We start from the raw sequence: 109,836 nt of genomic DNA on the forward strand, positions 1-109,836 counted from the left end.
CGGCAAAGCGCTCGGTCTCGTCGAGGCTGGCGCCAGATACATTGAACTACTTCAACCTTTTTCAACGGAATCGGCCATAAGCGGAAACCAGCTCGTTTTGCTAGAGGACTCCGTACGCCTCATTGGCATCTGGCTTTACGGTCCTCTTCGGCGCGCCTCTGGCGCTCCAACCGCGCCTGCATTTCCTTTTCTGGCAGCACCTCCTCGACCACCTTCGGCTTTTGCGGGGGGCCTTCGTAGGCACTGGCGAAATCCGCAAGCGGCACGCTTAGTCTGATCGGCGAATTGGCTTTGTCGACCGTCTCAAGAACAAGCATTCGCCCTTGTTTGAGCTGATCGATCAGCTCCCCTCCAGCGTCATACTCGGCCATGCAGCCACTAGCAAAGCAGCGGACATAGGGCCGCTCGATTGGCTTGCTCTGATCGATGATGATACGGACACCGCGCTCAAAGCTCACTCGGGTCGGCAGGGTAACGTGCAACGTCTTTTTGGTGTCTCCATTTCGCTCAATGAACACAGCCGCGACAACTGGTGGACAGTCTGCATACGAGCGGCCATCCCTGCCGACAAAGCAGGTTTCGTTCACACAGAACTTCGTCCAGGGAGAGTACGTTAGTGCCGGCGAACTGGCCTTCTCGGCGGTCACCGGCACGGCAGCGAGACAACCAAACGCGATGGTGGCGAAGCAACGAAATACCTTGCAGCACACAGCCGCCTCCCCGAAAGACATGAACCCGAGCATGTGCTGCAAACTTTGTCCACATTGGGGGCATTGCTACGCTCGGCATCACTTCGGCTATGGATCAAAATGCGAATAACTCAATCTGAGCAAATCTAGTCTGCTATACTCCACACTCCGGCCCTCGACGCGCTGTGCGGGCACTTCGCCGACGGGCCAAACATAAGTTCACTTTGCGTCGCCACTGTGGAGGCTCATCCGCACGGTAATGCCATCGAAGGCGGGCTGCGGCTGCAAATTGTGGACCTCAACGCGGTAGGTGCCTTCATCGAGGTATCGACGGGCGCATCAAAACGCGCGGTAGCGCGAATTCTCTCCTCCTCGTCATTCCGGGGCGCGACAAAGTCGCGAGCTATGATGTGGAATTGCACACCAGAGAATCCATCGGACGGCGGGCGCAGGTGGAGCAATGGATTCCGGGCTCGTCCTTCGGACGCCCCGGAATGACGAGGAGAAAAATTCGCCTGCGATTACAACATGATTTGGCCTGTCCAGTCCTCGCCCGAAAAACATTCCGCTTCCGTCGTCGGGCAAATCAGTGATTTAACTCCGCGCGTCTCACCCGATGAGGGGGGCGTTGCGCAACGTCACGAACGCGCGGTGAGATGCGGTGGACGCGACGGCTCGCGAAAGACGAGCGCGGTTGTTCGCGGACGGCGAAGTCGTGTGGTCCCGGCGCCCCGACGCTGGCGCTAAGTCCTTAAGGGATGGAAACGTCCCTAAGGGTGACGGTGGCAAGAAAGCCCGGTCACCGAGGAGAGCACGAAGTAAGCCGTAACACCATCGCGCAGGGAAAGCCGGAATGCTTCGGTTGAACCTGTGGTCCTACCCCCGTGCTTTTTGTTGCACGGGACCCGCGGGTGCAACCGGCACCCGGCTTTCCCTGCGCCCTCTACATCGAAAGAGGGTCAACGAAAACGCGGACCTCGGGCACATCGTGCCGCGGGAATGCGGACTCGCATCGCATCCGCTGTTTGACAATCGAATCGAAACACGTAGCCGCAGGGCGGGATGGTTAGTCCAATTTTGTCGCTAGTGCCGAAGATCCGGGAGACAGCCATCCAGTTTGATCGCCGCGCTCTTTCATCCGAATCTACAACTCTGATGGTTGCCTTCGACGAGCAATTTCGCCAGCAGTTGCGCGAACTCCTCATCTGCCGGCGCGACGTGCGGCGCTTCCGAACCGATCCGCTGCCGGACGGCACCTTGGAGCGGCTCATCGACATCGCCTGCCTGTCCCCATCGGTTGGGCTGAGCCAGCCGTGGCGGTTCGTTATCGTGGAGGACCCGGTAATCCGCCCGCTCACTCTAACCCGCCCCGCACACTGAGGCTCGGTCCCAGGGAACCCCTCTGCGTCGGAGACGTTTGAAGCAACGGGCGGGCGGACGCCGTGTCACGACCTCATCGTCGCTTCGGCAGGACAGGAGAGCGCGATGAAACAGATGCTCATCCTTGCGGTCACCCTGTGGCTTGGTGTGTCTGCCACCGCTCACGCGCAGGTGAGTACATCGGTAGGCACGCAGCCGAATCCTCAGGTCAGCGCTCAAACCGGCGCGCAGGTCAACTCTCCGACCAACGCAGTGAGCACGGTGACCGGCGCGATCGTGCCATCCGGCCGGGGAGTAACCGGGGCAACGGGAGGAAGCTTCAGCACCATTGCGCCCGTGGCGGTGCCCTGTGCGGCCGGCGTATCGCTGAGCGCCGATCTGACGGCGTTCGGCTGCGCATCCGATCCGCTCGGCGCCCCAACCTACCAAGTTCCGGCGGAGGCAGGGGCCACCGCGGTGACAACGGCACCAGTGGGCAGCATTGCCCCCAACACGCAAACCGGCACGCCCAACGCCACGTCGGGCGCGGGTGGCGCTGTCGGCGGTGTTGCCTCATCGAGCGTGCGTTGCCTGGGCGCGATACCGTCAATGGCCGGCAATGCCAGCGCAGGCGATCTCTTCGGCGGCATCGGTGGATGCTAGGCGCGTGCTCATAAACCAGTTCGTAGGGCAGATCAGCGCCAGCGTAATCCGCCGCTCACGCTCGCCGCTGACGGCCGCAAAGGCAACTTGCGTCATCCCGGTCCTGAACCACTGCAAGTGAATCGGGTGCAGTCCTGGTAAACACCTCGACACTCGAACGATGGTAGCTGTTTCAGATGACGGCAGTCGCGATATCGCGCACGACAGGTATTCACGCATTGCTGCCTGGCGGTCCGAGCGGCTGCCAATGTGTCATTGGCGAGATCGGAATCGCGCGCATTGAGCCTTCCAATGCTCAAGGACAGAGGCACTGCCACGAGCGCGCAGATGACGGCAAACGACTGCTTGGTGCATTTCATGGCTCAGCCCCCGTTCAGGTCTGGCTCGGTCCTTGCGCGGCCGGTCCGCTTGCCGGACGCGATGCAGATGAAGCGGCCGTCGGACGGCCGGACCTCGTCCGACAAGCCGTTCGCGCTGAGCCCGCCGCGCGGGCCTTCCTTATGTCACCACGATCTCAGTGCGGCGGCGGCCAGCGGCCTGGCTGCGTGTAGAAAAACGCGAAGCGCGGGTTGATCCCGCAATAGGAGAACGTGCCGGATGCGCTCGCCTGGCATTGTTCGTAGGTCCAGAACTGGCAAAGGCCCGGAAGGCCCCAGTCCTTTCCCTGCAGGCAGTAAGGGTAGTCCTGCGCGCTAGCTGGCGAGATTGCTCCCACTGCTACCGGAACGGCGACGGACAGGGCGAATATGAGACGTCGCATGCGATACCTCCTGAGGTTGGTGCCTGGTTCGACGCAGGAAGTCGTTCTTGCAATGTTGCCGAAAAGCGGCGCGATCGATTTCGAACTCATCGGGCACAGGCCCGAAGGTGCGCACCAGGGAGGGAAAGCAGTTGCGATCCGTCCGAGAAACAGGGCGCCCGGCCAGCGTGGGCCCAGTGGGAATGGCGCGCTATGCGGATTCGGCATCTGCGCAGGTCAACGCCGGCTTGCGAAGCCATCAGCCCGCAGGGCGGATTGGCCGACGGCGTAATCTGCCGGGCCCGGCCGAGGTCGCCTTAAATTCTCCCTCACGCCGGCCTTATCTTGATCCAAACGGCGACGGCAACTATCCTCCCAACGATCTCGGACTGCCGCACTCATTCCGTTGATGCAAGACTGAATGGAGAGCGCATCGGTGGCTGATACGGACAACCCGAAGCCGGACGAACCGCAGGGCACGCCGCGCGCCGATGGCGAACTGGCGCGGGCCTATGAACGGATCAAAAGTGCCGGCGAAGACCTTACGCGGCTGGACAGATTGGTCTCCGGATTGGAGCGCGGCGATGGCCCAAAGGTCCGGCAGGAAGATGCCGGCGCCGCGCCACCCGACGCTCCCACCGTGAACGAGACTCCAACACCAGAGAACCAGGCGCGCGACCCAGGCCCGAGACGGGGTCGGCCCCTGCTGCGAGCCGTCGGCGGCCTTCTGTTGGCGCTGGGCATCGCGGGTGCTGCGCTGGCTTCGCGATACGGCAATGAGACCAAGGCGATCATGGCGCGATGGACCCCGCAAGCCTCGATGGCGTCCCCGGAGGCGTCCGAGCCTCGCGGTCCGACCAGATCGCTGACCGTCCAGGTGGCAGAGGCAGGCGAACAACCCTCGCCGCCGTCTTCGAGCCCCAAGGAAGCGCCGGCGCCTTCGAACCCCAAGGAAACGAAAGACGCTCCGCCAGCCGGCTCCGCCAAGTCCGCCGACTCGACATCCATAGATGTCGCGCAATCGCTCAAGACCATCGCGCAGGGCCTTGTAAGCATCAACGACAAGCTGGAGCAACTGAAGACCAGTCACGAGCAAACGCTTCGCGAGCACGCCGAGTCCATTCAACAGCTCAAGGCGGCTCAGGAGCAGAATGCGAAAGACAGTGCGCGGATCGCCGAGCAGATACAGGCGCTGCAAGCGCAGCTTGCCGCTTCGTCCGCGAAACCCTCCGCGCCGACCGTGAGGAAAGAGAGCAGCGTGGCTGCGCGCCCGCACGTGCCTGCCGCAATCGAACCTCGGCGGCCCAGACGGCCGCCAGGGCCTTGGAGGCCGCCGCCGTATACGGTCGACCCCTGGGACGATCCATATTGGTGAGGTCCGTGCCCGACGGGCAAATCAGTTCCACTTTGCTCGCCCTGAAGCGGTTTTCCGACGCTGCGAACTACATCTTGCTCGCGGCTCCGATTAACAGCGCCTTCATCGCTTTGCCCGTCAGCGCCATTGGAATTGCATCCCTTGATGCCGCGCGCTCCAGCGCAAACCCATGCGATAGCGCGAGCAGAGTTATGGCGAGATCGGCAGGCGCCAGGCTCCCCTTGTTGCCGAATTTCGCGAAGGTCTGCTCAATCAGACCGGATAGTGTTTGACGATATTCAGCATAGGTCCGGACAAAGGCGTCGTCGGCCTTGTTCGCGCGCGATACCCGCAACTGGAACTCGGCCATCAGCAGGCACCAATCGGGATGGTCGCCGAGCTCGACGTATCGTGCGGCCGCTTTTTCGACGAGCTGCTCGAAGCTGTCACTCGTCGTCAGTGCCGCTTCAAAATCGCGCAGATCCCGCTCCAGATGCCGCTTGAGCAGCGTGAGAAAGATCTCGTCCTTGTCGGCAAAATTCGAATAGAACGCGCCGCGCGAGAATCCGGCAGTTTCGGCGATCTCATCCACCGATGCGCCTTCGAAGCCCAGCCTGGCGAAGCAGGCCGAGGCCGAGCGCATCAGCAACTCGCGCGTCCGTGTCTGGCTCTCCTCGCGATTCAATCGCTTCACTTTTCGCATTGGTCCTCCTGTCGCGAGCCGAATCCCAAACCAAGCCGAAGCCGAATCCCAAGACTTGACAGCCTAACATCTTTGCATTCAGATACATTTATGTATTTGGATGGCGATTTGTATGAAGTGCTGGGAAGTTCGGTCGTTCGACATCGAAGGATTGGCGCTCGGGGAGCGGCCTGACCCGATCGCGGGCGAAGGCGAGGTGCTCGTGGAAATCGATGCCGTCTCGCTGAATTATCGTGACCTCGCGATTGCGCGCGGCGTTTACGCGCCCTCGCAGTCACTCCCGATGATCCCCGCCTCCGATGCCGTCGGCCGCATCGTCGCCGTCGGTCCCGGTGTCGAGCGATGGCATGTCGGCGAGCGGGTGATCGGCTGCTATATGCAGAGCTGGGACCGGGGACCGAGCGAGCCTTCCGATCGCACCCGGACGCTGGGCTCGCCGCTGGATGGCGTGCTCTGCGAGCGGCGGGTCTTTCCGGCCGATTTCGTGGTGCGCGCCCCCGACCGATTGACCGACGTCGAATGCGCGACGCTTCCCATCGCGGCGCTCACCGCCTGGTGCGCCCTCTTCGATCTCGCTGGCGCAAAGCCCGGCGAAACGGTGGTCGTGCAGGGCTCGGGCGGGGTGTCGACCTTTGCCGCTCAATTCGCGCTTGCCGCAGGTTTGCGCGTGGTGGCGGTGTCGCGCTCCGCAGCCAAGGCCGCCGCAATCCGTAATCTCGGTGTCGAGAGCGTTGTCCTTGCTTCGGATACACCGGAATGGGGCAAGGAAGTCGTCCGCGCGACGCACAAACGGGGCGCGGACGTGATCGTGGATGTGGGCGGCGACTCCACGTTCGCCCAATCGGTGGCTGCAAGCGGGCAGAACGGTCGGATCATTGCCGTGGGCTTTCTCGGTGGCCTGTCGACCAAGGTCGAGCTTGGTCAGGTAATTTCGAAAAACCTCACGATCCGCGGCATCACCGTCGGATCGCGCGCCAGCTTCGAGGCGATGCTGTCCTTCATCGAAACGGCCGCGTTCAAGCCGGTGATCGACAGCCTTTATCCATTTGAGGCAGTGCCGGAAGCCTATCGCCGACTCGCCAGCGCCGACCAGCACGGCAAGATCTGTATCGACGTCAGGAGCGCGCAATGACAGGGCTTACCGAGTGGTGGGATAGCGGCTCGACGATCGAGGTTGATGGCCACGCCATCTTCACGCGCGTGGAAGGGAGCGGGCCAACCGTCGTCTTCCTCCACGGCTTTCCGACCTCCTCGCACGATTGGGCTGGCGTCATCATCCGCCTTCGCGACCATTACCGTTGCGTGACGTTCGACTATCTGGGCTACGGTGCCTCCGAAAAGCCGACCGATGCCGATTATTCGGCGCTGATCCAAACCGACCGCGCGCTCGCGATCCTTCCTGCTCTCGGCGTTACCGAGGCCGATGTCGTCGCGCACGATCTGGGCGGCATCCTGCTTCAGGACATGCTGCACCGCCAGCTCGAGGACCGGTTGGAACTCGGTCTGAGGCAGGCGATCTTCATGAACTCCTCGGTCTACGCGGAGCTTTACCGTCCGAGCCCTACCCAACTCGCCCTCGCCGACCCGGTCCAGGGGCCGATCATCGCCCGATCGCTCTCGCGCGCAACGCTCGAAGCAGCGACGGCGACACTGTTCCCGTCTCGCCGCCTCGCGGCCTCAGAACTCGATGACATGTGGGACGCCATTCGGCGCGCAGATGGACAACTGCTCTGGCCGCGGCACCTGGTCTACATGGCCGAGCGGTCCAGGCTTTCCCCGCAGTGGGAAGCCGCACTGTCGCAGACCGGCGTCAAGCTTGGCTTCGTCTATGGCGCTGCCGATCCAATTTCCGGCAGCGCTATTCTCGAACGCGCAAGCGCGAAGCTACCGCATGCCCGTGTGACCGCGCTTGCCGGTCTCGGCCATTATCCGCAACTCGAGCGGCCGGATGAAGTGGCCGACGCGCTCACCAAACTCCTTGGTTGATCTCATGAATGTTGCGGAAGCTATCGAGCGGCGCATTTCGGTTCGATCGTTCAAATCCGATCCCGTCACCAAGCAGCAGGTCCTGCGGCTGCTCGATAAAGCCAGGCGCGCGCCATCGGGCGGCAATCTCCAGCCATGGCGCGTCTATGCGCTTCAGGGCGCCCCGCTTGACGAACTCAAGGCCCGCGCAACTGCCAATCCGCTTGGAGAGCCTCCGGAATACCAAGTCTATCCGAATTCGCTGTGGGACCCGTACCGGCGCCGACGCTGGGAATGTGGAGAGGATCTCTACACCACGATCGGCATTCCCCGGGAAGATCGTGCCGGCCGACTGCAGCAATTGGCGAAGAACGGACAACTATTCGGCGCGCCGGTCGGCCTGTTCTTCTGCCTCGACCGCAGGCTCGGCCCTCCGCAATGGGCCGATCTCGGCATGTTCATCCAGACGGTGATGCTGCTCGCCGTCGAGGATGGACTGTCGACCTGCGCGCAGGAATACTGGTCGCGCTATCCCCGGACGCTGGCAGACCTGCTTGGACTGCCAGCCGAGGAAATGGTGTTTTGCGGGATGGGCCTGGGATACGCGGACGAAAATCCCATCAACACGCTCAGGACCAGGCGGGACCCGATCTCCGATTGGGTTGCGTTCCGCGGCTTCGACTGACATCGCCATGTCAGCATTGGCCGCGATACGCTGCCCGGACGTCGGCAGGTTACGCGGAGCCTGTCATCGGGCCGCGCGAAGCGCAGCCCCGATGGTTCACCCGCCCGACGCGCGTCACTTTGATCGTGTCATGCCGCTTTGGCGGTCTTTTCCGGCGGCGAGGTTTCCATCGCGCGCATGTAGAGATCGAGCAGGCTCTCGCGCTCGTCGCGCTCGTCCTTGTCCTCTTTCCGCAGCTTGATGATCTCCTTGAGGATCTTCACGTCGAAGCCTTCGCCCTTGGCTTCCGAGAAGACTTCCTTCTTCTGCTCGTTCAACTCCTGCAATTCGGTGTCCAGATTCTCGATCCGCTCGACGAAGGAACGAATACGCCCGCCGGGAATGGTGATGTCAGACATGGTGCCTCTTTGCTGAATGAGGTCGTGAAAATGCGCGGAAAGAAATGACCAAATTCTTAACCCGCCGTCCTGCCTCACCGCCGTCCACAAGCGGCGGCCATCAAGAAAAAAGGCCCGCGCGGTCGCGGGCCTTTTGGCATTTCGTGCGGCTTTGGACGCGGCGCTCAGTGGGCCGCGAGACCGGAGGTTTGGGTCGGACTTTGTGTCGCCGACGCCGCCTTGAGTTTCGGTCGCTGTGTCAGCACGCTGAGCTGGTGCGGAGAAGCCGCTGCGGTGGCGACCGGCGACTGCTCCCGGACATTCGCCGCTCCCAGCAATCCAACCTGCACCTGCGAGATCGGCAGGCCGTTGAGTTCATAGGTCGGCAACTCCGCAGCAAAGCTGGCAGCGCCGCCTGCCATTGAGATCGCGACGGCGGCCGCAAGGGTTAGGCAAGTCTTCTTCACTGCAATTCTCCTGAGTGGATTCGCTGCTCAGGATATAGGTCTCTTGCTGCACTGCGGCATTCACTATTGTTGCATTGCAACAATGCAGGAATGCGCACCTCTCGACGCGATAGTGAGCGGGATCAATGCGCAACAGCCATCGTCGCGTCATGGAGCGATTCGTTTCGCCGGCTGCCGGCGCCGTAGATTCGAAGTGCAGAAGCGAGCAGCAAGACAGAACGATTTTCCGTTCGCAAAACCCGGTCACGCGAACGCCGTGGATCGCCGCGAGAAGAACGACCCCGTTCACATTTTTCTGAGCTCATGCAGCCGTTTAGCGAACCGATCACATCGGCTTGATTCGAATCCTCTGCATTCCCCGTAACTTCCCGATGGGGGATCACCCGGATTCTCAGCCGTCATCCCTGCTGCTATCGATAGGCCGTGAGGTCGCTTGCCGCAGGAGGCGGAACATGACTGAACTGTATTTCCACTGCTCCGACGCTGAGCACGTCATCATCGACGAATGCGGCCACGCCATGGACCTGGCCGAGGCACGCGAGCACGCGGAAGGCCTGGTCCGCGCCCTCATCATGACGCCAAGCGAGGAAGATTGGCGGAGCTGGGTCCTGCACGTCACCGATGAGCTCGGCGACGAGGTCCTCGCCGTGCCGTTCGCATCAGTGCTTGGCAAGTCGCATTGAGGGCGGAGCCGGTGCCGCTCGCACAGCCGTCATGGACACCGCTGCGCCGAGCGCTGAAGGCGATCATCGCCGGCTGCTGCAAGCTGATCGGAGCCGTCTGCGATCCCTACCGGCCCGAGCTTCACTACATGCGAGGGCCCGGCCCAAAGTGGCGCGCGAAGCAGCAGACCCCGTAGGGAGCCCCTCACCGCGCCATCGGCCGATTCTGATCGTACAGCACGCGGACGCGGATGGTGCCGTCGACAGCCCGTAAATCCGCCAGCAATCCCTCGCCCTCGCCGCCGACGACGTCGGTCTCGAGCACGACATAGCCGACTTCCGGATCGGTCTGCAGGTATTGCGCGAGGATGTTGATGCCGTGACGGGAGACGGCGTCGTTCACCTGCCGCAGCACGCCGGGGACGTTCCGGTGCACGTGGATGAAGCGGGTGCCGGTTGGGCGGGCCGGCAGTTGCACCTGCGGGAAGTTGACCGCGCCGAGCGTTGAGCCGACATCGGAATAGTCGATGAGCTTGCGCGCGACCTCGCCGCCGATGCGATCCTGGGCTTCCTCGGTGGAGCCGCCGACATGCGGGGTCAGGATCACGTTGGAAAGGCCCTGCAGCGGCGAGACGAAGCGGTCCGCATTCGAGGCCGGCTCCACCGGGAAGACGTCGACGGCCGCGCCGGCGAGCCAGCCCTCGCCGAGCACCCGGGCCAGGGCATCAAGGTCAACGACGGTGCCGCGCGAGTTGTTGATGAGGTAGGCGCCCTGCCTCATCTGCCGCAATTCACGCTCGCCGATCATGTTGGCGGTGGCCGGCGTCTCCGGCACGTGCAGGGAGACCACGTCGCTCGCGGCGAGCAGCTCATCCAGCGTCTCGACCGGCTCGGTGTTGCCGTGGCGGAGCTTGTCGGTCTGATCGAAGAAGATCACGCGCATGCCCATGGCTTCCGCGAGATTCGACAATTGCGAGCCGATATTGCCGTAGCCGACGATGCCGAGCGTCTTGCCGCGCACCTCGCGGCTGCCCTCCGCGGACTTGTCCCAGCCGCCGGCATGCGCCGCGACCGAGCGCGGGAACACCTTTCGGAGCAGCATCACCACCTCGGCAATGGTGAGTTCCGCGACGCTGCGCGTGTTGGAATAAGGCGCGTTGAACACTGGGATGCCAAGCCGCCGCGCCGCGTCGAGATCGACCTGGTTGGTGCCGACGGAAAAACAGCCGACCGCAATCAGCCGATCGGCCGCCTCGATCACGTCGGCGGTGAGCTGGGTCCTGGAACGAATGCCCAGCATATGCACACCCGACAGCGCCTGCTTGAGCTCCTTGGCGCCGAGCGCCTTCGGCAGACGCTCGACCTCGGTGTAACCATTGGCGTCGAACAGGCGAACGGCAGAATCGTTCACGCCTTCCAGCAGCAGGACGCGGATCTTTTGCTTGGGCAGAGACAGGGGCATCGGTCGTCCGTTCGTGGTCTGCCCGGGCCGATCGTCGGAGTTTGGTCTGGCCCGGAGGAGCGGACGGATATCCGCCCTTGCCGCCCGAGGCAACCGCTATCCGCGATTGGCGCTGCACGCCCGCCACCAGCTCCGCCGACCCTCACCCGCCCAGCACATTCCCCCATCCGTCGAACACGAACTCCCGCCACGCAACCGCTCCGTCGGCGCGCGCGTTGCTGGTGCGGCGGAAGTCGTCGGCTTCGTCGCCGATCCAGGTGACAATCTCGTCCGTGGTACGGTCATGCAGGATCGCCGGCTCGGACGGGTCAAAGTTCATCATGGGATGCAGGGTTTGCTGAGCTGTCATGCTTGCACAACGCGCTGGAGACCACGAAAGTTGCGCTCGATCGATCACATGCGTTCGAATTACATCGGTAACGTCATCGGCCAGGCTCCGAGCCTTGCAGTCATCCCAATGCCTCAATCAGCCCCAAATCCTGTTCGTCGCGCGTCAAACTTACGCTGAGCTATCGCAGTGTCCTTGCAATTCGAACTTGATCGGCAACAAAGCAGCTCGATCGGCGCAAATGCCGTCGGCGCGGCGGCGTTGCGATGGACGATGACCGCCCTTGTGGCTGCCGTCTGGATCAGCGCGGCCATCTTCGGCCTCTATATCGTTGCGATCTATCTTGGCGCGCTGGTGGATGGAAATCTTGATCAGTGGAACCGGGATCTGCCGCGCCTTCACGATCCGCATTCGCTGCTGGCAACAATGGGTATCGGGCTGCATTTTGCGGCCGGCACGGTGCTGCTTCTGCTCGGGCCGTTGCAACTGATCAGCGCCGTGCGGGCAAGAGCACCGGCGTTTCACCGGTGGGTCGGCCGGCTCTATGCATTGTCAGCACTCATGGCCGGCTTGGGCGGGCTCGCTTTTATCGCCGTGCAGGGCACCATCGGCGGGACACCGATGAATATCGGTTTCAGCCTCTATGGCGCGCTCACGGCCATCGCCGCCGTCACAACGTTCTGGCATGCGCGAGGCAAACGCTTCGAGCAGCATCGCGCCTGGGCGATCCGGCTGTTTGCACTGGTGATCGGATCCTGGCTCTACCGGATGGACTACGGATTCTGGGCATTGCTCGGCCACAACATGGGCCACACGCCGACATTCGATGGGGGCTTTGACGTCGTGATGGCTTTCTTTTTCTACATTCCCAATCTGATCGTTGCCGAGGCGTTCATTCGCGCGCGCGAGCTGCGCTCTGCTGTTCACGTCAAAATCGGAGCGGCGATTTGCATGGGCATTGCCGCAGCGTTCATCGCCGTAAGCACGTACTACTTCACGGCCTTGCACTGGGGACCGAGGATTGTGCAGAGGCTTCTCTTGATCCTGTGATGGAGCACGGCGGCCGCTCATCGCCAGAAGAAGCAGGATTGCTGTCTTACTTCGTAGCTCGGCTCCTTCGCCGCCAGTGCAGAGAAAAGACCGGCGGGCGTTACGCCGCCGGCCTTCTCTTGTAGCTGCCGGCTCCCGGATCCGGTTCCGCCACAAATTCCCGTGCCTTTAAGGGGACGCCGATAAGTTTAATAAAGTCCTAACAAGGCAAAAGTGGCCTTGATCACAGTTTGTGGCCAGCGGGCCACCGGAAAACTACGGAACATTTCATCGCGGAACGAGCCGTGTGATGCATTCGGGCATCGCTGCACACCGTTCTCGCGCGACGCTTAACCATTGTGCGTTGGTCGTATTAGGGAACCAACGACTCAGTGCTACCATGCAGTGCATACCGAAACAGGAGTGGTTCGGATGCCTTGCTACAGCTTCGATCTCGTCGTTGGGGAAGAGTTCAGGAATCAGGGCTCGATCATTCTCGAGGACCTGCACGTCGCCTCCGACAGAGCCGACCAGCTCGCCAACGAGCTCTCACAGGTCAAGCCCGAGTTGAAAGCGAAAGGCTGCGCGGTTCGCGTCACCGACGCCGACAATATCGAACTGTACCGCACACCACTCGATCCCGTTCCGGCGTGGCGCTCCGCAGGGCGGATTTGAGCAACGGCGCGCTTCAAACGGTTTGAAGGCGGACGGCGCGAGAGCGCGATCCGCCTTCGACTGAAGAAGCCGGCGGCTTACCCATGCTCGCCGACGTCGTCACTACGTCAGTGCCTGACGTGATGCCTCGCGGACGCGCGCGCATGACGCGCCGGAGGCGCAGCCGACAGATCGACGCGGCCGAAGGACGCCAGCGCATTCTGTGGGTAGGAATGAGAGCCGACGCCGAGGCTCTGATAGAACGCCGCCGCGCCAGGCTCCTGGACCGCCTGCTGCGCGACCACCGGACTCGCGACCATTGCTGATACCAATGCAACCGCGCTGAAAAGCTTGAACCTAGTCATTGCCTATTCCCCTTTCGACTTGACCAAACAAATCATGTTTGAACTCTCGCCAACGTTTCGAAGTCATCGTGGCGTTCGCGGCTGCAGATGGCGATCAGACGTTCACGTTCAATAGAATGATACTCATCATCCAAAAAACATCATCGTGATCGGCCACGGCGGATGTGTGCGTAAAAGGGGTCGGGGCATCTCTGCTTGATGTGTCTTAGGAAGAAGCTTCGCCTGGCGATCAACCGACAATACGGACGTTCTCAATCGAGCGCCGAAATGAAATGATCTTCCCGGGCACCAACCGCTGATGCAGCCGCGCAGTCAGCGCATCGCGGTCTCGCGCCCGGCGATCGGTCGTTCACGTTTTGCTGAATTGATGGAGCAGAACTCGTAGGCCGGATTGGCGGCAGCGTAATCCGCCACCCACAGCCAGCCGATCGGCGGATTGCGCTTCGCTGATCCGCCTACGCAATCCGAAAAATCACGCTGCTAACAATCGATCGAACTCCGCCGGAGCGTACGACTTCCCCTCTTTGTCCGTGATCACGACCTGCCAGCCGGCGCTGGCGAAGACGCGTGCCTTGGCAACGATGATCAATGAGCTCTGGCGTTCGACCTTGACTTTCTCGTTGTCGCGTTCTGCGATCATTTTGTAGGACAATTTCTTTTTCCCATGTTTGTGCTTGCCCGGTTTTCGCCACTAGCCAACAGGTTTTGGCCGCAATTCGCCGGGAACGTGACGATTTGATGGAACGGCGCCTGCGCCGTTCTGCCGTTGCGACGGGCGCATAGCGGAAGCAGCAACAAAAAAGCGGCCCGTGGGCCGCTCTCCTGTCGCTACTGCGTTCCTCAATAAGGATCGTAGTAATAGGCGTAGGAATCATACGGCTCGAACGGCGCAGCGGCGATCGCGGCTGCGGTACCGATCGCTCCACCGACGACGCCGGCAGCGACCGCGCCTGGACCCGGCCCGTAATAGGGTCGGTGATAGACGGGTCCGTATCCGTAGTAGACCGGTCGATAATAATAGCCCATGCGGGGATAACGGCCGGTGTTATAGGGCGTACCGACGCCATAGCTACCGGTCATGTAGCGCGAATTCGGATAGTTGAACCCGATCGAACCGGGTTCCTGCGTGACTCCCTGCGCCATCAACGGGGTGGCGAACGTCGTCGCCAACACCGCGGCGGCACTCAACAATGCGAGCTTCTTCATCGGTCCTCCTCCAATGGTGCCCCTTCGGAGGCCCAACTGTGGAACACGGGCGCCGTTCCGACCTTTCAGTCAACGCGCCGTGAAGTTCCGCGGCGCTATGGACGGGTGCAACCGGCACCCCCGCTTTCCCTGCGCCCTCTGTGTTTCGGGGAGAGTGAAACGAACGCAAAGCTCGGGCAATTCACGCCGCGAGAACGCGAACGCACATCCCCTCACAAACTCCGCCGTCATGCCCCGCGAAGGCGGGGCATCCAGTATCCGGCGGCCTTTCGGCTCAAACTCAACCGCTCTGGAATACTGGATCGTCCGCCGGAGCCTGTCATCGGGCGGCCATTCGGCCGACCCGGTGGCGGACGATGACAGCGGAAAGCTGCTTGAAATTTGAATCGGAAGGATCCGCTGGTCGTCCCGGGCTTGCGCGCCGCGGCGAAGCCCCTTTGGCCTAGCCGGGACCTTGTTGCGGGCTGCCGAAGCGCGCCGAAGAAAAACCCCGCCTCCACGAATGGAAGGCGGGGTTGAAGTTCATTGGGTAAGAATCCGCACGCAATGGATAAGTTCAAGGCGCGGGACGTAGCGTTTCGAATCTTATCGCGCCGATGGACGTCGGCAACCTGATTAAAGCGCCGCATGCGAGGGAAATTTTCCCGACGACGACACAGAAAATTCCCAAACGCGTCAAGGCAAGAGTCTAGCGCGTGATGACTTTTCTTCGAATCGTCATCCCGCTCTCGCTCTTTGTCTGAGCATGATCTTTTTCGGAAAGCCGGTACCCACTTTTCCGGATCATGCTCTAGTGGACCACATCAAGCTTGACGTTGGTGACGCCCTTGCCGACCATTCCGAGTTCTTGCGCGGCGGAATAGGAGACGTCGACGACTCGTCCCCGCACATAAGGTCCGCGGTCGTTGACCCGCACCGTCACCGAACGGCCGCTCTTCACGTCGGTGACGCGAAGCTTGGTGCCGAACGGCAAGGTCGGATGGGCTGCGGTCAGTTCGTTCTTGTCGAACTTCTCTCCGCTCGCGGTCTGCGAGTCCTCACTGTAGAAGCTCGCGACACCCTGGGATGCGACCTTGACATCGCCACCCTTGCGCGACGCCAGCCGCGCGTGCTTGCGCATTGCCGCTACCCGCTTCTTCATCGCGACCGCCGCCGTGCGGGTGTACACGTACGATGCCTGCCTGCTCGCGCCGATCTCCGATCGTTGGCTGACGACGGTTGACTGCGCGCAGGCCGCCAATGAAGCGGCCCCGAGGACCACAGCAATGAGCCGCGTGGCCCTCCACATAGAACCGGATGAGACCAAGTGCGCATCAACCTGCGCGAGCGCCCTGATGTCGACGTACGAATTTGCGGCAGCGTCGAAGCACATGTTGCATCCCCAACTCGCGCCCCTAGCCCAAGCCGAAATCCAACATGGTTAAGGGCGGCCTCCAATCGGGCGTAACCGGGGCAGGAAGCGTCAGGGCGCGCTTGTCGCTGCGCGATTCCTTCGATGTGTGGTGATTGCGCCACAGCCGGCGCTGTCATTCTGGGCCGGATGCGTACGACGCGCGCTGGCTCAGAATCAAATGGACCGCAGGCACAGCGGAAAGATGCATTCCGGCTGCGACGCTAACGCGTCGCCCCGAAATGAGGGATGGAGAGTTGGATTAGATCAAATCATCCGCGGCGCGCGCTGAACGGCCCAACCGACGCCGTGCCGGCGGCAGGCGGCAGCACGACGACTGTGGCGCCCTGCTTCACCCGGCCAAACAGATCGATCACGTCGGAATTGGCCATGCGGATGCAGCCGGAGGAGATCGCCTGCCCGATGTATTCCGGCTGATTGGTGCCGTGGATGCGGTACAGCGTGTCCTTGTTGCCCTGGTAGAGATAGAGCGCACGCGCACCGAGCGGATTGGCCGGTCCACCGGCGACTCGCGACGGATAAGGTCCGAGCCGCTCCTGGATGTCTTTGGTCGGAACCCAGTCGGGCCACTCGGCCATGCGGCCAACGGTGGCGACCCCGGAGAAGGCCATCGCTTCCTCGCCGACCGCCACACCGTAGCGGATCGCCTTGCCACCTGGCAGCACGTAATAGAGATAGCGCGCGTCGGTATCGACCAGGATCGAGCCCGGCTGTTCCTTGCGCGAATAGTCGACGATGTGGCGCTGGAACTGCTCCGGGATAGCGGCCTGCGCGTAAGGCGGATTGGCCAACAACTGCCGATCGCGCGGCGTCATGCTTGCATCTGTGGATGGCGACAGCGTCGTCTGCATGCAGCCGGCGAGCCCCACTGCCCCCGTCAGCAAAACTGCGAGCCCCAATCTCGACACCGCACGTCTCCCCTGCGTTAACCTATTACCTAGTTGCTGCCAGAATAATGCTGAAATCATGGCAACAGCCATTGGAACACGTCTGTTTGATTGAATCAGCATGTTCTGCCTTGCCTCGGTTGCACGGCGCGAGCGTCGACGCTAGCCTCCTCAAAAAACAGGAGGTTCCCAAGGATGCGCTCTCGTTTATTGATCGCGGGACTGTTGCTTGCTGCTCAGCCCGCGCAGGCCGATCCGCGCTCGGCCTATGTCACGCTGGTGCTGCAGGCGTTTGCCGCCAAGGTCGAGTGCCCCAACACCGACCTCGTCTATCAGGACCTGGTGCAGAAGGCCCAGGAGATGCACCTGCCCGATGGCACCACGGAGAAGGTGCGCAAGGCGATCGCGTTCATGCACACCGGGGGCAAGATGGGCGAGCGGCAGGACGACGAGCTCATGGCCGAAGTCGCGGTCGCCACGCAGGCGACTGATCTCGACCAGCGGCGGCTGGGCATGACGACATGGTGCGAAACACAGAAGACTCACCTTGCCGGCTTCATCCGTCCGAAGAACTAGCTGCGTGCCCATTGCGCGGCTGATTCCCGAGTTCCGGGGAAACCAGTCGCCGTGGGCGGCCCCAGACTCTCCCTCCTCTCGCCTTGCTTTGGTCACACCTGGCTGGAGTCGTGGGGCTGGGCAGAGGATGGTTGACGTAGTGTTAATCCGCCGGCCGCTTCCAGAGCGGGTGGCATTGGACTGAAGATGGAGCGCCAATGCTTTCCACGCTGAACACTAATCCTGCTAAAGAATCCGATCCGCACGATGTTTTCGTGATCGACCCCGAAGTCGTTCTCGCCGCGCGCGGAGATCGTGTACCGCCAACGCCGCCTGCCGAAGTGAACCAGACGCCGGCACCGCAGAGCTACGTGACATCCGGCGCCTCGGCGCCATCGCTCGATACCGCCTTTCGCGTCACAGCCAGCGATCACATCCAGCTCCCGAGCGAGCCTTCGCCGTTCGCCAAATGGGCCAAGCGCGCCGCCATGGGCTTCCTGTTCGCTCTGCTCAGCGCTTTCGCGGCGGCAGCCTGGAAGCATCATGGCGATACTGCCAAGCAGATGATTGCGGACTGGATACCGCAGGTCTCGCTGTTGTCGTCGTTGTCCTCGTCACCGTCGGGTAAGGCGACGGCGCCCGCCGAGCAACCGGCCCCGCCCGCCGATCAGGCCGCTACAGAGCAATCAGCCTCACCCGCCGTTCAAACCGCCTCGACCGATCAGGCGGTCGCTCAGCCGGACACCCCTGCTCAGGCACAGCCAGCGCAAGCCGCCGCGCCGACCACGGCCGCCGCCCTCTCTGCTGATTCCTCACAGTTGCTGCAGTCGATGGCGCATGATCTCGCGACGATGGGCCAACAGATCGAGCAACTCAAAGCCAGCATCGCGCAGCTCAAGGCTGGCCAGGATCAGATCGCCCGCGACATCGCCAGGAATTCTGAGGCCAGGGTGTCGGCACAAGCCGTGCAGCCGCGTGCCGCGCCGCCGCCGCGGCCGGTCGCAGCGCCCGTGCGCAGGCCGAAGCCGCCGACATATCCGCCCGCGCAAACCGCCGCTGCAGCTCCGCCCCTGCCGCCACCATCAGCGCCGGCGCCGTTGCAAACGGTGCCCGAGCCACCGGCGCAGGATGGCGGACCGGTGGTGCGGCCGCCGATGCCGGTGCGATAGCTCTCGTCAGCTAGTGCGATAGCTCATCAGCTCTGGTGGGGGCCGCGCATGATCTTCATGGCGGCTTCGATGTGGCGCCATTCACGGGCCTCGTCGGCCTCGCCCTGGCTCTCGCAGGCTTGCGCCTTCTGCGCCGCCCGGGCGATCGCCTCAAAGCCGTGCTGCTCCAACATCTGCCGCGCGATCACGTGAATCTGCGTCTCTGGCATCATGTCGCTCTCCCGATGTTGCCTGCGCCGGTCGTCACACTGTCCTGGTTGGCCGCAGTTGGTTCTAAACCGGCGAACGACAACGACGTTCCCAGGACCTGGGCTGATCGGTCATTTTCCGATTGTTAAGCAAAGTCCGGCGCATGGGGCCGCTTGGCAAAAATTTTCCACAATTGCTTCTAGAAAAGTCTGCATCGAAAAGGAGAACCTCCGATGCGGATCGCAGCAGTGATCTTCGCAGGTTCGGTGGCTGCGCTCGCGCATTTTGCCACGCCGGTCCTCGCGAAGAACTCGGAAACCCAGCCCGACGCCCAGAAGGCCGACGAGAATCGGGCTACATCGCCCTGCCGCGCCTATCAAAAGGCAGCCGACGGTTCATGGCAGCAGATGCCCTGCCAGGAGATGGGCGCGCCTGCCGAGACCAAGCGCAAATCGGCCACCGGAAATTCGGATCAGCGAACGCGCTAGTTAAGGGCCCTCGCCTCAACTCAGTAAGGCGGCTTCTTGCGCGCCCGCTGCTCCTTGGCGGCTTCGACCCACCACATGAGATCATCGGCAAAGCGCGGAAAGGCCCGCTCCAGCGCCTTGCCGCCCTCGCCGATCGGCTTTCCATCCGCCGACAGCGTCTGCCCGATCGGTCCGAGGCCGATCGTGCTTGAAATCACCACCATGCCCATCTCGGAGAGCGTGCCATGCCAGGCGGTCGCGGCACGCGCGCCGGAGAGACGTCCGGCGGAATAGCTTGCGATCGCGGCAGGCCGCCAGAACCACTCCTCCAGGAAATGATCGGTGAGGTTCTTCAGCCCCGGCTGGATGCCCCAATTGTATTCGCCGGTGATGAACACGAAGCCGTCGGCCTCGCGGATTTGGCCCGCAAGGTTCTCCAGCGCAGCGGGCGCCGTGCCCTTCGGATACTCCTTGTACATACGGTCGAGCATGGGCAATCCGACCTCCTTGGCGTCGATGAATTCGACGTCCTCGCCGCGGGCGCGCAGGCCCTCGACCACGAAGCTTGCAAGCCGAATGCCCATGCGGTCGGAGCGATAGGAGCCGTAGAAGACGAGGATACGATGGGCCATGCCGGTCACTCCGATCGGAAAGCGTAAACGCGGATTTAATCCGCGCTGGTTACCATGGAGCTGAACGCTCCTCTATCGTCCAGAATGGCACCAGTCACATGAAAATCGGAACCCTCTTGACGACCGCCATCGTCTCGCTCTCCACCGTGGGCGGTGGACTGGCCCTCTACGTCGCGGTCTCGAAATACCAGACCATGGAGAACGTGTCGGCAGCGCAGGAGCGGCTCGCAATCGTTCGCGCCATCAGTGACATCCCGCGCTATCTTAATTCGGAGCGTGGCTTTGCCACCAACATCCTGTTTGGGCCACCGGTGGTCGATCCGAAGCAGCGGGCCGATCTGAACGACAAGGTGCGCACGGCGACCGATCGCGCCCGCGACAAGATGATGGCGCTGCGTAAAGCGCTGCCCGGTTCGCTCGAGGACGGCGGAGCGATCGGCGCCGGCATCGATGGGGTGAACGCAAAATTCAACGCGTTGCGCGAGGCGATGGACAAGGCGATCGACGGCCCGGCGGAAGCGCGCAAGGACGCCGCCAAGAAGATCGTCGCCGACAATGCAGTGCTCAACAATGCCGCAGCCTCCCTGCTCGACGGCCAGGTGCGCAAGTTGGCCCTGATCGACGGGGACGCCTATCGGCAGGCCGTTTACGCGAATATCGCCTGGTCGCTGCGCGACGTCGGCGGCTTCAATGCAAGCCAGCACAAGAACCTTGTCGGCGCCAAGCGCGCGGCGACCGAGACCGAGAAGGTCGATCTCGCTCGCGCCCAGGGGCGCGCGGACCAGGTGCTGATGTCACTGCAGGAACTGCGTGGCAATCCCAACCTGCCCGCCAACGTCGCAGTCGCACTCGACCGCATGAACGAGGCCTATGTCGAGCGGTTCGGCAAGGAGCTTAAGCTCGTGAAGGAAGGTGCGGCCAGCGGCAAGTACGAGCACGATGTCGATGCCTTCTACGTGGAATCGCAGCACGGACTCAATTCGATCATCGGGGTGCGCGACGCCTTCTACGACAATGCCGAGCAGGTGCTCTCTTCCGCCTACTCCTCTGCGCGAGTCAGCTTCCTGGTCGCGCTCGCCGGCCTGATCGCCGTGGTCGCGGCGAGCATTGCGCTGGTCATGATGGTGCGACGCCGGATCTGCAGGCCAATCGTGCAATTGACCGCCAGGATGTCGCGGCTTGCTGCCGGCGAGGTTGCGGACGAGATCGCGGGCGCCGAGCGCAGCGATGAGATCGGCGCAATGGCGCAGGCCGTACGCGTCTTCAAGGACAACATGATCAAGGCCGATCGCCTCGCGGCCGAGAAGGAAGCCGAGAACCAGGTCAAGATGCGCCGCGCGCAAGTGCTCGACAACCTGACTCACACGTTCGAGGCGAAGGTCAGCGAGCTCGTCGGCGGGCTCTCGGCCGCCTCTGCCACTATGGAGGAGACCGCACAGTCGATGTCCTCCACGGCGTCCGCCACCAACCGGCAGGCCGCTGTCGTAGCGACGGCCTCCGACCAAACCTCGACCAATGTGCAGACGGTTGCCAGCGCGACCGAAGAGCTGACGTCCTCGATCTCGGAAATCGGGCGCCAGGTCACGCAGTCGACCGAGATCGCGGCACGCGCCGTGGAGAACGCCCGCCGCACCGGCGACACCGCCCGCTCGCTTGCCGAGGGCGCGCAGAAGATCGGCGATGTCGTCACGCTGATCCAGAACATCGCGGCGCAGACCAACCTGCTGGCCCTGAACGCGACGATCGAGGCCGCGCGCGCCGGGGATGCCGGACGCGGCTTTGCCGTGGTCGCCTCGGAGGTGAAGTCGCTGGCCGGCCAGACTGCGAAGGCGACCACCGAAATTTCCGAGCAGATCGCCACCATTCAAGCCGCAAGCGATGAGACGGTGAAAGCGATCCAGAACGTCGTCGACGTCATCACCGAGATCGACCAGATCGGCACAGCGATCGCCGCCGCGATCGAGGAACAAGGCTCGGCCACCAAGGAGATCTCGCGCAGCGTGCAGGAAGCGGCGCGTGGCACGCAGGACGTCAATTCGAACATTTCCGGTGTCCAGCGCGCCGCCGACGACACCGGAGCCGCCGCCAGCCAGGTCCTTGGCGCCGCCGAACAGCTTTCCGCGCAGTCTCGCGACCTCGCCGGCCAGGTCAACCGCTTCCTCGCGGAAGTCCGGGCGGCGTAGTCGCAGGTATGGCTTGTCGATTTGTCGGAGGAATCCGTGCGCTATCAACTTGATTGGCGCAAGATTCCGATATCCAATCCGCCCGGCTATTTTGGCAAATCAAATAGGGAGAGAAGCCCATGCTCAAACGGATATTGTTGGTAGCAGTCGTCACCACCTTTGCGATCGGCTCGGCATTCGCGCAGGAGTCCTGCGAGACCAAGGCCGTCGGCAAGGACGGCAAACCGCTGTCGGGCGCGGCAAAGACCTCGTTCATGAAGAAATGCACCACCGAGTCCTGCGAGGCCAAAGCGGTCGGGTCCGATGGCAAGAAGCTCGCCGGCGCCGCCAAGACCAGCTTCATGAAGAAGTGCCAGAGCGGCGCATAACCGCGCAGTCTAGATTCTTGATTTGACGCGTTTTCTTCACGCGAACCGGTGTCCACTTCGCTCGAAAACGCTCTGGCTGATTCAGGATCGCCGCGACCTCGAAAGGGTCTCCGATGGCGATTCGCCGAAATGCGCCCGATATATCCTGGAGAAGTCGCTGAGGTGCCAAAAGCCACAGGCGAGAGCACAGGCCTTGACGCTATGGGTGCCGGCCAAGAGGTTTTGGCGAACGAGCCACAGCCGTCGCAGGCGGAGATATCGGTGCAGGCTCATCCCCCGATAGCGCTGCACCGCATCGTGCATGGTACGCACTGACACGCCGATCTCCCTGGCAAGATCGCTGCTGTAGATCGGCTGCGCGAGCTCGCTGGACAGGACCGCCTGCACATCCTTGAAAACCTTGAACTGCCGCGCAGCGTTCGCCCGCGCCGTCCACTTTGCCGGCACGACCTCCGCGAACGCATGATCAATCGCGGCCATCAGGGATTCGCGGATCGCGACCGCTACTCCGGGAACCTCAGGCGCCTCGGCCAAATGCGGCGCGATCGCCAGGATCTCCCGCACCAGCTGGCGCAGCCGCCGTTTCGCCGTCTCGCTGGTTTCATAGAGATTGAAGCTCAGCCCGGTCTTCGGCCACCCGCGATCCTCGACCTTGGGCTTGAAAACGATCGAGGCATACTGCCGGGGGGTTCTCTCAAGTGCGCTATAGGCGGCCCCGCCGCTGCCAATCACCAGCAACGACCGATCGTGCTCGATACCATTGAAGCGAATGGCGGTGCCCTCATCCATCGGGAACCCGACGGCGGTGGTGTTCGGCGCCAACTGCACGTCGATGACCCGCGGAAACGCCTTCGTGTAGTTCAGGTCACAACCCGGCAAGTTCAGGATGGTTTGCTCGGCCGAAATATCCCGGGCGAGCGGAATGCACTCCACCTGCACGTTTCGAATAAAGCTCCGAAACGTGTCGATATCATCGAACCGAAATATCTTCGGCACCAGCGTTGGCGCCGGTGAATGATCGTTCATTTAAAATAGTTCTTGTAAGAGCAACACCAGTCGAGGGCACGGCAATCATGCCGCGCTGCAAAAAAAAGCGGCGATCTTCGCTCGACGACTCGTCTCGTACTCTTCTCCAATCTCCACCCAGTTGGAGCGCAGTGACTGCGAAAGACAACGTGGCAAAATACCATTGCCGAATTTCGATACTGTTTTCTGGTAGAATCTTAAAGGGGGCACAACCCTAAAAGACCAATTTACAGTGGTAATTAACAATCTAGGCGCGAAATCGGCTGAGGGACAGCGACGTCCTGCAGCGGATTATTGGTGCCGCCATGACTACCATTGCCTCGACTGAGCTTATTGCAGAACTCGAAGATGTTGTCAGAGCCGGTTCGCCCGAACGCCGCATCCGGATATTGCGGCAGGTGGCGAGCCTGTTCCTCGCGGACGCCGATCGGCTCAGCGAGCACCAGATCGAAATATTCGACGACGTCCTGGTCCGTCTGATCGGGGCGGTCGAAGCACGCACGCTGACCAAACTCAGCGCCCCCCTTGCCGATTTGAGGTCGGCCCCGAGGGAGGCGGTGCGCCGCCTCGCACAGCACGAGGACGCGGCCGTCGCCGTCCCGATCCTTCGCAAGTGCGAATGCCTGTCTGAGGACGACCTCATCGAAGTCATCAGGACCCGCGGCGAAAAGCACCTCGGCGCCATCGCCGGACGCAGCGCGGTGAGCCGCAGGCTCACGGATGCCCTGCTGATGCGCGGCGATGCCGCCATCTGCGGCGTCCTCGCAAGGAATCCCGGCGCGCAGTTCTCTGTTGTGGGCTTTGCGACCTTGGTCGATATGGCCCTGCGCGACGATGATATCGCCGACGCGCTGGTGCAGCGGCCGGATCTGCCGCGCGATGTGCTTTGCGAGTTGGTGGCGAAGTGCAGCCCCTCCGCGCAGGCCCGCCTGCTCAAGACCGCGCCGCCCGAGCGACATGTCGCGATCAGAACGCTGATCGAAGAGACCGCCGCGCGCGGGCACGCCCGCAAGCCTGTTGCCGCGGACTATTCCGAGGCAAAGGCGACGGTGCTCGCGCTCAACAATGCCGGCCAGTTGAACGATTCCATCGTCAACCGTTTTGCGATCCGGCGCGACCACCCCAGTGTCATCGCCGCGCTATCGCTGCTGGCAACCGTTCCGATCGAAACCATCGAGCCGCTGCTGGAGACGGAGGATTGCTACGGCCTGGTCCTCGCATGCCGGGCGTCGCGGCTCGATTGGCAGACCGCGGTTGCCATCATCAGGAGCCGCAAGGGCGTCAAGCCGGTTTCACCGCAACAACTCGAACAGGCCAAGGAGGCCTTTGACACGCTTTCGCTTTCCACCGCGCAGCGCGCCATCCGCTTCGGATCCGTAAGCGACATCGGCGCCAGGCCCTTGTCTGCCGATACAGCTTCAGTTGGGGGAGTGCATTGATGGCTTATGGAAACCGAAAAGCCGAGCGCGTTCATTTCGAGCACCGCTATCCGGTCAACCTGATGGGCGTTGACGGCACCTGGCAACGAAGCTGCGTTCTTCTCGACGTGTCGCAGACCGGCGCCAAGCTCGAGGTCGACGGCCCGCTCGACGTGCTGCGGGCGCAGGAATTCTTCCTGATCCTGTCATCGAGAGGACTTGCGTTCCGGCGCTGCGAACTGATCCGGGTCGACGGGATGCAGATCGGTGTGAAGTTTGTCGCCGAACGAAAGAAGAAAGGGCGCGCCATCATTCCAAAGTGAGCATGCCCGCCACACAATTTTCCCAGGGAGGAACGACCGATGGCCGTCCACAAGATCGCAGCCTTCTCCGTCACCACGAATTGCACGGAGCCGCTGCGCGGAATCGTCGAGATCGACATGGCCGGAAAGACGCTGCGATTCGAACTCAACGAGGATGTCGCGCACAGTCTCTGCAGTGACCTCGATCATTTTCTCACCCAGGCCGAGCAGCGCGCCTTCGACAACATCTGAAGCAATGCCGGCAATACCATCTCGATGTCTGTTTACGTTGTAGCCGATACGCAGGCCGGGCTTTCGTCCTTGTTCGCCATGCTGGAGCCGAAGCATCCCGTCACAGGGGACCTGCTTGGCGCTGCCAGCATTCGCGGCAATGACATCGAGGCCGTTGTCGTCAACGCCGACCTGCGCGTCATCGACAACATCACAGCGCTCAAAGCCCTGTCAGGCACGTTCTCGCGAATCCCAAAGCGCATCTTCGTCGTCAACCAGCGGACCCGGCTGGCGGTGGTCCAGGCCTACGCGCTTGGCGCGACGCATGCGTTGCTCAGTCCGGTCAAGCCGGCCCAGTTGCTGGCAAAGCTCGCGCCGGGCGAGACCACATCGATCGTTCCGAGCGAACCCGCCTCGAGCACGCGGGAGGCTGCATCGGTCGGCGCGGCCAGCTTCGCCTCGATGTTCTCGGCGGTCACCTGCGGCTGGGCGGTCAATGTCGCGGAGGCCAAGGACGCCGGCAACGTGATCGCAGAGACGATCGCCGAGCGTGGGCTGTCCGACTGGCTCGCGACAGTTCGCCGTCACCATGAGGGCACCTACCAGCACTGCTTATTGGTCACCGGCATCGCCGTCGATTTCGGCCTCAGCCTTGGCATGGCGAAGGCCGATATCGAGCGTCTTTATGGGGCGGGCAATGTTTCACGACCTCGGCAAGGCAAGGATTCCGCTCGCCGTCCTGGACAAGCCCGGCAGGCTCGATGCCGAGGAACGTGCGCTGATCGAAACCCATCCTGCCGCGGGCCATGCCGTGCTGAAGGGAACGCCCGGCATCTCGGCCGAAATCCTCGATGCCGTACGGCACCATCACGAGTTTCTTGATGGCAGCGGCTATCCGGACGGGCTTTGCGCCGAAAGCATCTCCGATATCGTGCGTATCCTGACCATCTCCGACATCTTCTCCGCATTGATCGAGCGGCGGACCTACAAAAAGGCGATGCCGCGGGCGGCGGCATACGAAGTCCTGCAGGGCATGAAGGGCAAGCTCGAGCGGCCGCTGGTCGAGGCGTTCAGGGACGTCGCCCTGAACCGTTGACCCGCCCTCGCCGTCCCCCAGGCAGTCGAAAGCTAGCTCCGCAGCCCCGGTGCTTCCTGGCCAGTGCGGGCGACGTACTCCGTATAGCCCCCGCCAAATTGGTGGATACCGTCCGGCGTCAGTTCCAGAACGCGGTTGGAAAGCGCGGCGAGAAAATGCCGGTCGTGCGAGACGAACAGCATCGTGCCTTCAAACTCCGACAGCGCGTTGATCAGCATCTCCTTGGTCGCAAGATCGAGATGGTTGGTCGGCTCGTCCAGCACCAGGAAGTTCGGGGGATCGTAGAGCATCTTCGCCATCACCAGCCGCGCCTTCTCGCCGCCCGACAGCACCCGGCACCTCTTCTCGACATCGTCGCCGGAGAAGCCGAAGCAGCCGGCAAGCGCGCGGAGCGAGCCCTGCCCTGCCTGCGGGAACGCGTCTTCAAGTGATTGAAACACCGTGCGTTCGCCGTCGAGCAGATCCATCGCGTGCTGCGCGAAATAACCCATCTTGACGCTGCCGCCGAGCACGACCGTGCCGTTGTCCGGCTCAGTCGAGCCGGCCACCAGTTTCAACAACGTCGACTTTCCGGCGCCGTTGACGCCCATCACACACCAGCGTTCGCGCCGGCGGATCATGAAGTCCAGTCCTTCATAGATTCGCTTGCTGCCATAGCCCTTGTCGACGTTCTTCAGCGCGACCACGTCTTCGCCGGAGCGCGGCGCCGGCAGGAATTCGAACGCCACGGTCTGGCGGCGTCTCGGAGGCTCGACCCGCTCGATCTTGTCGAGCTTCTTGACGCGGCTTTGCACCTGGGCCGCATGGGAAGCGCGCGCCTTGAAGCGCTCGATGAACTTGATCTCCTTCGCCAGCATCGCCTGCTGACGCTCGAACTGAGCCTGCTGCTGCTTGTCGGCCATCGCGCGCTGCTGCTCATAGAACTCGTAGTCGCCGGAGTAAGTGGTGAGCGCGCCGCCGTCGATCTCGATCACCTTGCCGATCACGCGATTGATGAACGCGCGGTCGTGCGACGTCATCAACAGCGCGCCCTCGTAGCCCTTCAGGAATTGCTCGAGCCAGATCAGGCTTTCGAGATCGAGATGGTTGCTCGGCTCGTCCAGCAGCATGACATCCGGACGCATCAAGAGAATGCGCGCCAGCGCCACGCGCATCTTCCAGCCGCCCGAGAGCGAGCCGACGTCGCCGTCCATCATCTCCTGGCTGAAGCCAAGGCCGGCCAGCGCCTCGCGCGCCCGCCCCTCGAGCGCGTAGCCGTCAAGCTCCTCGAACCGTCCCTGCACCTCGCCATAGCGCGCGATGATGTCGTCCATCTCATCGGCGCGTTCAGGATCGGCCATCGCAGCCTCGAGCTCCTTCAGCTCGGCCGCAACGATGCTGACGGGGCCTGCGCCGTCCATCACCTCGGCGACCGCGCTGCGGCCGGACATCTCGCCGACATCCTGGCTGAAATAGCCGATCGTGATGCCGCGATCGACCGCCACCTGCCCTTCGTCGGGCACATCCTGGCCTGCGATCATCCGGAACAGCGTCGACTTGCCGGCGCCGTTCGGCCCGACGAGGCCGATCTTTTCACCCCGGTTGAGCGCTGCGGAAGCTTCGATGAAGAGGATTTGGTGGCCGGCCTGCTTGCTGACGTTGTCGAGACGGATCATTGCGCTATCTGGTGGGACATCTGTGCGGAGCGCTCTTAGTCGATTTCGCCCGCCAGCGCAAAGACGTTCCGCCACCCGCTCCGCTTCAGCGCGATTTTCCTTCCGAAACGAGCCCTGCTAGTGCCGCTTGAAATACTGCACGTCGCGCTCGTGCTTTTCGGCCGCGGCGCGAGACTTGAAGGTGCCGAGATTGCGACGTTTGCCGGTCTTCGGATTGACCTTCCGCGAATAGAGGCGGTATTCGCCGGATCGTAATTTGCGGATCATGGTCGGGTCTCCTTTTGCCCGATCAACCACGCCGCACCCTCTCGGTTCCATTACGGCTTGCGCTGCGGCGGAAAGAGCTGATTGCCAAATGGCTGCGGTCCGGTGGGAACACGGATGGCGATGAAGCTTCGGCCCATCGATGTGTGACAGGAGTTGCAGCCTTCGGTCAGACTGGCATAAGCCTTCGCAAATTTGCGGCCATCCTTCGCCGCGATCGCGTCGGAAACCGACTGCAACGGATCCTTCAGCGTGGTGACATTGCTGACGGGGATGCCGGAATACATCATGGCCGCCTCCGCAAGACTGGACTCGAGCTGGCGCAGTTCATAAGCCGCAAGCTCCCAATTCTGGGCCGTGGCGGCCAACCACAATTTCTGGTGCTGCTGTTGCGCAGCGCTCATGATGTCGCCAAGCCGTGGGACATATCGGTCGCTCGAAGAAGGCTGCTTCAGATCCGACTGCGCGATCGCCAATGTTGTCGACGCCGCAGACAGAAGCAGAGCTATCACGAGAGCACGCCGTTTCATCGCAAACTCCATTTCTTCCCGCGGCTGCGACCGCAGAACATTGTTTTGCTTGCAGCCTAGCGAGGAGAATCGTGGGAGTCTTGCGCCTGATCAAAGCCGCCTGGGGAATTCGACCAAGCAACACAACAGCCGTCATTGCGAGCGTAGCGAAGCAATCCATTGTCTCCGCAAGTTTCGAGAGATGGATTGCTTCGCTTTGCTCGCAATGACGGCTGGGTTACCATTGATCGCGCTAGAAGCAGAGATTAGTCACGACATTGCCGCGCTTGTCCTTGATCGTCATCGGACATCGCGCCCGCTCCAGCGCCTTCTTGGCGTCCTCGTCGCCGAGCGCGGCGGCGCGCTCGTAATAGGCTTTTGCGGCATCCGAATCCTTCGGACCGCCGCGGCCGGATTGCGCGAAGGCGCCCATCCGCTCCAGCGCAGCGGGATGATTTTGCGCCGCCGCCTTCTCGAACAGCGCGCGTGCCGCGACATCGTCCTTCTCGCCGCCGGAGCCCTCCGAGAGCATCAGGCCGAGCTGATATTGCGCCTCGGGGTTGGTCTCGGCGGCCTTCGCGAGCAATTCGCGGGCGCGCGCCGGGTCGGCCGCCGAGGCTCCGCCGAGCGCGGCCAGATTGGTGACGCCGCGCGGATTGCCAGCCTGCGCCGCGCGCTCAAACAATTTGCGTGCCTGCGCCTCGTCCTTCGCGACGCCCGCGCCGGTCCCGTAGAGCACGCCGAGCTCGACCATCGCCGAGGTCGAGCCCTTGTCTGCCGCCTTCCGCCAGGCCGCGACCGCTTCCGCCGTTTGCCGGTTGGCTGCATAGGCACGCCCGAGCTGATACATCGCCCGGCGCGAGGATTTCGCAGCAACCGCACAGTATTTGATCGCGGTCGCAATGTCGGCCGAGGCGACCTCCGGCGCGCCCTTGACGTCGGCGGGCTTGTCGGGATCGGAGGGATCGGCCGCGAGGCGGTCGCACAGCACGAGGTCGGCCGATTGCGCATGGGCATGGCCTGGCGCCGCGAGCACTGTGACGGCGAGAAGTGCGGCTGCATGAATTCGCTTGATCATGGCTGGCAAGTTGCGTCCAACGGCCGGCAAATTCAAGGCTCAAGCCCCGACTCGCGCAGCACCGGCGCGACCTCGTCGGAAGCGAGATAGCGCAGCAGCCGGCCGGCCTGCTCCGCCTTCTCCGAAGCTGTCATGCGGCCGGCGGAGAACACCGCCGGCGTCTGCAACTCGCGCGGAATTGGTCCGACGACCTCGATGCCGGCAACCTGCTTCAATTCGCTGATCTGCTGCACGGCGAGATCGGCCTCATCAGTGACGAGCCGTTCCGCGGTGAAGCCCGACGGGATAATGGTCGCGCGCGCGTTGATCTCGGCCGCGATGCCCAGGCGCTCGATCAGTCGCGCGAAGAAAATCCCGCTGGCGCCGATCCGCGAATACGCCACCGAGCGCGCAGCCAGCAGCGTCGCGCGCAACCCCGCCTCGCTGGCAATGTCGGGATGCAAGGCTCCCTCCTTCACGGCGATGCCGACATAAGAGCGCGCGAGATCGACGCAGCTCGCCGCGGCGACGCTTCCTTCCCGCGCGAGCTCGGCGAGCCCCTCTTGCGTCAGGATGAGGATGTCGGCGCCCTCGCCGCGCCTGATCCGGTCGAGCAGCGCGAGCGTCGGCGCGAAATCGGCGTCGATCCGCACGCCGCCGGCGGCCGCGTACTGTCCGGCAAGATCGGCAACTGCGCCTTTCAGCGCCAACGTGGAGAGCAGGCGAATGGTGTCGGGCATCGCGTCTTACAGTCGGCGCATCAGCTTCAGCACCGCCGTCAATCGCAGGCTGCGCTTGCCGGCGAGCGCGGTTGCTTCCAGCACCGCTCCCTCTTCATTACACGTGCCGGAAAAGCCGATGCCGACTTCGTGGCCGCCGAAGATCGGATTCTCGCCCCTGGCCGGTGTGTGCTCCTGGTTGAGGATCTGGCCTTTCCAGCGGCCATTCTCCGAAACGTAAGTACCGAGATAATAGAAGAACGCGTCACCGCCGACGATGCGGCCATCCTTGAGCAGCATCACGCCGGTCAGGCCGCCTGAGACCCCATCGAGCAGGCGGAGATGAATGGAATAAAGGCCGTTGGCAATCCCGCCCTCGCCGACACCGCCGGCGATCGGGACCTCCTGCTCCTCGATCGGCGTCAACAATGCCTGAAACGGGACGCCCGGCACCTCGCGCAACCCTCCCTCGAAACGATAGGTGTCGCCATCGGGCCGGCCCCGCGCCACCAGCGTCGCATCATCGGTGCCGGCCATGGCGGGATAGTTGGGATCCGGATTGTGGCGCACGGTCCTGACCACGACCGAGACATCGTCGCCGCTTTCCTCATAGGTGCCGATATGGGCGAAGGCCGAATTGCCGCCGAGCATCTTGCCGTCATGCGCGTGCATGACGCTGCGGCCGACCGCATCATTGAGCTGAAATCTGACCTTGTAGAAGCCTCCGAAACCCACTTCGGCCCCCGGCCCGCGCGCATCCGAGCCAAGTGTAGCGCGCTTTCGGCAAGGTCGATACCGGCTTTGCGCTAAACAAAGCGTGTCGACGGTTCGGAAGCGCAACCAGTCCAATGCCGTTAAAATGCAAAAGTCCGCCAAAGCCGAACGGCATTGGCGGACTTGATTGCGGCCCCGGGCGCCCCCAGCCCGGGCCGGGAGCGTCTTAGGCCGCGGCCTTCTTGCCGGTCGGGACTTGAGAGACGGTCTTCAGGATCTGCGAAGCGATCTGGTAGGGGTCGCCTTGGGAGTTCGGACGGCGATCTTCCAGATAACCCTTGTAGCCGTTGTTGACGAAGGAGTGCGGAACGCGGATCGAAGCGCCGCGGTCGGCCACGCCGTAAGAGAAGGTATCGATCGAGGCCGTCTCGTGCTTGCCGGTCAGGCGCATATGGTTATCAGGGCCGTAGACCGCGATGTGGTCAGCGCGGTTGGCCTTGAAGGCTTCCATCAGCGCCTCGAAGTACTCCTTGCCGCCGACTTCGCGCATGTACTGGGTCGAGAAGTTGGCGTGCATGCCGGAACCGTTCCAGTCCGTGTCGCCGAGCGGCTTGCAGTGGAATTCGATGTCGATGCCATAGCTCTCGGTCAGGCGCAGCATCAGATAGCGCGCCATCCACATCTGGTCAGCGGCGGTCTTGGAGCCCTTGCCGAAGATCTGGAATTCCCACTGGCCTTTCGCCACTTCGGCGTTGATGCCTTCGTGGTTGATGCCGGCAGCAAGGCAGAGGTCGAGATGCTCTTCCACGATCTTGCGGGCAACATCGCCGACATTCTTGTAGCCGACGCCGGTGTAGTACGGGCCCTGCGGAGCGGGATAGCCGCTCGAGGGGAAGCCCAGCGGACGGCCGTCCTTGTAGAAGAAATATTCCTGCTCGAAGCCGAACCAGGCGCCGGCGTCATCGAGAATGGTGGCGCGCTTGTTGGACGGATGCGGGGTGACGCCATCGGGCATCATGACTTCGCACATCACGAGCGCGCCGTTGGTGCGCGCAGCGTCCGGATAGACGGCGACCGGCTTCAGCACGCAATCGGAGCTGTGGCCTTCAGCCTGCATGGTGGAGGAGCCATCGAAGCCCCAGAGCGGAAGCTGCTCGAGCGTCGGGAACGACGCGAATTCCTTGATCTGAGTCTTGCCGCGCAAGTTCGGTGTCGGCGTATACCCGTCGAGCCAAATATACTCGAGCTTGTACTTAGTCATTGAGCCTCTCTGTTGATGATGCAAAACGCGAGGGGCCGAAAAGCCACTCGGTTGCCCCACGCGTACCCGGCCACCATCGGCCAAGAATGTACCAAGCAATTTGAATGCCAATCGCTGCAATGCGGGAGCGGGTCTCTGGGGAAAAGTCCAGACGGCGCTAGCTCTTTTTTGCTGCGACATAGAAGCGCGGCTGGCATGCGTACGAAGCGGCCAATTGACGCTCCCAGGGTACCGCCAGCGCCCGATTCTCCGGCAATTTCCTCTAGGCGCCCACCGTCCGATTAAAGCCTTGGCAGGCTTTCGCGGCATTGCTCGGAGACGCCGCCGCGCGACCGCAACCCTCGGCCCGGCTCAAGCGTTGGTCACCTGCTTGTTGCCTCACGCGAAGCAAAACCAAAAATGCCTAGAGAATAATCATCGAGTGACATTTTTTGATCAACTTGCATCCGGGCGGGGCACGGCCGATATCGCAAGTCCAAGTAACTATCCAAGTAACCACACGAGAACGAGTCGGGCGCACCATGGAGGATCGCGGCTCCGATCAGAGGAGAGGATGACATGAATACGGGTCTGAATCAGGGATCTGCCAAGATCTACCAATTCCCGGTTGGCGGCCGGGCGTCCATCGCAGGGCGCCGCTACGGTGAGACCAAGTCGGCGCTCGAGATTGCCGCTTCACAGGTGAACAAGGCCGATTGCAGCGGTAGCTGGTACCACCAAGCGGCGATCGAAGAATCCAAGCCAACGCGTGACCACTAATGCCGGGTCAATATCGGATAGCCTCCCGACGGGAATGTCGGGGATCGGTAGCGTCGAAAAGGGTCGGAACGAGCGCGTTTCGGCCCTTTTTCATGCCAGCTCGCAGGCCGTGGCCCGGCGCTTGGCGTGCTTGAGCGTGGCAAGACCGGCTTTCGTGATCCTTAGCGTAACGCCACTGCCGGAGTAGCGCGCGCCTGATAGCGTCAGCCGCTTCAACAGCGTTACCGCCTTGCCGTCGAGCTGCAGATGGGCGCGGGAGTCGTATTGGAAAAATCCGACGATGAACTGCGTGCCGTCGGCGCAGCGATAGTTCTGGAACGAGCTTTGGGCCGAGGCTTGCGACCTGCCGGCGAGGGTTCCCGCCACCAAGACCACCGCGAAAATCGCTGCCAACCGATGATTCATGCTTCGCCCCCCGGAGCTGCCTTGAGTATAGACGAGCGCGGGATGCGCACCATCTCCTATCCGGTCATCTGCTTGCCGTACAAGATTGCTCAAGTCACCCGATGCAAGACTCCCCTGCCCGACATTTCAATCTCGCCGGCGCGAGCAATTTCCGTGACCTCGGCGGCTACCTTACGCGCGACGGCCGCAGCGTCCGTTGGCGCCAGATCTTTCGCTCCAACCATCTCGGCCGCCTCACCGACGACGATGTCGCGGTGGTCCGCGGCCTCGGCGTCCGCAGCGCCTTCGATTTCCGTGGCCGCGAGGAGCGCGCCGAGGGGCTTTGCGGCGTGGCCGAGATCACCGTGCATTCCCTGCCGGTCGAACCGACGGTGATCGCCGCGCTGCGCACCATCGCCGCCAGCGGCAATCCGCCGACCGAGAACGACGCCATCGAGGTGATGCGCGATTCCTACCGCAGCTATGTGCAGGAGAACACGCCGCGCTTCCGTACGCTGTTTGCGCATCTGTTGGAGGACCGCGCGCCGCTCGTCATCCATTGCAGCGCCGGCAAGGACCGCACCGGCTTCGCCTGCGCGCTGATCCTGCATACGCTCGGCGTTCCCGACGAGGTGATCTCGGAAGATTATCTGCTGACCAACCGCTTCTATCGGCGCGATGCTTCCGTGCCGAGCGATCTACCGGACACTGTCCTGCAGGTGATCGGCACGGTGCGGGCGGCGTTCCTGGCCACGTCGTTCGAGGCCATCAGCGCCGGCTATGGTGGCCTCGACAATTATATCCGCGACGGCCTTGGTGTCGGAGAGAGCGAGCGCAAGCAGCTCGCCGCGCTCTATCTCGAGAGAACTTAAGCAGCCGCTTCCAGCTCGGCGTCGAGGTCGGCAATGACTTCCTCGAAAGCCGAGATCGCCTGCTGCACGGCCGCGATCTGCATCAACTCCCAGCCGCTGACCGGACCGGTGCGATTCTGCAGCGCGACGACCAAGTCCCGCCGCTGCTCCTTAAGCTGAACGAGCGGTAAACCGTGATCGGGTAAGTTTCCCATGGTCTGATCCCCTGCCATGATGAGACCTCGCTTCTAGCGAACGGATTCTGCAATCGACTTACGGAAGTCCGGCAAATTTTACCAATCAAGGGCAAGGCCGTAGTCTTACGTGCATGGCTACGCTACGGCAGCAGCTTTCCGGATAGCATCGTTAAGGCCCCTAGACATCCGGAGCGTGCTGCCGTTGCTCTGATGCAATCGATCAGGATCGGTCGGGTCGACCATACGATCGAAACCGATATTGTTCTGCGCGTGCCAATGCTGCATCAGCGCCCAGCGGCGAAACACATTGACTCCCGCCCGCTCTGCCACTGCGGCGATCAGCGAGACCATGCGCTCGGAAAGCTCGGCCTTATCGTCGATCAGCATCGCCGGGACATGTTGCGGATCGATCAGTAGCACGTCCATCTGGCCTGCATGGGCACGAAGCCGGTCTACGCCGACGGCAATTTTCTCCGCGACGTCGTCGACGTTGTACTTCTCCTTGTGGAAGACGGCGTTGGTGCCGACCTGCCAGATCACCAGTGACGGTGCCGGCGCTTCGGCGAAAATGTCCGAATCGAAGCGATCCAGTTCTTCGATCGCCTCTTGACCGCCTACCCCCCTGTTGAGCACATCGATCCTTGGATTATCGCAGGCACGCCTCAGATACATTTCCAGCCAGTATGGATAAGGCAAGACATCTTCCCGGCCAGCGGTCGACGATGATCCCATCGCCACGATCTTGAGCGGCCCGCCGTGCCGAAGCGCCTCGGCCGGGCGTGTCAGCGGATATTTGAAGGCGATCAACTGATCAGGCAATTCGGCATCTGCAAAATTGTCAATCATTTCGGGCCTCACAAATTGAATACTATTTAACGTTGAGGGCCTATTTCGCGAGGATTTTGCCGGCATTGCAAATGAATTTCTGCTGAGTTTAGTCTGTCCTGCCCGGGTAGTGCGGAGCTGTCTCATGAACGGAAAAGTTATCGTCATCACCGGCGCGTCCGGTGCGCTCGGCAAGGTGGTCGCTGAGGAAGCCCTGGCGCGCGGCGCACGCGTGTCCGGCATTGATCACGCGCCGTCATCGCTTTCGCCGACGTCGGGCCGGATCGAGTTCGGCGGCGTTGATCTGACCGACGCAGCCCAGGCAAAAAAGGCGATCGACACGGCGGCGGCGCATTTCGGCCGGCTCGATGCGCTGATCAACATCGCCGGCGGCTTTGCCTTCGAGACGGTCGCAGACGGCGATCCCGCAACCTGGCAGCGGATGTATGCGCTCAATGTCACGACCGCGCTCAACGCCTCGCGCGCGGCGATCCCGCATCTTCTTGCGTCCAGCGCCGCGCGTATCATCAATATCGGCGCGCTCGGTGCACTGCAGGCAGGCGCCGGCATGGGCGCCTATGCAGCTTCCAAATCCGGCGTGCACCGCCTGACCGAAGCGCTCGCCGCCGAGCACAAAGGCAAGATCACGGTCAACGCCGTGTTGCCTTCGATCATCGACACCGCAGCAAACCGCGCCAGCATGCCGAGGGCGGATTTCTCAAAATGGGTGGCGCCAAAGGAACTCGCCGACGTCATCCTGTTCCTCGCCAGCGACGCAGCGAGCGCAGTCACCGGCGCGCTGTTGCCGGTGAATGGCCGCGTTTGACTCTCTCGCTCACGCCTCCACCAGCTTCTTCAGCACCGCCTTGAAGCGGACGCTGCGCTTGCCAGCGAGCGCAGTGGCTTCAGCTTCGGCACCTTCGGAATCGTAGGTCCCGGAGAAGCCGATGCCGACTTCGTGGCGGCCGAACAGCGGTCGCTCTCCCAGGCTCGGCGTATGCTCGCGGTTGACGATCTCGCCCTTCCACCGGCCGTTCGCGGCGGTGTAGGCACCGATATAGTCGAAATAGGCGTCGCCGCCCCAGATGCGGCCGTCATGCAGCATCATCACGCCGGTATTGCCGCCGTCGAGCCCATCGAGCATGCGAATGTGGATGGAATAGAGCCCATTGCCGATGCCGTCGGGTCCGACTTTGCCCGGCGCAGGCGCATCCTTGTCGTTGATCGGGGTCAGGATCGCCGTGAACACGACGCCGGGTAAGGCAGTGGTCCCGCCTTCGAAATGAACCTCGTCGCCCTTGTGCGTGCCCTTGAAGGTCATGACGATGTTGTCGACCGGGAACATCGGCACATAGTTCGGATCGTGATTGTGGCGCGTCATCTTCACCTCGGATGAGATGACGCCGCCTTCCTCCGTGTAGCTGCCGATGAAGGACGAACCGGAATTGCCGCCATAGAACTTGCCGGAGGCGGTTGCGAACATCACGCCGCAGCCAGTGCCCCGCGCTGTCCTGAACGAGAATTTGTATAGTCCCTGCAGCACCCTGGCGCCTGCTTCTCACGCGACAAATGCACCATACCCCGCGCGGACCGTTTGCTCGCGCAGGCTTACCGATTGCCATTTGGTCTAGTCGTCCCGCACGAAGACTAACCGTTTTGCCACCGTCCCGGCAAACGCTTTGCGGTAAACTTCTGCAACTGAGTCGCGGCATTTCGCGACTGGAGAGTTTTGCGCGTGGAAACCTCGCTCTATCTGCCCGTCAAACGATTTCTCGAAAAGCTCGGCTTCACGGTGAAGGGCGAGATCGGCGGCTGCGACCTCGTGGCGCTCAGCGGCGACGATCCGCCGGTCGTCGTGGTCGGTGAGCTGAAGCTCACCTTCAACCTGGAACTGATCCTGCAGGCGGTCGGTCGCGCCGGCGCCTGCGACGAGATCTGGATCGCCGCCAAATTGTCGTCGCGCGGCAAAGGCCGCGAGAGCGACGCGCGCTACCGCAATCTCTGCCGCCGCCTCGGCTTCGGCATGCTGGGAGTGACCAGCGCCGGCGAGGTCGAGGTGCTGGTGAAGCCGCCGACCACGGCGCCGCGCCGTGATCCGAAGAAGCGCTCGCGCCTGGTTGCCGAGCACAATCGCCGCAAGGGCGATCCCGTGATGGGCGGCAGCACGCGCTCGCCGATCATGACGGCCTACCGCCAGCAGGCGCTCGCCTGCGCGTCTGCGCTCGCCAGTGGACCACGGCGCGTGCGCGAGCTCCGGGTGGATATTCCGGATGCCGGCAAGATCCTGCTGCACAATGTCTACGGCTGGTTCGACCGCGCCGAGCGTGGAATCTATGTGCTGACCGAAGCGGGCCGCGCCGCGTTGAAACGCTGGCCGCAGCCGCCGGTTGATTCCGCGGCCATCGAAACAGCGCCCTCGATCCGGATGACGACCGCGTAGCGACGCACGATTGCGGTGCATAACCGGTCACGATCGCGCGATGAGGCGAGGTAAACAGAGCATGATCCGGAAAAGCGGAAACCGGTTTTCCGAAAAGGTCATGCTCAAACAAAGAGATCAGATCATGATCCGATTCTGTCCAATCGGATCATGATCTGGAGAAAGTCTACCGTGCATGGCTGGATTGCCATGTCAGTTTCATATTGCAATGCAACAATATGCAGCCTAGGTATCCGCCCAAGCATGATCCGGAAAAATAGCTACCGCGACAGACGAAGCGTTTGCGCGGAGATCATGCTCAAAACGAAGCGGCGGGCGGATGACGACTGATGGAACCGTCATCCCGCTCCCAGCGAGGCCCCGATGAGCGAAGACTGGCAAACGAAATATGGTCCCCGACGCGTGAGGCGCGATCCGCCGACGCTGGAGGAAGCGATCTTCGCCGCCGTCGGCATCACCGACGACCTTGAGCAACAGGCCGAGATCGCGTCCGCCTTGATGGGCCTCCCTTACGAGGAGGTGCTGGCTGAGGTGAAGAAGACGGCGCGCACCACCGCGAGGTCGGCGACCCGTGTGATCACGGGCGAGCAAGGCGCGCAGCGCGCGGTCGTGGTCGAGCGGCGCGTGGTCCGGCGGTTCGGCAACGACAAGCGCACTGGCACCTGAACTGCGATTGGCGATTCGTTCACCTGAGCGAATTGCCCGCAGAGTTGGGGCGCACGAGTTGCGCGCGCCGATCAGGCGGCGCGGCCCCAGCCGTACATCTTGAACACCATCTGCCAATAGGCGCGGTTGAGATCGGCGATCGCGCGCGCGGCCTCCAGCGGCGCGACGGTCGTCGCGGGGACCAGTTCCGGCTGGCCATGCCGCGCAAGATCGATGCTGCCGGTGGATTCGCCGTGGCGGAAGGTCAGCTTCGCGCCAAACTTGCTGGCGAGCGCACGCATCGCCTGGTTCTGCGCGCCGGTGGTGATCCGAAGCGAGCGATAGCCCCTCGCCCGCGCCTCTGCGATCAGCTTGCGGAACAGGATGCTGCCGACGCCATTGCGGCGCGCCGAGCGCTCCACGCTAAAGGCGATCTCAGGCTCGCCATCAGGCGATTGGTCCGGCCGATGCAATTCGGCCGCACCGCGCACCGTGCCGTCCTCGAAATAGGCGATGATGACGGTGCCGTCATTGGCGCACTTCTCGCCATAGCGCTTGATGAAGCTGTCATCCATGAAGCCATGGAAGCGATCATAGCGGCTGGTTCGGTCCAGCCTCAGCAGATGGTCCTGCAGAAGCGGCAATTCCGATTGGCTCAGCGTCCGAACAGTGCCCTTGGCCGGCGCCGAACCGGTAGAATCGTAGTTCATTCCATAGCTCCTCGTGGTAGCCCTCGAGGAGGCGTCGAATCCCTAGACGCGCAATATTGTGCGTCGCAACATGAAATTCAAGTGCTTAGATTCACCGAATGTTGCATTTGGATTCACTTGATCTTTCATCCTGGATTTGATGAATTTCGGGATGGCGAGCGCACTATAGTACCATTTGGGTCTGGGTCACGATGGCGACCAGTCTGCCGTCCTCGGTTTCCAGCCGAGTCTGCCAGACCTGCGTGCGCCGGCCGCGATGCACAGGCGTGGCGATGGCGATCACCGTGCTCCCCTCCTTGGCGCCGCCGATGAAGTTGGTCTTGCTCTCGATCGTGGTGGTCCCCTTGGCATCCTCGGGCAGATTGATCACGGTCGCGGCCGCCCCGACCGAGTCCGCAAACGCCATCACCGCGCCGCCGTGAATGGTGTGATGCAGCGTGCAGAGGTCCGGCCGCACCAGCATCCTCGCCACCACGCGGTCCTTGTCGGCCTCTGTGAACGTGACGCCCTTCAGTTCCGCAAACGGCATTTTCATCGATTGGATCTTTTCCAGCGGCGTCATGCGTCCTCCCGTTTTGTTGTGCGCGCGGCAGCGGCGGAGAATGGACGGAGCCGGTAAATCAGGCAATGACGTCCGAGGTAATGGCCGATGTGACGATGCGCCAATGAGAGAGATTTTCCGATGCGCCACTTCCCTCCCCGCCGGATCGTCTGCCTGACCGAGGAGACCGTGGAGACGCTGTATTTGCTCGGCGAGCAGGATCGCATCGTCAGCGTCTCCGGCTATGCGGTACGGCCGCCGCAGGTCCGGCGCGAGAAGCCGCGCGTCGCGGCGTTCATCTCGGCGGACATCCCGAAAATCCTGGCGCTCGAGCCGGACCTCGTGCTCGCCTTCTCCGACATCCAGGCTGACATCGTCGCCGATCTCGTGCGGGCCGGCGTCGACGTTCACGTCTTCAACCAGCGCGACATTGCCGGCATCATGGCGATGATCCGCACGCTCGGCGCCATGGTCGGCGCCGCCGAGCGCGCCGACCAGCTTGCGACGAGCTTTGAGCAGCGCCTCGCCAGCATCGCTGCGACGCCGCGTCCGCAGCCGAAACCAAAAGTCTATTTCGAGGAATGGGACGATCCCCTGATCAGCGGCATCGGCTGGGTATCGGAATTGATCGAGATCGCCGGCGGCGAAGACGCACTGCCAGGCTTGCGGTTACAGAAGGCGGCGAAAGATCGCATCATCGCGCCCGAGATTGTGCGCGACGCCGCGCCTGACGTGATCCTCGCCTCCTGGTGCGGCAAGAAGGTCGTGCCCGATCGTATCCGCAACCGCCCCGGCTGGAACGACATCCCCGCCGTGCGCAACGACCGCATCATCGAGATCAAGTCGACGATCATCTTGCAGCCGGGCCCAGCCGCGCTCACAGATGGATTGGATGCGATAGTAGCGGCGCTGTGGCCATCGGTGTCGTAGCGTGGGCAAAGCGCAGCGTGCCCACCGTTCGCGGTCGGTGCAAGAGAAGGTGGGCACGCTTCGCTTTGCCCACCCTTCTACACCCTACACCCTCTCCACCCCGCACCATTCCGCGATGAACAGTGCGGTGGCCTTGGTGGATTTGCGCAGCGACTCCAGGTCGACATATTCGTTGAAGCCGTGCATCGCCGCGCCGCTGGCTCCGAAGCATAGGCTCGGGATGTTGTAGTTCAATCCATAGAAGCGGGTGTCAGTGAGCGCGGTGAAGGCGCGGTCTTCCACCGTGCCGCCATAGACGGCGCCGAACGCCTTCGCGAACGCCGCTTCCGGCTCGGCCGCGTCAGTCAGCTCATAGCCCTCGGACAGGAAGCCCGACCACTGCACTTCTGGCGGATTGTTGGAAAGGAAGCGATGGTCACGCGCGGCCGCAGAGACACAGGCCAAAATCTCCTTCTGGCACTCCGCAATCGACCAGCCCGGCAGCACCGCGATGCGGCAGTCGACATCGCACCAGGCCGGCACGCTGGAAGCCCAGTCGCCGCCCTTGATGATGCCGGGATTGAAGTTGATGGGATGCGCGACGTGCTTGAAGTGCCGGTCGGCCTTGGCGCGCTCGTTCCATTCAGCCTCCAACTTTTCCAGCGCGTGGATCAAGTGATACGCCGCCATGATCGCATTCGACCCGGCGCCGGCCTCGAACACATGCACGGGGAAGCCGCGCACCTTCAGCCGAAACCAGATCACGCCGACCTGCGAGCGGATCATCTTGCCGTCGGTCGGCTCCGGGATGAGGCAGGCATCGGCGCGATAACCGCGCTGCAGGGTCGAGAGCGCACCGACGCCGGTGCTCTCCTCCTCGATCACGGACTGGAAGTGGATCCGCCCCGTTGGGCGCAAGCCTGCCGCCTTGATCGCATCCAGCGCATAGAGGGCGCCGATCGTGCCCGACTTCATGTCGCAGGCGCCGCGGCCATACATGCGCCCATCCTTGATGGTGGGCGAGAATGGCGGCGTCTCCCACATGTCGAGCGGGCCGGTCGGCACCACGTCGCAGTGCCCCTGCAGGATCAGCGATTTGCCGCCATTGCTGGGCGGCCGATAGGTGCCGACCACCGTACGAGCCCTGGAGAAATCATGCTCGATCGGGCCGAAGCCGCGCAGGTTCTTCAGATCGTCAACATTGATATGCCAGTCGTCGACCTCGTAGCCGCGTGCGCGCAGGAGATCGCCGATCATGTCCTGGCACGGACCTTCCGCGCCACGCGTCGATGGGATCGCAACGAATTCCTTCGTGGTCGCAAGCTGCGCAGCGAAGCCGGCATCAACGGCGTCCAGGATCCTTTGTTGCGTATCGGCACTCATGCAGCAGCTCCAACTCCAGGTTCGATCATCAAGCGTGTGGGCGCTTGGCCCGCAACGCTATAGCGTGATCTCAGCCGCCGGGGTACTGCACAAAATAGGCATCTCGTAGTGCTTCATCGAGCAGCCGGCCTTCCGAATAGCCATCGAGCGACGCCGGCCGCGTCACGCCGTCAAGCAGCCGCGGGCACGGTTCCGGCGCGCCGAGCACGGTGCGCACCGGGATGCGCTCGGCATAGATCGGCAGTTCGTAATCCTCGTCGTCATCGGCGACGCCTTTGGCGCGGATCTTGGCGGAAGCCTCCTCGATCTCCATCGCGATGAAAGATGTCGCCTTGATCTCCTGCGTGTTGCTCGGCCGCAGGCTCGCGGTGCGATCGGGAAAGAAGCGGTCGACCATCGCGACCAGCGCACGCTGTTTCTCGTCCGGATCGGTAACCAGATAGGCTGACCCGAACGCCATCACCGCGCGGTAGTCCGCCGAATGATTGAAGCCGCAGCGCGCCAGCACCAGGCTGTCGAGATGCGCAACCGTGAGACAGACCCTCTGGCCCGCGGACTGGTTCCTCAGCATCCGGCTCGCGCTGCTGCCGTGCCAGTAAAGCTTCGTCCCTTCGCGCCAGAAGAAGGTCGGCGTGCAATAGGGCTGGCCGTCGATCGCATAGGAAACGTGGCATAGCATCGAGGAATCGAGGATGCGGTGCACGGTTTCATGATCATAGAAGCCGCGATCATGGCGGCGCTTCACCTGGTTTCGTGGTGACAGCGGATAAGAGGCGGCAGCACCTTCGCTCACGGCAGCTCCTGTTTCTGGATCTTGAACGTTTCGAAGCAGTTGTAGCGCCGGATTTGGTCTGCGATAGTGCCAATTCCATGCGAAAAATTTCGACCAATTCTGCGTCGCCGCGCAAGGCCGAGCTGCCGCTCGACCTTTCCGGACCGCATGTCACACCAGGCGCTTCCGCCCAGCAGCGCCTCTACCAGGCGCTTTGCCACGCCATCCTCGGCGGCATCGTCAAACCCGGCGAGCCGCTACCGCCCTCCCGCACTCTCGCAAAGCAGACCGGCTTTCGCCGCAACGCGATCGTCACCGCGTATGAGCGTTTGATCGCGGACGGGTTCGCAGTGGCGACCACGGGCTCGGGGACGTTCGTCGCGGCTCGCATCCCTGCGCGAGCCCGCGAGGCACCGAAGCCGAAGATCACCATCGATGCGCCCCAGCAAGGCGCGCTGGCGCTTGGCTGCACGCATATCGATAGCCGCGCCCTGCAGCGCTTCCGCGCCTTCGTCGGCCGAAGGATGCGCGCCTTCAGCGCCGAGCATTTCCACTACGGCGATCCCAGGGGCAGCCGCGAGCTCCGCGCCGCAATCGCCGACCATTTGTTGTCGGCGCGCGGCCTGCGCTGCGATCCCGAGCAGATCATGCTGACGTCCGGCACGCTGCACGGCCTGCGGATCGTGCTCAGCGCGATCCTTAGGCCGCGCGACCAGATCTGGTGCGAGGATCCAGGCTACCCGATCGCGCGCCGAACCATCGAGCATTGCGGCTATCGCGCGGTTTCCGTTCCGGTCGATGCATCGGGCATGGTGGTTGCGAACGGCCGGGCCCGCGCGCCGGCGGCCCGTGCGGCCTATGTGACGCCGTCGCATGAGTTTCCGCTCGGCGTGCAGATGTCGATGCCGCGCCGGCTGGAACTGCTGGACTGGGCCAAGGCCGCCGATGCCTTCGTGTTCGAGGACGATTACGACAGCGAATTCCGGTATGACGGCGCTCCCCTGCTGTCGCTCGCCGGCATCGACCATCTGCGGCGCGTCATCTACATGGGCACATTTGCCAAGACACTGTTTCCCGGATTGCGCGTCGGCTATTGCGCGCTGCCTGAAAAATTGATCGGTCCGGTGACGGCAGCGCGCGCCGCGCTCGATCGCTTTCCCTCCACGCTGATGGAAGGCGCCGTCGCGGATATGCTCAACTCCGGCGCCTTCGCCGCCAACCTGAAGAAGGTGCGCAGGCTCTACCGCGAGGCCCGCGACGTGCTGGCCTCGACGCTGTCGGCGGCTTCCGAAGGCGAGCTGTCGGTGCCGGTGCCCTCGCAGGGTCTGCATCTGGTGGCACGGTTCGATCCATCGACCGAACCGCTCGTCGCGTCAGAGGCCAGGAACGCGGCCGGGGTCGACGGCTGGCTGCTCGCAGAGACCTATCATCGTGCGCGTCCCCTGCCCGGCTTCGTGCTGGGGTTTGCCGGCCACGGCCTTCCGCAACTGAAAGCATCGGCCGAACGACTGGCGAAGGCCTCGCTCACCGCGCTGCGCGAGAGCCGTAAGCCGAGAGCCCGCGTCGCCAAAACGTCAACGTCGCGCGCGGCTCTATGAGAATCGCCGGCGCCTCATTAAGCTGAAAATGAAAGCTGTACGGCGGAAATACCGGATGCCCGGCAATCGCAACGTCCTGTATCTGATCATCGGTGTGCTGCTCGCCGTCATCGGCGTGCTCAGCTACCAGCTCTACCAGGCCAAGAAGCAGCCCGAAGGTTTCCAGATCAATGTCGGCCCCGACGGGTTGAAGATCCAAGGCAAGTGATGCTGATGATTTCGAAAAGAGTTCTGCGCGTCGGTTGCATGGTGCTGCTTGGCTGGCTCGCATCTCCGCTGTCAGCGTCGGCCCAGGTAATGGGACGCGAGCAGGACATCATCGATTTGCGGCTGGGCCAGCGCGTGATGGTCGACGACGGATCATGCCCCGCGGGCCAGATCAAGGAAGTCTCGGGCTCGCAGATGACGAGCCAGGGCGTGACGCGCGTGCGCAAATGCGTCCCGCGCCTCGGCACCAAGAAGCGCTGAGGTGTCCGTCATGCCCCGCGCGGGCGGGGCATAGTAACCAACATTGCCAGTTGTGCGCACAAGAAGCGCCGCGGAATACTGGATCGCCGGTCAAGGCCGGGCGATGACCTCGTGGGATGATCGAGAAACGCCGCTCACTCCGTCGCCGGATCGAACATGCACTGCAGCGTCGGCTTCGCGATCTTGGTGAAGGTCGGGCCGATCTCGGACTGCTTTGACGGCGGCACCCAGTCGGTCTCGATCGTCGGCACGCCGGTCTCGCTGATCCCGCGCAGCAAGGCTTCGCGCAGATCGGGATCCTCGACGGTGGCGGCAGCATAATCGTGCAGACAGCCGCATACGGCTTCCGGATGCGCCCAGCGGCCGAGCATGTGGGGGGCGCACTGGCGCACGAATTCACCGCGCGGGTCGGGCAGCACCTTGAACAGGGTGCGGAATTGCACCGGCTGGGTCTGATGCGCTGTCGGCGCCTGCGCTTGCGCCGAACTGGCAGAAATGATCGATGCCGCGATGACGGCGAGACAGGTGCGCAAGAGCATGCAGTTCATTTACCGTCGGCTTTCCTGCAGACTTCTCACAGCATGATCCGGAAAAGTGGAAACCGGTTTCCCGAAAAGATCATGCTCAAACAAGGAGCTCAGTTGGCGGCAACGACGATAGCCTAAGTCGTGACGCCTCCAATCGGCGAACCCGTATAAGAGAAGCTGCCGATCCCCGGAAGGTCGCTGTTGGAGGACCCGGCCATTGAGGGTCCAGCCAGGACGAAGGCGAAGGCAAGGATGAAGCTGATCGTCCGCATTTGGCTGTCTCCGGTCTTCCAGCGTTCCCGCCATCGTATGGCGGTTTGATAACCACGCCCTGTTTCCGGACATCTGCGCGAAAACCTCAAAATAGTTTCATTCCACTGCCGAATTGTTTCGTGGGCTCGGCGCGACGAAACATTGGGGCAGAAAACGCAATGATTTCAGCACCCGCATTTCTGGTACACCAGCGCCCTCGTGCCGTGCCTCGCCACCAGCGAAGAAATGATCACCGCGCGAATGACATAGATCAACGCCCGCAACCGCGGTTTGGCGCTAGATTATCAGGGTGCCGATCAACAACGTCGCGAGTTCTTAATCTTTGGCCGCTAGGAGCACTGCAGCGAACTGAACCCAACAGCTTGCTCCACAGACTCAGACGCACAACTCGCAACCTTTGTTGATGGTCGCGCGTTAGCTACTTCTCTCAATCCAACGAAGGATCGCAGTCGTGGGCAATGGCAACATCGACGTTGGCAAGGAAACCGCGACCCGCAAACCCGGCCAGCAGCAGATGGCGGGTGCGATGTCGCAGCAGGACATCCACGTCATGGGTGACAATGAATGCGCGCAGCAGAAGCTCGTGCGCCTCGTGGGCTGCCGCGATCCCCAAGCCCGCCTTCAGGCCAGCATGCGAGGGTCCGACTGGAAGAAACGGCAGTTCTAGAGCGTTTTCGAGCGAAGCATGCCCTCGGACTTGATCCGAGGGTGGACACCGGTTCGCGTGAAGAAAACGCGTCAAAACAAGAAGCTAGAGCTTCGGTTCTGATTCAATCAGAACCGAAAATGCTCTAGCCCTTTTCTTCCACTACTGGATGAAGTCGCCGCACTTCTGCACGACAGCGTCGACCGCGCCCCACGGCATGATCGGCACCGAAGAGGTCGAGTTCTTCGGCGAGCCTTCGATCAGCTTGTCCGAATAGACCATGTAGACGAGCACGTTGCGCTTGGCATCGCACCCGCGGACGATCTGCATCTTCTTGAAGAACAGGGACCGGCGCTGGCGGAACATGTCGTCGCCCTGGCTCATCTTGTCCTTGAATCGGATCGGGCCGATCTGCCGGCAAGCCAGTGAAATGTCGGAGACTTCCTCCGCTACTCCCAGCCAGCCCTTGAAGCCGCCCTTCTCCGGCACCGTGAAATGACAGGCCACACCTTCGACCTCGGGATCGTCGACGCCATAGGTCGCGAGCTTGTCGTTGGGCGAAATCCATTTGAACACGGTGGAGCGGCGGAAGATCAGGTCGGGCTCGTCGGCAGCGACTGCCGCCTGCACCAGTCCCAGCGCCAGGACAACTGTGGTCAAAGCCAGCCTCTTCCAAGGCAGTTGCGGAGAAGTGATGGCTTTGGCGTGCATGATGGCTCCGCTACGTTGTTGGCGCGGCCTATGTATGGCGAAAAGGCTGCAAGGAAAGGCTGAAAGGAAAGGCTGCGCGCATTGAGAGGCGCGTGGGCCGGTTTAACCTAATGTGAGGCTTTTTTGCTACGCTTTCTACGAAAAGCGCTACGATCACAGAAGGGTTAAAGTGCCTGCGCTGGTGAACGTATTTCGCCTCTGCGACAACCAACCAATAGCGGACTGGGAATCTTAAGGACTATGCGCGTGAGCGGACGTCGGGTTTCAACATTGCATACTGCAAGTGAACGGGCTTGGAAGATCGCGCTTCTGGCGACGGTAGGCACGCTCGGCGCCGCCTCGCAGGCCGATGCCGCGCTCTACTACTACCGTGACTATGATCCCACCTACTATCAGCCCGAGCCGCAGATTCAGCCGCGGCGGCAGAAGCCGCGCAAGCCCGCTGCAAAAGCCGCAGCCGCGGAGAAAGAAACCGGTATCAAGCCTCAGACTCCGCTGATCATCACGGTCTCGATCCATGACCAGAAGATGCGGGTCTTTGACGCCAACGGTCTGTTTGCCGAGAGCCCGGTCTCGACCGGCATGAAGGGCCACTCCACCCCGATGGGTATCTTCAGCGTCATCCAGAAACACAAATTCCATCACTCCAACATCTATAGCAACGCGCCGATGCCCTACATGCAGCGGATCACCTGGTCGGGTGTCGCGATGCATGCCGGCGTGCTGCCCGGCTATCCGGCTTCGCACGGCTGCATCCGGATGCCGATGTCATTCGCGATCAAGATGTGGAATTGGACCAAGATGGGCGCGCGCGTCATCATCACGCCCGGCGAGATCACACCCGTTGCTTTCTCGCATCCGCTGCTCGCCACGCAAAAGGTGGCACCGCAACCCGTTGCCGAAGAACCGAAGGTGGATGCTCCGCTTGGCGTCAAGGGCGACAAGGGCGCGGAGCTCAAGCCTGCCAACGAACCCGGTATCGAGCTGCGCGCCACCGTGGGTCATGCCGAGTTGCAAACATCGCTGCGCGAGCAGACCCATACTGCGGACGCTAGCGGTGCGATGCCGGCCACGCGGCTGGACAACAGCGCGGTCGGCGAAGCGAGCTCAGCCGGCGAGCAGAATCCGATCGACATCACTGCCAGCACGGAAGCTTCGAAATCCGAAGCCCTTGCCGGTGAACGTGTGAAAGCCGCGAGAACGGCCGAAGCGGTCAAGCAGGATGCACCGAAAGTCGACGCCGCCAAATCGACCGAGCCCAAGGAATCCGAGCAAGCGGCCGAGCCCGCCAAGCCGGGCGACGCGCCCGCTGCCGACGTCAAGAAGGATGGTTCACGTTTGCCGGCCGCCGCAAAGCTCGATCAGCCGAAGCGGACCGGCCAGATCGCCGTCCTGATCAGCCGCAAGGATTCCAAGCTTTACGTTCGGCAGAATTTTGCGCCGCTGTTCGAGGTGCCCGTGGTGATCGCGCCTGGCGACCGGCCGCTGGGCACGCATGTGTTCACCGCCCGGGTCGACAAGAGCGATCCCAACCTTCTGCGCTGGTCGGTGGTCTCGTTGCCGACTGCACGCACAGCGGTGCGGCTCGAGGAAGATGCCTATCCGGGACGGCGCCGCCGCGGCGCGACGGCCCCCGCCGAGGTCAAGCCGCAGCCGCTCGCGAGCAGCCCGGCAGAAGCGCTCGACCGCATCACCATCCCGCAGGACGCGATGGCGCGCGTCAACGAGGCGCTGACCACGGGCGGCTCGATCATCGTTTCCGACCAGGGCATCAACCAGGGCGAGACCGGCGAAGGCACGGACTTCATCATCCCGCTGCGCTGAACGTCTTGGCTGGGAGCGCAGACCAGCTCCGGCCTTCTCCAGCACAATAGATTGAGGCTCTCTCCTCCGTCATTCCGGGATGCGCCGAAGGCGCAGACCCGGAATCCATTGGGCCACAACGGGCTCGCGCTTCGCGCGCCCCGGAATGACACGCAAATCGACGCCGCAAGCACGGCTTCGCCTCTCCGCCGTAACGTCTTGTTGAAAGCCCCGCTCCACCCGGCCGGGTTATTGTTCGCCGAATCTTCACGCTGAAGGGGAATGGCCATGATCAGCCGCAGGATTTTTGTCGCGGGTGCGGTGGCGGTATCGGCCGGACCTTTGTACTCCCGGACCTTGCAGGCAGAGCCGGCGATGAGCCGGGTCACCGCCTACGCCTTCTCGTTTCCGGCGCTGCAGGGCGGTGACATCCGGCTTGCCGAGCATGCTGGCCGTCCGCTCCTGATCGTCAACACCGCCTCGCTCTGTGGCTTCACCCCGCAATATGCGGGGCTGCAGGCGCTGTGGACGGAGTTCCGCGACCGTGGCCTCGTCATCATCGGCGTCCCCTCCAACGATTTCGGGAGCCAGGAGCCCGGCGGCGCCACCGAAATCGCCGAGACCGCGCATCACCAATATGGCGTCACCTTCCCAATGGCGGCCAAGGCCGTCGTGAAAGGCCCCAATGCGCATCCCTTCTACCGATGGGCTGCCGAGGCGCGTCCGAAGGATGTCCCGCGCTGGAACTTTCACAAATATCTGATCGGCCGCGACGGCTACATCGCCGACGTCTTCCCTGAGTCGGTTGCGCCGGAGGACACGAGGGTCAAGACCACCATCGCCCGGGCGCTGGCGGCGGCCTGATCCCCTGCAATTTACCTGTGCAGGAAGTCGGCCTCCGTTGCATTGGCGGGGTGTGACCATCTAGGCTACTATTAGTTGGGGTGGGCGGCAGTTCGAGCGGGCTTTGGATACCTCCACCCGCACGATAGCTCTAGGGAACACAGCCATGCGCATTGCGGCAGGTCTGATTTTGGCGGGCGCAGTTTCGCTGCTCTCGTCCACCGCGGTTTGGTCGCAGACTCCCCCAACGGTCAAAGGTGCTCCCGTCGCCAAAGGCGCGAACGCCGCTCCGGCGCCCGCGCAGCAGGCGGCCACTCCGCAGGCGGCGCCTGCGCCGGTTCCTGCGGCTGCCCCCGCACAGCCACCGCAGCCAGCACGCGCCGCTTGCAACAATCCGAACGCGCTCGGCGTCGGCCGCACGGTCGAGATCGACACGACAGGCGGACCCGGCTTCGGCTTCGAGCATTTCAAGCAGCTCGACTTCCTGCGCGACCACGAGGTGGTCCTCACCTTCGACGACGGCCCGTGGCCGAACAACACGCCCGCCGTGCTGAAGGCGCTGGCGGACGAATGCACCACCGGCATCTTCTTCCCGATCGGCAAGCACGCGACCTACCATCCCGAGATCCTCAAGCAGGTTTACAACGCCGGCCACACCGTCGGCGCGCACACCTGGTCGCATGCCAACCTGAACAACAAGAAGCTGACTGAAGACCAGCGCAAGGACGAGATCGAGAAGGGCTTCGCCGCGGTCAAATGGGCGCTCGGCGTCTCGCCTTCACCGTTCTTCCGCTTCCCGGCGCTGCAGCATCCGCCGGAAATGGTGACCTATCTCGGCACCCGCAACGTCGCCATCTTCTCCTGCGACCTCGACTCGTTCGACTTCAAGGCGAGCAAGCCGCAGACGGTGATCGACACCGTGATGAAGAAGGTCGACAAGCTCGGCAAGGGCATCATCCTGATGCACGACTTCCAGAAGCACACCGCCGAAGCCCTGCCCGAATTGTTGAGCCGGCTGAAGGCCGGCGGCTACAAGGTCGTCGCAATGCGCGCCAAATCCCCGGTGCAGGTGCTGCCGAAATATGAGGAAGAGCTGGCCAAGGACGCCAAGCTGCCGACGGTGAGCGCACGGCCGGTCAACAGCGTCGTGACGACGGTCAACGAATAGCCTCCCGAGTCGTCGTGCCGGCGTTGCGTTTCGAAGGCTATGTGATCGTCTCCGCCGATGGCCGGCTGGCGAACGCAAATAATGTGATGCCGAACGAATTGAAATTCGAGGGCGACAAGAGATTCTTCTCCGCCGCCCTCGACCGTGCCGACTTGATCGTGCATGGCCGCAATTCCTACGAAGACCAGCCGAACTCGCCACAGCGAAAACGCATCGTCGTGACGCGCAAGGTGCCCGCCATCGCGGCCGATCCCGCGAATCCGAAAGCTACGCTCTGGAATCCCGCCGGCGCTTCGTTCGAGGCGGCGAGCGCGCAAGCGGGTGTCACCTCCGGCACTGTCGCGATCATCGGCGGTCCTTCAGTGTTCGATATGTTCATGGACCGCTACGACACGTTCTGGCTGTCGCAGGCGCCGGGGGTGAACCTGCCGGACGGAGAACCCTGTTTTCCCGGCGTCCCTGCCCGCTCGCCGCAGCAGATCCTTGCATCCCACGGATTGAAGCCGGGCGAGCCGCAAATCCTCGATGCGAACCAAGGCGTCACCGTCACGCCGTGGCGGCGCGACACAGCGTGAGGCTGCCGTAGCCCGGGTGGAGGCGCCAGCGTAACCCGGGGCCGCTCGCAAATACGGATACCGCCATCCCGGGTTACGCATTCCGCTCCACCCGGGCTACAAGTCTCTCACGCATCACCGTAAGCTGCCGCAGTGCTCCGCGGCGTGCGGCCGTAGCCGGCGAGGATGAACAGCGCGCCGATGATCGACAGGTTCTTCAGCGCCTCCATCAGCGTGTGGGCGTTGTCAGGCGCTGGCTGATTCCAGAAATCGTGGAAGTAGAAGGTCGCGCCGACCACGAGGATGATGAGCAGGATCGAGAAGAATCGCACCAGCCAGTTCAATGCGATCATCAGGCCGGCGATGACTTCGAACACGCCGACCGAAATCGCGATCAACTGCATGATCGGCATTGCCGCCAAGGTTTCAAGCTGGTGCGCATAGGGCGCTGCAATCTCGGGAATGGTGATCTTGGCTGCGAAGGAATCCGCGGTCGCCTGGATCGCCAACAGCTTGGTTGCTCCCGAATAGATGAACAGGACGGCGAACAAAACTCGTCCGAAAGCAATGAACCCCGGCATGGTCGTCCCCATTGATCGCAGTCGTGAACCGAGCCCGGAACGATTATGGTCGTTCCGCCTGCCGCGAGCAATTCGAATTCGTCTCCGCCAAGATCATGATCCGATGAATCGGATCATGATCTCATCTTCTTGTTTGAGCAGGAGCTTTTCGGATCATGCTCTAGCCGAACAAGGTCGGCTGCGCGCGGCCCGCACGCTCCTGCGCCTCGACCGCGGCGACCGCCGTCATGTTGAGGACACCGCGCGCCGTCACCGACGGCGTGAGGATATGCGCCGGCCGCGCCGGGCCTATCAGGATCGGGCCGACGGGAAGCGCGTCTCCCAGCGACTTGATCATCTGGTAGGCGATGTTGGCCGCGTCGAGATTCGGCATGATCAGGATGTTGGCCTCGCCTTCCAGCTTCGATCCCGGCAGCACCAGGTCGCGCACGGCCTTGGACAGCGCGGTGTCGCCCTGCATCTCGCCGTCGGCCTCGATCTCCGGATGCTTTTCTTTAAGGAGCTGCGTGGCGCGCCGCATCTTGCGCGAGGATTCGGTGTCGTAGCTGCCGAAATCCGAATGCGACACGAACGCGACCCTGGGCTTGAAGTTGAAACGCTGGACGTGGATCGCTGCGAGCGAGGCCATCTCCGACAGCTCTTCCGCGCTGGGATTCGGCCGTACCTGCGTATCGGCGATGAAATAGGCGCCCTTGGTCGAGATCATCAGCGCCAGCGCCGCGTAGTCGCTGACGCCAGGCAGGAAGCCGATGATCTCGCGCACGTGGCGCAGATGGCTCATGTAGCGGCCTTCGACGCCGCACAGCATAGCATCCGCCTCGCCGCGCACCACCGCCAGCGCCGCGATGACAGTGTTGTTTGTGCGCACCACCGTACGCGCCGCATCCGGCGTCACGCCGCGCCGGCCGGCGACCTCGATATAGGACTGCACATAGGAGCGATAGCGCGGATCGTCCTCGGGATTGATGAGGTCGAAATCCTTGCCGGCCTGGATCGCAAGGCCGAACCGCTTGATGCGGGCTTCGACCACCGAGGGCCGCCCGACCAGGATCGGCCGCGCCAGCTTCTCTTCCAGCACCACTTGCGTGGCGCGCAGCACGCGCTCGTCCTCGCCTTCGGCGTAGATCACGCGCACCGGCTGCGTCTTGGCCTTGGCGAACATCGGCTTCATGACGAGGCCGGAGCGGAAGGCGAAGCGCTCGAGCAGCGCGGTGTATTCGTCGAAATTCTTGATCGGCCGTGTCGCTACGCCCGATTCCATCGCCGCCCTTGCCACCGCCGGCGCAAGGCGCAGGATCAGGCGCGGGTCGAACGGGCTTGGGATCAGCGAGCCGGGCCCGAAACCCTGCGTCTCACCGGTGTCGTAGCGCGACGCGACCGCATCCGAGGGCGGATCGCGCGCGAGCTGCGCGATCGCGTCGACCGCCGCATGCTTCATCGCCTCGTTGATCGCGGTCGCACCGACGTCGAGCGCGCCGCGGAAGATGAAGGGAAAGCACAGGACGTTGTTGACCTGGTTCGGGAAGTCCGAACGTCCCGTGCAGATCATGGCGTCGGGGCGCGCTTTCCGCGCCTCGTCCGGCATGATCTCCGGCACCGGGTTGGCGAGCGCCATGATCAGCGGATTCTCCGCCATCTGCTTTGCCATTTCCGGCTTCAGCACATTCGGCGCCGAGAGGCCGAGGAAGATGTCGGCGCCGCCGATCACGTCGGCCAGCACCCGCGCATCCGTGTTCTGCGCATAGACCGCCTTCCAGCGGTCCATCGAGGTGTTGCGGCCCTCATGGACGACGCCGTCAATGTCGCAGACCCAGATGTTCTTGCGCTGCGCCCCCATCGACACCAGCAGGTTGAGGCAGGCGATCGCGGCCGCACCCGCACCGGAGCAGACGATCTTCACCTCGGACAGCTTCTTGCCGTTCAGCAGCAGCGCGTTGACGATCGCAGCCCCGACGATGATCGCGGTGCCGTGCTGGTCGTCATGGAAGACCGGGATCTTCATCCGCTCCTTGAGCTGCGCCTCGATCTCGAAACACTCCGGCCCGCGGATGTCCTCCAGATTGATGCCGCCGAAGGTCGGCTCCAGCGCCGCCACCGTCTCGACCACGCGCTCGATCGTGTCGGCCTTGATCTCGATGTCGAACACGTCGATGCCGGCGAATTTCTTGAACAGCACCGCCTTGCCTTCCATCACCGGCTTCGAGGCCAGCGGGCCGATATTGCCGAGCCCAAGCACCGCGGTACCGTTGCTGACCACCGCGACCAGGTTCGCGCGCGCCGTCAGCGAGGCCGCCTCGGCGGGGTTCTTTGCGATCTCGGTGCAGGCGGCGGCGACGCCGGGCGAATAGGCGAGCGCCAGGTCGCGCTGGTTGGCGAGCGGCTTGATCGCCTGTATTTCGAGTTTGCCCGGTCGCGGCAGCCGGTGATAGGCCAGCGCCGCCGAATGGAGATCTTCAGAAGAGGATGACATCGTACTCTCGCGTTTCCGGCCTCAAGCTCTTATTCTATGCAAGTCTTGTTCTATGCAGTCTAACAAGGCCAGTTGTCCGGCAGATGGAGCCGGATGTGAAGCACGCCGGGCCCCCTCGATGCAACATCGGATCGCACTCCCGTCAACAGCCGCCCGCCTGCGCAATATTTGAAGCCATACCGCCCTTTCCTTCTCCGGTCATCCCCTTGAGAACATGGCAATTTGTCCTCGGGATGATCGGTAATTCGGAGCTGACCGGATGATACGGATCTTGATCGGCCTGATCGCCGCGGTCGTGGTCGCCGCCGCCGGCCTGCTCGGCTTCAATCTCTACGTGCAGCATCGCATGACCAGCGGCATCGAGGCGGCCTTCGCGCAGGTGCGCGCCGCCGGCGGCAAGGCCAGCCATGGCAAGGTGACGGTGGATATGCTGGCGCGCACCGTCACGGTCGTGGACATCGTGGGCGAATCGGCGGCGCAGCCACCGGCGCGGCTGCGGATCGCGAGCCTGACCGCCACCGGCGTCCGCCAGCCCGACCGGACCCGCGTCTCCGCGGAGAGCATCGAGCTGGCCGATATCGAGCTGGCAACCGAGGTGACCGACAAGGTCCCGGCCAGGGTGACCTACAAGGTGCCGCGCTTCACGGTGAAGGATTATTCCGGCTCCTCCACCCCGGCGCAACTGCCGGCCTCGGAATCCCTGCTCGACATCTATCGCTTTGCGCTCCAGCAGTTCACTGCGGTTGCGGCCTCATCGGTCATAATCCCGTCGGTGACCGGCACGATCAATGGCGGTGCGGCGACGCCTGATGGTGGCGAGTTCGCCTATTCGGGCGTTGCGCTGCAAGACATCAGGGATGGGAAGGTCGCCAGCACCAAGGCGGACAGCTTCACCTTCACGGTGAACACGCCGCAGGCGGGCAAGCGCGCGAAACTGACCGGCACCCTCTCCAATCTCGTCGCCCATGATTTCGACGCCGCTGCGGCCGGCACCGTGCTCGATCCCGGGAGGTCGAACGACGACAGCTACCACCGCATCTACCGGCAAGTCTCGGCCGGCCCCTATGTGCTGGCCACCGACCAGGGCATGCGGGCGCAGATCGACAGCATCACGGTCGACGATATCGCCGTGCGGCCGTCAAAGCTGCAACTGGCGGCGATCCTCGCGCTGATGCCGCAGCCCGGAGCCGGCCCTCCTACCCAGGCTCAGGCGCGCCAGATCATGGCGAAGATGGCTGACGTGTATGAGGGCATCCGCATCGGCAATGCGGAATTGCGCGGACACACGATGCTGACGCCGCAGGGGCCTTTCAAGCTGGCGGCGATCCGCGCCAATCTGGAAAACGGCCGCGGCCAATTGGCGCTTGAGGGCCTGGACGTCGAGACGCCAAAGGGGCCGTTCAGGTTCGACCGTCTTGCGCTGAATTCCTTCGACATCCCGCAATTGATGCGCTTCGCGGCGCGCGCCAACGCCGAGCCAAGGACCACGCCGGATGAAATTTTCGGTCTGTTCAGGGTGCTCGAAGGCATCGAGGTCAAGGGCGCGGCCACGCCCTTCCGCGACACCGACAAGCTCGTCAATATCGACACCATCAGCCTGGGCTGGGGCCAGTTCGTCGGCCCCGTCCCAAGCAAGGCGCATCTGGTCGCGAAGCTGAATGTCCCAATCGATGCGACCGATCCGGCGATGCAGCCGTTTGTTGCGGCAGGCATCGACCGGGCGGCCATCGACGTCGATCTCGGCGCCGGCTGGACCGAACAGTCCGGCGCCTTCGTGCTCGCGCCCGCAAGCCTCGAAATCGGCAACCTGCTGAAGGCATCGGTCCACGTCGCGCTCGCCAATGTGCCGCGCGGTGTGTTTTCTGCCGATCCGGTGCAAGCGGCGAGCCACGCCGGCCAGATTGAGGCCGGAGCTATCGAGCTGACCTTGCGCGACAGCGGCTGCGTCGATCTTGCGGTTGCGCAGTATGCCCGCGCCCAGAACGTCAGTCGGGAGGCGGCGAGAGGCGCCATCATCGACCAGATCAAGGCGTTTGGCCAAGCCGTCGCCGCCAATCCCGATGCCGCCGCCGCGGTGGACGCCGTGGTCCGCTTTGTCGAGAGTCCCGGACAAACGCTGATCATCAAACTGACGCCCCGCGGCAAGGTGCCGGGGCTTCAGCTCGTTCAGCTCCTCAAGACCGACCCGCTGATCGCACTCGCGCAATTCCAGGTCGAGGCCTCGACGGGACTCTGAGCATCACTTATTGGGCAAATTCACCCTGATGTGAAGTTCGCGGAGCTGCTTCGTGGTGGCTTCCGACGGCGCCCCCATCAGGAGATCGACCGCCTGCTGGTTCATCGGAAACAGCGAAATCTCGCGCAGGTTCGTGGTGCCGCAGAGCAGCATCACGATGCGATCGAGCCCCGCCGCCATGCCGCCATGCGGCGGCGCGCCGTACTGGAAGGCGCGGTACATGCCGCCGAAACGCTCAACCACGTCCTCTTCGCCATAGCCCGCGATCTGGAACGCCTTCACCATCGCTTCCGGCTTGTGGTTGCGGATGCCGCCGGAGGCGATCTCATAGCCGTTGCAGGCGATGTCGTACTGGAAGGCCTTGATGGTCAGCGGATCCTGCGTCTGCAGCGCTTCCAATCCGCCCTGCGGCATCGAGAACGGGTTGTGCGAGAAGTCGACCTTCTTGTCTTCCTCGTTGTACTCATACATCGGGAAGTCGACGATCCAGGCCAGCTCGAACCGGTCCTTGTCGATCAGGTTCAACTCCTCGCCGAGTTTGGTCCGTGCAAGGCCGGCGAACTTCCAGAACTTGTCGGGCTCGCCGGCAACGAAGAACGCCGCGTCGCCTTCCTGCAGACCGAGCTGCTCACGGACCGCAGCGGTACGTTCAGGCCCGATGTTGTTCGCAAGCGGGCCGGCGCCCTCGCCGCCTTCGCGCCAGAAGATGTAGCCGAGGCCCGGCTGGCCCTCGCCCTGCGCCCAGGAGTTCATGCGGTCGGCGAACGCGCGGCTGCCGCCGCCCTTGGCCGGAATCGCCCACACCTGGTTCTTCGAGTCTTCCAGCATCCGCGCGAACACCTTGAAGCCGGAGCCGCGGAAATGCTCGGAGACCTCCTGCATGATGATCGGGTTGCGCAAATCGGGCTTGTCGGTGCCGTATTTGCGGATCGCCTCAGCAAATGGAATCCGCGGCCAGTTCTTGGTGACCGGCTTGCCCTTGGCGAAATCCTCGAACACGCCCGTGATGACCGGCTCCATCGCCGCAAATACGTCGTCCTGAGTCACAAAACTCATTTCGACGTCGAGCTGGTAGAACTCGCCCGGCAGGCGGTCGGCGCGCGGGTCCTCGTCGCGGAAGCAGGGCGCGATCTGGAAGTAGCGATCGAAGCCCGACATCATGATCAATTGCTTGTACTGCTGCGGTGCCTGCGGCAGCGCGTAGAACTTGCCGGGATGGATGCGCGAGGGCACCAGGAAGTCGCGCGCGCCCTCCGGCGAGGATGCGGTGAGGATCGGCGTCTGGAATTCGAAGAACCCCTGCTCCTTCATCCGCTTGCGCATGGAATCGACGATCGCGCCGCGGGTCATGATGTTCTGGTGCAGCTTCTCGCGACGCAGGTCGAGGAAACGGTACTTAAGCCTTATGTCTTCAGGATATTCCTGTTCGCCGAACACCGGCAGCGGCAGCTCGGCGGCGGGGCCGAGCACCTCGATCTCGCTGACATAGATCTCGACCTGCCCGGTCGGAAGTTCCGGGTTGTCGGTGCCTTCGGGGCGGCGGCGGACCTTGCCGTCCATCCGCACCACCCATTCCGAGCGCAGCTTTTCGGCATCGTGGAACGCCGCCGAATCCGGGTCCGCCACGCATTGCGTGATGCCGTAATGATCGCGCAGGTCGATGAACAGCACGCCGCCATGGTCGCGAACGCGATGAACCCAGCCGGAAAGGCGGACCGTCTCGCCGATGTGGCTCTCGCGGAGCGCGCCGCATGTATGTGACCGGTAGCGATGCATGGACTTCCCAAACAGATGTCGGAGGGTTCGAATCGGGCGGCCAGCGGCCTGCCCGAATTTGGGGGTCGGTTTACCCGAGCCCGCGAGGTGCGGCAACCAAGGGAACGCCCTGATTTGCGCCCGAACCGGACATTTTCGGCCCCGATGGCGCGAAGTGTTTGCCTAATCGGGGCCCGAGCCTATCTTTAGACCATGACGGTGCATTTCCCCTTCCAGAACTCCTATGCGGCACTGCCGGCGAACTTTTTCGCCCGTGTCGCGCCGACTCCGGTTGCCGCCCCGCGCCTGATCAAGCTCAACCGGCCGCTCGCGGTTCAACTCGGGCTCGATCCGGACCTTCTGGATACCCCGGAAGGGGCGGAAATCCTCGCCGGCAAGCGCCTGCCCGAGGGCGCCGATCCTATCGCGATGGCCTATGCCGGCCACCAGTTCGGCCAGTTCGTTCCGCAACTCGGTGACGGCCGCGCCATCCTGCTCGGCGAGGTCATTGACCGGGACGGCGTCCGCCGCGACATCCAGCTCAAGGGTTCCGGCCCGACGCCGTTCTCCCGCCGCGGCGATGGCCGTGCCGCGCTCGGCCCGGTCCTGCGCGAATACATCGTCAGCGAAGCGATGTTCGCGCTGGGCATTCCCACGACGCGTTCGCTCGCCGCCGTCATCACCGGCGAACATGTGATCCGCGAGACCGCGCTTCCGGGCGCCGTACTGACACGTGTGGCGGCGAGCCATGTGCGCGTCGGCACCTTCCAATTCTTCGCCGCCCGCGGCGACACCGATGGCGTGCGTGCCCTCGCCGATCACGTGATCAACAGGCATTATCCTGAAGTGGCAAAGTCGGATCGTCCGTATCACGCTTTGCTCGAAGGCGTCGTCGCCCGCCAGGCCGAGCTCGTCGCGCGCTGGCTCCTGGTCGGCTTCATCCACGGCGTGATGAACACCGACAACACCTCGATCTCGGGCGAGACCATCGACTACGGCCCCTGCGCCTTCATGGACGACTACAACCCCGCGCAAGTCTACTCTTCAATCGACGAGATGGGCCGGTACGCCTATGGCAACCAGCCGCGGATCGCGCTGTGGAATCTGACGCGATTGGCTGAATGCCTGCTGCCGCTGTTCTCCGACGACCAGGAGAAGGCGATCGAACAGGCGCAATTCATCCTCGGCGATTTCTCCGAGAAGTTCAGCGCCGCCTATGCAGCGGGTCTGCGTCGGAAGATCGGCCTGTTTAGCGAACGCGACGGCGATGAGGCGCTGATCGAGGGTCTCCTGGATGCCATGGCGAAAAACCAGGCCGACTTCACCCTCACCTTCCGCCGCCTCGGCGATGCAGCCCTGGATGCATCGGCCGACGAGAACGTCCGCGCCCAGTTCATGGATCCGCAGGCCTTCGACGAATGGGCCACGCGCTGGCGGGAACGCCTTGCCCTCGAGCCACAAACGCCGTCCGAGCGCCACTCGGCCATGTGCGTCGTCAACCCCGCCTTCATCCCGCGCAACCACCGCGTCGAAGCAGTGATTGCGGCGGCGACGAACGATGACAACTACGCGCCGTTCGAGGAACTGTTGACGGTGCTGTCAAAACCCTACGACGACCAGCCGCAATACGCAGCTTACGCCGAGCCGCCGCTGCCGGATCAGCGCGTGCTGCAGACATTTTGCGGGACATAAGCCGACCTCCCCGTCATTCCGGGGCGATGCGCAAGCATCGAGCCCGGAATCCATTTCGCCGCCAGCGCAGGCGGTCCAATGGATTCCGGGCCTGCGCCTTACGGCGCATCCCGGAATGACGCGCTGAGCTTGCCTGCCTTCCTTAGCAACAATTCGCCGCTCCCGTCGTTGGCCCGACACCCATCAGCGATGGAGCATGACATGAACGAGCGCAATCGCGATCCGGGAACTCCGATAAAGCGCGTCGAGCCGAACGGCGTCGAGCCTGAGTTCTCCGAGGATGATCTTCAACGACAGCAATTCGGTCCGCGCGGAGTGCCCGGGCAACCGGACCCGGCAAGGATGACGCCGCAACGGGCCAAGAAGACGCCAAAGAATGCCGATCCGGGCGGACATACCGCCTGAGTGTTGGGAGACCGCGTATGTTGGACACCCTGTCACTGGCAGAAAATGTAGAGCATAACCTCGGCGATCGCGGCTACTTTGTCGCGCCGCTCGATGACCTCGTGACATGGGCGCGATCGGGTTCGCTGATGTGGATGACCTTCGGCCTTGCCTGCTGCGCCATCGAACAGATGCAGGTCTCTATGCCACGCTATGACATCGAGCGTTTCGGCGCCGCGCCACGCGCCTCACCGCGACAGTCCGATGTGATGATCGTCTCGGGAACCCTCTGCAACAAGATGGCTCCCGCCTTGCGCAAGGTCTACGACCAGATGCCGGAGCCGCGCTACGTGATCTCGATGGGCTCCTGCGCCAATGGCGGTGGCTACTATCACTATTCCTATTCAGTCGTGCGCGGCTGCGACCGCATCGTCCCGGTAGACATCTACGTCCCCGGTTGTCCGCCAACCGCAGAGGCCCTGCTCTACGGCATCATGCTGTTGCAGAAGAAAATCCGTCGCACCGGCACCATCGAACGATGATAATTCCCCCGAGGATGGGTAGAGCGAAAGCGAAACCCATCGCGATGAGCAAGCCGCGAATGATGGGTTTCGCTTCGCTCTACCATCCTACAAACTTCGCTCCACTCAATCTTACGAAGATTTAAGGTGGGGCCCGGTGTGCCTAGGAGGCCGAGCCCCATAACCTCAACAACCTGGCCGTCAAGCCGTTCGGCTACATTGATATCCTAGTGCCGCTGGCCCACCTCGTATTGATCTGCCGCAACTGCGGCGCGCGTTTCATCGCGGGGTGAATTGGGAGAGATCGTCGATCCCGGTTTGTCGTTCCAGATCAGCCACCCGCTTTGTCATCATCTCGAACCCGTCGTCGCCAAAGAGCTGATGTTCCTTTCGCTCGAAATCCTCGGCCATTGCATCGAACTCATGCGCGGAAACCAGGCTCCTCAGCATCGGGAACAGCTCGGTGTCTTCGCGCGCTGCGTGGGGACGATACATCGCGATGAAGGCGCGAACCGAGTCGGTGAGCTGTCGCCGGTCCTCGCCATCCTGCCGACTGCCCGGGGCCGTTCGGAGGATCGTCTCGGTCACACCCCGCCCGGCCTTGTGCTGGATCAGCAGCGTGTCGACGAGATCGACCATCTTTCCGGCTTTCTTGAAGCGTGGAAAGACCGCGTGCTCCTCCGACTCCTCGTGATAGTTGTGGATGAAGTCGCGCACGATCTCGGCAGCGCGCGTCATGACCGAGGGGTCGAAATCCTCCTTAGCGGCAAACTTGCGGAGCCCCGCTTCGTAGACCAGAAGCACCCGATCGAGCACGCCGTGCTCGCGCATCAAATCTTCCGGCGGCGTGACCTCTGTCTTCTCCTTTTCCTCCTTGGACCGCGCTACAGCGAGTGACGGCGGGATCAGTCCCGCGGTCGTGATGATTCCCGTCACGGCAGTCCCCGTGATCAGAGCGCGTTTCCTGATATCGACATCCCGGTTCATCTCACAGGCTCCTCACAGGGATGATGCCCGCCGTCATCCTGCTCTAGCGCCAAGCCGCTTCGTTCTTCTGCTCGTAATCCGTGAACGCTTTCTCCAGCCCGCCGATCACCTCGGCTGAGGTCTCGAACATGGCCTTGAGCTGTGGTTCATCGAGCTTCGCGATGTCCTCGCGAAGGTGGGTTTTTATGTCGTGTAACGCCTTTCGCATTTTCTGCGTATGATGGCGGGGATCCCGTTCGGCGGCACTTGCCATGACCAGTCTCCTGCATGCTGAGTTGTGATGGCCCGACGCACTCGATGGACGGGCGTCACGGCTGGCGCGTTAACAGTTCAAGAGAACTGCGGTTCCTGCATCGATCCCGGCGCGGGAACTTGTCTGATGGGAATTCTGGACGATGAACATTGAGCGGACTTCAGACAGCGAGGCCAAACCTCCGCGCGCGGGCTCGCCGCTCGAAGTGCTTCTAGTCTTCCTCAAGCTCGGGCTGACGTCGTTCGGCGGCCCGATCGCCCATATCGGCTATTTCCGTAGCGAGTTCGTCGAGCGCCGCAAATGGCTCGACGAACAATCCTATGCGGACCTCGTGGCGCTCTGCCAATTCCTGCCCGGTCCGGCGAGCAGCCAAGTCGGATTTTCGCTCGGATTGATGCGCGCAGGTTATCGCGGCGCGCTGGCGGCATGGACGGGCTTCACGCTGCCATCGGCCGTCGCACTCCTGCTGTTTGCCTATGGCGCCAGCGCCTTGAGCGGACCGGTCGGAACGGGGCTGGTGCACGGCCTCAAACTCGTGGCGGTCGCGATCGTAGCTCAAGCGGTATGGGGCATGGCGCGGACGCTGTGCCCCGACCGCGAGCGCGCCTCGATCGCGACGGTCGCCGCACTCATCATCCTCTTCAGCACATCATCGGTAGCGCAGATCGGCGCGATTCTGCTCGGCGGCATGGCCGGACTATGGCTCTGCCGCGCCGCGCAGCCGAGCGGAGAAAGCCATTTCGCCGTGCCGGTGTCGCGCGCCGCCGCCCTCGTCGCACTGGCGGCGTTCCTGATCCTGCTCGTCGGCCTGCCGGTCCTGGCACGGCTGTGGCCGTACGCGGGCATTGCCTTGTTCGACGCCTTCTATCGCTCCGGCGCGCTCGTGTTTGGCGGCGGCCATGTCGTGCTGCCACTGCTGCGCGAGGCCGTGGTGACGCCGGGCTGGGTCGGCGACGACGTATTCCTGACCGGCTATGGCGCCGCCCAGGCCGTCCCCGGACCGCTCTTCACCTTCGCCGCCTATCTCGGCGCCGTCGTCAAAACGTCGCCGCACGGCATCGCCGGAGCCATCATCGGCTTGTTCGGCATATTCCTTCCGGGCGTCCTGATCCTCCTGGCAGCGCTGCCGTACTGGGACAGCTTTCGCAAGCGTGCCGGCGCCCAGGCGATGATGCGCGGCGTGAACGCAGCGGTCGTCGGCATCCTGGGCGCGGCGCTCTACAATCCGGTCTGGACCAGCACGGTGCAGACGCCCACGGACTTTGCGATTGCCCTCGTCGGATTCGTGCTGCCCATCGCCTGGCGCGCACCGCCGCTCGTGGTCGTCGCCTTCAGCGCCATCGCGGGAATTGGCGCGGCGATCCTGTGACGCTTGACCAGTGTTTTCCCGGATAGGATTTCGGTCGCCTTCGTGTTCTAGGGTGAGGCGTTCATGTAGGCATATTTACGTGCGCCCGGCAGCCAACACTGCCGGGCTATTCGTTAGCCGCAGGATGGGTACTCGAGCCATTCCCTCACCCTGAGGAGGTCGCGAAGCGACCGTCTCGAAGGGCGAGGCCACCGGCGGGGCCTCATGGTTCTCAAGGCGATGCGAAGCAGCGTCCGGAGATGCGCGGAGCCTGCCATCGGGCCGCGCTTTGCGCGGACCCGGTGCGCTCCTCACCATGAGGGGTGACATCAGTGCCCGCCTCACCAGCGACCGTCACGCGGCCCCGCCATTAACCCGGCATCCACCATCGCGGCGGCGGACGGCCGGTAACCAAATCCCTTAACAGACCGTCAACCCGATCCCGACAAGTCTTACGACTTTGTTAGGGAGATTGCCGATGGAAGCCTTTGCTCTTGAATTCGTGGGAATGGCGATGGTGGCTCTCTGCCTGGTCGTGCTCGCAATGCCCGCCGCTCGGCGGCCCTCCAGGCACGGTCGTCACGAGTAAGGCGACGGCCCGACCACCGTTTTCGCGCCCTGCGACGCCCACCCGGCGTCCGCCGCCCGTTCCGCGCGGCCTGACCTGAGCCTATGCAGGGCCAGAATTGCAGCCAAGCCCCTTGACATACCTGCGCTTTCGGCAGAACGCGTGTCGGAAGCGTCATGGACTGTTCATGGATCTGATTAACACCACCTGGGAACTGCAGGCGGCCTGCGACCGCTTGGCCGCCCACCCCGTTATCACCGTCGACACCGAGTTCCTGCGGGAAACGACCTACTACCCCCTGCTCTGCGTGCTGCAAATGGCGAGCCCGGACGAGGCCGTCGTGATCGACGCGCTCGCCCCCGACATCGACCTCACACCGTTCTTCAAGTTGATGGCCAACGAGCAGGTGCTGAAGGTATTCCACGCCGCCCGGCAGGACATCGAGATCGTCTGGCACCGCGCCAACACCATCCCGCACCCGATCTTCGACACGCAGGTTGCGGCCATGGTGCTCGGCTATGGTGACAGCATCGCCTATGACCAGCTCGTCGAGCGCATCACCGGCCATCGGCCGGACAAGACCCACCGCTTCACCGACTGGTCGCGCCGCCCGCTCAGCGCCGAGCAGACCCAATACGCGGTCTCCGACGTCACGCATTTGCGCGATGTCTTCAGCGCGCTCGATGCCGACCTGAAGAAGCGCGGCCGCGGCGACTGGGTCAGCGAGGAGATGGAGATCCTGACCTCGCCACGCACCTACGACTTCCATCCGGAGCGCGCCTGGGAGCGGCTGAAAACCAGGGTGCGGAAGCCGCGCGAGCTGGCAGTGCTGATCGAGGTCGCCGCATGGCGCGAGCAGGAGGCGCAGAGCCGCGACGTGCCGCGTTCGCGCGTGCTGAAGGACGAGGCGGTGGGCGATATCGCAACGCATGCGCCGACGTCGCTGGAGAAGCTTGCCAACCTGCGCTCGCTGCCGAAAGGATTTGAGCGCTCGAAATGGGGCACGGACATCATTGCCGCCGTGCAGCGCGGGCTCGCCCGGGATTTCGCCAAGCTGCCGAAGATCGAGAAGCCGCGCAACAATTCCAACGGTGCGGCGATCGTCGAACTGTTGAAGGTGCTGCTCAGGATGACGTCCGAGCGGCACGCAGTCGCAAGCAAGGTGATCGCGACCGTCGACGATCTCGAGCAGATCGCCGCCGACGATCATGCCGACGTCGCCGCCCTGCACGGCTGGCGCCGCGAATTATTCGGCGAAGCGGCACTCAAGCTCAAGCACGGCCGGCTGGCGCTTGCGATCGACAAGGGACGCGTGGTCAAGGTGGAACGCGCCAAGGAGTAGCCGGGTAGTTATCGCCGTGCGCAAACCCAGCGGACTTGTGTTGAAATTCCAGGTCGCAAGCAACACTTTGTGCACTTTCATCCCATAGGTTGCGGCATCATCCCTTTACACGGGACAAGAAACGTATGCCGCATGATCTGGTCGGCAGCGCTGCGCCCATGCAGCGCAAGAAACTTGAAGACGCGCTTCGCCCTGAGTGGGGAGATTTGCGGGTGTTCCTGCTCTGCGCACGGAACCGCAGCTTCAGCCGCGCCGCCGACGTCCTCGGCGTGCCGGCAACCGCAATGATGCGCAAGATCGCCAAGCTCGAGGACGATCTCGGCTGCCAACTGTTTTCGCGCGACGAGGCACAACTGGCGCTGACCGGCGAAGGACGGGCGCTGCTGTTCGATGTGGAACAGATGGAGCGTCTCAGCCTCAACATCGTCAGGCGCGCGCGGGCGCCGGCGGAGGTGAGCGGCACCGTGCGGATCGCGGTGACCGAGGCACCCGGGAACTTCTGGGTGCTGCCGCGGCTGATCACGTTCGAGCGGACCTACCGCAACATCATCGTCGAGCTGCGTTGCGTATCTGACTGCGCTGAAGTTCCGCGGCAGGAGGCGGACATCTCGCTGCAGGTCGAGCGCCCCAGCGATCCCGAACTGATCGCGACGAAGATCGGCCGGTTGCACATCCACGCTTTCGCCTCGAAAGCCTATCGCGATGCCTATGGCCTGCCGACATCGATCGCGGAGCTAAGGCACCATCGCATCGTCAAGCAGGATGGCGTGCCGCATGGCGACGGCACCTACAAGCGGATCCTCGGCGTGGACTCGCTGGAGGGCATCGTCGGCATTTCCACCAATTCCAGCGTGGCCGCGCTCTACGCCGTCGAACAGGGCGCGGGAATCGGCTTCCTGCCGAGCTCGGTGATTGCGCTCGGCGCGCCGCTGGTCGCAGTCGACCTCGGCGTCAACCACCAACTGGATCTATGGCTCTGCTATCATCGTCAGTTCCGCCACTCGGACCGTCACACGCTGATGATCGAATGGCTGAAGAGCATCTTCGATCCCAAGGTCTATGCCTGCTTCCGAGACGAATTCGTCCATCCCGACGAATTGACGCCGTTGATGGTGGGATCGCGCGAACATTTCGGATTGCAGAACTACGTGGCTCCAAAGCCTTTCCCGACCGAGGCGACTACCACTTGAACTCGACGCCGACAGTGCCCTGGTGCGACTGCATCGCGGCGCGGAATTTGCCATCGTAGTTGAGGTAGAGCCGCGCGGTATTGGTCAGGTTGAGCGACGCCGCCGCGCCGGCATCTGCGCCATATTGGCTTTCGGCAATGCCCTGCAGCGTGATGCTCTGGCTGCCGAGGCTGACGGTGATATCGCCAAAGTTCTGCGCGACATTGTCGACGAACTTGCCATAGGCCGAAAGGTCCAACACCTTCTGGTCGAAGATCCAGTAGTGTCCGACTTCCGCCCCGATCATGACCCGCATCCGCTCCACGGTGGCGGCGCTGGCAAAAACGGGATCGAGGCCGCCGAATTCCTGGAATGATCCGGTCCTGGCGCGGACATATTCGAGGCTCGCTTTCGGCACGATGCGGCTCTGGTCCTTGTCCCAGTAATAGCTGAGCTCGCTCAGCGCGCCATCGAGCTTGGCGTTGTAACCCGTCGTGGCAAAACCAAGACCGGTATCGCGACTGGAGCGGATGTTGCCGAAGCCGTGCACCACGGCGATCGCCCAGGTCCACGGCCCCTTGTCGACGGTGGCGTGGGCACCGAGTTGGCTCAGATCGATGGCGGCCGATTGCAGCGCGAGCGGCACATCGATGTCGGTGCGGCTCTGGTCGACGGAGAAACCGAGATTGATGCCTGGGGCGATCCGCGCCCCGATGCCGGCCACCCCGCCCCAGGTCTTGCGGCGGTCGCCGACGAAATCCCCGACGGCGTCGTTGCGCGCGGAGATGCCGTAGCCCTCGACCCAGGTGCGAAAGCGCGGCGCCTCGACGCTCTCGGAGGCACCTCCTCCACCGGGGTTGGTCCGCCATAACCGGTTGAAGCCACTGGTCGCCTGGTTGCCGATCCGCTCCAGGAAGTTGCTGCCAAGATTGGCTATCGCCGAGCCCGCCGCGAGATCGGCGTTAACCATGCTGGCTGTCAGCGACGGGATCGGCGCCGGACTTACGCTCGGCGTCGGGCTGGGCGCTGAGGGTGGAGTCGGGGTTGGTGTGGGCATCGTCGGCGGCCGCGATTGCGCCTGCGCCGAACCGATCGTGCCGATGGCCAAGCAAAGCGCGGCCGCAAACGCCCATGCAAGGCCGCGGCACCCTCCGGCGGAGCTTGCTCGCGACGGGCGCCACCAGCATCGCATGTATTTAATTCCCAAACGACGCGAACCTGAAAAATGCGAAAAAAGCGATCGATATCGGCCGATTTGCCCTTAACTCGCCGGGAGCGTCAATCGCGCGGCCCGGCACACTTCGCCCGAAGCCGCAACGTTGTTGTCGATCGGCCACAGGCGTTGCCGCGGAGCACCGATTTTCCGTGGCACACCAAAGGCTTGCTAACCCGCAATTTTCGTGTTGCAATCACCGGTACAATCGGATTGGGCCGTTCGACTGTGCGTTTCGTGACCTTGAAGTCTAAGAATCGGAATTTGATCAGACTGCCGGAAGCCGGTTTGTGGCGTGGCACGCGCGAAGCGTGGCCGCGTCTTTTTTACGTCTAGACGAGGAGACAGGCGATGCCGAAGGGTACCGTCAAGTGGTTCAACCCGACCAAGGGTTATGGGTTCATCAAGCCGGCCGTCGGCGACAAGGACGTCTTCGTCCATATCTCGGCGGTTGAGCGTGCGGGACTCTCTACGCTCAACGAAAACCAAACGATCGAGTACGACCTTGTGGAGAACCGCGGCAAGGCATCCGCGGAAAACCTCAAGGTCTCCTAGACTCCATCACGATCCACTCAGGCAATCATGATTGCTACCCCCGGCATCACCCCGGGGGGATTTCTTTATGGCGTCAGATGTAGCGTTGCACTATTTCGCCGCGGGCGAAATCAGCGTGCCGGATAGCTTTGCGCTCTCCGCCGTCTTGCAGACATCGCCCTCCAGCCTGAGCCGGCCTGCCGCAAGCAGCCGCAGCGCTTCCGGATAGATCTGATGCTCGATCTGGATGACGCGGGCCGCCAGCGTCTCGGGCGTATCGTCATCGGCCACCGCCACCGCGCCCTGCACCACGATCGGCCCGGCATCGGTCTCCGGGATCACGAAATGCACGGTTGCGCCCGAGATCTTCACGCCGGCCTTGAGCGCCTGGCCATGCGGATCGAGGCCAGGGAAGCACGGCAATAGCGACGGATGGATGTTGAGCATCCTGCCGTACCAGCGCTGCACGAATTCGGCCGTGAACAGCCGCATGAAGCCGCCGAGGCAGATCAGTTCGACGTTCTTCTCGTCGAGCGCACGCTGCAGCATCGCCTCGAAGCCGGCGCGGTCCTTGCCGAACGGCTTGCTCTCGATGACGATGGTCGGAATGCCGCTCGCGCTGGCCTTGGCGAGGCCCGCCGCGTCGGCGCGGTTGGAGATCACCACAACGATCTCGGCCGGAAAGTCTTCCGCCTTCGCGGCCTCGATCAGCGCGACCATGTTCGATCCGCGCCCGGAAATCAGGATGGCGACTTTGCGCTTCATTGCGAAAGATCGAGATGGCCGTTGTAGACGACGCGATGATCGCCGGTCGCGTGGATCACCTCACCGAGCAGCGTCACGGTCTCGCCGCTTTCGGTGAACACCTCCATGACGCGCTCGACCGCATCCGCTTTCACGATCGCGATCATGCCGATGCCGCAGTTGAAGGTGCGCAGCAGTTCGAGCTCGGCGATGCCGCCCGCTTCCGCCAGCCATTTGAACACCGGCAGCACCGGCAGCCGGGCCAGATCGATACCGACGCCCAGATGCTTCGGCAGCACCCGCGGAATGTTGTCGGTGAAGCCGCCGCCGGTGATGTGGGCGAGCCCCTTGATCGCCCCGGTCTCACGGATCGCGCGCAGGCACGATTTGACATAGAGCTTGGTCGGCGCCAGCAGCGCGCCGCCGAGCGTCATGACCGGCGAGAACGGCGCCGGCGCGTCGAAGCTGACCCGCGACTGCTCGACGATCTTGCGCACCAGCGAAAATCCGTTGGAGTGAACGCCGGAGGAAGCAAGGCCGATCACGGCATCGCCGATGGCGATATCCGGCCGCGGCAACAGCGTCCCGCGTTCGGCGGCGCCGACTGCAAACCCGGCAAGGTCGTAATCGCCGTCCTTGTAGAGCCCCGGCATCTCCGCGGTCTCGCCGCCGATCAGCGCGCAGCCGGATTCGCGGCAGCCCTCGGCGACACCCGCGACGATCGCGGCGGTCGCCTCCGGGTCGAGCTTGCCGCAGGCAAAATAGTCGAGGAAGAACAGCGGTTCCGCGCCCTGCACCACGAGGTCGTTGACCGCCATCGCCACCAGGTCGATGCCGATCCCGTCATGCAGCCCGGTCTCGATCGCGATCTTGACCTTGGTGCCGACGCCATCGGTCGCGGCCACCAGCACGGGATCCTTGAAGCCGGCCGCCTTCAGGTCGAACAGGCCGCCGAAGCCGCCGATCTCGGCGTCCGCGCCGGCGCGCGCGGTGGCGCGGACCATCGGCTTGATCAGATCGACCAGCCGGTTGCCGGCATCGATGTCGACGCCGGAATCCGCGTAAGTGAGGCCGTTCTTGCGCTCGGTCATGCAAAATTCCAGTTGAAGACGGCTGGTTACGAGGAATTCCGCCCCCGCGCAATGGCTCGCAAGGCGGCAGGCGGTATACTATGTAGATAACAGCCGGCTCAGCCCCCAAAAGGGCCGAATCTTCCGTGAATTCAGGCCGGTAGCCGGGAAGCGACCGAGTTGAGCATACCCAATATCATCACGCTGGGCCGCATCATTCTGGTGCCGGTCATCGTCTGGGCGATCGTCTCCAGCCAGATGGAAATCGCCTTTGCGATCTTCGTGATTGCTGGCGTCAGCGACGCCGTCGACGGTTTCCTCGCCAAGCGCTTCAACATGACGAGCGAGCTCGGCGCCCTGCTCGATCCGCTGGCCGACAAAGCGCTGCTGGTGTCGATCTACGTCGCGCTCGGGATCTGGGGCGCGGTGCCGCGCTGGCTCGTCATCCTCGTGGTCTCGCGCGACATCATGATCGTAGCGGCTGTGATTGTGTCCTGGCTGTTCGACAAGCCGGTCGAGATAAAACCGCTGATGGTCTCGAAACTTAACACGGGGGCTCAGGTTGCCTTCGCAGCCCTGGTGCTGGCCTCGCTCGGTTTCGGTTTCCAGCCAAGGCCTTACGATCTGATCCTGATGGGATTTGTCACCATCTTTACTTTGGTTTCCGTCTCCCTCTATCTCGTGGAGTGGGTGCGGCACATGAGCACGATCGAAGCGCGTTAGAGCGTAAAGAGCGTTTTCGAGCGAAGTGGGCACCGGTTCGCGTAAAGAAAACGCGTCAAGAGAACGGAAGTCCCGGAGAGTTTTGCGTGGCAGGTAGCGTTCACCCTCGTCAGCTTGCGTTGGCGTTGCCACATGCGGAGAGCCTGACCCGCGACGACTTCCTGGAGGGAACGGCGAATGAGGCCGGCCTTGCTCTGATCGAGAGCTGGCCCGACTGGCCGAACCGCATCATGCTGCTGGTCGGCCCCGAAGGATCGGGCAAAAGCCACCTCGCCGCGATCTGGGCCGAGCGGGCCGGCGCGCGCTCGACAGCGGCGCACGCACTGTCGGCCGAGGCCGTGCCGGCGGACCTTGCGACGGGTGCACTCGTGGTCGAAGACCTGAACCCGCACGGCTTCGACGAGCGCGCGATGTTTCACTTGCTCAATCTTGCCCGCCAGGACGAAGCCTTCGTGCTGATGACCGCTCGCATTCCGCCGTCCGCGTTCGAGATCGAATTGCGCGACCTCCGGTCACGGCTGCGCGCGGTACCGACCGTGTCATTGTTGCCGCCAGACGATCTCTTGTTTCGCGGCCTGATCGTCAAATACTGCACGGACCGACAGATGACCGTAGACGAATCACTGGTGAGCTATCTCGCCAGCCGGATCGAGCGTTCCTACGCCGCCGCCCGCCAGGCGGTGGAGCTGCTCGACAGCGAGGCGCTGCGGCTCGGCCGGCCGGTGACGCGGGCGCTGGCAGCGGAACTGTGGCGCAACGCCTGATCCCTGTGACTTGACGGCGCGGGCTTCCGGAACGTCAATGTCATCGAAACGTCATCCACTTATCACAGGGTTTACGTTGCATTTGCTTAAGTCGCTCTGGGCCTGAACTCGAATGGATCGAGAACTTCATGGAATCGGCGCAACCTATTGAAGTACAAGAGAAAGAACAGGTTGCTGAAGGGCTGCCGGCGGTCGCGACGAGCCCCGAACGCTTCATCAACCGCGAGCTTTCCTGGCTGCATTTCAATCGCCGCGTGCTGGAAGAGGCCGTCAATCCCGGCCACCCCGCGCTCGAGCGGGTGAGATTCCTGTCAATTTCAGCCAATAACCTCGACGAGTTCTTCATGGTCCGCGTCGCCGGTATCAAGGCGCAGGTCCGTGAAGGCATTCCCGAGCGCAGCCCCGACGGGCTGACGCCATCCGAACAGCTCGTCCTGATCAACCAGACCGTCTCCAGGCTCGCCTCCGACCAGCAGGCGATCTGGAGCGACCTGCGCACGATGCTCTCGGAAGTTGGCATCCAGCTCGTCGACGGGCGAGACGCCACCAAGACGGAGCGGGCCTGGATCGAGGATCATTTCCTCCACAGCATCTTCCCGCTGCTGACACCGCTCGCGATCGATCCGGCACATCCCTTCCCGTTCATTCCCAACCTCGGCTTCACGGTGGCGCTGCAATTGTCCCGGATCTCCGACGGCAAGGCGATGAACGCGCTGATCCGCATGCCCGGCAAGATTGACCGCTTCATCCGCATCCCCAGTGAGGGCCGGCTGCGCCTGATCACATTGGAGCAGGCCACCGGCCTCTTCATCGGACGTCTGTTCCCGGGCTACACGGTCATGGGCCAGGGCGCCTTCCGCGTCATCCGCGACTCCGAAATCGAAATCGAGGAAGAAGCCGAAGACCTCGTCCGCACGTTCGAGACCGCGTTGAAGCGACGCCGGCGCGGATCGGTGATCCGGCTGGAGATCGAGGCCAAGATGCCGGAGGAGCTGCGCCTGTTCGTGCAGCACGCACTCAACGCCGCCGACGACGAGGTTTTCCTGGTCGACGGCGTGCTGGCCATGAACGAGCTGTCGCAACTCACCCGGCTCGACCGGCCCGATCTCGAATTCACCCCCTATGTGCCGCGCCATCCGGAACGGGTGCGCGACCATGGCGGCGATATCTTTGCCGCGATCCGCCAGAAGGACCTGATCGTCCACCACCCCTACGAATCCTTCGACGTCGTGGTGCAGTTCCTGCAGCAGGCCGCACGCGATCCCGAGGTCGTCGCCATCAAGCAGACGCTCTATCGCACCTCGCAGAATTCACCGATCGTGCGCGCGCTCGCGGAAGCGGCTGAGGCCGGCAAGTCGGTCACGGCGCTGATCGAGCTGAAGGCCCGCTTCGACGAGGAAGCCAACATCCGCTGGGCGCGCGACCTCGAACGCGCCGGCGTGCAGGTGGTCTACGGCTTCATCGAGCTCAAGACCCACGCCAAGTTGTCGATGGTGGTGCGCCGCGAGGGCAGCAATCTTACCACTTACGTCCACACCGGCACCGGCAACTACCATCCGGTGACCGCGCGCATCTACACCGATCTCTCCTACTTCACCTGCGATCCGGTCATCGGCCGCGACGCCGCGCGCGTGTTCAACTACGTCACCGGCTATGCCGAGCCGAGCGACATCGAAAAGATGGCGGTGTCGCCGCTCACGCTGCGCAAGCGCGTCATCGAGCACATCCAGGGCGAGATCGGTCACGCGCGTCATGGCCGGCCTGCCGCGATCTGGATGAAGATGAACTCGCTCGTCGACCCCGACATCATCGACGCGCTCTATGAAGCATCGCAGGCGGGAGTGCCGATCGAGCTCGTGGTGCGCGGCATCTGCTGCCTCAGGCCGGGGTTATCAGGACTTTCCGAGAACATCCGCGTCAAATCGGTGATCGGCCGCTTCCTGGAACACGGCCGAATCTATTGCTTCGGCATGGGATATGGGCTGCCCAGCGCGAAAGCGGCTGTGTATATCTCCTCTGCCGACATGATGCCGCGGAACCTCGACCGCCGTGTCGAGGTGCTCTGCCCGCTGCAAAATCCCACGGTTCATCAGCAGGTTCTCGAACAGATCATGGTCGCGAATCTGAAGGATACGGAGCAGAGCTGGCGATTGTTGCCCGATGGATCGTCAACGCGTATGAAGGCCGCGAAAGGCGAAGAGCCTTTCAACCTTCATAATTACTTCATGACGAATCCGAGTCTGTCGGGCCGTGGAAAGTCTCTCAAGGAATCTTCGCCGCGCCGTCTCACTCGCCGCAGCGAGCGCTAGAGCGTTTTCGAGCGAAGTGGACACCGGTTCGCGTGAAGAAAACACGTCAAAACAACAATCTAGAGCTTCGGTTCTGATTCAATCAGAACCGAAAATGCTCTAGCCACCACAAGGGGACTTTCCGGTGAAGCGACCGCGCAAGCGCGCTACCAGCGTCGCTGTCATCGATATTGGCTCCAACTCGGTGCGTCTCGTGATCTACGAGTCGCTGTCGCGTAACCTCACAACGCTGTTCAACGAGAAGGCGCTGTGCGGTCTCGGCCGCGAGGTGCAGAGCACCGGCCTTCTTGCCGAGGATGCGGTCGCAAAAGCGCTGACGGCGCTGCGGCGGTTTCGCGCGCTGTGCCGGATCCAGAGGGTCGGCCGCGTCTATGCGATCGCGACGGCCGCCTGTCGCGACGCCAGGAACGGTGCCGATTTCATCGCCGAGGCCGAGCGCATCTGCGGAACGCGGATCGAAATTCTATCGGGTCCACGGGAAGCCAAGCTCTCCGCCCTGGGCGTCGTCTCCGGCGTGCACAAGCCCGACGGCATCGTCGGCGATCTCGGCGGCGGCTCGGTCGAACTGATCGACGTCAAGGGCAATCGCGTCCACAGCGGCGTGACGCTGCCGCTCGGCAGCCTCGCGCTGCAGGACCTCTCGCACAAATCGCTGAAACGCGCCGAGCGCATCGTCCGCAACGAACTGTCCGAGGTTCCGCAGCTCAAGGCCGGCCGCGGCCGCAATTTCTACGCGGTCGGCGGCACCTGGCGCGCGCTGGCGCGCATTCACATCATCCAGAGCGGCTATCCGCTCAAGGTGATGCACGGCTATTCGATTCCCGCCGCTGACGCGCTCGATTTCGCGCAGCGCTTGCGCCGGCTGGCGGCCGCCAATTTGCTCGCCAATATCGAGGCTGTGGCCGACGCCCGCCGGCCGCTGCTCACCTACGCCGCGCTCGTTCTTGAATACATCATCCGGGTGGCAAAGCCGAAGACGATCGTGTTCTCCACCTTCGGCGTGCGCGAAGGCCTGTTCTACGAAATGCTGCCGCCAGCCGAGCGCGCCAAGGATGGCCTGATCTGCGCAGCGCAGACCATGAACGGCCTGCTCTCGCGATCGGCACGCCACGCGGAGGAACTGATCGCCTGGACCGATCGGCTGGTGCGCGTCGTGAAGCTGCGCGAGACCGACGAGGACCGCAGGCTGCGTCATGCCGCCTGCCTGTTGTCTGATATCGGCTGGCGGGTGCATCCCGATCACCGCGGCGAGGAAACGCTCAGCCTCATCACCAACGGCAATTTCGGCTCCATCACCCATCAGGGCCGCACCTTCGTCGCGCTCTCGGTGTTCTACCGCTACGCCGGCCTGAGCCTGGAGAACGAACCGCCGGAAATCGTCCAGGAGATGGTGCCGCACACGATGCTCGAACGCGCGCGCCTGCTTGGCGCCGCGTTTCGCGTCGCGCACCTGATCTCGGCGGCACGGCCCGGCGTGCTGCCGGCAACCCATTTCCGCACCGACGGACGCAAACTCATGCTGGTGTTCGAGCACCGGATGGTCGATCTCGTCGCCGACCGCGTCGGCAGCCGCTTCAAGCAACTGGCGCGTCTGGTCGGACGCACCGGTTCGATCGTACGGCGCTGAGAGCATGATGTCATTTGGTTGAATCAGCCTGGGGCCGCAAGTTCACCTCTCCCGAAGGGAGAGGTGAAGAGGCAGCACCCATAGCGGATACAATTCGACTTCATCTCATCGAGCCTTAACATCGAGCCTTTCAGGCCGCCTTGGCGGCCCGCTCGGCGTGATGCAGCGCGCGCCGGCGCCAGATCGATCCGACGACCAGCACCACGATGACGCCAAGCAGCGCCAGCGCGATCTCGCCGCCGTGGCCGCCGCCGGCAAAATGCGGACCGATGCCGAGCGTGCCCAGCCAGGAATCGAGCGTGTTGCCGACCGGACCGGCAAACAGCGCATCGAGCTTCGGATCGACCGCCGGATCGGTCGCGATCACATCGCCGGCGATCCACCCGAGCAGGGCCGCGCCGGCCCAGACCAGCACCGGCAGCTTGCTGAGCAGCGCCATGATCAACGCCGCGCCCGCGACGATCAGGGGCACGCTGATCGCAAGGCCGAGCACCAGAAGCGGCACGCTGCCATTGGCAGCGGCGGCAACCGCGATCACGTTGTCGAGGCTCATGACGATGTCGGCGACGACGACGATCTGCACCGCCGCCCACAGATGCGCGGCGGCATCCACGCTGTCCTCGTCATCATGTTCGGGAACGAGCAGCTTTGCCGCGATCACGATCAGCGCCAACCCGCCAACGAGCTTGAGGTAGGGGAATTCCATCAAGGTCGTGACGATGCCGGTGAAGATGATGCGCAAAATCACCGCGGCCGCCGCGCCGAAGATCATGCCCCACAGCCGCTGGCGCGGCGCGAGCCCGCGGCAGGCCAGCGCGATCACCAAGGCGTTGTCGCCCGACAACAGCACATTGATCCATATGATCTTGCCGACGGCGACCCAGAACGTCGAGGTCGCCATCTCGCTCTTGAACTGCGTGAAGAAAGCCGCGAGATTCGCGGGATCAACGATCTGCCACAGCCAGTCCACAGCGCTTCCTTTCGGCCTTGCGGCCACTCCTCGCGACGCCCAGCCCGCCGCAACTTCGTTGTATTAGAGCGTTTTCGAGCGAAGTGGGCACCGGTTCGCGTGAAGAAAACGCGTCAAACAAGAATCTAGAGTTTCGGTTCTGATTCCATCAGAACCGAAACTCCTCCAGCGTATTAGCCGACGATCTCGTTGCCCGAGAAGAACTGCGCGATCTCGATCGCGGCCGTCTCCGGAGCATCGGATCCATGCACGGAATTCTCGCCGATCGATTTCGCATGGAGCTTGCGGATTGTACCTTCGGCGGCCTTGGACGGGTCGGTGGCGCCCATCACGTCGCGGTATTTGGCGATCGCCCCCTCGCCTTCCAGCACCTGGACCACGACCGGGCCGGAGGTCATGAACTCGACCAGCTCGCCGAAGAACGGACGCGCCTTGTGGACGGCATAGAAGGTCTCGGCCTGCTCACGGGTCATGCGAATCCGCTTCTGGGCCACGATCCGGAGCCCGGCCTTCTCGATCAGTGCGTTGACCGCGCCGGTCAGGTTACGCTCCGTCGCGTCGGGCTTGATGATCGAGAAAGTGCGTTCAGTCGCCATAATATCGTCCTTGCAAACGCTGGTTAACGAGTTGCGGGGGCTTATATCGGCGTGATCCTGCGACGGCAAGCGACCCGGTGTCGCCCTCGCCCTCTAGTTTGGGCACGATTTGGCGATCAGGATCAGCGTCAGCCCCCGGGGCCGGCACAGCCTTAGCCGGCCCGGATTACGACAATTTCACGAACGTGAACCCATTCTGTAGCAGCCGTCGCGCTCCCGTTCAGGCGGCGCGGCCTAAGCTCTGCATCGATCGGACGCCTTCGAAGCTTGTCCACACAGCTAAAGCGAGGGCGTCACGGGCGATATTGTCACCGCCGGCGCTTCCGACGGCGCCGAAACTCGAGGAGACGACCATGCTACGTAAATTCTCGCTTGTCGCTCTTGCCGCGGCCTCGCTCGGCGCGGCTGCGCTGGCGCCGACCTCCGCCTCGGCCTGGGACGGTTGGCACGGTGGCTGGCATCGTGGCTGGGGCTGGGGTCCGCGCGTCGTTGTCGGCGGCCCCGCCTACTATGGCGGCCCCGGTTATGGCGGCTGCTACACGCGGCGCCTGGTGCCGACCCCTTGGGGCCCCCGCTGGCGCCTCGTCAACCGCTGCTACTGACCTGACCAGAACTCCCCCAACCTGAACTCCCCCAAGACTTGAGCAGCCCGGCCGCAAGGCCGGGGCTTTTTTGCGCATGGAACCCGCTGGTCTGCTACCCACGAGCGAGGATGTCGATGCGCGATAATCGGAAACAAATTCAGCCCGTCGGACTTGACCTTGCGAGCTTTCGTTCAAGCAAGGCGAGATGGAACTCGCCGAGAGACTGATCATGAATAGCCGAAGCCACGCTGATTTTGAGCTGCTCGATCACAAGACCTGCCGGTCCATTTGCGACGCGGTCGGCGAACGGCTGCAGCAAAGCTTGCGCCCGGAGTCGTCGCTGACCTCTCAGTTGCAGCATCTCTTGGACGAGCTGCGCCGGCGCGAGGAAGACAGCCTGCATTGAAGCAGGCCGCCCTCGAGGTGGGCTCGAGCAACTCTGCAAAGTTGAAAAGCTGGAGCATAATTTACCGGATTGATGGGTTGCGTTTGGCGGCGGCTCCGGTGACAACGCCGCATGCTTTCCATCTCCGACATATCCGTCCGCATCGCCGGGCGGCTTCTGATCGAGAACAGCTCGGTCCAGATCATTCCCGGCGCCCGGGTCGGCTTTGTCGGCCGCAATGGTGTCGGCAAGTCGACGCTGTTTCATGCCATCCGCGGTGATCTTCCGCTCGAAGCCGGCAGCATCACGATTCCGCCGCGCTGGCGGATCGGCAGCCTCGCGCAGGAAGCGCCCAATGGTCCCGAAAGCCTGATCGAGATCGTGCTGAAGGCAGATCTCGAACGCGACGCGCTGCTGCGCGAAGCCGAGACCGCGCACGATCCGCACCGGATCGCGGAAATCCAGACCCGGCTCGTCGACATCGACGCCCATTCCGCCCCTGCCCGCGCCGCCGCGATCCTCAGCGGCCTCGGCTTTTCGGCGGCCGACCAGGCCCGGCCATGCGCCGAGTTTTCCGGCGGCTGGCGCATGCGGGTTGCGCTTGCCGCGACGCTGTTTGCCGCGCCCGACCTGTTGCTGCTGGACGAGCCGACCAACTATCTCGACCTCGAAGGCACGCTGTGGCTGGAGGATCATCTTGCCCACTATCCGCGTACCGTGATCGTGATCAGCCATGACCGCGACCTGCTCGACACCTCCGTGGACCAGATCCTGCATCTCGATCACCGCAGGCTGACGCTCTACAAGGGGACCTATTCCTCGTTCGAGGAGCAGCGCGCCACGCGCGAAATGCTCGATGCAAAGCACGCCAAGCGCCAGGCGGAGGAGCGCAAGCGGCTGCAGGCCTTCGTCGACCGATTCAAGGCCAAGGCTTCGAAGGCGCGGCAGGCGCAATCGCGGATGAAGATGCTGGAGCGGATGAAGCCGGTCACCGCGCTGGTGACGCAGGACGTACACGATATCTCGTTTCCGGTGCCCGAGAGGACGCTGTCGCCGCCGATCATCGCCGTCGATGACGTCGCCGTCGGCTATGATGCGAACAAGCCGGTGCTGAACCGCGTGACGCTGCGCATCGATACCGACGACCGCATTGCCCTGTTAGGTGCCAACGGCAACGGCAAGTCGACTCTGGTGAAGCTGCTCGCGGGCCGGCTCGCGCCGTTCTCCGGCAAGATCACGCGCGCGGAAAAGCTCTCGGTCGGCTATTTCGCGCAGCATCAGGTCGACGAGCTCAATCTCGACGGCTCGCCTTACGACCACATCCGCAAGCTGATGCCGGACGCGCCGGAGAGCAAGGTGCGCGCCCGCGTCGGTGCCATCGGCTTTTCCGGCAAGGCGGGCGATACGCTGGTGAAGAGCCTGTCGGGCGGCGAGAAGGCACGGCTGCTGCTCGGCCTTGCGACCTTCGCCGCGCCCAACATGATCATCCTGGACGAGCCGACCAACCATCTCGACATCGACAGCCGCGCTGCGCTCGCCGAAGCGATCAATGATTTTCCCGGCGCGGTGCTGATGGTCTCGCACGACCGCTACCTGATCGAGGCCTGCGCCGACCGGCTCTGGGTCGTCGCCAACCACACCGTGACGAGCTATGACGGCGATCTCGACGACTACCGCAGGACGATATTGTCCGCGAATGAGATACGCCCGGCTTCGCGCGAACGCAGCAAGGAGAGCACCAAGCCCGAGCGTCCGAAAAGCGAGAAGCGCATCCCTCCGAAGCAGCGGATCGCGCAAGCCGAAGCCGAGATCGAACGCATCACCGGAATCATTGCCAAGATCGACGCGGCGCTCGCGCTGCCGGACCTGTTCACACGCGATCCGAAGCAGGCAGCACAACTCGCCCAGGCACGCGCCGGCGCAGAAACCGCACTGCAGCGCGCCGAAGAAGAATGGCTGGAAGCAAGCTCGCTCTCGGATGAAGCGGCGGGTTAGTTTAGCCCATGCCGCCTCATTCCGAGGAGCAGCGAAGCGGCATCTCGAGGGGCGGGCCCCAAGCTCAGCACTCTCCGTCATTCCGGGGCGCGCGAAGCGCGAACCCGGAATCCATTCAACCACTTGCGCTGGCGGAGAAATGGATTCCGGGCTCATCGCTTCGCGATGCCCCGGAATGACTGAGGGACGCATTGCGCAATCCTCTCCTCCGTCATGGCCGGGCTTGACCCGGCCATCCACGTTCTCTCCTGTCCACGGAGGCAAAGGACGTGGATGCCCGGGACGAGCCCGGGCATGACGGCGTCGTGTCGTTCGCGCGATTTTCCTTAAGCCGATCAACGTGATTTGCCCCGTCCAGCCCTCGCGCGAAAAACATTCCGCTTCCGCCGTCGGGCAAATCAGCACTATGACTCCGCGCGTCTCACCCAGATGAGGGGCGGGTCGCGATCGTCACGAACGTTGCGGTGAGATGCGGTGGACGCGGATGTTGCGATAGACGAACGCAGCATCAGCGGACGGCGAAGTCGTGTGGTCCTGGCGCCCCGACGCTGGCGCTAAGTTTTGTTCGTTGAACAGAGCGACGGTGGCAAGAAAGCCCGGTCACCGAGGAGAGCACGAAGGAAACCGTAACACCATCGCGCAGGGAAAGCCGGAATGCTTCGGTTGAACCTGTGGTCCTACCCCCGTGCTTTTTGTTGCACGGGACCCATGGGTGCAACCGGCACCCGGCTTTCCCTGCGCCCTCTGCCTTCGAGGAGGGCGGAAAGTGATGCAAAGCTCGGGCGTGATACGCCGCGAGAATGCGGATGCACATCCCTACTGCTGTTTGAAGCTGACGTAGGGTCCGCTGTTTGAAAATTGAATCAGAAGTCTGCAGCGACCCTGTCGGGTGGGCGTGCCCACCATCACGAGCAGAGCGTCAGATGGTGGGCACAGCGCTAGCGCGCTTTTGCCCACTATTGAAATTCGCCGACCTTACGTCGCCGCGTGCTTCTTCGCCTTCGGCTTGCCGGCCTTCGGCGGCGGCGCGGGCACGTCAATACGCTCGATCGACGACAGGCGGCCGGAGGTGAACGTGTAGATGCCGGCGCGCGGCCCGTGCGTATAAGTGACGACGGCGACGCGATCGCCGCGTTCATTCTTGGAGAGAGCGACATTGTCGGGCGCGCCGATGCCGCGGACCACATCGCACTCGGTGTGTCCCAGCGCGACTGTCCCGGTACTCTGCGGCGGTGGTGCGCCGCCGGCGCCGTCGGCGAGCGCATTGGCATTCGCAGGCCCCGCCGGCGCCATCCCGGGGCATCCGCCCTCGGCGCTGACCATGTCCTCGGCGGTGACCGGCTTGGTCGGCGACAGCGGTGGCGTCTCGATCGAAATGTTGCGGATGAACAGCCGGCCAGGCCGCGAGAACCATTCGGCATCCCTCGAGAAAATATCCGAGCCGCCGGAACAGCCGGAGATGACCGGCGCAAGCAGCAGCAGGGCCAACAGAGGTTTCCGAATAAGTTTTCCGTCTCGCACGATCGATTGGGCTCCCGTCTCTACCCTCTTGTCCCGCCGCGCTTTTTTGCGCGGAGCGATACCCCAAGCCTTACGCGCGGCGCGCGCCTTTGCCCTAAAATCTTTGTCCGACCATCCCTTTGCGGCATGACCGTGGCTTCCCGCCGACTCCGGGACACAAAGTGCAAATTATCATTAATTCCGCAACCTTCTATTGCCGGCGCTGCCAGCGGCCGCGCTCGTCGGCCTGCCAATAGGTCACCTCGAATCCGTTCGCCTTGCAGGCGGTCCAGTTCGCGCGCGCCGCCGCAACGGCTTCAGCGTCGTCGCCGTTGAACACCAGCACCAGCCGCTCATAGCTGCCGCTGTCTTCGGGCATCGCCGCATTATCGATCAGGAAGCGCACGTTGGCGCGGTTCGGATTACCGTCGTCGATCGAAAGGATGATCGGCTGATCCGATGCGTCGGCGACACGCCAGGTGGCATGCGGCAGGAAGGAATCGTCGCTGTAGGTCCATAAATGCGCGTCGAGCGCCTCGGCGCGCTCCAGCGACGTCGATTGCACCACCACGCGCCAGCCGCGCTCGAGCGATTTCTCGAGCAGCGGCGGCAGCACGCTCTCCAGCGACATGCCCTGCAGATGATAGAACAGGACCTCGGTCATTCCTGCTTATTTCTTCGCCTCGTAATAGTCCGCGACCAGGCGGTCCAGCAGGCGAACGCCGTAGCCCGAGCCCCAGCTCTGGTTGATGTCGGTCTTCGGCGCGCCCATCGCGGTTCCCGCGATGTCGAGATGCGCCCAGGGCGTGCCGTCGACGAAGCGTTGCAGGAACTGCGCCGCGGTGATCGAGCCGCCGTGGCGGCCGCCGGTATTCTTCATGTCGGCGAACTGCGAATCGATCAGCTTGTCGTATTCGGAGCCGAGCGGCATCCGCCACACCCGCTCGCCGGTCTCCTGCCCGACCTTGATGAGCCGATCGGCCAATTCGTCATTATTAGAGAACAGGCCGGCATGCTCGGTGCCGAGCGCGACCATGATCGCTCCGGTCAGTGTCGCCAGATCAACCATGAACTTCGGCTTGAATTTCTTGGCCACATACCAGAGCACGTCGGCGAGCACGAGCCGGCCTTCGGCGTCGGTGTTGATAATCTCGATGGTCTGGCCCGACATCGACTTGACGATATCGCCGGGACGCTGAGCGTTGCCGTCGGGCATGTTCTCGACCAGGCCGATGGCGCCGACCGCGTTGACCTTGGCTTTGCGCGCGGCCAGCGCGTGCATCAGCCCGACCACGCAGGCCGCGCCGCCCATGTCGCCCTTCATGTCCTCCATGCTTCCGGCCGGCTTGATCGAGATACCGCCGGTATCGAAGCAGACGCCCTTGCCGACGAATGCCACCGGCTGCTCGCTCTTCTTGCCGCCGTTCCAGCGCATGATCACCACGCGGCCGGGCCGCGCCGAGCCCTGCGCAACGCCGAGCAGCGCGCCCATGCCGAGCTTGGTCATCGCCTTGACGTCGAGCACCTCGACGTCGACGCCGATCTTGCGGAGCTGGCTGGCGCGGCGTGCGAACTCCTCGGGATAGAGCACGTTCGGCGGCTCGTTCACGAGGTCACGCGCGATGACGACGCCTTCGACAATGGAGGCGTCAGGCGCAAATGCCTTCCTGGCGGCGGCGACATCGTCGACCGCGATCGAGACATCGGCGCGCACCTGTTCGTTCTCGCCGTCCTTCTTCTTGGTCTTGTAACGATCGAATTTATAGGCCCGGAGCCGTATACCGGAGGCGATGGCGGCAGCCTGCTCCGCCTTCATCGCGCCTTCGGCCAACTCGGCGATCACGGTGACGGTATCTGTCGCCGCGTTCAGCTTGCCGGCAGCGACACCACCGAATTTGAGAAAATCCTTCTCCTTGAGCGCCGACGCCTTGCCGGTTCCGACAACGATCAGGCGTTCGACCTTGATTCCCTCCGGCGCCAGGATATCGAGAATCGCGCCGCTCTTGCCCTTGAACTGGTTGGCCGCGGCTGCCCGCTTGACCGTCTCCGCCGCCTTCCCAAGCGCCTTGTCGGTCGCCGCGCCGAACTTCAGGGCCTCATCGCAAAACACCACCATCAGGCCCCGGACGGGCGCGGAAAACGGGACAAAGCCGACCTTTACGGCGTCGGACATCGGTAAACTCCTCCAGAATCAGGGCTGTCGCAGGCGGGAACCGGCTTGCGTGGGTAGTAAGTGGAATGTTGGTTCGCGGCCGTCCAGATCGGTCAGCCCCGGGGTTTATCAACACTATGGCCTGCCGGCCGCCGCACTGCCAAGCGCGGCGTGGCTGGAACGTCACAAAGAGGAATAATTAACCATATGGAAGACGCGCCTTGGCTCAGCCATTTTGTTGACGGATCAAAGGGATGGTAATGAGAGGATGACGGCTGGACGGATAAGCGGCACGGCCAAAGGGGAGCCCTTCGAAGGGATTGGTCGGGAAGCCGTGCGTTTTGGCGTGCCAAGTGGGATCTTGCGGTAACGGGATGGGGTCGATTGACAGGTATATTTTCCGCACGACGCTCGCGTCGTTTGCGGTAGTCCTGATCAGCCTCACCGGCGTGATCTGGATTACCCAGGCGTTGCGCGGCATCGACCTGATGACCAGCCAAGGTCAGACCATCATCACCTTCCTCGGCATCACTGGCCTAGTGATTCCGGCACTCGTCCTGATCATCGCGCCGATCGCGCTGATGATCGCGGTCTCGCACACGCTGAACAAGCTCGCGACCGATTCCGAGATCATCGTGATGAACGCGGCGGGCTTTTCTCCATTCCGCCTGTTCCGTCCCTTCTTCTATTCCACCTGCGTGGTCGCCGCGCTGGTCGCCTTCATCGGCGCCTATCTCGCGCCCGACGGCATGCGGCGCATCAAGCAATGGGACGCCGAGATCACCGCCGACGTGCTCACCAATATCCTGCAGCCCGGCCGCTTCGCCCAGCTCGACCAGAACCTGACGATTCGGATTCGTGAACGCCTGCCGGGCGGCGTGCTCGGCGGCATCTTTGTCGACGATCGCCGCGATCCCAAGGAGCGCGTCACCATCATCGCCGACCATGGCACGGTGCTGAAGAACGAGAATGGTTCGTATCTGGTGCTGGAGGACGGCAACCTGCAGCGATTCGAAGCCGGCAAGCGCGACCCTGCCCTCGTCGCCTTCGGCCGCTACGCGTTCGACATGTCGAAATTCTCCAGCCAGCGCGACGTCACGCTGGGGATTCGCGAGCGATATCTGTGGGAATTGATCTGGCCCGCGGCTGATGATCCGACCTTTGATCAACTGTCCGGCCAGTTCCGCGCCGAATTGCACGACCGCTTCATGGCGCCGATCTATCCGTTCGCATTTGCCGCACTCACATTCGCCTTCCTGGGCGCGCCGCGCACGACGCGCCAGAGTCGCAATTTCTCGATCGGCGGTTCGGTTCTCGCGGTGCTTGGCCTGCGCATGGCTGGATTCGCCTGCTCGGTGATGGCGGTGAAATCGTCGCTTGCCGTCGGCGCACAGTACCTGATGCTGCTCGGCGGCATCGGCGTCGGGCTCTGGATGATCATCGGCGGCGTGGTGGTGGAGCCGCCCCCCGGATTGATCGAAGCCATCAACAGGTCCAATGCGCGGATCGCGCGCCTGTTCGGAAGGCCGGCCACCGCATGAGCATGGTCACCAACACGCTCGGGCGCTATTTCGCCGGCCGCTTCGTGATCTCGGCCGTCGGCGTGTTTGTCGGCATCTTCGTGCTGCTCGTCCTGGTCGACTACATCGAGATGGTGCGCAAGACCTCCGGGCTGGTCACGGCCTCCGCGATCACGGTCGCCGAGACCTCGCTGTTCCGCGTCCCGCAGCTACTCGAGAAGCTGATGCCGTTCTGCGTGCTGATCGGGGCCATGACCTGCTACCTCGCGCTGTCGCGCCGGCTCGAGCTCGTGGTCGCGCGCGCCGCCGGCGTTTCGGCCTGGCAGTTCATCTCGCCTGCGCTGGCGAGCGCGATCGTGCTGGGGATCGGGGCGACCACCGCTTACAATCCGATGTCGGCAAACCTGCGCGAGCTCTCCAAGCAGATGGAAGCTGAGCTGTTCGGCTCGGCGCCCGGCGGCGGCATCCAGGACGCCTCCGGCTTTTGGCTCAACCAGGTCAACAGCGAGGGCCAGTCGATCATCAACGCCGCCCGCAGCGAGCAGCAGGGCGTGCGCCTGACCGGGCTGACCGTATTCCGCTTCGACACCAGCCTGCAGTTCAAGGAGCGAATCGAAGCCCGCGAAGCCTCCCTCGACGAGGGCCGCTGGGTGTTCAAAGGAGTACGTCGATACTCCCTCGACAAGCCCCCGATCGATCAGGACAGCTTCTACCTGGCCACGACGCTGACCCCGGCCCAGGTCCGCAACAGCTTTTCCACCCCGGAAACTGTGTCGTTTTGGCAACTACCGAACTACATCCGCTCATCGGAGAGCTCGGGCTTTGCAACCGCGGGCTACCGGCTGCAGTACCACAAGCTCATTGCACAGCCGTTTTTGCTGGCTGCGATGGTGCTTTTGGCCGCTTCGGTCAGCTTGCGCTTCTTCCGGTTCGGCGGCGTGCAAAAGATGGTTTTGAGTGGCGTGGGTGCGGGCTTTCTGCTCTACGTGCTTTCGAAAGTAACTGAAGATTTGAGCAAGGCTGAGTTGATGCATCCCATCGCTGCGGCGTGGTTGCCCGTGTGTGTGGGCGGCCTCACCGGTTTCTTGGCCTTGCTATATCAGGAGGACGGGTAGTGGCCGTTGTCGCCGCCCGCCAGTTGGAGTCGCCTGCGTTCAGGCGGCGCAGTACCGTGCGCCGTCAGCGGACTCGCTTGGCCGGCTTCCTACTAACCTTGACCGTTGGATTCATTCTTACGGCGACGATCGGCGTTGACCTGACGACGCCCGCCGCCGCGCAGAGCTTCACCTACAATCCGCGGCCGCCGAAACCGACTCCGGCCCCGCCCCGGAATGACGGGCAGATGCTCGTGCAGGCGACCGAAGTCGATTACGACTACAACAATCAGCGCGTCTCCGCGGTCGGCAACGTGCAGATGTTCTACAACGGCACCAGCGTCGAGGCCGACAAGGTCATCTACGACCAGAAGACCAAGCGCCTCCATGCCGAGGGCAACATCCGCTTCACGGATGCCCAGGGCAAGATCACCTACGCCAACATCATGGATCTCAGCGACGACTACCGGGATGGTTTCGTCGATTCGCTGCGCGTCGACACCGAGGATCAGACGCGCATGGCGGCGACCCGTGCCGACCGGTCCGCTGGCAACTACACGGTGTTCGAGAACGGCGTCTATACGGCCTGCGCGCCGTGTAAGGACGACCCGAGGAAGCCGCCGCTATGGCAGGTCAAAGGCGCCCGCATCATCCATAACCAGACCGAGAAGATGCTCTATTTCGAGAACGCCCAGCTCGAGTTCTTCGGCGTTCCGATGGCGTACATGCCCTATTTCTCGACGCCCGACCCGACCGTGAAGCGCAAGAGCGGCTTCCTGATGCCGAATCCCAGCCAGGCATCGACCTATGGCTACGCCGTCGAGATCCCCTATTATTTCGCGCTCGCCCCAGACTATGACGCGACGTTCAACCCGCGCTTTACGACGCGCCAGGGCGTCCTGCTCCAGGGTGAATTCCGCCAGCGCCTGCTGGACGGCTCCTACTCGATCCGCGCCTATGGCATCGACCAGCTCGACCGCGGCGCCTTCGCCGGCCAGCCGGGCGACCGCCAGTTCCGCGGCGGCATCGATACCCACGGCCAGTTCGCGATCAACGACAAGTGGGTCTGGGGCTGGGACGGCGTGCTCCTGTCCGACTACTACTTCTTCCAGGACTATCGGCTTGCCCAGTACCGGGACCCATTCGCGGCGTTCCTGAGCCTGCCGACAGAAGCGATCTCGCAGCTCTACTTGACCGGCATCGGCAATCGCAGCTTCTTCGATGCGCGCACGATCTATTACCTGAGCTACTCCGGCAACCAGAGCCAGGTGCCGGTGGTCCATCCGGTGATCGACTATAACAATGTGATCAACAGCCCGATCTTCGGCGGCGAGTTCAGCTACAAGGTGAACTTCACCAGCCTGACGCGTGACCAGGCGGTCTTCGACCCGATCACGACGCTCGCCAACACCGCCGGCTTGTGCACCACGGCATCCGCCGATCCCCTGGCCCGGATGCCGTCGCAATGCCTGTTGCGCGGCTTCCCCGGCACCTACACGCGCCTGACGGCCGAAGCTCAATGGCGGCGATCATACACCGACCCGTTCGGCCAAATATGGACGCCGTTCGCGATCGTTCGCGCCGACGCGATCGATTCTTCAGTCTCGAATCAGCCCGGTGTTTCGAACTTCCTTCCCGTCGGCGAGACGCAGGCGCTGCGCCTGATGCCGACCGTCGGCCTCGAATATCGCTACCCGTTCATCAATGTGCAGCCGTGGGGCACCACCACGCTCGAGCCGATCGCGCAGGTCATCATCCGCCCGAACGAGACCTATGCCGGCAAGCTGCCTAACGAGGACGCACAGAGCCTCGTGTTCGACACCAGCAACCTGTTCTCGGTCGACAAGTTCTCCGGCTATGACCGTGTCGAGGGCGGCGGCCGTGCCAACGTCGGCGTGCAGGCGACCACCCAGTTCGATCGGGGCGGTGCCGTGAAGGTGCTGTTCGGACAGTCCTACCAGTTGTTCGGCCTGAACTCGTTCGCGGTCGCCGATGCGACCAATACCGGCCTCGATTCGGGCCTGCAGCATGCCGCATCCGACTATGTCGGCAGCGTCAGCTATTCGCCCAACCGGACCTACACGTTCAGCGTCCGATCGCGAATGGACGAGGCTACCTGGAACATCAACCGCTTCGAGGCCGAGGGACGCGCAAACTTCGATCGCTGGTCGGTCAGCCTGCTCTACGGCAACTACGCGGCCCAACCGGAACTCGGCTATCTCACCCGTCGCGAAGGCATCCTGACCACCGCCTCGGTCAAGGTCGCCTCGAACTGGGTGGTATCCGGCTCTGCGCGTTGGGACCTTGAAGCGAACAAGATCAATCAGTACGTCGTCGGCGCCGGCTATGTGGACGACTGCTTCGTGCTGGCCGCGAACTATGTCACGTCATACACCTACTCCACCCCCTCGACGCCGCCAGTCCTCAGCCACTCGTTCATGTTCCAAATCGGGCTGCGGACGATCGCGACCACGACGACGACGGCGGGCGGCGCGAACGGCGGCTTTCAGTAGAGCGTGATCCGCACCGCCGAAATTCGGTGCGGAAAGGTTGATATGGCTGATATGACCACATCGCTGAGATGACCATGACGACGTTACCCCTTCGCCTTTCGACCCTGGCTCCCGCGATCGCGCTCGCGCTGATGCTCTGCGGCACTTCGCCGCTGAAAGCGCAGACCGTGGCCGTCATGGTCAACGGCGAGCCGATCACCAACTACGACATCGAGCAGCGCACCAAGCTGAACTTCCTGACCACCCACAAGCAGCAGAACCGGCAGGAAGTGATCGAGGAACTGATCGACGAAAAGGTGAAGATCAAGGAAGCCAAGAAATTCGGCGTCGACCCCTCCTCCTCCGACATCGAGCAATCCTATTCCGCGATGAGCGCGCGGATGCGGATCTCGCCGGAGCAACTGACGAAGTCGCTGGAGAGCCAGGGCATTCGCGCCGATACGCTCAAGTCCCGCATCAGGGCCGACATGGTTTGGACCAGCCTCGTGCGTGGCCGCTACAAGGAAAGCCTCCAGGTCGGCGAGAAGGATGTCGCGGCCGCCGCGCAGGAAGGCGGCGAAAAGACCGAGATCGAAGCTTTCGAATACAAGATGCAGCCGATCGTGCTGATCGTACCGCGCGGCTCCACGCCGGCATTGGTCGAAGCGCGCAAGAAGGAAGCTGAGGGGCTGCGCGAGCGCATCACGAGCTGCGACGAAGCCAATTCCTATTTCAAGACCATACCCAACGCGGCGATCCGCGACACCGTGACAAAGACCACGGCCGACATCCCGCCGAGCATTCGCGAGGTGCTCGACAAGACGCCGATCGGCCATCTGACCCCGCCGGAGATCACCAAGCAGGGCGTGGAGATGGTCGTGCTGTGCGGCCGCAAGACCACGATGATCGACTCGCCGAAGAAGAGGGAAATCCGCGAGAAGATGTACGCCCAGAAATATGAGGCGAAATCGAAATCCTATCTGCAGGAAGTCCGCAAAGCGGCCATGATCGAATATCGCTGATGATGTCGAAGCCCCTTGCGCTGACATCCGGCGAACCCGCAGGTATCGGCCCGGACATTGCGCTTGCCGCGTGGTTGCGGCGTGATGAACTGAAGCTTCCGCCGTTTTACCTGCTCGGCGACCGCGATTTCCTCGCTGAGCGCGCGCACCGTCTTGGCCTTGCGGTCGAGCTTGCCGATGCTTCCCCCGAAGAGGCGCTCGGCACGTTCGCGAGAGCCTTGCCCGTCGTTCCGGCCGGCAAGCCGGCGACGGCGCGGCCCGGCACGCCGGATGCGACCAGCGCGGATGCTGCGCTATCCTCGATCCGGCGCGCGGTCGCTGACGTCATGGCCGGCAAGGCCGCCGCTGTCGTCACTAACCCGATCGCCAAGAACGTGCTCTATCGCGCCGGCTTCGGTCACCCCGGCCATACCGAATTCCTGGCGGAACTCGCGGCCAAGAACGGGGTCGCGCCGCAGCCCGTAATGATGCTGTGGTCGCCCGAACTCGCCGTCGTGCCCGTGACGATCCACCTTTCGCTGCGCGAAGCGCTTGCATTGCTCACGACTGACTTGATCGTCTCGACGGCCCGCATTGTGGTGGCCGACATGAAGGCGCGCTTCGGGCTTGCCCGCCCACGCCTGGCAATTTCGGGGCTCAATCCGCACGCCGGCGAAGACGGTACGCTCGGCAGCGAAGATATCGAGATCGTGGCGCCCGCTGTCGAGATCCTGCGCAGCGAAGGTGTCGACGTCCGCGGACCGCTGCCGGCGGACACGCTGTTCCACAAGGCGGCGCGCGCCACCTATGACTGCGCAATCTGCATGTATCACGATCAGGCGCTGATCCCGATCAAGACCATCGCGTTCGATGACGCGGTCAATGTCACGCTGGGCCTGCCGTTCGTCCGGACGTCGCCGGATCACGGCACGGCGTTCGACATCGCCGGCACCGGCCGCGCCAATCCGTCGAGCCTGATCGCGGCGCTGCGCCTGGCCGCAAGGATGGCCGCGACGAAGCCTGAATGAGCGCGATCGACGATCTGCCGCCGCTGCGCGACATCATTCGCGAACACTCCTTGTCGGCGCGCAAGTCGCTGGGCCAGAATTTTCTGCTCGATCTCAACCTCACCGCGCGGATCGCGCGCGCCGCGGGTCCGCTCGAGGACTCGACCGTGATCGAGGTCGGTCCCGGCCCAGGCGGATTGACCCGGGCGCTGCTCGCGCTCGGCGCAAAACGCGTGATTGCCATCGAGCGCGACGAACGGGCGCTGGCTGCGCTCGACTACATCGTGAAGCGATACCCGGGACGGCTCGAGATCGTGCATGCCGACGCGCAGCATTTCGATCCCCGCCCCCTGCTCGATGGCGGCAAGGCAAAGATCGTTGCCAACCTGCCCTACAACATCGCGACCCAGCTTCTGGTCGATTGGCTGTCGATCGAACCCTGGCCGCCCTGGTACGACATGATGGTGCTGATGTTCCAGCGCGAGGTCGCCGAGCGGATCGTCGCGCAGGAGAACGGCGAGGCCTATGGCCGGCTTGCCGTGCTCGCCAACTGGCGCACCGAGACAAAGATCCTGTTCGACATTTCGCCGTCGGCCTTCGTGCCGCAGCCGAAGGTCACCTCGTCGCTGGTGCGACTGATACCACGCGCCGCACCCGAGCCTTGCGACCGACGCGCGCTGGAACAGGTGGCGGCCGCAGCCTTCGGTCAGCGCCGCAAGATGCTGCGCCAGAGCCTGAAGTCACTTTCGGTCGATCCGGCTCGGCTCGCCGCCGCAGCACATGTCGATACCACCCGCCGCGCCGAAACTATTCCCATCTCCGGCTTTGTTGCCATGGCCCGTGAATTGGCCAATATACGAAACACAACATCAAACATTGCCTAAGGAGCGAACGCCATGGCGCAAATGGTACGCCAGTCCCTCGTCAAATTTGATGCGCCGTTGTGCGAGACCATCGCCGAGACGCCGAAGCCGCAAGGACGCGAAGTCCTGGTCCGCATCGAGCGTTGCGGGCTCTGCCATTCCGACCTGCACATCCAGGATGGTTACGCCGATCTCGGCGGCGGCAAGAAGCTCGACACCACGCGCGGCATGACCCTGCCCTTCACGCTCGGCCACGAAATCGCAGGTGTCGTTGCGGAAGTCGGCCCCGATGTTCCGACTGACCTGATCGGCAAGAAGAAGGCTGTGTTTCCGTGGATCGGCTGTGGCCAGTGCCGCGACTGCCTGAACGGCGATGAGAACCTCTGCGTCAAGCAGCGTTTCCTGGGCGTGTCCATCGACGGCGGCTTCGCCAGCCATGTCCTGGTGCCCGATGCAAAGTACCTGCTCGACTACGATCCGCTGCCGGTCAATCAGGCGGCGACGCTGATGTGCTCGGGCGTCACTGCCTACGGCGCGCTGAAACGATTGGTGGATCGCCCACGGCAGCGCAACCTGCTACTGATCGGCCTCGGCGGCGTCGGCATGATGGGACTTTCCTTCGCACAGGCGATGTTCAAGCAACCGATATCGGTCGCCGATCTCAGCCCAGCCGCGCGCGAGACGGCGCTACAGAACGGCGCGGCGGTCGCCTACGACCCGGCCGAGCCGGACATCGTCAAGCGCATCCTGAGAGAGACTGAAGGCGGCTTTGACGAAGTGGTCGATTTCGCCGGCAACGAGAAGTCCATGGCGTTCGCAGTCTCCGCGCTGGCGCGCGGCGGCAAGATCGTGGTCTCTGGCCTGATGGGCGGCACTTTCAGCCTGCCGATGGTGCAATGGGTCTACAAGCGCATGACCATCGAGGGCTTCATGGTAGGGACGCTGGCCGAGGGTCAGGAATTGATGGCGCTGGCGCGTGCCGGCAAGATCAAGCCGACGCCGATGCGGGAAGAACCGATGGCCGACGTCCAGAAGTGGATCGACCAGTTGCGCGCCGGCAAGGTCGTCGGACGCATCGTTCTGAAGAATTAGATCACCGGGCGAGGTTGGCGGCGTCGATCCGATCGGCGCTGCCAACGGCATCACCGTGATCAGCAGTGCCGCATTTCAAACCATTCCGGCTCGGGAAGTTTTCGGCAGTCCTTTGGCTGCGTCGGCCGCTGGACTGCCTCCAAGCAATAGCTGCCGGGTGGCTTCCCCAGGCCCCGATCTGCCGCAATTGGGGCGGTCGGCAAGCCCAAATTAAGCCCCACCCGCTCCGGATTTGCGGCGCATTGCGACCCAACTTCCTACCGAGAGTTAGGGGTTAAGGGGTAGCCGGTGTTATCGGGGATGTAGATGTCAAAGCGTACCGCCCAATTTATTTCAGCACTTGTTGCTACGATGCTGGCGGGTGCCAGCTTCACCGCCGGAGCAGAAAACAGTACCGAGAGTGCCGACAGCGCCAAGACTGCCGACAGTTGCCTGTCGGCTCCACAGGGGACTGCGCCTGCAGGAAGCCATTGGTATTATCGCCTTGAGCGCTCCACCAAGCGCAAGTGCTGGTATGTCCGCGAAGGGAGCAGCAAGGCGGCGAAGGCCGCGCCTGTACAGCAGGAATCCCCGCCGCCGGCCGAAGCCGCCAACCCGCCCCAGCCGGCGGCCAGCATCAGCCCGTCGGTCGCAGATGCGCGCGCTGAGCTGACCCCACCCCAGGCGGACGCCAGACAGAAGCCCGCCTCCGCCCTCGACAACGCGCCGCCTTCCGTCGGGGCACCCGCCTCCGGCTCGCTGGTTTCGGCACGCTGGCTTGACCAATCGAGCATGGCCGCATCCGGTGGCACCAAGGTCGCCGCCGCCGATAGCGGCGCGAGCCCACAGGAAGAGCCGGCGGCTGCGCCGCAATCCGCGCCGCCGCCGGCGCCCGGGGCAACGACGCATTCGACCGTTGAGAAGCAATCAACCTCGACGCTGTTGTTCATCATGGCAGGCACACTTGCGCTCGCAGGCCTGGTCGGCGGCCTCATCTTCCGGCTCAACCGCACGGGCACGCCACCCTACGAGGTCGATAATGAGTGGCGCGCGCCCTGGGACCGCGATCACGCCGAGCGCGCCCCTCAACTGGCCGCCGAGCACAAGGAGATCCCGCCACGTCCGGTCGAATCGCCGCGAGCGCCTCGCATCGAAGCGGAGCAGCGGGGGCCCGGGCCTGAGCCTTCGTTCGAAGATACGCAGCGGGAGATCAAGGAAATGCTCGCGCGTCTGGCGAAAAGCGCGACCGCTTAACTAGACTACTTCTCGAGCTGGCGCTGCAGGTTGCGCACGAACTCGGTCAGGCCGGTGCGGCGCTCGCGCTTCAGCCGCTCCGCCTTCAGGATCGACTGCACTTCGGCGAAGGCGTGATCGACGTTCTGGTTGATGACGATGTAGTCGTACTCGGCCCAATGGCTGAGTTCGTGGGTGGCGCGATTCATCCGCCCGCGGATCACTTCCGCGGAATCTTGCGCACGGGTGTGCAGGCGCTTCTCGAGATCGGCCGCCGACGGCGGCAGGATGAAGACGCTGACCACGTCGGCGCGGGCCTTCTCGCGCAGTTGCTGGGTGCCCTGCCAGTCGATGTCGAACAGCACGTCCTGTCCGGCCGACAGCGCGGCTTCGACCGGCCGGCGCGGCGTGCCGTAGCGGTTGTCGAACACGGTCGCCCATTCGAGCAACTCGCTCTGAGCGACCATCTTCTCGAATTTCGTCTTGTCGACAAAGAAATAGTCGCGGCCCTCGACCTCGCCCGGCCGCATCGGCCGCGTCGTCGCCGACACCGACATTTTCAGGCCGGGCATCCGCTCGATCAACAGCCGCGACAGGGTCGTCTTGCCGGCGCCTGACGGCGACGACAGCACGAACATCAGCCCGCGCCGCTCGACCCCGTCAAAGCCGTGGGCCTCTCCTTGGGCCACCATTATCCTCACTCCAGATTCTGAACCTGCTCGCGGAACTGCTCGACCACGTTCTTCATCTCGAGCCCGGTATTGGTGAGCTCGATATCGTTCGATTTCGAGCAGCAGGTATTGACCTCGCGATTGAATTCCTGTGCCAGGAAATCCAGCCGGCGTCCGATCGCTCCGCCCTTGCCGATCATCTCACGCGCCTGCGCGACGTGGGACGCGATGCGGTCGAGTTCCTCGCGGATGTCGGCCTTGGTCGCGATCAGGATCGCCTCCTGGTTCAGCCGATCCGCATCGAAACGGTCGGAGGTCTCCAGCAGCGCCGCAACCTGTTCGGCAAGTCGCGCGCGGATCGCCTCCGGCTTGCGGCCCGGTGCCGCTTCCGCCTTCCTGGCGAGCTGTTCGATCTCGTCCATCCGCTGGATCAGCACTTGCCCGAGCGCCGTACCCTCGCGGCGGCGCATCTCGACGAGATGGGCCAGCGCCTGCTCGAAGGCCAGCGCGGCGGCCTCTCTTGCCGCCTTATCCTCGGCCTCGTCGCTTTCAGGTTCGACCACCTCGATCACGCCCTTGATGCCGAGCAATCCGTCAATGCTCGGCGCCACCGCGTCGATCTTCTGCGCCAGTTCGCCCGCGACCTTCACGATCGAAGCCAGGACGTCTTCGTTGATGCGCACCGCCGACACGGCGTTGGCGCGCTTGACATTGAGATTGGCATAGACGGTTCCGCGCGACAGCACTTCGCTCGCGCGCTTCTTCACCACGGCTTCAAGCTCGTCCCAGCCTGGCGGCAGCCGCAGCCGCAAATCAAAGCCCTTGGCATTGACCGACTTCAGTTCCCACTCGAAGGTATAGGGGCCGCTCGCGCCATGGCTTCGGGCAAAACCGGTCATGCTCGATAGGGCCATCGCATAAAACTTTCTGACAAGAGATGTGAGACTCGCTGGAACGCGTGCGACCTTAAGCCGATTTAGCCGAAAGTGGAATTACGTTCGCCGCGACGGGCTAGCGCTCCACCACAGGCGGCGACGTCGTCGACTGCGCGGCGCCCTGCCGTGCCGGCCTTGCCGGCTTCTTCGAGTTGGCCGGCGGCTTGGGCGGTGTGGTTGCAGTCGGGTTGCTGTCGGGCGGCGCGCTGGCGGCGGGCGGCGGCGGATCGTCTGCAGGCTCAACCGTGTCGTTCTGGATCTGCTTTTCGATCGAACGGAGCTTCGCCACGTTCTTTTGGTGCTGATCGTAGGTCTCGGTGAACGCATGCCCGCCGCTGCCGTCGGCAACGAAGAACAGATCTCGGGTACGCGCCGGATTGGCTGCGGCTTCGAGCGAGGCGCGGCCGGGATTGGCGATCGGGCCCGGCGGCAGGCCGTCGATGACATAGGTGTTGTAGGGCGACGGCTGGGTGATCTCGCTGCGCTTGATCGGTCGCCCCAGCGTTCCCTTGCCGCCGACCAGCCCGTAGATGATGGTCGGGTCCGACTGCAGCTTGATCTTCTGCCGCAGACGATTGACGAACACCGCCGAGACGCGGCTGCGCTCATCGGCCCTGCCGGTCTCCTTCTCGACGATCGACGCCAGCGTCACGAGTTGCTCCGGCGTTCTGACCGGAATGTCCGGATTGCGGCGTTCCCAGATTTCCGTCAGCACGCGCTTCTGGGTCTGCTGCATGCGCTGGATCACCTGCTCGCGCGTGGTGCCGCGCGGGAATTTGTAGGTCTCCGGCAACAGCGTACCCTCGCGCGGTATCTCGCGCACCGAACCTGTGAAGATGTCGTTGTCCGACAGCCGTGCCACGATCTGCTCGGAGGTCAGGCCTTCGGGAATGGTAACGGCGTGCTGCACCACCTTGCCTTCCACGATGGTGCCGATGACGTCGCGCAGGCTCGCGCTCTTCTGGAACGAATATTCGCCGGGCTTGAGATCGGAACTCGCCTTCATCGCAAACACGCTGCCGATGAAGACCCAGGGATTGACGTCGATCACGCCCTCACGCTGCAGGATGTCGGCGATATCGCGCTTGCCGGCCCGCTGCGGAATGTTGACGATCTTGTCCTCCTGCAGCGGTCCCGACGCTTCCAGGGTCTGCTTTCCGTAGTAATAGGCGACGCCCGCGCCAATCATCAGAAGGATCAGCAAGGTGATGATGGCATTACCGACCACGACGAACGGATTGCGGGCACGGTCCGACCGTTTCGGCGGCGGCGGGACCTGTTCAGGCTCCAGCGCGGCGCGCGGGCTTCGCGGTGAAATGGGCGGCCTCTCACTCATCGATTCGACCTGAATCCTGCCGGTTCAATCGTGGCCTGACAAATCTAAAGTCCTGCCAATACAATCAATTCTATACGAGTATGCGCCCGCGCCTAGAAGTCATCGGCGATTGCGGCAAAACGGTGAACTGGCTCCAATCCGCCTGCTGGGACATGACCCGGAAAAGTGGAAACCGGTTTTCCCTCGCGATAAACGCGCAGCGTTTGTGCTGACATCATGCCCAAACAAAGAGGTCAGATCATGATCCGATTCGATCAATCGGATCATGATCTAGTTGATAACACGCTGCAGGATCACGGAAGCGTTAGTGCCTCCGAAGCCGAACGAGTTGGACAACGCCACATTGATCTCGCGCTTGCGCGGCGTGTGCGGCACGAGATCGATCGCCGTCTCCACTGACGGATTGTCGAGATTGATCGTCGGCGGGGCGATGTTGTCGCGAATCGCCAGGATGCTGAAGATCGCCTCGATCGCGCCGGCGGCGCCGAGCAGATGTCCGGTCGACGACTTCGTCGACGACATCGAGACTTTCGACGCCGCATTGCCGAGCAGCCGCTCGACCGCGCCGAGTTCGATCTCGTCGCCAACCAGCGTCGAGGTGCCGTGGGCGTTGATGTAGTCGATATCGGACGGCGTCATGCCGGCACGCTTCAATGCCGCCGACATGCTGCGGAAGCCGCCGTCTCCGTCCGGCGACGGCGAGGTGATGTGATAGGCGTCGCCCGAGAGTCCGTAGCCGACGACCTCCGCATAGATCCTCGCGCCGCGGTTTTTCGCGTGCTCATATTCCTCAAGCACGACGATGCCGGCGCCCTCGCCCATCACGAAGCCGTCGCGGTCCTTGTCGTAAGGACGGGACGCCTTGATCGGCGTCTCGTTGAAACCGGTGGACAGCGCGCGCGCCGCGCAGAAGCCGGCCATGCCGATGCGGCAAATCGGCGATTCGGCACCGCCGGCCACCATCACCTCGGCATCCCCGAGCGCGATCAGCCGAGCAGCGTCGCCGATCGCATGCGCGCCCGTCGAGCAGGCGGTCACGACCGCATGGTTCGGCCCCTTCAGGCCGTGCTCAATCGAGACATATCCCGACGCCAGATTGATCAGCCGGCCCGGAATGAAGAACGGCGACACCTTGCGCGGACCGCGTTCCTTGAGCAGCACCGCCGTGTCGGCGATGCCCGAGAGGCCGCCGATGCCGGAGCCGATCAAGGTGCCGGTCGCGCACTTGTCCTCTTCGCTCTCCGGATGCCAGCCGGCATCGTCGAGCGCCTGCTTGGCCGCGCACATCGCGAAGATGATGAAGTCATCGACCTTGCGCTGGTCCTTCGGCTCCATCCACTGATCGGGATTGAAGGTGCCCTCGCTGCCATCGCCGCGCGGCACCACGCAGGCAACCTGGCTCGGCAGATCAGAGACATCGAAGGTCTCGATCCTGCGCGCCCCACTGCGGCCCTCAAGGATACGTGCCCAACTGGTGTCGACGCCACAGCCGAGTGGTGTAACCATGCCCAGCCCCGTGACGACAACACGTCTCATGTCAAGAACTCCGTCCTGAAATGCGCGGTCAATAACAAGAAACCGGGGGACCGCCTGACAACGGTCCGTCCGGCTTCGTCGGCACCGCGAAGGGCGTCAGCTTTTCGCGTTCTTCTCGAGAAACTTGGTCGCGTCCCCGACCGTCAGGATCGTCTCCGCGGCGTCGTCGGGAATCTCGCAACCAAATTCTTCTTCGAATGCCATCACGAGCTCGACGGTGTCGAGACTGTCTGCGCCGAGGTCATCGATGAAACTTGCGCTGTCGACCACCTTCTCCGGCTCAACGCCAAGGTGCTCGACTACAATCTTCTTTACCCGCTCGCCAATCTCACTCATCGTTCACCCTCGTGCTTGTTCCATTGGACCCGACCCCCAGACGATACGAGCCATCGTGGTCGTGTAGTTTTCCTGAGCTGTCGCGCATAGTCTTGATTCGGCGGTCGTGGCCGACTAAGTCCCGGCGAACGGCAGGCGTCGCCACGCCAATATACAGGGTTTCAACATCCTGCAATGGCGTTCTTTGCCCATCCGCGGCTGGTTCGGTTATCATAATTCCCTAGTCTTGACTATAAGCCCCGCCCGGTCGCCGGTAGGGCATTCCGCCACGCAAAAACGCTCCGGTAACCCGCTCAAAACATGGCCATTCCGCCATTGACGTGAATCGTCTGTCCGGTCACGTAGGCGGCCTCATTGGAAGCAAGGTAGACGGCTGCGGCGGCGATGTCTTCGGACGTTCCGAGTCGCGCCGCAGGAACCTTTGCCAGGATGGCCTCGCGCTGCTTGTCGTTCAGCGCATCCGTCATCGGCGTCTTGATGAAGCCCGGCGCAATGCAATTGGCGGTCACGCCACGCTTGGCATATTCGGCGCCCAGCGTCTTGATCAGGCCGATGATACCGGCCTTCGACGCGGTGTAGTTGGCCTGTCCGGGATTGCCGGTGACGCCGACGATCGAGGTGATGGCGATGATGCGGCCGAAGCGCTTGCGCATCATCAATTTGGTGGCGGCGCGCGCAAGGCGGAAGGTCGCCGTCAGGTTGATCGCGATCACCTCGTCCCAATCCTCGTCGCGCAACTGCACGAACAGATTGTCGCGCGTGATTCCGGCATTGGCGACGAGGATGTCGACCTGTCCCATCGCGGTCTCCGCCGCGGGCACCAATGCTTCGACTTCGGCAGTGTTGGAGAGATTGCACGGCAGGACGTGAACACGCTCGCCGAGCTTGGCCGCAAACGCATCCAGCACCTCGCGCCGCGTGCCCGAGATCGCAACGGTTGCGCCCTGCGCGTGCAGCGCCTGCGCGATCGCGCCGCCAATGCCACCGGTTGCGCCGGTGACCAGCGCGGTCCTGCCCGTCAAATCAAACATTACTATCTCCTCTCGGCTCTCTTAGAGCATGATCTCCGCGTAAACGCATCGCGTTTGTCGCGAGGGGAAAACCGGCACTCACTATTTCCCGATCATGCTTCAGGCCGAAGCGGCCAATGCATCCTTGGCGGCCGCGATATCACCGGGACCGCCGACGGAAACTCCTACCGCGCCATCGGCGATGCGCTTGACCAGTCCGGTCAGGACCTTGCCGGCGCCGATCTCGAAGAAGCGTGTCACGCCCTTGCCTGCCATATAGGCGACCGACTCGCGCCAGCGCACCGTGCCGGTGACCTGTTCGATCAGCCGGCGGCGGATCTCGTCGGGATCGGTGATGGCGCTCGCCAGCACGTTCGAGACCAGCGGGGCGGTCGGCGCCTTGATGGTGACGCCGGATAACGCCTCGGCCATGGCGTCGGCCGCCGGCTGCATCAACTTGCAATGGAACGGAGCCGACACCGGCAGCAGCATCGCCCGCTTGGCGCCCTTGCCTTTGGCGATCTCGACCGCGCGATCGACGGCTGCCTTGTCGCCGGAAACCACGACCTGTCCGCCGCCATTGTCATTGGCCGCCTGGCACACTTGGCCCTGGGCGGCTTCCTCGGCGACCGCCATCGCCGCCTCATAGTCGAGGCCGAGCAGCGCGGCCATGGCGCCGACGCCGACGGGCACCGCCTTCTGCATCGCAAGGCCGCGAGTGCGCAACAGGCGCGCGGTATCGCTGACGCTGAGGCTGCCGGCGGCGGCCAGTGCCGAGTACTCGCCGAGCGAATGGCCCGCGACATAGGCCGCGTCGCGACCAACCGAGAAGCCGGCCTCATTCTCCAGCACCCGCAGCGTCGCGATCGAGACCGCCATCAGCGCCGGCTGGGCATTCTCGGTGAGCTGCAGGGTTTCGGCCGGACCGTCCCAGATGATCCCGGTCAGCTTCTCTCCCAGCGCGGCGTCAACCTCGTCGAACACCGCCCGGGCCACCGGAAAGGCTTCGGCGAGGGCCTTGCCCATGCCGACGGCCTGCGACCCCTGCCCCGGAAAAGTGAATGCTGCCGTCATGGCGCTCCCAAGCTGTTTGGGCATGATTTCCGGGAAAGGCGGCTTCCGCTCCTTCCGGATCATGCTCTGGACGGGCGCGTAAGACACCGTCCGGGGCCGGGATGTCAAGCCGCGGTGCGGCATTGAAATGGGGACTTCCCCCTAGAACCCGCCGGCCCTCTGGTCCGCGCCGACTTCCCCACCGGCCCTCGCCCGGCGTGCGTTGCTCGCCAATTGCCCCGGCCGATCCTCTTGGTCCGGCTTCGCGGTCGCCAGCCTCAGCACCGCGAGATAGCCCGGCTGCACCTCCATTTGGCCGGCGTGCCGGCTTTCGCTGAGAATGCGGTGAACCCGCGGCAGGTTGTAGCACGGGACGTAGAACAGCAGGTGATGCTCGAGGTGATAATTCACGTAATAGGGGGCGATGAACAGCCGCTCGAGGAAGCTGGCATGCGTGGTGCGGGTGTTGCGCAGGGGATCGTGGCTGTCAGGAACGACGGCGTGCTCGGCGATGTTGCGGATGCGCGTGATCACCATCATCCAGGTGAGCAGCGGAACCAGCCACAGCAGTGGATAGGCCCACCACACGCCGGCGGCCGCGAGCGCTGCGAACAGAAGGCCGTTGACGATGAATTGCGGCCCGAGCTTCTCCCAGAAATGCGCGCCGCGCTGCCGCCATGGCCACTGCTTCGGCCCGAGCGCATTGAGCAGTTGCGCCTTGCGCTGCTGATAGCCGGTCTGGCCGGTGATGTCGCGAATGAACTTGCGCCGGTAGCTCATCCTGGTGATCGGAAACGGCGCCGACAGCACGAGATCCGGATCATCCTCCTGCTGCGTCCGCGCGTGATGCTGCAAGTGATAGCGGCGATAGGCCCGCGTCTCCGCAAAGATCGGATAGGCGCAGAACCATTGGCTCAATGTCAGATTGGTCTTCTCGTCCGCGGAAAGGCATCCATGCGCGCCGTCGTGCATCAGGATCGCGAGCCCGAGCTGGCGCGAGCCGATGATCGCGACAGCGAGGAGATATGTCAGCGGATTCGGCCACCACGCCACCAACGCGATCGCGCCTGATATCAGCGCCCAGGCATGTGCGATCAGTGCGACGCCCTTTAAGGTCGAGCGCTGGCGCACGGCGATCAATTGATCCTCGGTCAGGAAGTCGCGGGCGCGGATGCGAAGCGCGGTCATGACGAAGCCTCCTCGTCGCGTGAGGTGGAAGTGGATGTGCTGGGATCGCCGACCAGACGCAGGCGCCGGTTGTCGCCGCTGGATATGGCGGTGGCCTGCTCGCCGAGCACGCGCAGCATTTCGCTGCACAGCTCCTCCGCCGAGCGACCCATCGCATAGCCTTCGAGGATGACACCGATCGCAAGCGCCCAGAACCGCCGCGAGGTCGCGGCCGGATCGCGCAGCGTGCGCCAGCCGTGCCGTTCGATCTGCCCCGCATAGGCGCGCAGCCCTTCGCTGTGCAGCCGCTCGATGGTCCGCTCCACCAGCGGTGCGAGATCCTGGCGGCGCCGTGTCAGGGTCAGCGCCTCCGCAAAGAAGGCAACCGAATCGGTTGCCGTCACCGTCTCGACCAGTGCACGCGTGTAGTCCTGCGGCGTCTCCGCCCGCAGCGCAGCCTCTTCCGCGGCACGCGCGACATAGAGCATGTCGCGGCAGGCAGCCTCGACGAAGAGCGCCTCCTTGGTGCGGAAATAGTAGGTGATCTGGCTCGGAAAGGCGTCCGCGGCCGCAGCGATATCGGTGATCGAAGCGCCGGCCAGCCCCTGTTCCCTAAACAGGCGGCTTGCGGCGTCGAGCAGCAGCGAACGCATCTTGCGCCCGGCCGCACGTGTGGCGCGAACGGCATGTTTGGGATCGCCGGCTGGCGATTCGGACGCAGCTTTGGCTGCCATTAGATGCCTCCTCGACTTATTTGTATGATATACAAACAAATAAATCAAGACCGAGCTGGACGAACGGATCCGGTGCAGATAGGCCCGCTACCACGGGCAAAAACTTGGCCGGCAATCTTGCCAAGGCCCGCAAAATCCTTATAAAGCCCGCCATCCGTGGGTCCCGGCCGGGAGCTGAACGGACGGTCTCAGCAATTTCATTCGTTGATTTTGATGTGGCAGGGCCAGTCGGCCCGTCGTCCCGTGCTTCCGCCTTCTGAGCAACATCGAGTCCTTTCCGAAGGTCTCGAAGGGCTTGTCGCCGGGAACCGCGCCAACTTTAGAAAGGACATCCATGCCTCTTTACGAGCATGTTTTTCTCGCGCGCCAAGACGCGAGCACCCAGCAGGTTGACGAACTGACAGCGCAGATGACCGGCATCGTCGAACAGGCCGGCGGCAAGGTCACCAAGACCGAGAATTGGGGCGTGCGCTCCCTCACCTACCGCATGAACAAGAATCGCAAGGCGCATTTCGTGCTGATGAACGTCGACGCGCCGTCTTCCGCGATCAGCGAGATCGAGCGTCAGGAGCGGATCAGCGAAGACGTCATCCGCTATCTCACCGTCCGCGTCGAGGAACTTGAGGAAGGCCCGTCGGCGATGATGCGCAAGGCTGACCGTGACCGCGAGCGCGATGATCGCGGCGGCGGCTTCCGCGGCGACCGCGAGGGTGGCGGCTTCCGTGGCGATCGCGACGGCGGTGGATTCCGCGGCGACCGTGGCCCGCGCCGTCCGCGCGATGAAGAAGCTGCGACCGAGGAGTAAGAATCATGGCCGAAGCCGGTGCCCGCCGTCCGTTTTTCCGTCGCCGCAAGTCCTGCCCGTTCACGGGTCCGAATGCGCCGAAGATCGACTACAAGGATTCCAAGCTGCTGATGCGTTACGTCTCCGAGCGCGGCAAGATCGTGCCGAGCCGCATCACGGCCGTTTCCGCCAAGAAGCAGCGTGAACTCGCCCGCGCCATCAAGCGCGCGCGCTTCCTCGGCCTCTTGCCCTACGTGATTCGCTAATCAATCCGGTCCGCAGCACCTCGCGCGCTGCGGACCATTTGCTCATAAGGCTTCCGGGTCGTCCGGTCGCCGATGGTTGGGGTTCTCAGGCAGGACCTCTAACCGCTCGAAAGGAGCGGGACAGCTGATGATCGCGACGTTGTTCATTGCTATCGCTGCTGGCTGCGCGTCGGCGTTGATGTTCGCCTCGATGATTTCGGGCGCGATGATCTCGCTGTTGCTGTTCTGGCTGGCGCCGCTGCCATTGATGATGGCGGGGCTCGGCTGGGGTCCGCTTACGGCAAGTATTGGCGGGATTGCGGCCGCGCTGGGCCTCGGCGCGATCTTCGGCCTGCCCTATTGCATCACCTTTGTCATCATGGTTGCGCTGCCGGCCTGGTGGCTCGGGTATCTCGCGCTGTTGGGACGCCCGATGGCGGACCCGAACCCGGGCGGCGTGCCGGCGCCAGGGACCGCCAATCTCGAATGGTATCCGGTCGGCCGTATCCTGCTCTGGATCGCGGGCTTTGCCGTGCTCACCACGATGGCGGCCCTGCTCACGCTGGGGACCGACGCCGCCACCATAGCGGCTGCCATGAAGCGCGGCCTGATGCGGGTTCTGGACTCGCGCATGGTGACGACGAGCGCCGACATGGAACGCGTCGTCGACGCGATGGTGGCGGTCGCACCGCTCGCGGCGGTCATCGTCACGATGATATCGCTGACGATCAATCTCTGGCTGGCGACCTTGATCACGGCGACCTCGGGCCGCCTGCGACGTCCGTGGCCCGACCTGCGGGCGACTGCGCTGCCGGCGATGACATTGGTGGCTTCGTGCGTCGCCATCGCCTTCTGCTTCACCAGCGGCCTGCTCGCTATCCTCGCACAGGTCATAACCACCGCCCTGATGGCGGCGTACGCGCTTACCGGTTTCGCCGTCTTGCACACGGTGACGCAATCGCTCAACAGCCGCCCGTTCTGGCTGAGCTGCGCCTATGTCGTTGTCGTGATCTTCACCTGGCCCGTGATCGCGATGGTGGTGCTCGGAATAGCCGATGCGCTGTTCGGATTGCGCCAGCGCTATCTGCGGACCAGGCCGCCCCCGCTCCCTGCATCCTGAACTCGACCGATCAACCCAAACCAAGATTGAAGGAGAAGCAATATGGAAGTCATTCTTTTGGAACGTGTCGCCAAGCTCGGCCAGATGGGCGAAGTCGTGAAGGTGCGCGACGGCTTTGCGCGCAACTTCCTCCTGAAGCGCGGCAAGGCGCTGCGCGCCACCGCCGATAACCGCGCCAAGTACGAAGGCATGAAGGCCGAACTCGAGGCCAACAACCTCAAGGCCAAGTCCGAAGCCGGCAAGGTGGCCGAGAAGATCGACGGCCGCGAGATCGTGATCATTCGCCAGGCTTCCGAAAGCGGTCAGCTATTCGGCTCGGTTTCGGTGCGCGACATCGTCGCGGCGCTGGCGACCGACGGCATCATCGTCAACCGGCCGCAGGTATGGCTGGACTCGCCGATCAAGGTGATCGGCCAGCAGAAGGTGACGATCGCCGTCCACCCCGAGGTCGAGACCAGCATCACCGTCATCGTCGCGCGCAGCGCGGACGAAGCCGAGCGCATCAAGCGCGGTGAGGACATCTCGAGCCGCCAGGAAGACCAGGACGCCGCAGCCGAGGCGCTTGCCGCCGCCGGCGAGTTCTTCGATCCGGAAGCGCAGCAGGAGGAGCCGGTGGAGCCGGCGCCGGCTGCCGAGGAGAAATAAGCCTCCTCATCTACCGCAAGATCAAGCCCGGCCTCGATCAGGCCGGGCTTTCGATTCGGGCTGCCGCCTTCTCATCCAGCATGGCAATGGAAGCGAGCGCGGTCGCGGTGTGTTTCTCTTTGCCGTCAATCACGCAGAACACGTCGGCTGCGACGACGGCGACCTGCCGTCCCGGCTTGATCACCCGCGCGCGGCAGATCAGGCGATTGCCGGATGCCGGCGAGAGCAGGTTCAATTTGTATTCGGCGGTGAGCGCCGTCTGGCCACGCGTGGTCGCGGCCGCGATCGTCGTTGCGTTGTCGACGAGGAACGCCGTGACACCGCCGTGGAACAGGCCGTGCTGCTGCAACAGCTCCGGCCCAACACCGTCACTGCGAAGCTGCAGGAGCCGCAGGCGGGCTTACGGATGGTTCCGGAGCGCTCGGAGCTGCAGCGGGTGCCGGAGACGCTGGCGTTACCGCTGGAACAGGATCGGACCGCAACGGTGCCGACCCGCTGCCGCTGTTCTCCTTCGACTCGACCTTGGCCGTATCCGGCTTGCTTTCCGAACCAGGCTTGTCTTCCACGGCTGGCTCGGCCTGTCTGGCAGGCTCCTCGCTGGGCTTGCCGCGCTTGCCCAGCTTTTGTTTGGCAGCCGGCTTGGGCTCGGCCCCCTGCTCCGGGCTGGCCGCGTCAGGCGCCGCCTCGCTCGGCTGCTGCCGCTTGGCGTTGCGACCATGCCGCCTTCCCTCGCCTTGTGGATTGAGGCCGTCAACGTCAGGCTTGGCGGCCTGCTGCGCGTCGGGTGTGGGCTCGGACGAACTCCACGGAAACAAGAACCTGCGGCTGGGCCGCTCCGGTTCCGGAGGGCTGGCCGGGCGCGCGGCTTCCTGCTGCTTCGCATCCTTGCCGTGCTTGGTCTGTTCCTGCCGGCCCTGATATCGCGTATCGCTCGCGCCGTTGGAAACGAGATAGGACGCCAGCAGCGAGGCCATGTCGCTGCTCGTGGTGTAGTGCTGGCGCAGGAACCCTGGGAGTGCCGACGCGCTGACGCTCTTGAGCAGGCCGCGCGCCGACTTGTGACAGGCGCTGCAAGTGCCGGCAAAGATCTGCGAGGGGCTCTTGCCGGCCTCCAGATTGGTCGGCTGGGCATGCGCCGAGTTCGCCGCAAGGCCGGCGACAACAAGAATCACCGCCGCGAAAATGAGCGCTCGGCCCGCCATCCCCATTCTCCTGATCGTGGAAACCCCTCCGGCCCTGCTCGATCCGGTAGCGGCGGCTCCTTTTAGCCGAATATCGGGCGAATGGAAGCGCAGTTGTGACGCATCCACTTAATTGTCACATTCGGGAATATCCGCTTTGACTACAACGCAATAGCGCTTCCCCCCGATCACTCCTACAGTGATGTTGACTCACATTGGAACCATCTGTTCCACTGCGCGTCAGGGTAACGGCCGGTCACTCTGTGGTGGTTCCATGGACCGTTTGTTGCGTTATTTCTTGGGGCAGTTCGTTCGCCACGGCGCGCTTTCGGTCACGACCGCAAGCGGGGCGAGGTTCACCTGCGGCGACGGCGCCGGACAGCCGGTCTCGGTGCGGTTCCGGACGGAAGCCGCGGAGCGGTGGGTGTTGCTCGATCCCGAGCTCAGTCTCGGTGAGTCCTACATGGACGGCACGTTCGTCGTCGAGAATGGCTCGATTGTGGATGCGCTTGCGATCCTGATGGATCAGCCGGACATGCTACCGCGCTGGGCCAAGCCGCAATGGCTCCTGCGCTATCTCGGCAGGCACATCTGGCAATTCAATCCGCGGGGACGGTCGAGGCGCAATGTCGCTCACCACTATGACCTAGATGGCCGGCTTTATTCCCTCTTCCTCGACGCCGACAAGCAATATAGCTGCGCCTATTTCGAGACCCCGGATGCGACGCTGGACGACGCCCAGCTCGCCAAGAAGCGCCATCTCGCCGCCAAGCTCCTGGTGCGGCCGGGCCAGCGCGTGCTCGATATCGGTTCCGGCTGGGGTGGGCTTGGCCTCTACCTCGCCGAGATGACTGGTGCCGACGTCACCGGCGTCACGCTCTCCACCGAGCAGCTCCAGGTTTCGAACACCCGGGCGTCGGAGAAGAACCTCTCGCAATCGGCGCGCTTCCTGCTCGAGGACTATCGCGACATCCCCGGCCCGTTCGACCGCATCATCTCGGTCGGCATGTTCGAACATGTCGGTGTCGACTTCTACGAGACCTTTTTCCGCCGCTGCGCCGAGTTGCTGACCGACGACGGCGTGATGGTGCTGCACTCGATCGGCCGGTCCACGGGGCCTGACGTCACCAGCCCCTGGATCGAGAAATACATCTTCCCCGGCGGCTACATCCCGGCACTTTCCGAAGTCATGCCCGCGATCGAGAAGGCCGGGCTTCTGGTCTGCGACATGGAGATCCTCCGCCTGCACTATGCCGAGACTTTGAAGGCATGGCGTGAGCGCTTCATGGCGCGGCGCGAAGAGGCCGTCCGCCTCTACGATGAACGCTTTGCGCGGATGTGGGAGTTCTATCTGGCGGCTTCGGAAATGTCGTTCCGCAAGCAGAACATGATGAACTTCCAGCTCCAGCTCACCAAGCGGCAGGGCGTCGTGCCGATCACCCGCGACTATATCGGCCAGGAAGAGGCCAAGCTGCGCGGCATCGAGCAGCGTGCGCGGCCGCGGCTGCAACTGGCGGGCGAGTAGGCTCAGTTGCGGAAGCTGAAGGACGAGCCGTAACAGGGATAGGCCACGGCCGGGCGCGCGAGTTGCGCTTCGACGGCGGCGAGCACCTGCTTGTCGCAGGGAACATTGCGGATTTCCGGGCGCGATGCCTGCTCCATGGCGTCGATCAGCATCGACAGCCACCGCCGGTCGCCCTGTTCCGATTGCCGGATATGAAATCGCTGGCTCATCGCTGTAACTAACCCGAAACCCTCTGGTCCGTTCCCGCCTGCTCTGCCGCAACAAAAATCATTCCCATGTGAACTGGTTCACAAAGGTGGACGGGCGGTTTGGGCTAGACCTCCGCCATGTCCCACGAGACGTACAGATCCTTGTTCGATCCGCCGCGCGACCTGAAAACCGACTACGCCCTGATCGCTGCGGGCATCGTCGCCGCTTTGGTTGCGTTCGCCTATCTCATCCTCACCTGAGATAGCAGGCCGGTCACGCGCCGTTCCCTTGGATGTTGGTTCGTCCAGGCGGAATTAGGTTCAGCCTGCCCAAAAACATTCCCCACGACTCGCCGCCCGCTCCCGAAATCCGTCAAGCATCGTGCACCGCTGCTACGTGATTCACACTTCGCTTGTGTGAATCGTGAATAAGGCGCATGGGCACTTCCGCTTCGGACAGCGGTAGCGCTTTATCGCCGCCCCTGCTCCGGGAATCCCAATAACGGCGAAATTCGAAGAATAATTCCGTCCATGGCAACTGATTCGAAGGTCCTGAAGCTCGCGCCCGAGCCGGGAGCACCGGCCTATCGCAGCGCACCGCACAATATCGAAGCGGAACAGGGGCTGTTGGGCGCTATCCTGGTCAACAACGACGCCTTCTACCGCGTCTCGGATTTCCTCGAGCCGAAGCACTTCTTCGAGCCGCTCCATCAGACGATCTATGAGACCGCCGGTAGCCTGATCCGGATGGGCAAGGTCGCCACCCCGGTGACACTGAAGACCTTCCTGC

The 109,836-nt window shown here is 63.3% G+C and carries 118 protein-coding genes and 3 pseudogenes (1 of these 121 only partly in view); 64 read left to right on the top strand and 57 right to left on the bottom strand.

Annotation, left to right across the window (positions count from 1 at the left end):
* Positions 1-119 precede the first annotated feature (119 nt).
* Positions 120-743: an invasion associated locus B family protein gene (locus tag ACZXDY_RS14245; protein ID WP_464345999.1), complete on the bottom strand. Its 624-nt coding sequence runs from the start codon at positions 741-743 to the stop codon at positions 120-122.
* Positions 744-1,844: 1,101 nt separating this feature from the next.
* Between ACZXDY_RS14245 and ACZXDY_RS14250 the strand changes: the two are divergent.
* A pseudogene (locus ACZXDY_RS14250) lies at positions 1,845-2,039 on the top strand (nitroreductase family protein); the annotation flags it as partial.
* Between the two features lie 135 nt (positions 2,040-2,174).
* Positions 2,175-2,711, top strand: coding sequence for a hypothetical protein (locus tag ACZXDY_RS14255; RefSeq protein WP_028165823.1), 537 nt, complete (start codon positions 2,175-2,177; stop codon positions 2,709-2,711).
* Positions 2,712-3,225: 514 nt separating this feature from the next.
* Here ACZXDY_RS14255 and ACZXDY_RS14260 read toward each other — a convergent pair.
* Entirely contained in the window at positions 3,226-3,471 is a 246-nt protein-coding gene (locus ACZXDY_RS14260; protein WP_208827071.1) for a DUF3551 domain-containing protein, read from the bottom strand.
* Positions 3,472-3,886: 415 nt separating this feature from the next.
* Here ACZXDY_RS14260 and ACZXDY_RS14265 point away from each other — a divergent pair, with 415 nt between their 5' ends.
* Complete coding sequence (locus tag ACZXDY_RS14265; protein WP_464345939.1) at positions 3,887-4,825, top strand: hypothetical protein; 939 nt, start codon at positions 3,887-3,889, stop codon at positions 4,823-4,825.
* A gap of 67 nt (positions 4,826-4,892) precedes the next feature.
* Here ACZXDY_RS14265 and ACZXDY_RS14270 read toward each other — a convergent pair whose 3' ends face one another.
* The gene (locus ACZXDY_RS14270) at positions 4,893-5,507 is read right to left on the bottom strand and encodes a TetR/AcrR family transcriptional regulator (RefSeq protein ID WP_464345940.1); all 615 of its coding nucleotides are present in this window, start codon (positions 5,505-5,507) and stop codon (positions 4,893-4,895) included.
* Positions 5,508-5,619: 112 nt separating this feature from the next.
* Here ACZXDY_RS14270 and ACZXDY_RS14275 point away from each other — a divergent pair, with 112 nt between their 5' ends.
* Genes ACZXDY_RS14275 through ACZXDY_RS14285 form a run of 3 tightly spaced genes read left to right on the top strand, consistent with a single transcriptional unit; the run spans position 5,620 to position 8,157 of the window.
* Complete coding sequence (locus ACZXDY_RS14275) at positions 5,620-6,639, top strand: zinc-dependent alcohol dehydrogenase family protein (RefSeq protein ID WP_464345941.1); 1,020 nt, start codon at positions 5,620-5,622, stop codon at positions 6,637-6,639.
* Positions 6,636-7,493 carry an alpha/beta fold hydrolase gene (locus ACZXDY_RS14280; RefSeq protein WP_464345942.1) on the top strand — a complete coding sequence of 286 codons (858 nt, stop codon included), beginning with the start codon at positions 6,636-6,638 and terminating at the stop codon, positions 7,491-7,493. The genes ACZXDY_RS14275 and ACZXDY_RS14280 overlap by 4 nt, the downstream gene beginning before the upstream one ends.
* A 4-nt stretch (positions 7,494-7,497) precedes the next feature.
* The gene (locus ACZXDY_RS14285; protein WP_028165827.1) at positions 7,498-8,157 is read left to right on the top strand and encodes a nitroreductase; all 660 of its coding nucleotides are present in this window, start codon (positions 7,498-7,500) and stop codon (positions 8,155-8,157) included.
* 128 nt (positions 8,158-8,285) lie between these two features.
* Here ACZXDY_RS14285 and ACZXDY_RS14290 read toward each other — a convergent pair whose 3' ends face one another.
* Together ACZXDY_RS14290 and ACZXDY_RS14295 are read right to left on the bottom strand one after the other, a co-directional pair.
* Positions 8,286-8,555, bottom strand: a complete 270-nt coding sequence (locus ACZXDY_RS14290) for a DUF2312 domain-containing protein (protein WP_028165828.1) — start codon at positions 8,553-8,555, stop codon at positions 8,286-8,288.
* Positions 8,556-8,719: 164 nt separating this feature from the next.
* Positions 8,720-9,001 carry a hypothetical protein gene (locus ACZXDY_RS14295; RefSeq protein ID WP_028165829.1) on the bottom strand — a complete coding sequence of 94 codons (282 nt, stop codon included), beginning with the start codon at positions 8,999-9,001 and terminating at the stop codon, positions 8,720-8,722.
* A 452-nt stretch (positions 9,002-9,453) separates the two neighbouring features.
* Between ACZXDY_RS14295 and ACZXDY_RS14300 the strand changes: the two genes are divergently transcribed.
* Both ACZXDY_RS14300 and ACZXDY_RS14305 read left to right on the top strand, forming a co-directional pair.
* Positions 9,454-9,684: a DUF6894 family protein gene (locus ACZXDY_RS14300; RefSeq protein WP_028165830.1), complete on the top strand. Its 231-nt coding sequence runs from the start codon at positions 9,454-9,456 to the stop codon at positions 9,682-9,684.
* Between the two features lie 11 nt (positions 9,685-9,695).
* Positions 9,696-9,860, top strand: a complete 165-nt coding sequence (locus ACZXDY_RS14305) for a hypothetical protein (protein WP_196237331.1) — start codon at positions 9,696-9,698, stop codon at positions 9,858-9,860.
* A gap of 8 nt (positions 9,861-9,868) precedes the next feature.
* Here ACZXDY_RS14305 and serA read toward each other — a convergent pair whose 3' ends face one another.
* On the bottom strand, positions 9,869-11,125 hold the full coding sequence (gene serA, locus ACZXDY_RS14310; protein ID WP_028165831.1) for a phosphoglycerate dehydrogenase: 1,257 nt from the start codon (positions 11,123-11,125) through the stop codon (positions 9,869-9,871).
* 142 nt (positions 11,126-11,267) lie between these two features.
* On the bottom strand, positions 11,268-11,474 hold the full coding sequence (locus tag ACZXDY_RS14315; RefSeq protein ID WP_028165832.1) for a hypothetical protein: 207 nt from the start codon (positions 11,472-11,474) through the stop codon (positions 11,268-11,270).
* 264 nt (positions 11,475-11,738) lie between these two features.
* Between ACZXDY_RS14315 and ACZXDY_RS14320 the strand changes: the two genes are divergently transcribed.
* Both ACZXDY_RS14320 and ACZXDY_RS14325 read left to right on the top strand, forming a co-directional pair.
* The gene (locus ACZXDY_RS14320; protein WP_463331271.1) at positions 11,739-12,503 is read left to right on the top strand and encodes a DUF2306 domain-containing protein; all 765 of its coding nucleotides are present in this window, start codon (positions 11,739-11,741) and stop codon (positions 12,501-12,503) included.
* A gap of 411 nt (positions 12,504-12,914) precedes the next feature.
* Positions 12,915-13,157, top strand: a complete 243-nt coding sequence (locus tag ACZXDY_RS14325) for a hypothetical protein (RefSeq protein ID WP_028165833.1) — start codon at positions 12,915-12,917, stop codon at positions 13,155-13,157.
* A 107-nt stretch (positions 13,158-13,264) separates the two neighbouring features.
* On the opposite strand, the gene ACZXDY_RS14330 is transcribed toward ACZXDY_RS14325, so the two are convergent.
* From ACZXDY_RS14330 to ACZXDY_RS14350, 5 genes are all read right to left on the bottom strand, one after another.
* On the bottom strand, positions 13,265-13,501 hold the full coding sequence (locus tag ACZXDY_RS14330) for a hypothetical protein (RefSeq protein WP_155255328.1): 237 nt from the start codon (positions 13,499-13,501) through the stop codon (positions 13,265-13,267).
* A gap of 472 nt (positions 13,502-13,973) precedes the next feature.
* The gene (locus tag ACZXDY_RS14335) at positions 13,974-14,141 is read right to left on the bottom strand and encodes a hypothetical protein (protein WP_196237332.1); all 168 of its coding nucleotides are present in this window, start codon (positions 14,139-14,141) and stop codon (positions 13,974-13,976) included.
* Between the two features lie 200 nt (positions 14,142-14,341).
* On the bottom strand, positions 14,342-14,707 hold the full coding sequence (locus ACZXDY_RS14340; protein ID WP_051396927.1) for a hypothetical protein: 366 nt from the start codon (positions 14,705-14,707) through the stop codon (positions 14,342-14,344).
* Positions 14,708-15,497: 790 nt separating this feature from the next.
* Positions 15,498-15,995: a septal ring lytic transglycosylase RlpA family protein gene (locus ACZXDY_RS14345; protein WP_245287415.1), complete on the bottom strand. Its 498-nt coding sequence runs from the start codon at positions 15,993-15,995 to the stop codon at positions 15,498-15,500.
* A gap of 374 nt (positions 15,996-16,369) precedes the next feature.
* Positions 16,370-16,969, bottom strand: a complete 600-nt coding sequence (locus tag ACZXDY_RS14350; RefSeq protein ID WP_196237335.1) for a L,D-transpeptidase — start codon at positions 16,967-16,969, stop codon at positions 16,370-16,372.
* Positions 16,970-17,200: 231 nt separating this feature from the next.
* Here ACZXDY_RS14350 and ACZXDY_RS14355 point away from each other — a divergent pair, with 231 nt between their 5' ends.
* Together ACZXDY_RS14355 and ACZXDY_RS14360 are read left to right on the top strand one after the other, a co-directional pair.
* Positions 17,201-17,581 carry a hypothetical protein gene (locus ACZXDY_RS14355; RefSeq protein ID WP_028165837.1) on the top strand — a complete coding sequence of 127 codons (381 nt, stop codon included), beginning with the start codon at positions 17,201-17,203 and terminating at the stop codon, positions 17,579-17,581.
* Between the two features lie 197 nt (positions 17,582-17,778).
* Positions 17,779-18,729, top strand: a complete 951-nt coding sequence (locus ACZXDY_RS14360) for a hypothetical protein (protein WP_464345943.1) — start codon at positions 17,779-17,781, stop codon at positions 18,727-18,729.
* A 26-nt stretch (positions 18,730-18,755) separates the two neighbouring features.
* Here the strand turns inward: ACZXDY_RS14360 and ACZXDY_RS14365 are convergent, their stop codons facing one another.
* Entirely contained in the window at positions 18,756-18,941 is a 186-nt protein-coding gene (locus ACZXDY_RS14365) for a hypothetical protein (protein WP_028165839.1), read from the bottom strand.
* Between the two features lie 210 nt (positions 18,942-19,151).
* Here ACZXDY_RS14365 and ACZXDY_RS14370 point away from each other — a divergent pair, with 210 nt between their 5' ends.
* Positions 19,152-19,406 (top strand): hypothetical protein, encoded by a 255-nt coding sequence (locus ACZXDY_RS14370; protein ID WP_028165840.1) that lies wholly within the window; start codon positions 19,152-19,154, stop codon positions 19,404-19,406.
* Between the two features lie 20 nt (positions 19,407-19,426).
* On the opposite strand, the gene ACZXDY_RS14375 is transcribed toward ACZXDY_RS14370, so the two are convergent.
* Complete coding sequence (locus tag ACZXDY_RS14375; protein WP_464345944.1) at positions 19,427-20,017, bottom strand: NADPH-dependent FMN reductase; 591 nt, start codon at positions 20,015-20,017, stop codon at positions 19,427-19,429.
* A gap of 98 nt (positions 20,018-20,115) precedes the next feature.
* Between ACZXDY_RS14375 and ACZXDY_RS14380 the strand changes: the two genes are divergently transcribed.
* Positions 20,116-22,200 (top strand): methyl-accepting chemotaxis protein, encoded by a 2,085-nt coding sequence (locus ACZXDY_RS14380; protein WP_464345945.1) that lies wholly within the window; start codon positions 20,116-20,118, stop codon positions 22,198-22,200.
* Between the two features lie 119 nt (positions 22,201-22,319).
* A complete protein-coding gene (locus tag ACZXDY_RS14385; RefSeq protein WP_028165843.1) occupies positions 22,320-22,568 on the top strand; it encodes a hypothetical protein in 249 nt (82 codons plus the stop codon).
* A gap of 81 nt (positions 22,569-22,649) precedes the next feature.
* Here ACZXDY_RS14385 and ACZXDY_RS14390 read toward each other — a convergent pair whose 3' ends face one another.
* Complete coding sequence (locus ACZXDY_RS14390; RefSeq protein ID WP_028165844.1) at positions 22,650-23,594, bottom strand: AraC family transcriptional regulator; 945 nt, start codon at positions 23,592-23,594, stop codon at positions 22,650-22,652.
* 305 nt (positions 23,595-23,899) lie between these two features.
* Here ACZXDY_RS14390 and ACZXDY_RS14395 point away from each other — a divergent pair, with 305 nt between their 5' ends.
* The 4 genes and pseudogenes from ACZXDY_RS14395 (at position 23,900) to ACZXDY_RS14410 (ending at position 26,641) form a co-directional block, all read left to right on the top strand.
* Entirely contained in the window at positions 23,900-25,033 is a 1,134-nt protein-coding gene (locus ACZXDY_RS14395; RefSeq protein WP_464345946.1) for a DUF2336 domain-containing protein, read from the top strand.
* Positions 25,033-25,335 (top strand): PilZ domain-containing protein, encoded by a 303-nt coding sequence (locus tag ACZXDY_RS14400; protein ID WP_028165846.1) that lies wholly within the window; start codon positions 25,033-25,035, stop codon positions 25,333-25,335. The genes ACZXDY_RS14395 and ACZXDY_RS14400 overlap by 1 nt, the downstream gene beginning before the upstream one ends.
* Positions 25,336-25,374: 39 nt before the next feature.
* Positions 25,375-25,566, top strand: coding sequence for a hypothetical protein (locus ACZXDY_RS14405; RefSeq protein ID WP_464345947.1), 192 nt, complete (start codon positions 25,375-25,377; stop codon positions 25,564-25,566).
* A gap of 24 nt (positions 25,567-25,590) precedes the next feature.
* Positions 25,591-26,641, top strand: a pseudogene (locus ACZXDY_RS14410) (HD-GYP domain-containing protein).
* Between the two features lie 32 nt (positions 26,642-26,673).
* Here ACZXDY_RS14410 and ACZXDY_RS14415 read toward each other — a convergent pair.
* From ACZXDY_RS14415 to ACZXDY_RS14445, 7 genes are all read right to left on the bottom strand, one after another.
* Positions 26,674-28,296 (bottom strand): ABC-F family ATP-binding cassette domain-containing protein, encoded by a 1,623-nt coding sequence (locus ACZXDY_RS14415; RefSeq protein ID WP_456645221.1) that lies wholly within the window; start codon positions 28,294-28,296, stop codon positions 26,674-26,676.
* Between the two features lie 117 nt (positions 28,297-28,413).
* Positions 28,414-28,563: a hypothetical protein gene (locus tag ACZXDY_RS14420; RefSeq protein ID WP_016843021.1), complete on the bottom strand. Its 150-nt coding sequence runs from the start codon at positions 28,561-28,563 to the stop codon at positions 28,414-28,416.
* 50 nt (positions 28,564-28,613) lie between these two features.
* The gene (locus ACZXDY_RS14425) at positions 28,614-29,090 is read right to left on the bottom strand and encodes a hypothetical protein (RefSeq protein WP_464345948.1); all 477 of its coding nucleotides are present in this window, start codon (positions 29,088-29,090) and stop codon (positions 28,614-28,616) included.
* A 232-nt stretch (positions 29,091-29,322) separates the two neighbouring features.
* Positions 29,323-30,147, bottom strand: coding sequence for a tetratricopeptide repeat protein (locus ACZXDY_RS14430; RefSeq protein WP_464345949.1), 825 nt, complete (start codon positions 30,145-30,147; stop codon positions 29,323-29,325).
* A gap of 32 nt (positions 30,148-30,179) precedes the next feature.
* On the bottom strand, positions 30,180-30,866 hold the full coding sequence (locus ACZXDY_RS14435; RefSeq protein ID WP_464345950.1) for a substrate-binding domain-containing protein: 687 nt from the start codon (positions 30,864-30,866) through the stop codon (positions 30,180-30,182).
* Between the two features lie 6 nt (positions 30,867-30,872).
* Positions 30,873-31,517, bottom strand: a complete 645-nt coding sequence (locus ACZXDY_RS14440) for a GrlR family regulatory protein (protein ID WP_464346000.1) — start codon at positions 31,515-31,517, stop codon at positions 30,873-30,875.
* Positions 31,518-31,785: 268 nt separating this feature from the next.
* Positions 31,786-32,820 (bottom strand): glutamine synthetase beta-grasp domain-containing protein, encoded by a 1,035-nt coding sequence (locus ACZXDY_RS14445; protein WP_028165854.1) that lies wholly within the window; start codon positions 32,818-32,820, stop codon positions 31,786-31,788.
* A gap of 558 nt (positions 32,821-33,378) precedes the next feature.
* Here ACZXDY_RS14445 and ACZXDY_RS14450 point away from each other — a divergent pair.
* Positions 33,379-33,579, top strand: coding sequence for a DUF2735 domain-containing protein (locus tag ACZXDY_RS14450; RefSeq protein ID WP_028165855.1), 201 nt, complete (start codon positions 33,379-33,381; stop codon positions 33,577-33,579).
* A gap of 90 nt (positions 33,580-33,669) precedes the next feature.
* Here ACZXDY_RS14450 and ACZXDY_RS14455 read toward each other — a convergent pair whose 3' ends face one another.
* Positions 33,670-33,984 carry an MliC family protein gene (locus ACZXDY_RS14455; RefSeq protein ID WP_028165856.1) on the bottom strand — a complete coding sequence of 105 codons (315 nt, stop codon included), beginning with the start codon at positions 33,982-33,984 and terminating at the stop codon, positions 33,670-33,672.
* 101 nt (positions 33,985-34,085) lie between these two features.
* Between ACZXDY_RS14455 and ACZXDY_RS14460 the strand changes: the two genes are divergently transcribed.
* Positions 34,086-34,835, top strand: a complete 750-nt coding sequence (locus ACZXDY_RS14460; protein ID WP_464345951.1) for a tyrosine-protein phosphatase — start codon at positions 34,086-34,088, stop codon at positions 34,833-34,835.
* Here the strand turns inward: ACZXDY_RS14460 and ACZXDY_RS14465 are convergent.
* Together ACZXDY_RS14465 and ACZXDY_RS14470 are read right to left on the bottom strand one after the other, a co-directional pair.
* Positions 34,832-35,047: a hypothetical protein gene (locus ACZXDY_RS14465; RefSeq protein ID WP_028165858.1), complete on the bottom strand. Its 216-nt coding sequence runs from the start codon at positions 35,045-35,047 to the stop codon at positions 34,832-34,834. The genes ACZXDY_RS14460 and ACZXDY_RS14465 overlap by 4 nt on opposite strands.
* Before the next feature lie 99 nt (positions 35,048-35,146).
* Complete coding sequence (locus tag ACZXDY_RS14470) at positions 35,147-35,923, bottom strand: SGNH/GDSL hydrolase family protein (RefSeq protein ID WP_464345952.1); 777 nt, start codon at positions 35,921-35,923, stop codon at positions 35,147-35,149.
* 58 nt (positions 35,924-35,981) lie between these two features.
* Here ACZXDY_RS14470 and fabG (ACZXDY_RS14475) point away from each other — a divergent pair, with 58 nt between their 5' ends.
* On the top strand, positions 35,982-36,662 hold the full coding sequence (gene fabG, locus ACZXDY_RS14475; RefSeq protein WP_464345953.1) for a 3-oxoacyl-ACP reductase FabG: 681 nt from the start codon (positions 35,982-35,984) through the stop codon (positions 36,660-36,662).
* 9 nt (positions 36,663-36,671) lie between these two features.
* On the opposite strand, the gene ACZXDY_RS14480 is transcribed toward fabG (ACZXDY_RS14475), so the two are convergent.
* Positions 36,672-37,379 carry a GrlR family regulatory protein gene (locus ACZXDY_RS14480; RefSeq protein WP_464345954.1) on the bottom strand — a complete coding sequence of 236 codons (708 nt, stop codon included), beginning with the start codon at positions 37,377-37,379 and terminating at the stop codon, positions 36,672-36,674.
* Positions 37,380-37,571: 192 nt separating this feature from the next.
* Between ACZXDY_RS14480 and ACZXDY_RS14485 the strand changes: the two genes are divergently transcribed.
* Both ACZXDY_RS14485 and ACZXDY_RS14490 read left to right on the top strand, forming a co-directional pair.
* Positions 37,572-38,276 (top strand): DUF2161 domain-containing phosphodiesterase, encoded by a 705-nt coding sequence (locus tag ACZXDY_RS14485; RefSeq protein ID WP_464345955.1) that lies wholly within the window; start codon positions 37,572-37,574, stop codon positions 38,274-38,276.
* Positions 38,277-38,639: 363 nt separating this feature from the next.
* The gene (locus ACZXDY_RS14490; protein WP_028165863.1) at positions 38,640-38,942 is read left to right on the top strand and encodes a hypothetical protein; all 303 of its coding nucleotides are present in this window, start codon (positions 38,640-38,642) and stop codon (positions 38,940-38,942) included.
* Positions 38,943-39,013: 71 nt separating this feature from the next.
* Here ACZXDY_RS14490 and ACZXDY_RS14495 read toward each other — a convergent pair whose 3' ends face one another.
* Positions 39,014-39,631, bottom strand: a complete 618-nt coding sequence (locus ACZXDY_RS14495; protein ID WP_464345956.1) for an N-acetyltransferase family protein — start codon at positions 39,629-39,631, stop codon at positions 39,014-39,016.
* A 163-nt stretch (positions 39,632-39,794) separates the two neighbouring features.
* The gene (locus tag ACZXDY_RS14500) at positions 39,795-40,193 is read right to left on the bottom strand and encodes a PaaI family thioesterase (protein ID WP_464345957.1); all 399 of its coding nucleotides are present in this window, start codon (positions 40,191-40,193) and stop codon (positions 39,795-39,797) included.
* A 120-nt stretch (positions 40,194-40,313) separates the two neighbouring features.
* Here ACZXDY_RS14500 and ACZXDY_RS14505 point away from each other — a divergent pair, with 120 nt between their 5' ends.
* Complete coding sequence (locus ACZXDY_RS14505; RefSeq protein ID WP_464345958.1) at positions 40,314-41,102, top strand: cobalamin-binding protein; 789 nt, start codon at positions 40,314-40,316, stop codon at positions 41,100-41,102.
* A gap of 84 nt (positions 41,103-41,186) precedes the next feature.
* Here ACZXDY_RS14505 and ACZXDY_RS14510 read toward each other — a convergent pair whose 3' ends face one another.
* Complete coding sequence (locus tag ACZXDY_RS14510; protein WP_464345959.1) at positions 41,187-42,464, bottom strand: ArgE/DapE family deacylase; 1,278 nt, start codon at positions 42,462-42,464, stop codon at positions 41,187-41,189.
* 70 nt (positions 42,465-42,534) lie between these two features.
* A complete protein-coding gene (locus ACZXDY_RS14515; RefSeq protein WP_464345960.1) occupies positions 42,535-43,257 on the bottom strand; it encodes a pyridoxamine 5'-phosphate oxidase family protein in 723 nt (240 codons plus the stop codon).
* A 77-nt stretch (positions 43,258-43,334) separates the two neighbouring features.
* Here ACZXDY_RS14515 and pdxR point away from each other — a divergent pair, with 77 nt between their 5' ends.
* Genes pdxR through ACZXDY_RS14530 form a run of 3 tightly spaced genes read left to right on the top strand, consistent with a single transcriptional unit; the run spans position 43,335 to position 45,302 of the window.
* The gene (gene pdxR, locus ACZXDY_RS14520) at positions 43,335-44,834 is read left to right on the top strand and encodes a MocR-like pyridoxine biosynthesis transcription factor PdxR (RefSeq protein WP_464345961.1); all 1,500 of its coding nucleotides are present in this window, start codon (positions 43,335-43,337) and stop codon (positions 44,832-44,834) included.
* 55 nt (positions 44,835-44,889) lie between these two features.
* Positions 44,890-45,042, top strand: coding sequence for a hypothetical protein (locus tag ACZXDY_RS14525; protein WP_196237334.1), 153 nt, complete (start codon positions 44,890-44,892; stop codon positions 45,040-45,042).
* Positions 45,043-45,047: 5 nt separating this feature from the next.
* Positions 45,048-45,302 carry a DUF6719 family protein gene (locus ACZXDY_RS14530; RefSeq protein WP_464345962.1) on the top strand — a complete coding sequence of 85 codons (255 nt, stop codon included), beginning with the start codon at positions 45,048-45,050 and terminating at the stop codon, positions 45,300-45,302.
* Positions 45,303-45,436: 134 nt separating this feature from the next.
* Here the strand turns inward: ACZXDY_RS14530 and ACZXDY_RS14535 are convergent, their stop codons facing one another.
* Entirely contained in the window at positions 45,437-45,841 is a 405-nt protein-coding gene (locus ACZXDY_RS14535; RefSeq protein WP_028165871.1) for a hypothetical protein, read from the bottom strand.
* A gap of 712 nt (positions 45,842-46,553) precedes the next feature.
* Between ACZXDY_RS14535 and ACZXDY_RS14540 the strand changes: the two genes are divergently transcribed.
* Positions 46,554-46,769, top strand: a complete 216-nt coding sequence (locus ACZXDY_RS14540; RefSeq protein ID WP_455996605.1) for a hypothetical protein — start codon at positions 46,554-46,556, stop codon at positions 46,767-46,769.
* Positions 46,770-46,910: 141 nt separating this feature from the next.
* Here the strand turns inward: ACZXDY_RS14540 and ACZXDY_RS14545 are convergent, their stop codons facing one another.
* Entirely contained in the window at positions 46,911-47,459 is a 549-nt protein-coding gene (locus tag ACZXDY_RS14545) for a CreA family protein (protein ID WP_464345963.1), read from the bottom strand.
* Between the two features lie 240 nt (positions 47,460-47,699).
* Between ACZXDY_RS14545 and ACZXDY_RS14550 the strand changes: the two genes are divergently transcribed.
* The 4 genes from ACZXDY_RS14550 (at position 47,700) to ACZXDY_RS14565 (ending at position 51,848) form a co-directional block, all read left to right on the top strand.
* Positions 47,700-49,283 carry a L,D-transpeptidase gene (locus ACZXDY_RS14550; protein ID WP_464345964.1) on the top strand — a complete coding sequence of 528 codons (1,584 nt, stop codon included), beginning with the start codon at positions 47,700-47,702 and terminating at the stop codon, positions 49,281-49,283.
* A gap of 267 nt (positions 49,284-49,550) precedes the next feature.
* Positions 49,551-50,126: a glutathione peroxidase gene (locus ACZXDY_RS14555; protein WP_464345965.1), complete on the top strand. Its 576-nt coding sequence runs from the start codon at positions 49,551-49,553 to the stop codon at positions 50,124-50,126.
* Between the two features lie 145 nt (positions 50,127-50,271).
* Positions 50,272-51,273 (top strand): polysaccharide deacetylase family protein, encoded by a 1,002-nt coding sequence (locus tag ACZXDY_RS14560; protein ID WP_464345966.1) that lies wholly within the window; start codon positions 50,272-50,274, stop codon positions 51,271-51,273.
* Positions 51,274-51,287: 14 nt separating this feature from the next.
* Complete coding sequence (locus tag ACZXDY_RS14565) at positions 51,288-51,848, top strand: dihydrofolate reductase family protein (protein ID WP_464345967.1); 561 nt, start codon at positions 51,288-51,290, stop codon at positions 51,846-51,848.
* Positions 51,849-51,955: 107 nt separating this feature from the next.
* Here the strand turns inward: ACZXDY_RS14565 and ACZXDY_RS14570 are convergent, their stop codons facing one another.
* Both ACZXDY_RS14570 and ACZXDY_RS14575 read right to left on the bottom strand, forming a co-directional pair.
* A complete protein-coding gene (locus ACZXDY_RS14570) occupies positions 51,956-52,408 on the bottom strand; it encodes a DoxX family protein (protein WP_464345968.1) in 453 nt (150 codons plus the stop codon).
* Between the two features lie 160 nt (positions 52,409-52,568).
* Positions 52,569-54,878 (bottom strand): NADP-dependent malic enzyme, encoded by a 2,310-nt coding sequence (locus ACZXDY_RS14575; protein ID WP_464345969.1) that lies wholly within the window; start codon positions 54,876-54,878, stop codon positions 52,569-52,571.
* 259 nt (positions 54,879-55,137) lie between these two features.
* Here ACZXDY_RS14575 and ACZXDY_RS14580 point away from each other — a divergent pair, with 259 nt between their 5' ends.
* Complete coding sequence (locus ACZXDY_RS14580; RefSeq protein ID WP_464345970.1) at positions 55,138-57,114, top strand: hypothetical protein; 1,977 nt, start codon at positions 55,138-55,140, stop codon at positions 57,112-57,114.
* A 3-nt stretch (positions 57,115-57,117) separates the two neighbouring features.
* Here the strand turns inward: ACZXDY_RS14580 and aspS are convergent, their stop codons facing one another.
* Positions 57,118-58,890, bottom strand: a complete 1,773-nt coding sequence (aspS, locus tag ACZXDY_RS14585; RefSeq protein ID WP_208826987.1) for an aspartate--tRNA ligase — start codon at positions 58,888-58,890, stop codon at positions 57,118-57,120.
* Positions 58,891-59,082: 192 nt separating this feature from the next.
* On the opposite strand from aspS, the gene ACZXDY_RS14590 reads away from it, so the two are divergent.
* The 3 genes from ACZXDY_RS14590 (at position 59,083) to ACZXDY_RS14600 (ending at position 61,487) form a co-directional block, all read left to right on the top strand.
* On the top strand, positions 59,083-60,561 hold the full coding sequence (locus tag ACZXDY_RS14590) for a protein adenylyltransferase SelO (protein ID WP_130228056.1): 1,479 nt from the start codon (positions 59,083-59,085) through the stop codon (positions 60,559-60,561).
* Between the two features lie 201 nt (positions 60,562-60,762).
* Positions 60,763-60,966, top strand: a complete 204-nt coding sequence (locus ACZXDY_RS14595; protein WP_051396938.1) for a hypothetical protein — start codon at positions 60,763-60,765, stop codon at positions 60,964-60,966.
* A 17-nt stretch (positions 60,967-60,983) separates the two neighbouring features.
* Positions 60,984-61,487 (top strand): NuoB/complex I 20 kDa subunit family protein, encoded by a 504-nt coding sequence (locus ACZXDY_RS14600; RefSeq protein WP_080663859.1) that lies wholly within the window; start codon positions 60,984-60,986, stop codon positions 61,485-61,487.
* 258 nt (positions 61,488-61,745) lie between these two features.
* Here ACZXDY_RS14600 and ACZXDY_RS14605 read toward each other — a convergent pair whose 3' ends face one another.
* Together ACZXDY_RS14605 and ACZXDY_RS14610 are read right to left on the bottom strand one after the other, a co-directional pair.
* Positions 61,746-62,453, bottom strand: coding sequence for a hemerythrin domain-containing protein (locus tag ACZXDY_RS14605; RefSeq protein ID WP_464345971.1), 708 nt, complete (start codon positions 62,451-62,453; stop codon positions 61,746-61,748).
* A 43-nt stretch (positions 62,454-62,496) separates the two neighbouring features.
* Positions 62,497-62,706 (bottom strand): hypothetical protein, encoded by a 210-nt coding sequence (locus tag ACZXDY_RS14610; RefSeq protein ID WP_028165883.1) that lies wholly within the window; start codon positions 62,704-62,706, stop codon positions 62,497-62,499.
* Positions 62,707-62,848: 142 nt separating this feature from the next.
* Between ACZXDY_RS14610 and chrA the strand changes: the two genes are divergently transcribed.
* The 3 genes from chrA (at position 62,849) to ACZXDY_RS14625 (ending at position 67,154) form a co-directional block, all read left to right on the top strand.
* Positions 62,849-64,075 (top strand): chromate efflux transporter, encoded by a 1,227-nt coding sequence (gene chrA / locus ACZXDY_RS14615; protein WP_464345972.1) that lies wholly within the window; start codon positions 62,849-62,851, stop codon positions 64,073-64,075.
* A gap of 734 nt (positions 64,076-64,809) precedes the next feature.
* Positions 64,810-65,964 carry a ribonuclease D gene (gene rnd / locus ACZXDY_RS14620; RefSeq protein ID WP_464345973.1) on the top strand — a complete coding sequence of 385 codons (1,155 nt, stop codon included), beginning with the start codon at positions 64,810-64,812 and terminating at the stop codon, positions 65,962-65,964.
* Positions 65,965-66,089: 125 nt separating this feature from the next.
* Entirely contained in the window at positions 66,090-67,154 is a 1,065-nt protein-coding gene (locus ACZXDY_RS14625) for a LysR family transcriptional regulator (RefSeq protein WP_464345974.1), read from the top strand.
* Here the strand turns inward: ACZXDY_RS14625 and ACZXDY_RS14630 are convergent.
* A complete protein-coding gene (locus tag ACZXDY_RS14630) occupies positions 67,144-68,103 on the bottom strand; it encodes an autotransporter outer membrane beta-barrel domain-containing protein (protein WP_464345975.1) in 960 nt (319 codons plus the stop codon). The two genes, ACZXDY_RS14625 and ACZXDY_RS14630, sit on opposite strands and share 11 nt — an antisense overlap.
* Here ACZXDY_RS14630 and ACZXDY_RS14635 point away from each other — a divergent pair.
* Positions 68,102-68,398 carry a hypothetical protein gene (locus ACZXDY_RS14635; RefSeq protein WP_464345976.1) on the top strand — a complete coding sequence of 99 codons (297 nt, stop codon included), beginning with the start codon at positions 68,102-68,104 and terminating at the stop codon, positions 68,396-68,398. The two genes, ACZXDY_RS14630 and ACZXDY_RS14635, sit on opposite strands and share 2 nt — an antisense overlap.
* A gap of 299 nt (positions 68,399-68,697) precedes the next feature.
* A complete protein-coding gene (locus tag ACZXDY_RS14640) occupies positions 68,698-68,901 on the top strand; it encodes a cold-shock protein (protein WP_028165888.1) in 204 nt (67 codons plus the stop codon).
* 90 nt (positions 68,902-68,991) lie between these two features.
* Here the strand turns inward: ACZXDY_RS14640 and purN are convergent, their stop codons facing one another.
* Together purN and purM are read right to left on the bottom strand one after the other, a co-directional pair.
* On the bottom strand, positions 68,992-69,645 hold the full coding sequence (gene purN / locus ACZXDY_RS14645; RefSeq protein WP_464345977.1) for a phosphoribosylglycinamide formyltransferase: 654 nt from the start codon (positions 69,643-69,645) through the stop codon (positions 68,992-68,994).
* On the bottom strand, positions 69,642-70,715 hold the full coding sequence (gene purM / locus ACZXDY_RS14650) for a phosphoribosylformylglycinamidine cyclo-ligase (protein ID WP_464345978.1): 1,074 nt from the start codon (positions 70,713-70,715) through the stop codon (positions 69,642-69,644). The genes purN and purM overlap by 4 nt, the downstream gene beginning before the upstream one ends.
* 159 nt (positions 70,716-70,874) lie before the next feature.
* Between purM and ACZXDY_RS14655 the strand changes: the two genes are divergently transcribed.
* The 4 genes from ACZXDY_RS14655 (at position 70,875) to ppx (ending at position 76,117) form a co-directional block, all read left to right on the top strand.
* Entirely contained in the window at positions 70,875-71,417 is a 543-nt protein-coding gene (locus ACZXDY_RS14655) for a CDP-alcohol phosphatidyltransferase family protein (RefSeq protein WP_028165891.1), read from the top strand.
* An 86-nt stretch (positions 71,418-71,503) separates the two neighbouring features.
* Complete coding sequence (locus ACZXDY_RS14660) at positions 71,504-72,181, top strand: P-loop NTPase family protein (protein WP_464345979.1); 678 nt, start codon at positions 71,504-71,506, stop codon at positions 72,179-72,181.
* A gap of 128 nt (positions 72,182-72,309) precedes the next feature.
* Entirely contained in the window at positions 72,310-74,490 is a 2,181-nt protein-coding gene (locus tag ACZXDY_RS14665) for an RNA degradosome polyphosphate kinase (protein WP_028165893.1), read from the top strand.
* 124 nt (positions 74,491-74,614) lie between these two features.
* Positions 74,615-76,117 (top strand): exopolyphosphatase, encoded by a 1,503-nt coding sequence (gene ppx, locus ACZXDY_RS14670; RefSeq protein WP_464345980.1) that lies wholly within the window; start codon positions 74,615-74,617, stop codon positions 76,115-76,117.
* Positions 76,118-76,247: 130 nt separating this feature from the next.
* On the opposite strand, the gene ACZXDY_RS14675 is transcribed toward ppx, so the two are convergent.
* Entirely contained in the window at positions 76,248-77,087 is an 840-nt protein-coding gene (locus ACZXDY_RS14675) for a TerC family protein (protein WP_464345981.1), read from the bottom strand.
* A gap of 173 nt (positions 77,088-77,260) precedes the next feature.
* Positions 77,261-77,683 carry a nucleoside-diphosphate kinase gene (ndk, locus tag ACZXDY_RS14680; RefSeq protein ID WP_028165896.1) on the bottom strand — a complete coding sequence of 141 codons (423 nt, stop codon included), beginning with the start codon at positions 77,681-77,683 and terminating at the stop codon, positions 77,261-77,263.
* Positions 77,684-78,036: 353 nt separating this feature from the next.
* Between ndk and ACZXDY_RS14685 the strand changes: the two genes are divergently transcribed.
* The 3 genes from ACZXDY_RS14685 to ACZXDY_RS14695 all read left to right on the top strand — a co-directional run bounded on the left by ACZXDY_RS14685 (position 78,037) and on the right by ACZXDY_RS14695 (position 80,647).
* Positions 78,037-78,285: a hypothetical protein gene (locus ACZXDY_RS14685; RefSeq protein ID WP_028165897.1), complete on the top strand. Its 249-nt coding sequence runs from the start codon at positions 78,037-78,039 to the stop codon at positions 78,283-78,285.
* A 187-nt stretch (positions 78,286-78,472) separates the two neighbouring features.
* Positions 78,473-78,673 carry a hypothetical protein gene (locus tag ACZXDY_RS14690; protein ID WP_035690972.1) on the top strand — a complete coding sequence of 67 codons (201 nt, stop codon included), beginning with the start codon at positions 78,473-78,475 and terminating at the stop codon, positions 78,671-78,673.
* A 111-nt stretch (positions 78,674-78,784) separates the two neighbouring features.
* Positions 78,785-80,647 (top strand): ABC-F family ATP-binding cassette domain-containing protein, encoded by a 1,863-nt coding sequence (locus tag ACZXDY_RS14695; protein ID WP_464345982.1) that lies wholly within the window; start codon positions 78,785-78,787, stop codon positions 80,645-80,647.
* Positions 80,648-81,622: 975 nt separating this feature from the next.
* Here the strand turns inward: ACZXDY_RS14695 and ACZXDY_RS14700 are convergent.
* The 3 genes from ACZXDY_RS14700 to ACZXDY_RS14710 form a co-directional block, all read right to left on the bottom strand.
* Positions 81,623-82,135, bottom strand: a complete 513-nt coding sequence (locus tag ACZXDY_RS14700; protein WP_245287412.1) for a hypothetical protein — start codon at positions 82,133-82,135, stop codon at positions 81,623-81,625.
* Between the two features lie 223 nt (positions 82,136-82,358).
* The gene (locus ACZXDY_RS14705) at positions 82,359-82,811 is read right to left on the bottom strand and encodes a DNA polymerase III subunit chi (protein WP_464345983.1); all 453 of its coding nucleotides are present in this window, start codon (positions 82,809-82,811) and stop codon (positions 82,359-82,361) included.
* A gap of 6 nt (positions 82,812-82,817) precedes the next feature.
* Positions 82,818-84,320, bottom strand: a complete 1,503-nt coding sequence (locus ACZXDY_RS14710) for a leucyl aminopeptidase (RefSeq protein WP_464345984.1) — start codon at positions 84,318-84,320, stop codon at positions 82,818-82,820.
* A gap of 353 nt (positions 84,321-84,673) precedes the next feature.
* On the opposite strand from ACZXDY_RS14710, the gene lptF reads away from it, so the two are divergent.
* The 8 genes from lptF (at position 84,674) to ACZXDY_RS14750 (ending at position 94,601) form a co-directional block, all read left to right on the top strand.
* Entirely contained in the window at positions 84,674-85,840 is a 1,167-nt protein-coding gene (gene lptF / locus ACZXDY_RS14715; RefSeq protein ID WP_464345985.1) for an LPS export ABC transporter permease LptF, read from the top strand.
* A complete protein-coding gene (gene lptG, locus ACZXDY_RS14720; protein WP_028165903.1) occupies positions 85,837-86,934 on the top strand; it encodes an LPS export ABC transporter permease LptG in 1,098 nt (365 codons plus the stop codon). The genes lptF and lptG overlap by 4 nt, the downstream gene beginning before the upstream one ends.
* Positions 86,935-87,032: 98 nt before the next feature.
* On the top strand, positions 87,033-89,426 hold the full coding sequence (locus ACZXDY_RS14725; protein WP_464345986.1) for an LPS-assembly protein LptD: 2,394 nt from the start codon (positions 87,033-87,035) through the stop codon (positions 89,424-89,426).
* Between the two features lie 68 nt (positions 89,427-89,494).
* Positions 89,495-90,427, top strand: a complete 933-nt coding sequence (locus tag ACZXDY_RS14730) for a SurA N-terminal domain-containing protein (RefSeq protein ID WP_028165905.1) — start codon at positions 89,495-89,497, stop codon at positions 90,425-90,427.
* A gap of 2 nt (positions 90,428-90,429) precedes the next feature.
* A complete protein-coding gene (gene pdxA, locus ACZXDY_RS14735) occupies positions 90,430-91,434 on the top strand; it encodes a 4-hydroxythreonine-4-phosphate dehydrogenase PdxA (RefSeq protein WP_464346001.1) in 1,005 nt (334 codons plus the stop codon).
* Complete coding sequence (gene rsmA, locus ACZXDY_RS14740; RefSeq protein WP_028165907.1) at positions 91,431-92,297, top strand: 16S rRNA (adenine(1518)-N(6)/adenine(1519)-N(6))-dimethyltransferase RsmA; 867 nt, start codon at positions 91,431-91,433, stop codon at positions 92,295-92,297. Before pdxA ends, rsmA begins: the two co-directional genes overlap by 4 nt.
* 12 nt (positions 92,298-92,309) lie before the next feature.
* Positions 92,310-93,368 (top strand): alcohol dehydrogenase, encoded by a 1,059-nt coding sequence (locus tag ACZXDY_RS14745; protein WP_028165064.1) that lies wholly within the window; start codon positions 92,310-92,312, stop codon positions 93,366-93,368.
* Between the two features lie 306 nt (positions 93,369-93,674).
* Positions 93,675-94,601, top strand: coding sequence for a hypothetical protein (locus ACZXDY_RS14750; protein WP_464345987.1), 927 nt, complete (start codon positions 93,675-93,677; stop codon positions 94,599-94,601).
* A 5-nt stretch (positions 94,602-94,606) separates the two neighbouring features.
* Here the strand turns inward: ACZXDY_RS14750 and gmk are convergent, their stop codons facing one another.
* From gmk to ACZXDY_RS14795, 9 genes are all read right to left on the bottom strand, one after another.
* Positions 94,607-95,272, bottom strand: coding sequence for a guanylate kinase (gmk, locus tag ACZXDY_RS14755; RefSeq protein ID WP_464345988.1), 666 nt, complete (start codon positions 95,270-95,272; stop codon positions 94,607-94,609).
* A 5-nt stretch (positions 95,273-95,277) separates the two neighbouring features.
* Positions 95,278-96,165, bottom strand: a complete 888-nt coding sequence (locus ACZXDY_RS14760; RefSeq protein ID WP_130229789.1) for a YicC/YloC family endoribonuclease — start codon at positions 96,163-96,165, stop codon at positions 95,278-95,280.
* 97 nt (positions 96,166-96,262) lie between these two features.
* A complete protein-coding gene (mltG, locus tag ACZXDY_RS14765) occupies positions 96,263-97,522 on the bottom strand; it encodes an endolytic transglycosylase MltG (RefSeq protein ID WP_464345989.1) in 1,260 nt (419 codons plus the stop codon).
* Positions 97,523-97,792: 270 nt separating this feature from the next.
* Positions 97,793-99,058 (bottom strand): beta-ketoacyl-ACP synthase II, encoded by a 1,266-nt coding sequence (fabF, locus tag ACZXDY_RS14770; protein WP_130231544.1) that lies wholly within the window; start codon positions 99,056-99,058, stop codon positions 97,793-97,795.
* Positions 99,059-99,154: 96 nt separating this feature from the next.
* Positions 99,155-99,394 carry an acyl carrier protein gene (locus tag ACZXDY_RS14775; RefSeq protein WP_002716125.1) on the bottom strand — a complete coding sequence of 80 codons (240 nt, stop codon included), beginning with the start codon at positions 99,392-99,394 and terminating at the stop codon, positions 99,155-99,157.
* A 293-nt stretch (positions 99,395-99,687) separates the two neighbouring features.
* Entirely contained in the window at positions 99,688-100,425 is a 738-nt protein-coding gene (fabG, locus tag ACZXDY_RS14780; RefSeq protein ID WP_028165058.1) for a 3-oxoacyl-[acyl-carrier-protein] reductase, read from the bottom strand.
* 99 nt (positions 100,426-100,524) lie between these two features.
* The gene (gene fabD / locus ACZXDY_RS14785; protein ID WP_464345990.1) at positions 100,525-101,478 is read right to left on the bottom strand and encodes an ACP S-malonyltransferase; all 954 of its coding nucleotides are present in this window, start codon (positions 101,476-101,478) and stop codon (positions 100,525-100,527) included.
* A 141-nt stretch (positions 101,479-101,619) separates the two neighbouring features.
* Positions 101,620-102,645 (bottom strand): fatty acid desaturase family protein, encoded by a 1,026-nt coding sequence (locus ACZXDY_RS14790; protein ID WP_464345991.1) that lies wholly within the window; start codon positions 102,643-102,645, stop codon positions 101,620-101,622.
* Complete coding sequence (locus ACZXDY_RS14795; RefSeq protein WP_464345992.1) at positions 102,642-103,358, bottom strand: TetR/AcrR family transcriptional regulator C-terminal domain-containing protein; 717 nt, start codon at positions 103,356-103,358, stop codon at positions 102,642-102,644. The genes ACZXDY_RS14790 and ACZXDY_RS14795 overlap by 4 nt, the downstream gene beginning before the upstream one ends.
* Before the next feature lie 334 nt (positions 103,359-103,692).
* Here ACZXDY_RS14795 and rpsF point away from each other — a divergent pair, with 334 nt between their 5' ends.
* From rpsF to rplI, 4 genes are all read left to right on the top strand, one after another.
* Positions 103,693-104,163: a 30S ribosomal protein S6 gene (gene rpsF, locus ACZXDY_RS14800; protein ID WP_028165054.1), complete on the top strand. Its 471-nt coding sequence runs from the start codon at positions 103,693-103,695 to the stop codon at positions 104,161-104,163.
* Between the two features lie 5 nt (positions 104,164-104,168).
* Positions 104,169-104,408 carry a 30S ribosomal protein S18 gene (gene rpsR, locus ACZXDY_RS14805; protein WP_027583809.1) on the top strand — a complete coding sequence of 80 codons (240 nt, stop codon included), beginning with the start codon at positions 104,169-104,171 and terminating at the stop codon, positions 104,406-104,408.
* Between the two features lie 127 nt (positions 104,409-104,535).
* Complete coding sequence (locus ACZXDY_RS14810; protein WP_464345993.1) at positions 104,536-105,507, top strand: DUF2232 domain-containing protein; 972 nt, start codon at positions 104,536-104,538, stop codon at positions 105,505-105,507.
* A 42-nt stretch (positions 105,508-105,549) separates the two neighbouring features.
* On the top strand, positions 105,550-106,152 hold the full coding sequence (gene rplI, locus ACZXDY_RS14815) for a 50S ribosomal protein L9 (RefSeq protein WP_028165052.1): 603 nt from the start codon (positions 105,550-105,552) through the stop codon (positions 106,150-106,152).
* Positions 106,153-106,189: 37 nt separating this feature from the next.
* Here the strand turns inward: rplI and ACZXDY_RS14820 are convergent.
* Together ACZXDY_RS14820 and ACZXDY_RS14825 are read right to left on the bottom strand one after the other, a co-directional pair.
* A pseudogene (locus tag ACZXDY_RS14820) lies at positions 106,190-106,510 on the bottom strand (PaaI family thioesterase); the annotation flags it as partial.
* A gap of 10 nt (positions 106,511-106,520) precedes the next feature.
* The gene (locus ACZXDY_RS14825; RefSeq protein ID WP_464345994.1) at positions 106,521-107,354 is read right to left on the bottom strand and encodes a hypothetical protein; all 834 of its coding nucleotides are present in this window, start codon (positions 107,352-107,354) and stop codon (positions 106,521-106,523) included.
* Between the two features lie 253 nt (positions 107,355-107,607).
* Here ACZXDY_RS14825 and ACZXDY_RS14830 point away from each other — a divergent pair, with 253 nt between their 5' ends.
* Positions 107,608-108,858, top strand: a complete 1,251-nt coding sequence (locus tag ACZXDY_RS14830) for a class I SAM-dependent methyltransferase (RefSeq protein WP_464345995.1) — start codon at positions 107,608-107,610, stop codon at positions 108,856-108,858.
* A 2-nt stretch (positions 108,859-108,860) separates the two neighbouring features.
* On the opposite strand, the gene ACZXDY_RS14835 is transcribed toward ACZXDY_RS14830, so the two are convergent.
* The gene (locus tag ACZXDY_RS14835) at positions 108,861-109,010 is read right to left on the bottom strand and encodes a hypothetical protein (RefSeq protein WP_464345996.1); all 150 of its coding nucleotides are present in this window, start codon (positions 109,008-109,010) and stop codon (positions 108,861-108,863) included.
* 174 nt (positions 109,011-109,184) lie between these two features.
* On the opposite strand from ACZXDY_RS14835, the gene ACZXDY_RS14840 reads away from it, so the two are divergent.
* Positions 109,185-109,307, top strand: coding sequence for a hypothetical protein (locus tag ACZXDY_RS14840; RefSeq protein ID WP_283807015.1), 123 nt, complete (start codon positions 109,185-109,187; stop codon positions 109,305-109,307).
* Between the two features lie 270 nt (positions 109,308-109,577).
* Positions 109,578-109,836, top strand: partial view of a replicative DNA helicase gene (locus ACZXDY_RS14845; protein ID WP_028165050.1) — the start only. 1,244 nt of this gene lie beyond the right edge of the window; only the first 259 of its 1,503 coding nucleotides appear in the window; it begins with the start codon at positions 109,578-109,580; its stop codon lies off the right edge, out of view.

It is taken from the genome of Bradyrhizobium sp. LeoB3, from assembly GCF_055456055.1.

Coding starts and splice junctions, on each gene's coding strand:
- rsmA (WP_028165907.1), top strand. CDS start 91,431: ATGAGCGCGATCGACGATCTGCCGCCGCTGCGCGACATCATTCGCGAA.
- ACZXDY_RS14630 (WP_464345975.1), bottom strand. CDS start 68,103: ATGGTTAACGCCGATCTCGCGGCGGGCTCGGCGATAGCCAATCTTGGC.
- rpsR (WP_027583809.1), top strand. CDS start 104,169: ATGGCCGAAGCCGGTGCCCGCCGTCCGTTTTTCCGTCGCCGCAAGTCC.
- ACZXDY_RS14610 (WP_028165883.1), bottom strand. CDS start 62,706: ATGGCAAGTGCCGCCGAACGGGATCCCCGCCATCATACGCAGAAAATG.
- ACZXDY_RS14730 (WP_028165905.1), top strand. CDS start 89,495: ATGACCATGACGACGTTACCCCTTCGCCTTTCGACCCTGGCTCCCGCG.
- ACZXDY_RS14370 (WP_028165840.1), top strand. CDS start 19,152: ATGCGGATCGCAGCAGTGATCTTCGCAGGTTCGGTGGCTGCGCTCGCG.
- ACZXDY_RS14275 (WP_464345941.1), top strand. CDS start 5,620: ATGAAGTGCTGGGAAGTTCGGTCGTTCGACATCGAAGGATTGGCGCTC.
- ACZXDY_RS14490 (WP_028165863.1), top strand. CDS start 38,640: ATGAGCGAAGACTGGCAAACGAAATATGGTCCCCGACGCGTGAGGCGC.
- purM (WP_464345978.1), bottom strand. CDS start 70,715: ATGACCGAGCGCAAGAACGGCCTCACTTACGCGGATTCCGGCGTCGAC.
- ACZXDY_RS14825 (WP_464345994.1), bottom strand. CDS start 107,354: ATGGCGGGCCGAGCGCTCATTTTCGCGGCGGTGATTCTTGTTGTCGCC.
- ACZXDY_RS14635 (WP_464345976.1), top strand. CDS start 68,102: ATGCTGGCTGTCAGCGACGGGATCGGCGCCGGACTTACGCTCGGCGTC.
- ACZXDY_RS14430 (WP_464345949.1), bottom strand. CDS start 30,147: ATGATCAAGCGAATTCATGCAGCCGCACTTCTCGCCGTCACAGTGCTC.
- rnd (WP_464345973.1), top strand. CDS start 64,810: ATGGATCTGATTAACACCACCTGGGAACTGCAGGCGGCCTGCGACCGC.
- ACZXDY_RS14625 (WP_464345974.1), top strand. CDS start 66,090: ATGCCGCATGATCTGGTCGGCAGCGCTGCGCCCATGCAGCGCAAGAAA.
- ACZXDY_RS14385 (WP_028165843.1), top strand. CDS start 22,320: ATGCTCAAACGGATATTGTTGGTAGCAGTCGTCACCACCTTTGCGATC.
- ACZXDY_RS14375 (WP_464345944.1), bottom strand. CDS start 20,017: ATGGCCCATCGTATCCTCGTCTTCTACGGCTCCTATCGCTCCGACCGC.
- ACZXDY_RS14835 (WP_464345996.1), bottom strand. CDS start 109,010: ATGCTGATCGACGCCATGGAGCAGGCATCGCGCCCGGAAATCCGCAAT.
- ACZXDY_RS14270 (WP_464345940.1), bottom strand. CDS start 5,507: ATGCGAAAAGTGAAGCGATTGAATCGCGAGGAGAGCCAGACACGGACG.
- fabF (WP_130231544.1), bottom strand. CDS start 99,058: ATGAGACGTGTTGTCGTCACGGGGCTGGGCATGGTTACACCACTCGGC.
- ACZXDY_RS14530 (WP_464345962.1), top strand. CDS start 45,048: ATGATTTCGAAAAGAGTTCTGCGCGTCGGTTGCATGGTGCTGCTTGGC.
- rpsF (WP_028165054.1), top strand. CDS start 103,693: ATGCCTCTTTACGAGCATGTTTTTCTCGCGCGCCAAGACGCGAGCACC.
- pdxR (WP_464345961.1), top strand. CDS start 43,335: ATGCGAAAAATTTCGACCAATTCTGCGTCGCCGCGCAAGGCCGAGCTG.
- ACZXDY_RS14595 (WP_051396938.1), top strand. CDS start 60,763: ATGAACGAGCGCAATCGCGATCCGGGAACTCCGATAAAGCGCGTCGAG.
- ACZXDY_RS14355 (WP_028165837.1), top strand. CDS start 17,201: ATGCGCTCTCGTTTATTGATCGCGGGACTGTTGCTTGCTGCTCAGCCC.
- ACZXDY_RS14750 (WP_464345987.1), top strand. CDS start 93,675: ATGTCAAAGCGTACCGCCCAATTTATTTCAGCACTTGTTGCTACGATG.
- ACZXDY_RS14705 (WP_464345983.1), bottom strand. CDS start 82,811: ATGACCGAGGTCCTGTTCTATCATCTGCAGGGCATGTCGCTGGAGAGC.
- ACZXDY_RS14830 (WP_464345995.1), top strand. CDS start 107,608: ATGGACCGTTTGTTGCGTTATTTCTTGGGGCAGTTCGTTCGCCACGGC.
- fabG (WP_464345953.1), top strand. CDS start 35,982: ATGAACGGAAAAGTTATCGTCATCACCGGCGCGTCCGGTGCGCTCGGC.
- ACZXDY_RS14555 (WP_464345965.1), top strand. CDS start 49,551: ATGATCAGCCGCAGGATTTTTGTCGCGGGTGCGGTGGCGGTATCGGCC.
- ACZXDY_RS14445 (WP_028165854.1), bottom strand. CDS start 32,820: ATGACTAAGTACAAGCTCGAGTATATTTGGCTCGACGGGTATACGCCG.
- ACZXDY_RS14495 (WP_464345956.1), bottom strand. CDS start 39,631: ATGAACTACGATTCTACCGGTTCGGCGCCGGCCAAGGGCACTGTTCGG.
- ACZXDY_RS14795 (WP_464345992.1), bottom strand. CDS start 103,358: ATGGCAGCCAAAGCTGCGTCCGAATCGCCAGCCGGCGATCCCAAACAT.
- ACZXDY_RS14600 (WP_080663859.1), top strand. CDS start 60,984: ATGTTGGACACCCTGTCACTGGCAGAAAATGTAGAGCATAACCTCGGC.
- chrA (WP_464345972.1), top strand. CDS start 62,849: ATGAACATTGAGCGGACTTCAGACAGCGAGGCCAAACCTCCGCGCGCG.
- ACZXDY_RS14255 (WP_028165823.1), top strand. CDS start 2,175: ATGAAACAGATGCTCATCCTTGCGGTCACCCTGTGGCTTGGTGTGTCT.
- ACZXDY_RS14340 (WP_051396927.1), bottom strand. CDS start 14,707: ATGAAGAAGCTCGCATTGTTGAGTGCCGCCGCGGTGTTGGCGACGACG.
- ACZXDY_RS14790 (WP_464345991.1), bottom strand. CDS start 102,645: ATGACCGCGCTTCGCATCCGCGCCCGCGACTTCCTGACCGAGGATCAA.
- ACZXDY_RS14415 (WP_456645221.1), bottom strand. CDS start 28,296: ATGATCCGTCTCGACAACGTCAGCAAGCAGGCCGGCCACCAAATCCTC.
- ACZXDY_RS14395 (WP_464345946.1), top strand. CDS start 23,900: ATGACTACCATTGCCTCGACTGAGCTTATTGCAGAACTCGAAGATGTT.
- ACZXDY_RS14435 (WP_464345950.1), bottom strand. CDS start 30,866: ATGCCCGACACCATTCGCCTGCTCTCCACGTTGGCGCTGAAAGGCGCA.
- ACZXDY_RS14280 (WP_464345942.1), top strand. CDS start 6,636: ATGACAGGGCTTACCGAGTGGTGGGATAGCGGCTCGACGATCGAGGTT.
- ACZXDY_RS14380 (WP_464345945.1), top strand. CDS start 20,116: ATGAAAATCGGAACCCTCTTGACGACCGCCATCGTCTCGCTCTCCACC.
- ACZXDY_RS14570 (WP_464345968.1), bottom strand. CDS start 52,408: ATGCCGGGGTTCATTGCTTTCGGACGAGTTTTGTTCGCCGTCCTGTTC.
- ACZXDY_RS14695 (WP_464345982.1), top strand. CDS start 78,785: ATGCTTTCCATCTCCGACATATCCGTCCGCATCGCCGGGCGGCTTCTG.
- ACZXDY_RS14420 (WP_016843021.1), bottom strand. CDS start 28,563: ATGATCCGCAAATTACGATCCGGCGAATACCGCCTCTATTCGCGGAAG.
- ACZXDY_RS14335 (WP_196237332.1), bottom strand. CDS start 14,141: ATGATCGCAGAACGCGACAACGAGAAAGTCAAGGTCGAACGCCAGAGC.
- ACZXDY_RS14665 (WP_028165893.1), top strand. CDS start 72,310: ATGGAATCGGCGCAACCTATTGAAGTACAAGAGAAAGAACAGGTTGCT.
- ACZXDY_RS14505 (WP_464345958.1), top strand. CDS start 40,314: ATGCGCCACTTCCCTCCCCGCCGGATCGTCTGCCTGACCGAGGAGACC.
- ACZXDY_RS14470 (WP_464345952.1), bottom strand. CDS start 35,923: ATGCCGGCAAAATCCTCGCGAAATAGGCCCTCAACGTTAAATAGTATT.
- fabG (WP_028165058.1), bottom strand. CDS start 100,425: ATGTTTGATTTGACGGGCAGGACCGCGCTGGTCACCGGCGCAACCGGT.
- ACZXDY_RS14710 (WP_464345984.1), bottom strand. CDS start 84,320: ATGTCCGACGCCGTAAAGGTCGGCTTTGTCCCGTTTTCCGCGCCCGTC.
- ACZXDY_RS14685 (WP_028165897.1), top strand. CDS start 78,037: ATGCTACGTAAATTCTCGCTTGTCGCTCTTGCCGCGGCCTCGCTCGGC.
- serA (WP_028165831.1), bottom strand. CDS start 11,125: ATGCCCCTGTCTCTGCCCAAGCAAAAGATCCGCGTCCTGCTGCTGGAA.
- ACZXDY_RS14840 (WP_283807015.1), top strand. CDS start 109,185: ATGTCCCACGAGACGTACAGATCCTTGTTCGATCCGCCGCGCGACCTG.
- rplI (WP_028165052.1), top strand. CDS start 105,550: ATGGAAGTCATTCTTTTGGAACGTGTCGCCAAGCTCGGCCAGATGGGC.
- ACZXDY_RS14365 (WP_028165839.1), bottom strand. CDS start 18,941: ATGATGCCAGAGACGCAGATTCACGTGATCGCGCGGCAGATGTTGGAG.
- ACZXDY_RS14315 (WP_028165832.1), bottom strand. CDS start 11,474: ATGACAGCTCAGCAAACCCTGCATCCCATGATGAACTTTGACCCGTCC.
- ACZXDY_RS14260 (WP_208827071.1), bottom strand. CDS start 3,471: ATGCGACGTCTCATATTCGCCCTGTCCGTCGCCGTTCCGGTAGCAGTG.
- ACZXDY_RS14405 (WP_464345947.1), top strand. CDS start 25,375: ATGGCCGTCCACAAGATCGCAGCCTTCTCCGTCACCACGAATTGCACG.
- ACZXDY_RS14460 (WP_464345951.1), top strand. CDS start 34,086: ATGCAAGACTCCCCTGCCCGACATTTCAATCTCGCCGGCGCGAGCAAT.
- mltG (WP_464345989.1), bottom strand. CDS start 97,522: ATGAGTGAGAGGCCGCCCATTTCACCGCGAAGCCCGCGCGCCGCGCTG.
- ACZXDY_RS14545 (WP_464345963.1), bottom strand. CDS start 47,459: ATGCACGCCAAAGCCATCACTTCTCCGCAACTGCCTTGGAAGAGGCTG.
- ACZXDY_RS14590 (WP_130228056.1), top strand. CDS start 59,083: ATGACGGTGCATTTCCCCTTCCAGAACTCCTATGCGGCACTGCCGGCG.
- ACZXDY_RS14760 (WP_130229789.1), bottom strand. CDS start 96,165: ATGGCCCTATCGAGCATGACCGGTTTTGCCCGAAGCCATGGCGCGAGC.
- lptF (WP_464345985.1), top strand. CDS start 84,674: ATGGGGTCGATTGACAGGTATATTTTCCGCACGACGCTCGCGTCGTTT.
- ACZXDY_RS14560 (WP_464345966.1), top strand. CDS start 50,272: ATGCGCATTGCGGCAGGTCTGATTTTGGCGGGCGCAGTTTCGCTGCTC.
- ACZXDY_RS14550 (WP_464345964.1), top strand. CDS start 47,700: ATGCGCGTGAGCGGACGTCGGGTTTCAACATTGCATACTGCAAGTGAA.
- ACZXDY_RS14450 (WP_028165855.1), top strand. CDS start 33,379: ATGAATACGGGTCTGAATCAGGGATCTGCCAAGATCTACCAATTCCCG.
- lptG (WP_028165903.1), top strand. CDS start 85,837: ATGAGCATGGTCACCAACACGCTCGGGCGCTATTTCGCCGGCCGCTTC.
- ACZXDY_RS14465 (WP_028165858.1), bottom strand. CDS start 35,047: ATGGCAGGGGATCAGACCATGGGAAACTTACCCGATCACGGTTTACCG.
- ACZXDY_RS14690 (WP_035690972.1), top strand. CDS start 78,473: ATGGAACTCGCCGAGAGACTGATCATGAATAGCCGAAGCCACGCTGAT.
- ACZXDY_RS14455 (WP_028165856.1), bottom strand. CDS start 33,984: ATGAATCATCGGTTGGCAGCGATTTTCGCGGTGGTCTTGGTGGCGGGA.
- ACZXDY_RS14605 (WP_464345971.1), bottom strand. CDS start 62,453: ATGAACCGGGATGTCGATATCAGGAAACGCGCTCTGATCACGGGGACT.
- ACZXDY_RS14440 (WP_464346000.1), bottom strand. CDS start 31,517: ATGCACGCGCATGACGGCAAGATGCTCGGCGGCAATTCGGCCTTCGCC.
- ACZXDY_RS14350 (WP_196237335.1), bottom strand. CDS start 16,969: ATGCAGACGACGCTGTCGCCATCCACAGATGCAAGCATGACGCCGCGC.
- purN (WP_464345977.1), bottom strand. CDS start 69,645: ATGAAGCGCAAAGTCGCCATCCTGATTTCCGGGCGCGGATCGAACATG.
- ACZXDY_RS14400 (WP_028165846.1), top strand. CDS start 25,033: ATGGCTTATGGAAACCGAAAAGCCGAGCGCGTTCATTTCGAGCACCGC.
- ACZXDY_RS14775 (WP_002716125.1), bottom strand. CDS start 99,394: ATGAGTGAGATTGGCGAGCGGGTAAAGAAGATTGTAGTCGAGCACCTT.
- ACZXDY_RS14285 (WP_028165827.1), top strand. CDS start 7,498: ATGAATGTTGCGGAAGCTATCGAGCGGCGCATTTCGGTTCGATCGTTC.
- ACZXDY_RS14390 (WP_028165844.1), bottom strand. CDS start 23,594: ATGAACGATCATTCACCGGCGCCAACGCTGGTGCCGAAGATATTTCGG.
- ACZXDY_RS14325 (WP_028165833.1), top strand. CDS start 12,915: ATGCCTTGCTACAGCTTCGATCTCGTCGTTGGGGAAGAGTTCAGGAAT.
- ACZXDY_RS14425 (WP_464345948.1), bottom strand. CDS start 29,090: ATGAAACGGCGTGCTCTCGTGATAGCTCTGCTTCTGTCTGCGGCGTCG.
- ACZXDY_RS14810 (WP_464345993.1), top strand. CDS start 104,536: ATGATCGCGACGTTGTTCATTGCTATCGCTGCTGGCTGCGCGTCGGCG.
- ACZXDY_RS14245 (WP_464345999.1), bottom strand. CDS start 743: ATGCTCGGGTTCATGTCTTTCGGGGAGGCGGCTGTGTGCTGCAAGGTA.
- gmk (WP_464345988.1), bottom strand. CDS start 95,272: ATGGTGGCCCAAGGAGAGGCCCACGGCTTTGACGGGGTCGAGCGGCGC.
- ACZXDY_RS14290 (WP_028165828.1), bottom strand. CDS start 8,555: ATGTCTGACATCACCATTCCCGGCGGGCGTATTCGTTCCTTCGTCGAG.
- ACZXDY_RS14360 (WP_464345943.1), top strand. CDS start 17,779: ATGCTTTCCACGCTGAACACTAATCCTGCTAAAGAATCCGATCCGCAC.
- aspS (WP_208826987.1), bottom strand. CDS start 58,890: ATGCATCGCTACCGGTCACATACATGCGGCGCGCTCCGCGAGAGCCAC.
- ACZXDY_RS14345 (WP_245287415.1), bottom strand. CDS start 15,995: ATGTGGAGGGCCACGCGGCTCATTGCTGTGGTCCTCGGGGCCGCTTCA.
- fabD (WP_464345990.1), bottom strand. CDS start 101,478: ATGACGGCAGCATTCACTTTTCCGGGGCAGGGGTCGCAGGCCGTCGGC.
- ACZXDY_RS14510 (WP_464345959.1), bottom strand. CDS start 42,464: ATGAGTGCCGATACGCAACAAAGGATCCTGGACGCCGTTGATGCCGGC.
- pdxA (WP_464346001.1), top strand. CDS start 90,430: ATGTCGAAGCCCCTTGCGCTGACATCCGGCGAACCCGCAGGTATCGGC.
- ACZXDY_RS14640 (WP_028165888.1), top strand. CDS start 68,698: ATGCCGAAGGGTACCGTCAAGTGGTTCAACCCGACCAAGGGTTATGGG.
- ACZXDY_RS14575 (WP_464345969.1), bottom strand. CDS start 54,878: ATGTCATCCTCTTCTGAAGATCTCCATTCGGCGGCGCTGGCCTATCAC.
- ACZXDY_RS14745 (WP_028165064.1), top strand. CDS start 92,310: ATGGCGCAAATGGTACGCCAGTCCCTCGTCAAATTTGATGCGCCGTTG.
- ACZXDY_RS14535 (WP_028165871.1), bottom strand. CDS start 45,841: ATGCTCTTGCGCACCTGTCTCGCCGTCATCGCGGCATCGATCATTTCT.
- ACZXDY_RS14500 (WP_464345957.1), bottom strand. CDS start 40,193: ATGACGCCGCTGGAAAAGATCCAATCGATGAAAATGCCGTTTGCGGAA.
- ndk (WP_028165896.1), bottom strand. CDS start 77,683: ATGGCGACTGAACGCACTTTCTCGATCATCAAGCCCGACGCGACGGAG.
- ACZXDY_RS14580 (WP_464345970.1), top strand. CDS start 55,138: ATGATACGGATCTTGATCGGCCTGATCGCCGCGGTCGTGGTCGCCGCC.
- ACZXDY_RS14330 (WP_155255328.1), bottom strand. CDS start 13,501: ATGACTAGGTTCAAGCTTTTCAGCGCGGTTGCATTGGTATCAGCAATG.
- ACZXDY_RS14525 (WP_196237334.1), top strand. CDS start 44,890: ATGCCCGGCAATCGCAACGTCCTGTATCTGATCATCGGTGTGCTGCTC.
- ACZXDY_RS14300 (WP_028165830.1), top strand. CDS start 9,454: ATGACTGAACTGTATTTCCACTGCTCCGACGCTGAGCACGTCATCATC.